Genomic DNA, 113,677 nt, shown 5'->3' on the forward strand with positions numbered 1-113,677 from the left:
AGTCGGGCCGTCTCGAAGGTGCGACCGCAGGGAGCATGGGGGCCGCGGGTGGGAACCCCCGCCGCCGCGCCGGAGGCGCGGCAGCTAGCTCAGCACAACTCAGCTACAGCAGCGGGGCGTTGCAGGCGGCCACCAGCGCGCGCCGGCAGGCTGTCGTCAAGGGGCGCAGGGCGGCGTCGCGTTGTTGGACCTCGTAGCCGTTGATGGCGCCGCCCGGGGCGGCGTGTTCGGCCAGGGCGAGCACGCGGTCGAGGATGGCGGCCCGGGCGTACAGGCGGCGGGCGCGCGGGTCGTAGCCGGGCGGCAGGTCGGTGGCGCCGTCGGGTTTGCGCAGGGCTTCGATGGCGCCGGCGAGCTCGGGGCGCCACTGGGCGATGTCGAGTTTCGCCAGGGTGCGGGTCGCGGTGGCGAGCTCGGCGGACAGCTCGGCCTCGGCCTCGGCGGTTGACGGGCCCGCTGCCGGTGGGACGGTGGTGGGCAGGACGAACACCTGCCAGCGGACGGTCTCGAACTCGTCGCCGGAGCCCGAGGTGTGCAGGCGGACCTCCGGCACGAAGCCGAGTCCTGCCGCGATCACGCCTTCGCCGGCGAGCAGGGCGGCGCCGCTGAACGGGCCGGGGCCTGGCAGGCCGCGGGGGTCGCCGGGGGCGGGGAGCACCAGGCGGACCTCGTCCGGGTGGAGCTTGGACAGCGCGGCGATCGCGTCCGCTAGGGACACGTCGGTCCACGTGCCGGGGACGTCGGAGACCATGTGCTCCTCGTCGCCGGAGATCTCGGCGGCGGCGTCGTCGCACGGCACGAGGCCGGCGCGCCACGCCCGGACCCATGCCACGAAACGCGCCGAGCGGCGCGCCTGCAGGGTCGCCGCGCGTGCTGCGGGGGACATGGGAGCAAGGGTACGTGCTGACGTGCCGGTATGTCTCGCAGGCGACGGAGGCGTCAGCCGATACGCTTGCCGTCCATGGACGTGCTGGCGAACAACGACTGGCGGCGGCGGCGTGCGGTCCCGACGGTGGACGCTGAGCTGGACCTGGTCGTGGAGGATGCCGACTCGGGATTCTGCGGGGCCGTGGTCGGCTTCGAGTTCGGCGCGGTCGTGCTGGAGGACCGGCACGGACGGCGGCGCAACTTCCCGCTCGAGCCGGCCGCGTTCCTGCTCGACGGCGAGCCGGTGACGCTGGTGAGGCAGCCCGCGGCGGCGGTCAAGCCGCGGCGGGAGGTCACGGCGTCAGGGTCGATCGCGGTGACCGGTCTCACGGCGCGGGTCGCACGGCGCAGCCGGATCTGGGTCGAGGGGATCCACGACGCCGCGCTCGTCGAGCGTATCTGGGGCGACGATCTGCGGGTCGAGGGCGTCGTGGTCGAGCCGCTCGACGGCATCGACGAGCTGAGCGCGGCCGTCGCCGAGTTTCACCCGGGTCCCGTCGCGCGCCTCGGCGTGCTCGTCGATCACCTGGTACCAAACTCCAAAGAAAGCCGAATTGTCGGAAATATCCGGTCGCCGTACGTCCTCGTCACCGGACATCCCTACGTCGACGTGTGGCAGGCCGTGAAACCCGCCGCGCTCGGCATCCGCGAGTGGCCCACCGTGCCGCCCGGCCGGCCCTGGAAGGAGGGCGTCTGCGCCGCCCTGGGCGTCGCGGAGCCGGCCGACATGTGGCGGCGCATCCTCGCCTCGGTGTCCAGCTACAAGGACGTCGAGACCCCGCTGATCAACGCCATGGAGCGCCTGATCGACTTCGTCACCGAACCCGACGAGGACATCTGAACGGCCCGGTCAGACCGCCGGCCACGGGTCGCGGCTGAGCACGAACGTCGCGATGTCCAGCGCCACCACCGCCCCGTCCTCGTCCCGCACCACCCGCAGTAGCTCGCCGTCGTTGTCGCCGGACCGGCCGCGCCACAGGTCCGGGGTCGGCCCATCCGGCACGAACCGCCACGGCGTGCGCGCCGGCGTCAGCGGCGTCACCACCAGCTCCCCGTCCGCCCAGCCGACCTCGTGCTCCCGCCCCATCCACCACCACCGGCCGGTGAGCGGCGCGATCTGCTCCGGCGGCGGGGTGCGCGGCCGCCACGGCGCCACCCGTACCGGCTCACGATCGAGCACGGCGTCCAGCACGTCGAGGCCGAAGCGGCTGATCCCGCCACCCGCCGAAGGGCCGTAGTGCATGGTGTACGCGTTGCCGAACGCCACCACCCCGGTGCCCGACGGCCGGTGCACGGCCAGGATCGCCAGGTAACCGGGCATCGAGCCGCTGTGCCCGACGAAGACCCGCTCGCCGCGCCGCCACAGTTGCAGGCCCAGGCCGTGCCCGGCGCTCCAGCCGTCCAGGTCGCTGATCACCACCGGCGCGCACATCTCGGCGACGGTCGCCGGCGCGAGCACCGCCGGATCCGGCTCGGCCAGGAACGCCGCCCATCGCGCCATGTCCTGCACCGTCGACCACAGCTGCCCGGCGGGCGCCATCGAGGCCGCGTCGTGCCGCGGTTCCTCTCGCAGTTCGTCCAGCCACGGGTGTACGACGAAGCCCCGCGCGAACGGCTCGACCGGCCCGTACGTGGTCCGCGACAGCTGCAGCGGGCCGAGGAGCCGCTTGGTGAGCATCGCCGGCCAGTCCTCGCCGCCGATCCGGGCCACCATGGCGCCCAGCAGCCCGTAGGCGAGGTTCGAGTAGTGGTACCCGTGCAGCGGCGGGTAGGCGACCTTGTCGGCGGTCAGCGTCGACAGGAACGTGTCGACGTCCACCCCCGCGGCCCGCTCCCACCAGTCGCCGTCCGGCTCCCGCTGCATCCCGCCGGCGTGGCCGAGCAGCTGCCGCAGGGTGACCGCGCCGACCGGGGTACCGGGAAGATGGCGGTAGAGCAGGTCGTCCAGGGCCAGCTTGCCCTCGTCGCGCAGGGCCAGCACGAGCGCCGCGGTCATGGTCTTCGTGATCGACCCGATGCGGAACTGCAGCCCGCCGGCCGGCCCTTCCAGCCCGGCGGCCGAGACGTGCTCCAGGACGCCGTCGCGGACCACGCCGGCGACGAGGACCGGCACCCGGCCGCCGGCGTGGGCGCGGGCGACGAGGTCGTCGACGCGCGAGACGGTCTCGGGCAGCAACGGCACGGCTGACCTCCAAAGGGGGTGACGGGTCCTGTCACCCACAACTGTGCGCCCGGGTGACGAGCACCGCGTACCGGCAAGGATTCGGCAAGACGAGTGACCGGAGACGAGCGTCGCGTGCATCGGCGTGACACGATCGAAGCGTGGACCTGTGGCTGCTCGTCTGGCTGATCATCGGCGCCGTGCTCGTCGTGGCGGAGATCTTCACGACCACGTTCATCCTGCTGATGTTCAGCCTCGGCGCGTTCGCCGCGGCCGGCGCGGCCGCCCTCGGCGCGGGAGTGCCCGTGCAGGCGGCGGTGTTCGCGGCCGTGTCGGCGCTGTCGTTCCTCGCTGTGCGGCCCACACTGAAGCGGTACATGCACCGCGACGTCCGGGACACGCGAATGGGCGTCGAGGCGCTGGAGGGTGCCACGGCGCTCGTCATCGAGGCGGTCGACCACGACAGCGGGCAGATCAAGGTCGAAGGTGAGCTGTGGCGGGCCCGGCCCTACGACGCGACGCAGACGTTCGCGGTCGGGGATCGGGTCCGGGTGATCGAGATCAAGGGTGCCACCGCAATGGTGTGGAAGGACTGAGCCAAGTGGATCCGAGTACGTTTCTGGCGATCGTCGTCATCGTCGCAGCGCTCCTCGCCGTCGTGACCGTCGTCAAGATGGTCAAGGTCGTGCCCCAGCAGGTCGAGTACGTCGTGGAGCGGCTCGGCAAGTACAGCCGCACCCTGACACCCGGCCTCAACATCCTGGTGCCGTTCATCGACTCGGTGCGCAACAAGGTCGACAAGCGCGAGGTGGTTGTCAGCTTCCCGCCGCAGCCCGTCATCACCTCCGACAACCTCGTCGTGTCGATCGACACCGTCCTGTACTTCAAGGTCGTCGACTCGGTGCGCGCCACGTACGAGATCTACAGCTACCTGCAGGGCATAGAACAGCTCACGGTCACCACGCTGCGCAACGTCATCGGCTCGCTGGACCTGGAGAAGGCGCTGACCAGCCGCGACGAGATCAACCGCCACCTGTCCGGCGTGCTGGACGAGACCACCGGCCGCTGGGGCATCAAGGTGACCCGGGTCGAGCTGAAGGCGATCGAGCCGCCGCCGAGCATCCGCGACTCGATGGAGAAGCAGATGCGCGCCGAGCGCGACCGCCGCGCCGCGATCCTGCACGCCGAGGGCCTCAAGCAGTCGCAGATCCTCACCGCCGAGGGCGAGAAGCAGGCCGCGGTCCTGCGCGCCGAGGGTGAGCGGCAGTCGCGCATCCTCACCGCCGAGGGCCAGGCCAAGGCGATCCGCACCGTCGTCGACTCGATCCACGCGGCGAACCCCGACTCGAAGGTCATGGCGTACCAGTACCTGCAGTCGCTGCCGCAGATCGCCGCCGGCCAGTCCAACAAGCTGTGGATCGTGCCGGTCGAGCTGACCAGGGCCCTGGAGGGCATCGGCGGCGCCCTCGGCGGCATGGCGCAGCTGTCCGACGCGGCCCGCACCGACCTGGTCGAACGCAACGCCGGCCAGGAGGAGTCCGCCGACGTCATCGAGGCCCGCCGCTCCGCCGAGAACGCGGCCGCCGCCGCCAACGCGGAGGCCGCCGCAGCCGCCGCCCAGGTGTCGGGCAAGCCGCAGGCCACCGCCGGTGAGATCACTGCCGAGGACCTCGCCGCGCTGGACGACCAGCCGACCCGCGAGCTGGAGCGCTAGCGGGCTGCGCGGTCAGGGCTGCGCGGTCAGGGCTGCGCGGTCAGGGCTGCGCGGTCAGGGCTGCGCGGTCAGGGCTGCGCGGTCAGCGGCAGAGTTCCCAGAACGCGACGGCCGCCGCCGCGGCGACGTTGAGCGAGTCGACGCCGTTGCGCATGGGGATCACAACCCGCACGTCACTCGCGTCGAGGGCCTTGGCCGACAGGCCGGGGCCCTCCGCGCCGAGCAGCAACGCCGTGCGCTCCCGCTGCGCCGCGGTCAGCTCCTGGATCGGCACCGCGTCCGGCGCCGGCGTCATCGCCAGCAACGTCAGCCCTGCCTCCCGGACCGCCGCCAGCCCGTCCGGCCAGGGTTCGAGCCGCGCGTACGGGATCGCGAACACCTCACCCATGCTGACCCGCACGCTGCGCCGGTACAGCGGATCCGCACACGACGGCGACAGCAGCACGGCATCCATGCCCAGCGCAGCGGCGCCCCGGAAGATCGCCCCGACGTTGACAGAGGGTTGTAATCCGCTTCGTTCCGCGCTGGCTATTCGTTCTGGCCCCGGGCCAGTTCCCAAAATGCGACTGCTGCGGCGTTGGCGACGTTGAGCGAGTCGACTCCGCGGTGCATCGGGATGACGACTCGGGCGTCGGCGGCTTCGAGCGCCTTGACCGTCAGACCGGCTCCTTCAGCGCCGAGGAGGAGCGCCGGCCGGGCACGTTGCGCCGCTGTGAGGTGCTGGATCGGCACCGCGTCCGGCGCCGGGGTGAGCGCCAGGACGGTGAACCCCGCCTGCTGTACCGAGGTGAGCGCGTCCGGCCACGGTTCCAGCCGGGCGTAGGGGATGGCGAACACCTCGCCCATGCTGACCCGGACGCTGCGCCGGTACAGCGGGTCCGCGCATGACGGCGACAAGAACACAGCGTCCATGCCGAGCGCCGCCGCGCTCCTGAACAGGGCGCCGATATTTGTATGGTTGTTGATGTCTTCGAGGATCGCGATTCGCTTGGCAGGTGCGAGCACTTGGCCGGCGGTCCGTTCCGAATTGCGGTGGAATGAGGCGAGGACGCCTCGGTGCACGTGGAAGCCGGTGATTGCTTCAAGTGTCGTCTGGTCGCCGGCGTAGACGGGCACCCCGTCGAGGGGGAGGTCGTCGAGCTGGCTGACGCGTTTGGCGTCGATCAGGACGGACCGGAGCCGGTAACCGGCCCGTAGCGCCCGGCGGATGACGAGCTCGCCCTCGGCGATGAACAGCCCGTTCGGCGGCTCCCACCGGGTGCGCAACTCGACGTCGGTGAGGGCTCGGTAGTCGGCGATCCGCTCGTCGTCCTGGTCGGTGATGGTTGTCGCGCTCAGCACCCGGTCGATTCTGCCTTGTGCCCTGAAGGCGCGAGCAGGAGTCTCCCTCGGCGCGTGCTGGCGCATGTTCGCTACCGCGCGGCCGGAACCTGGGTGGATCGTCCGGCGGCGCAGGACTCAGCAAGCGCGCGCTCGCCGCCGCCACCAAGAAACTCGCCGACAAGTACGGCGTCAAGATCCCGGGCGTGGACACCGGCCCCTCACACCGGGACAACCACGACGGCAACGGCGGCAGCAACGGCTCGCCTCCCAACAACGACTTCGGCGTTCCGGGGTCCGACAAGAACGCCGACAAACCCAAACACGAGACGACCGATCCAGAGTCGACGAAAGACCCCGAGAAGCCGGCGCCGCAGTGCCACCTGCACAGCTTCGATCCGGACACCAAGGTGCTCATGGCCGACGGCAGCGTCAAGGCCATCAAGGACATCCGGATCGGCGACGAGGTCCTGGCCACCGACCCCGAAACCGGCGAGACGCGCTCTCAGGTCGTGGAGGCCACGCATCACAACCTCGACGAACAATTCGCCACGCTCGAAGTCGTAGACAGCGAAGGTGCCAAGGCGACGCTGCAGACGACTGCGAATCACCCCTTCTGGAACGAGTCCGTCGAGCAGTGGCAGGACGCGGAGGATCTGGTTCCCGGCGCTCTGCTGGTCGGGCCGGACGGCGCGACGGTCCGCATCGACCGTTCCGTGGTGTGGACCGGCGCGAAGTACATGCGGGACCTTACCGTTGCGTGGTTGCACACGTACTACGTGCTCGCGGGTGACAAGCCGGTCCTTGTCCACAACAACAACGGTTGCGATTCCGATGATGATCCCGGCCGTCCCAGGCGGGCAGAAGAAGGCGAATCCCTCGAGGATTATCGCCAGCAGAACCTCGGGGTGAATGCACCTCGATTCGTCACCGAATACACCGCGCCTAGCGGCGAGCGCTACTTTGGCCGCACCACGCCGGGCGGAGTGAGGGTTGATCCGGACTCGCTTCTGGACGATATGCTGGGTCAGCACCACGGTGGGTGCTCTGAAGTGTGCGCGCTCAACGAGGCGCAGAATCATGGCGCCGACATCATCGGTGGATCGTTCGTAACGATGCAGACCAACTCGGGCAGAGTTGTGGATCCTTGTCCCACGTGTCAGGCGCTCATCGGGAGACGGCTATTCGGAACATGGAAATGATACGGTAGCCCGGACTATCGGGGATTGGAGGCGCGTCCTGATGGACCTGCCGGTCGGTGAACTGTCGCGGCGTGCCCGGTCGTTCGTACGGGCGCATGGGCGTCGAGATCCTGGTAACCGGGCGCAGCAGTCGTCGGTGCGGTGGTCAGCGCAGGGAATCGACCAAGCGCTCATCAGGCGTGCCATCGACTACGAGCTCCGCTGGGGAGATCTGTATCTGCCGCCATCGGTCCTGTACGACGGGGGCCCGAAATATCTCGGTGCCGACGTGCTCCTCGGGCGCTGGTCGGACGCGGGATACCTGGAGGCCGGCCCGGCAAGATTCTCTGTCTCCTACGACTTTCTGCTCGGGCCGGATGGCACCTTCGGTGTGGGGGAAGTCGAATTCGTTCCGCTGTATCCGTCGGTGGAGGGCTGGATCGAGTCATTGGCGCTCGAGGCCGAAGCGCTGCGTTCGGCAACCGCCGTCCGAAGGCTCAATGGGTCGGAGGCGTTGTCGCTCGACCTTGCGGCGATGTCGCCTGTTCCCGGTGTTCCTGGACTCTCCGACCGCTGGCTGATGGACGACGAGCGAATCGTGTTCGTCAGTCACGGGCTCGGTCTCGTCCACGGGAATCAGGACGACGTGGTCGCAATCATCTATTCGGGTATTCCTGATCACGAGGCGAGTTTCGGGCCGTGATAGTCCCAGGCCCCGGCAAAGTCGTTAGGTGATGCCGAGTAGGGCCAGCGGGCGGTTGGGGTTGCGTGCGTGGTGGCGGTTGGCGGCGGCGATGTTGGTGGCGCCGGTGAGGCGTAGGGCGCTGGTGGCGGCGTTGCGGAGGGTGGCTATGACTTGGGGTCCGGTGCCGGTGCGGATCTGGGAGCGGTCTTCGTCGTAGGTGACGTCGCGGACCCAGTGGACTCTGTTCTCGATGGTCCAGTGGCCGCGGATCCAGTCGGCGAGGTGCCATGGTTTGGCTTGGTGGGCTTGGAGATCGGTGATCGCGTAGACGGTTTCGGTGGTGAAGCGTTTCGGTTCGTCGAGCCGTCGACGGCGGCGTCGGATTTGCAGGGCCTGGGCGGCGTTGGGGAAGTCGATGCCGGTGGAGACCGACAGGATCTTCAGGGTGCGGATCTCCCGGCGGCCGTGGCCGCGGTCGGTGGTGCGGTCGGCGACGGGGACGAGCCGCCAGGGCAGGCCGGCGAGTTGCTGGTGCAGGGTGGGTTGGTTGCCTTTCGCGGTGAGGATCCAGTGGGCGCCGCGCTGGGCGAGGTAGGTGACGTGGTCGCGTTGGCAGTGCAGCGCGTCGGCGGTGACCACCACGCCGGTCAGGTTGTGGAGTTGGTCCAGCAGTGCGGTGAAGCGGGTGATCTCGTTGGTGTTGGTGTCGACGTCGGTGCTGGCGAGCACGGCCCCGGTGTGCTGGTCCGCGGCGGCCAGGACGTGCCGGGCGGTGGTGTGGCGGGTGCGTGAGCCCCGGATGGTCTTGCCGTCCACGGCGATCGCCGGTCTGGTGCCGGGCGCTGGTGCGGGAATTCTTGTGGTGAGCCAGGTTCCGATCGCGGCGGCGAGCAGGTCGGGGTCGACGGCCTGCAGGAGTCTGCGGATCATCGCCTCGGACGGCCGCCGGTCTGTGTCGATCCCCAGTAGCAGTGCTGTCGCGGCGGGGAGATCTGCGACCCATTCACCGATCGCGGTGTAGGAGCGGTGGCCGGCCACCACTGCGCAGACCGCTGCGGTCAGCACCACGGCCAGGCGATGGCGGATGCCGCGGCGGGCACGCGGATCGGGTACAGCGCCCAGGGCTGTGGGCAGGCTGGCGGCCAACTCCGGCGGGCGGAGTTCGGAAAGTCCGGCCGGTGCGGGCGACAACGAGGCGATCAGCGATGATGGCGATGCGGGCATGGCTCACTTCGGCGACGATCAACATGGCGTAGGAACCTTGATGATCTTCGGAACGGGTCATGCCCGTCTTGCTGCCTCCAGACGAGGCGTGTCTACACCAATCACCTCAAGCCGGACACCCAACACGACTTTGCCGGGGCCCTGGGACGAGAACACCGGTGGCGGGGGCAAGTCGTGCAGTAAGCACAGCTTCGACCCGGACACCAAGGTCCTCATGGCCGACGGCACCACCAAGGCCATCAAGGACATCGAGGTTGCCAGCAGTTCTGCAGACGACACAGCACCACCCGTTCTGGGACAAGACCAGCGGTGCATGGGTTCAGGCAGGGCAGCTAGAGGTCGGTCACCAGCTCCTCACGAGCGACGGTTCGGTTCGCGTGGTCGTCCTGGTGGTCAACGCCACCGACACCAAGGTGATGCGCGACCTGACCGTCGCCACGTTCCACACCTACTACGTGCAAGCCGTCCAAGCGCCGGTTCTGGTCCATAACTGTGGGGACGGTGTGCCTTGCACCTGCTATCCGGCGACCGGATACGGCCCGAACGTGCCCCCGATCCGCCACCCAGGGGTCTGGAGCACCACGGACATCTGGCGTGCCGCGCGGTGGGGGGCGCCCCCGAGCATCGGCACCAACCTTGAGTTGCACCATGCCGACCAGATGCTCGGATCTGCCATCCGCGAGTTGGAGCGAACGGTGCATCGAGGTCCTGGTAACCACGCAAGGAATTACCCGAACGCCAATGGTGTACTTCCTCCCTTCAGGGTCACGGGCGACGATCGTGACATAGATACGCCGTTGCATTGGTGGTATCGGGCAATGGAGGAAGGGTGGACCCCGGAACGTAATCACTGATGGTACGATCAGGGCCAGGGGCAGTGATGGAATTCACGGAGTTTCAGGTCGTTGTCGAAGATTTCCTCGCTCGATTCGCGAGCGAGGGCAATCCTCCGGAGTTTCGTGCCCTCGACGAGGTGCGCGCCGACGACAGGGATCTGGCATTTGTCGAGGCGCAGCTCGGAGTCACGTTTCCGCAGAAATATCGACAGGTCATGAAGACCTATGGTGGCGGGCTGTTCGGCTATGTTCGGCTGCTGCCCGTGCGAGCCCCTCAAGCCGGGGATGACGACGTGCTTGAGGAGAATTCAGGCCCATACGCCGTTCCGGGTTTTGTTTCGGTGGCACCCGTAGGTACCGGTGACATGTACGGCTTTGTGGTTAGGGACGGGATATGTGAGGAGGCGGTGAGCATGTGGATCCACGACGAGAATCGGATCTGCTTCGACACTCCTGACTTCCTGGCGTTCTTGACGCTGCGAGCGATTCAAGGGGGCACTGGCGGCTATGTAGCCCCCTGACCTGGAGGCGCACAGATCCGCCCGACGGCGGGTGGCCCAGCTTCGGCTGGGTCACCCGCCGCTTTCGTGTGTGTCGCCGATCCCAAAATGCCGGTCTCCGGGTCGCAGTGGTGGCGTGCCGAGAACCCCGGGTCGGCGACGAGGTCCTGGCCACCGACCCCGACACCGGCGAGACCAGCACCCAGGCCGTCGAGGACCTGCACCGCAACCTCGACGCCGAGTTCGCCACCCTCGAGGTCGTGGACGGCAAGGGCGCCAAGGCCACGCTGCAGACGACCGCCAACCACCCGTTCTGGAACGAGACCCGCGAACAGTGGCAGCACGCCAGCGAGCTGATCACCGGCGACCGACTGGTCGCGCCCGACGGCTCAACGGTCACCGTCGAGCGGTCCACGGTATGGACCGGCGCGAAGTACATGCATGACCTCACCGTTTCCCGCATCCACACGTACTACGTCCTCGCCGGCACGGCACCGGTCCTCGTGCACAACTGCGACCTGACGTGTATCACCAACGAGCAGGTGGTCGGGCGCAACCGAGCGGCGATGAACACGCACGGGCAGCACGGTTTCAGCGGCGTGTACGACCCTGTCACCGGCGACTTCGAGGCTCGGCTGAGCGGTGGACCGAACGCGATCGTGCCTCGCACCCGTGGACACGCGGACATCGACTGGGATGTCTTCGGTCGGCCGGGCAACACGGTTGGATTCACGGTGGTCAGGAACGGTGATACCCTCGAAGTAACCTGGAGATCTCGCAGCGTGAACGGTGACAATTTCGGTGATCCGATGGCGCCGATGCGATATCGGCAGCCGATCATGGATGCGCTTGCCCGGGCCACCGGATTCAGAGTCACTGGATGAGGCTTGGACATCGCCGAGAATTCCATCAATGGTCTTCCCCTGCCGCCACCTCTGGTGACCGCCATCCAGGGCGGCAGGTGGCGACCACCTGGCGACCCGGAGCTCATCCGGGAGGTGTTCGGCGAGAGTGAGCCGGAGCGTCCCCAGTTCTATGACCTGGCGTCGATGGAGCCACAGAACCGCAGGCTTCCTGAGCGGTCTGTGCGTGAGGTCTACGGCGAGGTCGTCAACGGCAGGAGCGTGGGTCTCGACCCGCGGCGGGCGGTGTTCATCGGTGACCTCGGAACCGACATGCCGATAGCCCTCGACTATCGGCACAGCATCAGTGACCCTCGGGTGCTCTACCTGTCTGGGGACGGCTGGGTGCAGGTCGCGGAGAACGTGCAGGAGCTGCTGCGCAAGCTCGACGACCCGGCCTGACCGGAGACACCGAGCCGAGACGAAGGATCCGCGACCACCGGTGGTCGCGGATCCTTCCATGTCCGCCGGAGGAATGTCCGGCTTGGGGGTGACCTGCTCCGTTGAAGATCACGAATGGCGCGGTGAAGCTGGAGGCGAGCTACGGCGGGTTCGAGTCGGGGTACGGCGCCGACTGGGGCAGCCGGCTGCGGCTGCTGGCCATCCCCGAGTGCTACCAGACCCGTCCCGAGGACGCGGCGTGCCGGCCGGTGCCGGTGCAGTCGGACAACAAACGTGAAGAGCAAGACGGTGTCCGGGCAGGTGACGCTGCCGGCGCAGGTTTCGCCCTGTCCTGACCACCGGCGTGTTCTGCTCGCATCGGGGTGGCCTGAGACGCTGCAAGCCAAGGCTGGCTCTCTCGTCGTCAGCAGCCGCGTCCCGGCTTCCGCGTGGGAGCTTCCGCTGGCCGTCTCGCCCTTGCTAAATCCGAGCCACTTCAGCAGAGTGGAGGCAGTTTGGCTACGTCCACGTTCCGCCCGCGTACGCGGCGGGTGATGCGATGGAGGAGCACATCCGTGGCTGCCGATGACGGCTCCCGCCCGTGGCGGAGCGTGCCGGACGCGCAGATGAACGACTGGGGCGACGTGTTCGACGCCTCCCAGGAAGGGGAGACGCTGTCGTCCCCCTGCCCGGTGTGCGGTGCGACGACCCTGCACCGCTGGTTCGACCTGCACCGGGCGGACCCGCGGACCGTCGCCGGCCTGCCCTGGCAGGGGCGCGGCAGCCAGTGGCAATGGTGCAGCACGTGCCGGTCCTACCTGCACACCAGCGGGCTGGTGCCGCTCTGGTGGACGACGACGATCGAGGTCGACCCCGAGGTGCTGACCCATTCGCCAGGGCCGATCGAGGAGGTGATCGCCCGGACCCGGTGATGTCCAGGCGGTCCGGCACGGCAGTCAGGTCCTGATCCGACTGCCGTGCCGGGGAGCGGTCATCCGAGGGGTTGGCGCCGAGCACCGATTTTCCGGGCAAACGCCCCTGACGGCCCAGTGCTCGGCACCCCGGACGTGTGCAGCCTGTTCGATGCGGCGACTCTGACCGCCGCGGTGCCCGGCGGGACGGCGACGGTGTCGGAGCTCGACCGGCGCAACGACCTAGCCAACTACGGCACGTGCGAGTTCTCCACCCGCCCGGCCGCTACGGTTGAGGGCGCCGGTGGCGACTTTGCCGAACTGCGGTTCGAGGCGTTCGACGCCGACGCCGCCGAGGCCCACGAGGACGCGGTCCACCTGCTGCGCAACATGTGCGCGTTGCCGCCGTTGACGGGTGCGGTCCAGGGCCTTGACGACAGCACCGAGCAGTAGTGCGAATGGAACGAGCCGAACCCGACCGGCAACCCCGACGGCCACTACAGCTATGCGGTGCGCCGCGACCTCATGGTTGTGTCCGCCCGCTACCAGTACAGCAGCCCGCTCACCGTGCCGTGGCACTGCGTGACACCCTTTGGCATTTGTAAGCGTTACAGGCGCGAACCTGGCGACTGTGGTCGAGCTGGTGCTGACGGTCACTTGCTCGTGCCTGGCTGGGCCGACATTGGCCGTGACCTGCGTGCTGGCACTTGCGCGTTAATCAGGCTGGTCGGTCGTCGCCGAGGATGCTGCGGACCGGCTGCGAGGGGACGGCTCTGCCGCCCTTCGCGACCAGCGTCCTCGCGCTCGTCGTCGCCGAACCGAGCCGGCCTTCAACGCAGGTTTCGCCCTATCCTGACCACCGGCGTGTTCTGCTCGCATCGGGGTGGGCTGAGACGCTGCAAGCCAAGGCTGACCCTCTTGTCGTCAGCAGCCGCGTCCCGGCTTCCGCGTGGGAGCTTCCGCTGGCCGTCTCGCCCTTGCTAAATCCGAGCCACTTCAGCAGAGTGGGGGCCGTTTGGCTACGTCCACGTTCGTGTGGTTGTTGACGTCCTCCAGGATCGCGACCCGCCGCGCCGTGCGCAGGACGTCCCGTGCGGCCAGGCCGGGCTTGCGGTGGAAGCTGGCGAGCACCCCGCGGTGCACGTGGAACCCGGTGATCGCCTCGAGCGTCGCCTGGTCCCCGGCGTAGACGGGGACGTCCCGCAGGTCCAGGTCGTCCAGCTGCGCCACCCGCTTGGCGTCGATCAGGACCGACCGCGGGCGGTAGCCGGCCCGCAGCGCCCGGCGGATGACGAACTCGCCCTCGGCGATGAACAGCCCGTTGGGCGGCTCCCACCGGGTGCGCAGCTCCACGTCGGTCAGCGCCCGGTAGTCGGCGATGCGCCCGTCGGCAGGGTCGGCGATGGTCTCGGCGGTCAGCGCCCGGTCGATTCTGCCCCCTGTGCCCTGCGAGCACAGGACAGGCGTCCGCGCCGGGCGTGGGGCGGGGCCGGGCCGCCGGTCGCTGCGACCACCCCGACCACCGCGATCCTCATGGGGAAGCGGCCCGGACTCACGCCTGGCGGGCGCGGTTGGGCTGCGGCACGTCCAGCGCGCGGGTGGCGGCCAGGTGGACCAGGAAGTCGGCCGCGTTGCGGGCGGCCACGGGCTGCCACTCGGAGCTCTTGTTCATACCCCAGTCGCAGATCGCTTTGATGACGATCCACCGGGTGCCGGCCGGCGTGGCGTTGGCGTAGAGGCCCGCGGCCTCCATCTCCCCGCCGATCGCGTCCGGGTGCGTGTCGTTCAGCCACCGCACCAGCGTCGGGGAGTCGACGAGCTTGCTGTCCGAGATCATCGGGCCGAACCGTACGGGCGCGCCCCGCCAGTCGAAGGTCCCCAGCCGGCAGGCGGCGAGCAGGTCGGGCGTCGGCTCCGGATTGGGGGAACGCTGCGTCTCGACCGTGCGCCCTTGCTCATCGTCGTGCACCCGGATGTGCGCGACGAGGCGGAGTTGCGTCGGCACCAGGATGTCGCCGATGCTCTGCTTGTCCTGTCGCAGGCCGTAGCAGACACCGACCATGATGACGTAGTCGGGTCGCAGCGCGCGGATCAGCCGTCCCGGGACCGGGCCGGCCGAGGCCGCACCCACGACGCCCTGCTCGGTCTGCGCGAGCAGCACCTGGACCTGGCTCACCTCGCCCAGGTTCAGGACCGGATAGCCGTCGTAGTACTCGCGCAGCGGACGCCGGCGGTTCGCGGCGTGAACCGCGTCGAGCACGGCGTTGCGCTCGACATCGTTGACGACCATGACGAGCAACCTGTTCATGGCACCCCATTCCTTGACGTCATCGGAGAACTTTCGCCGGGCGCGCAGCGCGGACCGGGTGCGCTGCACGACCGCAGCCACGAACACGAGGACGGCCGTCAGCGCCATGATGCTGGTGAGCCAGCCGAGCACCCAGGCCTGGCCGGTCGCCGGGGAGATGTTCGACGGGTCGCCGAGGAGCAGCCGCTCGCCCAGCCAACGCACGGCCGATCCGTACGTTGCCGGCCTGCCTGCGCAGTCGCCGGGTGTGCACGCCTCCCGCTCAAGGTCGGCGACGAAGTTCGCGTTGATCAGCAGCACGATCGCCGAGCCGATGACGTACCAGAAGAAGAACGCGCCGCTGTCGATGACCTGTCGGGGCGCCTCGCGACCGGCGTCGGCGGTCGGCAGCAGGATGACGGCGTCGGGGCCGGAATGCCGTGGAGGAAGGCGGCGCGGCCAGTCGGCCAGGAGCGTTCGGGTCGCGGCGGTCGTTCCCGCCCGGTACGGGCACCGAAGGGTTTCGGCGACCGGCACGTCGGTGGCGACGGCGCCGAGCCCGGGCAGGGTGTTGCGGACCTCGGCGGTGACCAGCCGGACCAGGCAGGCACACGCCAGCTGGATCAGGTCCGCGCCCCCCGACTCGGGAAGATGGTGCACGAGCGGCATCGACCAGGTGTCGGCCGCCGGGTCGGCCCGGGACCGGCCCGGCCGCAGCAGCCACCCGGCGATCCAGATCAGCATGACGAGTACTGCGCTCACCATGAGGACGGTCACGTACAGCATCGCGGCGAGTGCGAGCAGCAGGACGGCCAGGCGCGGCGCCGGCAGCGGAATCAGCGCGACCGCGGCGACCAGGGCCGCGGTCGGAGGAACCCCGAACCACAGCAGGTCCCAATGCCGGTCGACGAGGCGCAGCAGCCGTCCCCCGGCAGGCCGGGGCCAATCGGGAGGGGGCTCGAGCACTGCGAAGGAGTTCGCGGACCGCCACGCCAGGCGGCCCTCGCGCCCGGCGACGTAGAGGACGACGGACAGCGGCGCGCGCGACCGGAAGATGCCGGCCACGCCCGCCGAGCGAAGGATGCGGTCCGCCTGCGCGCCGAACTCGGCGGAGCGGGCCGACGCGGCGGCCCGGCGGCACTGTGAAAAGCTCACGGTCATCAGCTGTCACATCCCGAGTCACCGGTCGGTTCCCCGAACTTGACCACGCGCGGCATGATCCGCTCCGTGAAGTCCGGGCTGCTGGACGCCCGTTCCGATTGCGCCACCACCACCCGGTCGTGGTCGAGCAGCTGCATCCGTCCGCGTCCGGTGGCGTCCCCGGAGTGCAGGTTGAAGAGCGAGACGACGAGGTCCGCCCCGTCGGGCGTACCGAAGCCGGTGGACGAGTCAGCCACGCCAGCCCCTCTCGGTCTTGGCCGCGGCGCCTACGACCGACCACACGGCGACGAGCACCATGCCCAGGACGGACAGCGGGATCACCACGGCCCCGTGCGCCCACAGGGGGTCGTGGTGCAGGCCGGGGGGTCGCACGCTGTTGAGGTCCGCGTAAGCGGCGATGAGGCCGAGCCCAAGGCGCGACGGCAGCAGCCAGGTGAGCCAGACCGACACCGGGAACAACGCCCCGTTCAGCGCGACCTGCAACACGGCCAGCAGAGTGTTCAGGGTGACGGCCTGCTCAAGGGTGCGGGCGAAGGATGAGACCAGCAGCCCCAGACCCATCGACGACATCATGATCAGGGCCATCGCTGCGAACAGGGCCAGCCCGGGCGCGATGCCGAAGGCGGCCGGCGGCCCGTCGCGGCCCCCAAGATACGTGGCCGTGACGAGCGCGGCGAGCAGCAGGCTGACCGCGCCGTAGACCAGTGCCTTCGCGCTCACGAGCCGGCCCGCCGTGATCCCGATCCGCCAGTCCCGTTGCAGTACCGCCCGATCGTGCACGAGCTGCAGGTAGGTCAGGGCAGCCCCGGTCAGCGCCGCCACGGTCGTCAGGATCGACAGCACCTGCGCCATGTCGGGCCCCGGCCGCAGCCCATCGCCGGACGCGAAGATCGCCAGCAGGGCGCCGCAGAACGGCAACGCCACGAGCCCGCCCAGGGACTTCCATCCGCGGCGCGCGACCAGCAGCGCCTCGCGGAGCAGTGCCTGGGGCAGTCCCCGCACGTTGAGCGCGGGCCGGGCGGTCGCGGAGACTACCCGGCGGGGTGCCGGCCGCCGCCCGGCCCGAGGTCCGCGGTCCGGCGCCACGTCCAGGTCGACCATCCAATCGGCCCACGACGCATGCCCCTCGTCCTGCGGCGCTACCGGCGGGCCGGCGTACCACAGGACGCCCCCTCGCCCCATCACGACCAGCTTGTCGACGTACTCCAGATGCGTCACCGAGTGCGTGACCACCACGACGGTGCAGTGCAGCGAGCGGCTGATGTTGTGCAGGCGCATCATGATGTCGCGGTCCTTGCCCAGGTCGAGCCCGCTCGTGGGCTCGTCGAGCAGCAGTAGTTGCGGGTCCCCGACGAGTTCGAGCCCGATGGAGACCCGCCGGCGCTGCCCGCCCGAGAGCGTGGCGATCTGATCGTCGCGCTGCCCGGTGAGGCTGAGCCAGCCCAGCACCGTGTCGACCCGCTTGCCGATCTCCTCCGGCCGGGTGTCGGGCGCCGCCCGGAAACCGGCCGCGAAGGTCAGTGTCTCGGCGACGGTGAGCGATGGGTAGAGGTCGTCCGCCTGCGGCACGTACCGCACCTGGTGACGCCCGGCCGCCTCGCCGCCGCCGATGCGCACCGTGCCGCGGTCGGGCCGGTGCTCACCGAGGAGAACCTTCACGAGTGACGACTTTCCCGCGCCCGAGGGGCCGACCACGGCGACCACCTCGCCGGCGCCGATGTGCAGGCTGACGTCGTCGAGGAGGGTGTTGCCCCCTCGGATCACCGTGACGCCGTCCAGGTCGATGGGCAGGCCCCGTCCGGCACTGATCCGCAGCCCGGGTGCCGCGACGGCGGTCGTTGCGGCAGACGCCGTGCGCCCGTCGCCGACCGCGCCGCCGCTGAGCAGCTCGGGGCCCGCCGTGAGCGCCGTCTGCCCGACGACGAAGACGGTGCCGACGTCGGCAACCGCCGTCATGGCGCGCTTGCCGTCGACGAACAGCCGGCCCGAGCCCTCCCGGATCCACCACCGGCCCGAGGTGTCCACCTCAAGATACGCGTGCTCCGCCCGTACGGACGGATCGGCGATCTCGATGTCGGCGCCGGTGCCGACCCGCCCGATGGTCAGCGTGCGCGGGCGGGCGGACCGGCGCGGCGCGGTCGGCCCCGTCTTCGTCCTCGGCCCGGAGCTTCCAGGCCCGGCCGATTCCGCGGGGCGTCGAGGCGGCGCCGGCCGGGCCGGGCGGTCGCCGATCGTCAGCTCGTCGTCGTCGGAGAGCGGCTCCACGAGTCGGGTGATGGGCCGCCCGTTGAGTCGCAGCCCGGCCGGCCGGGGGCCGGTCTTCGTGTGCAGGAACCAGGAGGTGATCTCGAAGACGAGGTAACCGAAGCCGCCGGCATCCGCGGCGTCACCGACGTGCAATCGGCCGTTCGCCGCGCCGATCGGGTGCGGCTTCGTGTCGGACAGCCGCAACTCGGTGCCGTCGACCAGCACACGCAACTCGCTCACGGGCGCACCCCCAGCAGGTCCAGGACAGCGAGCAGAACGGTCAGCGCGGCGATACCGGCGACGACCCGCAGCATGGGGCGCACCTTCGCCCCGGCGCGAGCCGTCGGCCGCGCCGGGGCATCGGCGAGCGGCGCGAGCCAGGGATCGAACCCGCCGGCCGGGCCGGTCACGTCGGCGGCGACCCTGAAGCGGGTCGGCAGCCATTCGTGCGAGCGCCGGCGGCGTGCCAGGCCGTACCTGGGCAATGGGCGGGCGGCCGGCTTGCGGTAGAGGATGTCGCCTGCCAGCGCCGGCTCCACGGGTGGCGTCGGCGCCGGCGCATCTGCCGGTTGCTGCGGCTCGATCGGTGGCTGCTCGGCCCCGGCCCCGGCGTCTGCGAACCCGGCGCCCGTCCACGCCGAAACCAGCTCGTGCCACTGCGTGACCGGTGCGTCGCTGCCGCGCGGGTCGGCGGTCCAGGTGAGCAGCTTGCCGTACTGGTCGCCGCCGTCCAGGCCGCGCAGGGCACCCGGTGGGATCTCGACGATGCCGGGCCCGGCGTCGAGCAGAAGCCCGATCGCGACCCAGGACAGGCGGGCCAGGTCGGTCGCGACGGTCGGATTGTCGGCGTCCGGCACGACGTCGCGCATGTACGGCGGAGCCTGCGGCGGGCAGACCGCGCCCCACGGCCCGATCATCGCATCGCAGTCGACCAGGTAGACAGCGCTCCCGTCGGCAGCGCTGAGGATGTTCTCCATCTGGAGGTCGTTGACGATGACCTCACGCCGATGCAGCCACAGCACGGCCTCGGCGGCTCTCCCTATCGCCATGCGCTTGACGGCGGGGGTCGCGCCGGCGCGGACGATGCCGAGCTCGCTGCGCCGGGTCAGCCCGCCGATGGTGCGCGGCGCGGGGCGGTTCCACGACAGCCGCCCGATGAATCGGGCCGGTGCGGCGGGCATGAGCACACCGTGCAGCCGGCCGTGCTCATCCGTGACCCGGTGTCGCGGCCAGGCGGTCGCCTGGTCGAGGCGGGCTCGGTCGTCGGCAGGGAGGGACTCCCGCCAGCCCACCAGGAGACCGAGCGCGGTTGCGTTCACTCGCTTCAGGTGCTCCGGCGAGTACTCCTTGAACAGCAGCGGACGGCCCCGCAGCCGGCAGCTGTGCAGCGACGAGTTGCCGCCGCTGTACGTGTCGCGCGCGGTGATGGTCAGCTCCCGCACGTTGACGTCGCCCGCCATGGGGGTCACCGGATCCATACGGCCACCGCCGTACGGTCATCAGTCCAGTACTCGTCCACGAAGTCGATGTGGGTGACGAACTCCAGCGGCGCCGGCACGCTCGTCCAGCGCTCCCGCAGCTCGCGGGCCAGAGGGGACCGGCGCGCGCCGATGGCCCCGGCGAACCCGTCGGTCGCCAGCAACACGACCGAACCGGTGGCGGCGGACAACCGGTACACCTTCGGCTCCGGATGCCGAGGCAGCTGGCGCGTGCTGTTCTCCTCGCCGCCGCCGTCCCGCTCGTGGTGGATGGGCCGCCAGCCCTCCTGGTCCAGAATCCAGGCCTCGGAGTCCCCGACCCCGCAGACGACCACGTGAGCGCCACCGGCGACGGGATGGATCTCCGCCAGCAACAGCGTCGTCGCACCGGTCGGGCTGCCCGGCCCGTTCGCGCGCAGACCGGCGTCGACGTCCCGCGCGACCCGCTCGAACAGCGGTCCGGCGTGTGCCACGAGGTCCAGCTGCTCCGGCCGGCGGGGCGCACCGTCCAGCGCCGACCGCACCGCCGTGAACGCGGCCTGGGCCGAGTCGGGCAGCGAGCCGACGCCGTCCGCGACCGCCAGGTAGAGGCTGCCCGACCGCTGGTGCCACAGCGCGCCTGACGCGTCCTGGCCGACGCTGCCGTCGACCGCGTGGCTGAGCCCGCGCAGTACCGCGCCGCGCACGACGAGGTTGGCGGCGTCCGGCTGCCGCGCCGTGCAACCACCCCGGAACCAGGCGCTGTGACCGGTACAGCCCACCGACGCCCCGCCGCCCAGCGGTGGCTCGGAAACCTTCGGGTGCCGGTCACTGATGACGAGCGGGGCGGTGAGCCGACCCGGAACCGCGGCGGAGCGCCACCTGAACGGACCGCGCATCAGCCGCCGCACCGTGCGGGACAGGCGGCGCGGCGGTCGCGGCGACGGCGGCCGGTTGACCGCGGGGTGCGCGGGCGGCGCCGGCACCGCCGCCACGCGGCTGTTCAGCAGACCGCGGTGCGCGGCGACGACGAGCAGCAACACCAAGAGGAGCCCAACCACCAGGACGACGACGGTGAGCTGCCGTTCAGGCATGGCGGCCTCCGTTGATGCGGCGCATCCCGTCCGGCACGTCGAACAGCACCGCACCCGATCCGCCGGAGCTCAGCGAGCGGGTGATGCTGCGCCGGATCGCGTTGACCACGCTGCCGGAGAGGGCGGACGGGTCGGCGTCCGGCCGAGCGATGAACGCGTTGCGGGCGGCCCCGTCGCCTTCCGTCGCGAGCAGCCACAGTGTGTCCTCGTGGGCGCCGCGCAGGCCGATCGTCACGATCCGCGCGCCGATGGGGCCAGTTGTGAGGACCTCGCGATGCGGCATCCACTCGTCGGTGCGCTGGTCCCGGCCGTGGGCGTAGGGGCGTCCGTCGGTGACGAAGAAGACATACGGCCGCCCGGTCGTGATCACTGCCTCCGGCCGGTGGCGGTCCTTGCGTACCTGCGCCGCGTCCTGGCCGTGCTGCGCCACGAGGTGCCGCAGCACGGCTGCGTAGTCGGTGCTCCGGCCCTTGCCCGGAGGCTTAATGACGCCAGGACTGGTGAGCGTGGTCATCTTGCGCAGGTCCTCCGCGTGATCGTTGAACGCGACGACGCCGACCGAGACCAGCGAGTTCACCACCGGGTTCTCGGCGAGGGCGCGGAGCATCGGCACCAGCAGCTGGGTGAACTGGCCCAGCGCGGTGTTGCGCGGGTCGTCCGGGTCCACCTCGCCGGTGCGCAGATCGATCCGCATCGACAGGGAGGCGTCGAGGACGATGTAGATCATGTAGTACCGCAGCACCATGGCGCCGGCTTGAGGAGCGCTGTTCATCGGTCACCCCCGGGCGCGGGTTCGATGATCAACTCTTGGGTGTCCTCGGGGTCGTCGGGCGCGATCGCCGGGCCGAGCGCCGCGCGGAGCAGGAACCGCTCGCGGGCGGCGAGCATCTCCTGCCGGTCGGCGTCGACGTTGCCGAGCCGGACGCGCAGCTCCTGGCTGAGCGTGCGGCGCCAGGCCTGCCCCTGCAGCGCGCTGCGGTGGCGCCGGAAGGACTCGACGTTGCGCTGCTGCGCCAAGCGGGTCTCGGTGCGCTGCTTCTCAAGGTCCTCGCGCCGGTGGATCTGCTCGGCGACGAGCCGGTCGTAGGGCGTCTCGCCGGTGAACGCCTTGAGCAGTACCGGCAGCATGTCGACGACGATCAGGAAGATGCGCAGCCCCCACTGCGTCGCGTGCACGTAGCTGTCCTCGCCCACCAGGTCGTGCAGTGCGGCGAAGCGCTCCAGCAGCCCGACCCCTTTGTGCCGGGCGCGGATCTTGTCCAGCTCGCGATTGATCGCATCGTTGCGGTTGGCGTCGTAGGTTCGCTGGGCCGTCGCCAGGTCCTGGTTGAGCTTGTTGATCTTATCTGTGAGTTCGGTGAGGCGCTGGTTGGTCTCCGCCATGTGGTGGGCGGCGTAGAAATCGTCGGCCTCCTTCCGCAGCCGCTTGCAGTTCACGCCCTCGCCGTACTTGCCGGTCAGCCCGTCCCCGGGGGTGCCGTTGCATTCCAGGCGAGCCTTCTCCTGCAACGACGCGTGCGTCTTGGCGTCGGCGTCGAACTGGCTCCGCATGGTCTTCTCGTTCTCGATGGTTGCGGTGAGCTCCTGCTGGACCGGCTCGGGCGAGCCGTCAACGACCAGCCGGAAGCCCTCGCACGCCGGTCCGGTGACCTCCGGTTCGGCGGCGGCGGGCGTGCCCGGCGTCGGGTTGCAGTCGCGCAGCCTGCTCTCGCGGTCGGTGATCTCGGTGGCCCGGTCCCGGTCGACCCGCTCCTGGATCGCGGTGTGGAAGACGCCGAGCAGCAGAGGCTCGGCGACGATCATGCCGAGGGCGACCGACAGCGCGAGACGGGGTAGCACCTTCCGCCAGGCGCCGTACCCGCCACGGATCGGCCCGCCGGCCATCATCCATCGGTCAAGGCTCAGGATGAACAGGCCCCAGACGAGCACGACGCCCACGGTGAAGAGGCGGAAGCCGTCGAAGACGCAGATGAGCGCGTACGTCATGGACACCATCGCCATGGCCGCGGTGCCGAAGACCACGCCGCCCATGGCGGTGTACCGCGGGCGCTCGCTGGGCACGCCCGCCAGCACGGACTCGTCCACGCCCGTGCACAGCCGCAGCAGCCGGCCGGGACCCCGAGGCAGCGGCGCCTCCTCGTCGTCCGCGGCGAGATCCTCCTGTCCAGTCATCTCGTGTGTCGCCACGCCGGGGGCGGTGGGCGGCGGGTCGTTGATCGGCGCTGTGTCGTCGGTCATCGGGTTCGTTGCCTTCCGGAGCCGGGGAGCGGGGCGACGTCAGAAGGCGTCGCCGGGCAGGGAACTGTCGAAGTCGCCGCCGACCGGCCCGAACGGCGTGCTGCCGGTGAGCCGGTCGGTGTGGTCGTGGTGGGTGTAGAAGTCCTCGGTGGCGCGGCGCTGGTGCGGGATCTCGGTCTGGATCCGCACCCGGGTGCCCGCCACAGCCGCGGAGATGCCCGGAAGGTCCGGCGGCTCGAGCTGCATCCGGGCGAAGATCCGGGCCAGGATGCGCTTGGCGACCTCCGGGTTCGCCGCGACGTCGTCGCGCGCTCCCAGCATCCGCAGTACGTCGTCGTCGAGCAGGTAGCTCTCCAGCTGCGGGCGGACGTCGTAGCAGCCGGCCTCGAGGACCGAGATCGGGTCGAGCACGCGGCAGTGGAAGCCGACCTCCAGCACCACGCAGTCACGTGACGTCGATGGCAGCGGAACGACGGCGGCCACCGTCTCCTGGCGGGTCGAGATCACGACGGCAGCCTCCGCATGGACGGCTTCGGCGGACCTCAGCATGGCGGTGCCTCTCGGCGCGACGACGTAGCGTCCGTCCGCCTGGAAGACGAGGACCGAGCCGGCGGGGCGCGGCGGAAGGTCGTCGAGACTGCGCTTGGGCGGGAGGATCAGCCATCGCCGGGTGGCCGGCAGCAGGCTCGTCGAGCCGACCACCGGGTATTCGGCGTCGGCGGATCTGCCGCTGCGCGCGATGGGTACCGACACGGTTTCGTGCACCTCGGACTGTGTTGTGGGGAGGCCATTGGCCGGATTCGCCCGGACCGTCTCCTGGCGGGCCCGGTCGACCTGGCCTGTCGCCGCCAGTCTTCCGCCGAAGGCTTCCGGTTCCATGCCGGACACCTACCGGTGTCCGGCTCGTGGTGGGCGCGGCGAGCCGGATCCGGTAGGCGTCGATGGCGCGTGGGCCGGCCTCTGCGGAGCGTCCCGCTCGCGGGTCTGTTCCTGCCGGCGGAGCCAGGCGCCGACGCATGCCGGTCTGAGCAGGGAACGTCCCGGTCTGGTCCGATGAGCAGCAGTTCTTCGACCGGTTGCGGGGAGCGGCTCCACGCTTGAGTCAGCGGGACGGGTGCCGGGTCGCCGGTCGTCGTGCGGGTGGTGGCGGCGCGGGAGCGCTGTAGCATCCGCGCTGATGTTCCCGTCGGTCCGTGAAGTGCTCGACCTCGACCCGGTGCGCAACGGTGCGCCGCGGGTCGTGGCGGGGGAGCGCGGCCTCGATCAGGCCGTCCGGTGGGTGCACAGCTCCGAGGTGCCCGACATCGCGAGCCTGCTGCGCGGCGGTGAGCTGATCCTGATCACCGGGATCGGGCTGCCACCCGACGACGCGGGGCTGCGGCGGTTCATCACCGACCTCGCCGACGTCGGGGCCTGCGGCCTGGCCGTCGAGATGGGGCGGCGGTATTCGCAGCGGTTGCCGGCGGTGATGGCACGCACCGCGGAAGAGCTCGGGTTCCCGCTGGTCGAGCTGCACCGGGGCACCCCGTTCGTGCTGATCACGCAGGCGGTGCACGGGATGATCGTGGACGCGCAGCTGGCCGAGCTGCGGGCGACCGCGGAGATCCACCAGCGGTTCACGGACCTGTCGGTGGAGGGCGCGGCGCCGGCGGAGGTGGTGGCGCAGACCGCGGCGCTGGCCGGGGCGCCGGTGGTCCTGGAGAACCTGTCGCGGCAGGTTCTCGCCTACGATGCGGCGGGCGGCTCGGCGGAGCTGCTGCTGGCGAACTGGGAGGCGCACTCGCGGGCGGTCCAGCCGCCCGGGCGCACCGGGCACGACGCGGAGGCCGGCTGGCTCGTCACCGTGGTCGGGGCGCGCGGGCAGGACTGGGGGCGGCTGCTGATCCGGCTGCCGGCGGCGGCGCCCACGGCGCGGTACGTGATCCTCATCGAGCGGGCCGCGTCGACGCTGGCCCTGGCGCGGCTGACCCGGCGCGACGACGTCGAGCAGCAGACCCAGACCGCGCTGCTCACGGCGCTGCTGCGGCACACCGGACCGGTCGACGACGTGGTCGTGCGGGCGCGGGCGCTGGGCGTGCCGCTGGAACGCCGGCACCTCGTCGGGGTGGTGATCCGGCCCGCCCGGGCGGAGACGGCGGCGCGGGCGCTGCGGGAGGCGGCGCTGACCGGGCTGGCCGGTGCGCTCGACGGTGACCTCGCCGGGGTCCTGCTCGCGCTGCGCAGCGTCGAGGAGGAGCCCGACGCGCTGCAGCGCCTCGCGGTGCGGGTCCGGGCCATCGCCGACGGTGACGTGGTCGTCGCGGCGGGCGAGGGGGTGGCGACGCCGAAGGAGGCGCGCCGGTCGCTGCTGGAGGCGAGCCAGGTCGCGATGTCGGTCCGGCACGCCGCGTCAGGGCCGGGAGAGGTGGTCCGGCTCGCCGACGTCGGGCTGCCCGGCCTGCTGCACATGCTGCGCGACGAGCCGCGGCTGCAGACGTTCGTGGAGCAGGAGCTCGGCCCGCTGCTCGCGCACGACGCCCGGCACCCGCGCGAGCAACTGCTCGGGGTGCTGCGGATCTACCTGGAGTGCGGGCGGAACAAGTCGGCGGCGGCGGAGCACAGCCACCTGTCGCGGCCGGCGTTCTACGAGCGGCTCGCCCGCATCCGAAAGGTGCTGGGCGCGGACCTGGACTCGGTGCGGGTCTGCCTGTCGCTGCACGTCGCGCTGCTGGCCCTGGACGCTCTCAGGGACTGATCAGCGTGGCTGGCTCACTGCATCGACAGGTGGACGTGGTTGGTGTGCGTGGCGGCCGGCCCGCCGCTGCCGCTGTAGCTCCGCCAGCCGCTGCTGGGCTGCCAGATCTGCCGGTACCAGATGACGTACTTGACGCCGAGGTTCTTCGCGTTGGCCACGCACCACGCGGCGAGGTTGTCGCCGTAGGCCTTGTCGCCGCCGCTCGCGTTCGCATTGACGAAGCCGCTGGTGTTCGCGGAGAAGTCGCAGGCCTTGCCGAGCGGATGGTCGCCACCCCCGCCGCTGCGGAAGCAGGAGGTGTACCGGGTGAAGCCGGCCAGCCTCGCCTCGTTGTAGGCGTTGAGCATGCGCGGCGAGATGCAGCCGTCGGCCGGCGTCGGGTCGTTGATCGTGCAGCCTTCCTTCGGGAAGGACCCGTCGGAGTTGCGCGCGACCGGCTTGGTGGTGACCCGGCCACCGCTCGGTGAGCTGCCCACCGCCCCACCGCCGCCGGCCTTGCGCAGGGCGTCCTCGGCGGCCTTCTTGTTCGCCTCCATGATCTTCAGCTGGGCCTGCTGGTTGGCGATCGCCGCGGCGATGTCCGCCTTCTGCTGCTCCAGCTTCCCGCGCGTCTCGGCCAGCTCGCGCAGGGCCCTGTCGTCGCGGGAGACCATGTATTCGATCGTCGACATGTCGTGCAGCAGCTCTTGAGGGTTGTTGCTGCCGATCATGACGTTGACGAGGCTGACCCGGCGGCCACGGTACGCGGCGCTGGCGACCGAGCCGGCCGCCACCTCCAGCTCCGCCAGCCGGGCCTGCGTCTTGACCAGCTCGGCCTCGATCGCGGCCTGGTCGGCCGTGGACTTGTCGAGGCGGCCCTTGGCGTCGTTGTACTCGCCGAGCGCCTTGTCCAGAGCTTGACGGACAGTGAGGTTGGTGCCACCGTCCTCGCCCGGCTCCGCGCGGGCGGGGTCGGCGAACACGACCACCAGCATGAGTGTGGTGGCCAGGAACGTGAGGATCCGTCGCGGCGCCGTCAACATCGCCGGACAGCATATCGAAGCAGCGTGAAAACGCCAGCGCGAGAATGGATCGCATGGACGACCTACTCAGCCGGCACCGGGGTGTCATGCCCTCCTGGATGCCGATCTACTACGCCGAGCCGATCGAGCTCGTCACCGGTAAGGGTGCGCGAGTCACGGACAGTAACGGCAGGAGCTATCTCGACTTCTTCGGCGGGGTGCTCACCAACTCCCTCGGCTACGACGTCCCGGACGTCCGCGAGGCCGTCGAGCGGCAGCTGCGGACCGGCATCGTGCACACCTCGACGCTGTACCTGATCCGCCAGCAGGTCGAGCTCGCGGAGAAGATCGCGCGGCTGTCGGGCATCCCCGACGCGCGGGTGTTCTTCACCAACTCCGGCACCGAGGCCAACGAGGCCGCGCTGCAACTGGCGACCAACGCCCGGCACAGCAGCACGGTCCTCGCGGTGCGCAACAGCTACCACGGCCGCACCGCCGCGACGATCGGCGTGACCGGCAACCGGGCCTGGTCCGCGTCGCCGCTCAGCCCGTTCAACGTCAGCTACCTGCACTCCGGCGACCGGCTGCGGGGCGTGCTCAAGGGCCTGTCGGACGAGGACTACCTGCGCGCCGCCGCCGAGGACCTGCGCGAGGTCCTCGCCACGACGACCGCCGGCCCCGTCGCGTGCCTGATCGCCGAGCCGATCCAGGGCGTCGGCGGCTTCACCAGCGGCCCCGACGGGCTCCTGCGGGTCTGGAAGGAGGTCCTCGACGAGCACGGCATCCTGCTGGTCTCCGACGAGGTGCAGACCGGCTGGGGGCGCACGGGCGAGCACTTCTGGGGGTACCAGGCGCACGGCGTGACACCCGACCTGCTGACCTTCGCCAAGGGTATCGGCAACGGCTTCGCCCTGGCCGGGGTGGTCGGCCGGGCCGAGGTGATGGAGTCGGTACAGGGCATCTCGTTCTCCACCTTCGGCGGCAATCCGGTCGCCACCGCCGCCGGCAACGCGGTGCTGGACTACATCGTGGCGCACGACCTGCAGGCCAACGCGGCCCGCGTCGGCGGCATCCTGCTCGACGGGCTGCGCGCGGTCGACTCGCCGGTCGTGGTCGAGGTGCGTGGCAAGGGCCTGATGCTCGGCGTCGAGCTGGTCGACGTGGCCACGACCAACGCGGTGTTCGAGGCGTGCAAGCGCGACGGGCTGCTGGTCGGCAAGGGCGGCCTGTACGGCACCACGATCCGGATGGGGCCGCCGCTCAACCTCAGCGAGGCCGAAGCGCGGGAAGGTCTGGAAATTTTGACCAAAGCGCTGACGGCCGTTGGGAGCGCTTCCGGCTGACACTCGTACATATACGGCTGAAAGGGCCGAACGGACCGAAGGGTCTGTTCGGCCCTTCTTCATGAAAACGGCCGATCGTCTCGGCCTCCCCGCATGTAACAAAACGGGCTATATCTGTGGCCGGCCCTGACGATCGCCCGGTCACGTCTGGTCTTCTTGGGCGGTCGTACCGCCGCTCCGCACCGTGTTGCCGACATGTGTCCAACGGCCATGAGCTGCACCTTTAGCTCGCTTTAAGATCCACTTCTTTGGTAACAGTTTGAAAACTTCACCCAACTCCTTGACAAGAAGGGCCCCTCAGTAAGAACTTTTACCACTAACAGTTAAGGAACTTTGCTGAAAAGGATCGACATGACACCTCGCGAGGAACTCACGACGGCGGTGCCCACCGCTGTCAGTGCCTCGCCCGTGTCGTCGATCCCGGCGGGCGCCAAGTCCGGCCCCCTGTCCGCTCCCATGGACGGTTTCCCGGCCATGGGCACCGGCGACAGCGTCCTGGCGAAGGTCCGGGCGCAGCTGCCCGAGCTCACCGGCGCCCTGCAGCGGGTCGCCGAGCTCATCCTCGCCGACCCCGCCGCGGCGGCCCGCTCGACGATCGTCGAGCTCGCCGAGCGCAGTGGCACCTCGCCGGCGACCGTGACCCGCTTCTGCCGGGCGCTGGGCTTCGTCGGCTACGCCGAGCTGCGCCTCGCCATCGCCGGCGAGACCGGCCGCGCCTCGCGGACCGGCGGCTGGACGATGGACATCGGCCGCGAGATCCAGCCGACCGACCCCCTGCAGCGTGTCCTCGGCCAGATCATGGCCGCCGACACCCAGGCGATGCACGACACCGCCTCGCTGCTGGACCTCACCGAGGTTGAGCGGGCCGCGGAGGCGATCGCCCGGGCCGACCGGGTCGACATCTACGGCGCCAGCGGCAGCGCCCTGGTCGGTGGCGAGATGCAGTTCTGCCTGCACCGCATCGGCATCGCCGCGTGGGCCTGGGCCGACGTGCACAACGGTCTGGCCAGCGCCGCGCTGCTGAAGCCCGGCGACGTGGCGCTGGGTGTCTCGCACAGCGGCCAGACCCGGGAAACCATCGAGATGATCGCCGAGGCGAGCAGCCGGGGCGCGACCACGATCGCGCTGACCAGCTTCCCTCGCTCGCCCCTGGCCGAGGTCGCCGACATCGTCATGCTGACCGCGACGCAGGCGACGACCTTCCGGCCCGATGCCCTCTCCGCCCGGCACCCGCAGCTGGTGGTGCTGGACCTGCTGTACATCGCGGTGGCGCAGCGCACGCACGAACGCGCGCACGCGGCATTCAGCGTCACCGCGCAGGCGGTCGCCGGTCACCGGTCGGCCAGTGGAAAAGAGGCATCCGCATGAGCGAGCGAAGCGAGCGAATCATGTTGCAGTCCATTGCGGAGCCTCGTGCCGCCGGTGAGCGAAGCGAGGCGGCGGCATGAGCGTCACCGCGCACGGCTACGTATCCGCGATCCAGATCCTCATCGACCGGATCGCCACCACCGAGGTCGACAACGTCAACCAGGCGGCCGACCACATCGTCACCGCGCTGCGCGCCGGTGGCCTCCTCCAGGCGTTCGGCACCGGGCACTCCGAGGCGGTGGCGGTGGACTTCGCCGGCCGCGCCGGCGGGCTCGTGCCGACGAACAAGATCCTCCTGCGGGACCTGGTCGTCTACGGCGGCCAGGACCCCCAGATCCTCGAGGACGAGAAGCTGGAACGCGACCCCCGGATCGCCGCCCAGCTGTACGAGATCGCCGCGCCGCGTCCCGAGGACGTGTTCGTGATGGCCTCACAGTCGGGGATCAACGGGGGGATCGTCGAGATGGCGCTGCTGATCAAGCAGCGCGGACACAAGTTGATCGCCATCACGTCGGTCGAGCACACCGAGCGGGTGTCCCCCAGGCACCCGTCGGGCAAGCGGCTCGCCGATATTGCCGACGTCGTGCTGGACAACGGCGCGCCGTACGGCGACGCACTGCTGTCGCTGGAAAGCGGCGGCGCGGTCTGCCCGGTCTCTTCGGTCACCAACGCGCTCATGGCGCAGCTGGTGGTCGCCGAGGTCGTGCGACGCATCGAGGCTGCGGGCGAGGTGGCTCCCGTCTACCTGTCCGCAAACGTCCCCGGCGGGGACGAGCACAACCACACCCTCGAGTCGCGGTACGCCGGACGTGTCCGGCGAACCGCCTGACCCGAACCGAGGAGACAGATCATGTCCGTTACCCCCGAGTCCCCGTCGCAGCCAATCGCGCTCTCGCGGCGGACCGTCCTCCAGCGCGCAGCCGTCGCCGGCCTCGTCGCCACCCCCGCGGCGGGCTTCCTCGCCGCGTGTGCCGACAGCGGCAGCGACGAGGAGCCGGGCGCCAGCAACACCGGCGCCGTCTCCGCGACCAACCCGCTGGGCGCCCCCGAGGACCAGCCGATCAACGTCGTCATCTTCAACGGTGGCTACGGCGACAAGTACGCCACCGAGGTGCACGAGCCGCTGTACAAGAAGGCGCACCCGAAGTCTGAGGTCAAGCACCAGTCCAGCCAGGCCATCTCCACCCTGGTGCAGCCCCTGATCGCGGGCGGCAACGCGCCGGAGTTCGTCAACAACTCCGGTGAGAAGTCGCTGGACTTCGGCGCGCTCGTCGCCGACGGCCAGCTGCAGGACCTGACCGCCCTCTTCGACGCGCCGTCGGTCGACGACCCGAGCAAGAAGGTCCGCGACACGCTGGTCCCCGGCACGGTGGACACCGGCTCGTTCAACGGCAAGCCGTACGTCCTGTACTACGTCTCGACCGTGTTCGGCATCTGGTACTCCGGCAAGCTCTTCGCCGACAACGGCTGGACCGCGCCGAAGACGTGGAGCGAGTTCACCGCGCTCTGCGACAAGATCAAGGCCAAGGGCATCGCGCCGTACGCCTACGCCGGTGCCAACGCCGCGTACTACCAGTGGAACGTCATCCTCACCAGCGCCGCGAAGATCGGTGGCGCGGACATCCTCAAGAACATCGACAACCTTGAGGACGGTGCCTGGAAGGTCGACGCGGTCAAGCAGGCCGCCGAGGCGTGGGCCGAGATCGGTGCCAAGTACAACCTGCAGGGCGCCGAGGGTCTCAAGCACACCGACGTCCAGCTCAAGCAGAACCAGTACCAGCTGGCGATGTACCCGTCCGGTGACTGGCTGGAGAACGAGCAGAAGAAGGACACACCGGCCGACTTCAAGTACCAGATGATGACCACCCCGAGCATCACCAGCTCGGACAAGCTCAAGTCGACGGCGCTGCGCGCGACCGCCGGCGAGGGCTACATGGTCCTGGCGAAGAGCAAGAACCCCAAGGGCGGCCTGGAGTACATGCGCCAGATGCTGTCGAAGGCCGGCGGCAAGGGCTTCACCGAGGTCGTCAAGGCGCCTACCGTTGTCCTGGGCAGCACCGAGGGCCTGACCTTCACCCCCGGCACGCAGTCGTCGCAGGACGCGCTGAAGGCGGCCGGCCAGGAGGTCTTCAACCTGTTCTTCGACGGCTGGTACAAGGACCTCGACAAGGAGGCCCGCACCGCCACCAACGAGCTGATGTTCGGTCGCATCAAGGCCGACGCGTTCGTCGAGCGTATCCAGAAGAAGGCCGACGAGATCAAGAAGGACTCGTCGATCACCAAGTTCAAGCGCTGATCGGAGCCTGATCATGCGGCATGGGAGACTCCCCTTCATTTTGGGGTTCTTGGTTGCGCCGGTAACGCTGTACTCGATCTTCGTTCTTTCGCCGTACTTCCAGACGGTCCAGCTGTCCTTCTACCAATGGCGCGGCTTCACGAAGAAGCGCTGGGTGGGGCTGGAGAACTACGATCGGATGTTCCACGCCGACCGGTTCTGGCAGGCCCTGGAGCATCACGCAATCATGCTCGTCACCCTGCCGCTGGCCACGATCGCATTCGCCCTGCTCTTTGCCTTCCTCTTGAACGTGGGAGGCAAAGGCAGGGGTGGCAAGACGTCGGGGGTCTGGGGGTCGAGTTTCTACCGGGTGGTGTTCTTCCTCCCCCAGGTCCTTGCCATGCCGGTCGTCGCCGTGCTGTTCGCGACGGTGTACCGGCCCAACGAGTCGGGCCTCATCAACGGCGTCCTGCTCAAGGCTGGACTGTCCGAGCCCATCGGGTTCCTGATCGAGAAGAACCTGGCCCTGCCGTCGCTCATCGCGGTGCTGGTGTGGCAGGCGGTCGGCTTCTACGTGGTGCTCTTCTCCGCCGGCATGGCCAATGTCCCGGGGGAGATCTACGAGGCCGCCGAGCTCGACGGCGCCAGCAAGGTGAGCCTGTTCTTCCGGATCACGCTGCCGCTGCTGTGGGAGACGATCCAGACCGCGTGGGTCTACCTGGGCATCCTGGCCTTCGACGCCTTCGCCCTGGTCTCGGTGCTCGCCCAGGACAACGGCGGCCCCGACGGCGCCACGACGGTGCTCGGCCTGGAGATCTACAACAACATGCAGCAGAGCCGGTACGGCGACGCCGCCACCTACGGTGTTGCGCTGTGCGTGCTGTCGCTGGTGTTCGCGGCGTTCACGCTGCGGGTCACCCGTCGCGAAACCTACGAGTTCTGAGAGGCCGGACATGACCACCACGATCGGCCGGGAGACGCCGGGTCAGCGCAGCGACAAGCCGGGCGCGCGTGCGGTGACGCAAGCCGCCCGCCCCCGCCAGAAGCTCAACATCGCCGGCGGCATCGGCCACATCTTCCTCGCCGTCTGGGCGCTGCTCATCCTGCTGCCGCTGGCCTGGGTGTTCCTCGCCTCGTTCAAGAACACGACCGAGATCTTCGCCGCGCCCTGGACCCTGCCGGCCGAGCTGCGCTGGGAGAACTGGAGCCGGGCCTGGACCAAGGCCCACGTCGGGCGGTACGTGCTCAACAGCGTGCTGGTCGTGACGGTCAGCACCGCCGGCACGATCCTGCTCAGCTCGATGGCCGCGTACGTGCTCGCCCGGTACCGGTTCTGGGGCAACCGCCTCATCTACTTCCTGTTCGTGGCCGGCATCGCCTTCCCGCCGTTCCTGGCGGTCGTGCCGCTGTTCTTCGTGGTGAAGAACTTCGGCCTGCTCAACACGTACTCCGGCCTGATCCTGGTGTACATCGCGTACTCGCTGCCCTTCACGATCTTCTTCCTGACGTCGTTCTTCCGCTCGCTGCCCAACTCGGTGGCGGAGGCGGCGACGATCGACGGGGCGTCGCACACCAGGCTGTTCTTCTCGGTGATGCTGCCGATGGCGAAGCCCGGCCTGATCAGCCTCACGATCTTCAACCTGATCGGCCAGTGGGCGCAGTACCTGCTGCCGCTGGTGCTCATGGCCGGCGCGAAGGACAAGTGGGTGCTCACGCAGGGCATCGCGGACATCTCCACGGCCGCCGGGTACGAGGCGGACTGGTCCGGCCTCTTCGCGGCGCTGACCATCTCGATCCTGCCGATGATCGTGATCTACATGATCTTCCAGCGGCAGATCCAGGCCGGCCTCACCGCCGGAGCAGTGAAGTAGCCCACCACAGGCACGCGCACCCCCGACGGTTTCCAGAAAACTGTCGGGGTGTGCGATGTAATGCGGTCGTGCTCGTCGCGGTGATGCCCTCAGGTGCCGGTGGTCTGCTGCGTCCGCTGGCGGACGACGGCGCTGTGCTCGGCCCCGAGCGCAGGGTCGACGACCTCGCCACGGCGGTCGCCGCGATCGAGGCCCGCGACCGCCCGCGCTGGCTGTGGCCGTCCACCGCCGAGCTCTATCCGCGCCTGCTCGCCGCCGGGGTGCGCGTGGAGCGCTGCCACGACCTGGAGCTGGCCGAGGCCCTCCTGCTCGGCGCCGAGGGGCACTGGGGCCAGCCGCGCTCGCTCGCCGCCGCCCTGGCCCGCCTCACCGGCGACCCCGTGCCACCCGACCCGCCCTCGCGCGCCGCGCTGCCGCCGGGCGAGGCGCAGGACTCCCTGTTCGACGAGACCTTCATGGCCGCGCCCCCGCCGCCGCTCGACGCGGTCCTGCGGGTCTTCGCCGCGCAGCGCCCCCGCACCGCCGCCGCGCCGTCCCTCGCCCCCGGCGGCGGCGCCATGCGCACCCTCGTCGCCGCCGAGTCCGCCGCCGCCCTCGTCGCCGGCGAGATGGGGTTCGCCGGCCTGCCCTGGCGCGCCGACGTCCACGACGCCCTGCTCCGCGAGCTGCTCGGCCCGCCGTCCCCGGTCGACGGCGGCCCGCCGGCCCGGCTGGTCGAGCTCAACGCCCGGCTCAACGAGGCGTTCGGCGCCCGCGTCCACCCCGACTCGCCCGCCGAGGTCCTGCGCGCCTTCGCCCGCCAGGGCATCACGCTGCGCAGCACCCGCCGCTGGGAGCTGCAGCACGTCGAGCACCCCGCCGTGCCGATCCTGCTGGAGTACAAGGAGCTCTACCGGCTGTGGGTCGCGCACGGCTGGTCCTGGCTCGACCAGTGGGTCACCGGCGGCCGGTTCCGCGCCGAATACATTCCCGGCGGGGTCGTCTCCGGCCGCTGGGCCACCCGCGGCGGCGGCGCCCTGCAGATCCCGCGGGTCGTGCGCAAGGCGGTCGTCGCCGACCCCGGCTGGACCTTCGTCGTCGCCGACGCCGGCCAGCTCGAGCCGCGCATCCTCGCCGCCGTCTCCGCCGACCACCGCCTGGCCCGGGCCGGCGCCGCCGGCGACCTCTACGCGGCGCTGGCCGCCGAGGCCTTCGACGGCGACCGCGCCAAGGCCAAGGTCGCCCTCCTCGGCGCCATGTACGGGCAGACCGGCGGCAACGCGGCACCCGCCCTCGCCGCGCTGCGCCGCTTCTACCCGACCGCCTGGGACCTCGTCGAGGAGGCCGCCCGCACCGGCGAGGCCGGCGGGCTCGTGCGCACCTGGCTCGGCCGCACCTGCCCGCCCTCGTCGGTCAGCTGGCGCGAAGGGTTCGACGAGCCGGGCCTGGAGGTCGACGCCCGCGGCGGCGCCAGGGGCCGCGCCCGCGGCAGGTTCACCCGCAACTTCGTCATCCAGGGCACCGCCGCCGAGTGGGCCCTCGTGGTGCTCGCCCGCCTGCGCACCCACCTCGCCGGCCTGGCCGCGGAGCTGGTGTTCTTCCAGCACGACGAGTTCGTGGTGCACTGCCCCGAGGGCGAGGCCGAGGCGGTGGTCGCCGCGGTGCACACGGCCGGCGACGAGGCCAGGCGGCTGCTGTTCGCCGACACCCCGGTGCGGTTCCCGCTCGACGTGGCCGTGGTGACCTGCTACGCGGAGGCCAAGTAGGGGCGGGTGCCGCCGCGGGAGCACTGGCCCGCCTCGGCCGTCACGGTAGGCGTGGGCGGCCGCGCCGGGCTCAGGCAGGCGTACGGCCCGCCCCGGCCATACCGCCACCCGGCCCGCCGGTCGCGCCCCGAACTGTTCGCCGGCAGCGGACCCGCAACCCAGTGGATTCCTGCTACCCGGTGGATCCCTGTGGTCAGCACCCCAGGGATCCACCGGGTAGCCGGCAGAGGGGGCCGCAGCGGGTGGTGTATGTCGGCCCACCCGGACCGCAGGGTCATCCGGCCTGGACTGCACCGGCCTGGTCGCCGCGCCGGTCGTGGCCCGGGCGCTCGATTGCCGGGCTGCGGGCGGTGGTCACCAGTCGGCGCTGGCGAGGTAGCGGGCCATCGCGTCGGTATGGGTCGGGAAGCACAGCTGCTGCGGGCCGACGCCGATCTCGAAGCCGAGTGACTCCTCGGTCGCCACCGACGCCGGGATCGCCGACAGGGGGCGCGGGGGCAGGACGCCGAAGATGATGAGGTTGCCGTTGGCGGTGCTCTGCACGTCGAAGAGGCGCACGTCGGCGGGGTCGGCCAGCAGCGTCGTCTCCTCGCGCAGCTCCCGGACCGCGCCCTCCTGCCAGGTCTCGCCGAGTTCGAGGAAGCCGCCGGGCAGCGCCAGCTCGCCGCGCATCGGCTCGATGTCGCGGCGGACCAGGACCAGGCCGCGGCCGTCGTCGGTCTCCACCGGCAGCAGCGCGACCGCGACCGGCACCGGGTTGCGCCAGGTCGTCTCGCCGCAGGAGGCGCACTGGCGGGGCCACGGGGCCCCCGACGCATAGGCGACACCGCAATACGAACAGTGATCGTGCAGGGCCATGAGCAAGGAGCCTACCGACGGTATTACGCTGAGCCTCGCGCTGGTGTCGCACCCGAGGAGTTCCCGCTGAGCACGATCGTCGGACTCGTTCTCGCCGCAGGTGGCGGCCGCCGATATGGCGGGCCCAAGGCGCTCGTGCGCCATGACGACGGCCAATTGCTGGTCGAGCGCGCTGTGGCGACACTGCGCGACGGCGGCTGCACCCGCATCGTGGTGGTCCTCGGCGCCGAGGCGGCGCGCGTGCGCGCCGAGGCGCAGCTGGGCGACGCGCGGCTGGTGGACAACCCGGGCTGGAAGAGCGGCATGGGCTCGTCGCTGCGGGTCGGGCTGGCCGCGGTCGCCGACGCCGAGAGCGAGGCTGACGCGGTCGCGGTCGCGGTGCTGCTGGTCGACACGCCCGGCATCGGGCCCGACGCCGTCGCCAGGCTGCTCGCCGCGACCGACGGCGGGTCGAAGTCGCTGGTGACAGCGTCGTACCAGGGAAAACGCGGCCACCCGGTGATCCTCGGACGGGACCACTGGGCCGGCGTGGCCACCCTCGCGACCGCGGACGTCGGCGCGCGGGCCTACCTGGCGGCCCACGCCGACCTGGTCCAGGCGGTGCCGTGCGAGGACATCGCCGACGACACCGACCTGGACGTGCCGCCCGAGCAGTAGCCGCCGAGCAGCAGCCACCGGGCGGTAGTCCGCCGAGCAGCAGCCGCCGGAGCAGTAGCCGCCCGGGCAGTAGCCGCGGAGCGCCGGGGCGCGCATAGTGGAGCGGTGCCGGACTTCGCGTCTCCGGCCGCACTGGCGGCCGGCCTGGCCGACGCGGGCTACCTCGCCGACGAGGGGCTCGCGATGGCGGGCTTCCTCGCGCTGCGCCTGCACCGGCCGATCTTCCTGGAGGGCGACGCCGGCGTCGGCAAGACCGCGTTCGCGGCCGCCCTCGCCGAGACCGCCGGCCTCGAGCTGATCCGCCTGCAGTGCTACGAGGGCCTCGACGCCTCCCACGCCCTGTACGACTGGGACTTCGCCCGCCAGGTCCTGCACCTGCGCGCGGTGGAGACCGCGGCGCACGGCACCCTGTCGGCCGCCGACCTGGAGGCGGACCTCTACGACCGCCGGTTCCTGCTCGCCCGGCCGCTGCTGCAGGCGGTCGAGCGGGCACCGTGCGTGCTGCTCGTCGACGAGGTCGACCGGGCCGACGACGAGTTCGAGGCATATCTGCTCGAGGTCCTCGCCGACGCCGCCGTGACCGTGCCGGAGCTCGGCAGGATCACCGCCGCCGTGCCGCCGGTCGTCGTCGTCACCAGCAACCGTACCCGCGAGGTGCACGACGCGTTGAAGCGCCGCTGCCTGTACCACTGGGTCGGGCACCCCACCCCGGAGCGGGAGACGGCGATCCTGCACCGCCGCCTGCCGGGCCTCGACGAGCGCCTCGCCGCGCAGGTCGCCGCGGCCACCGCCCACCTGCGGACCCTCGACCTGGTCAAGCCGCCCGGCGTCGCCGAGGCCATCGACTGGGCCGCGGCGCTGCGCGCGCTGTCCGCGGACACGCTGACCGCCGAGCTCGCCGCCGCCACCCTCGGGGTGGTGCTCAAGGTCCGCGAGGACATCGCCCTGGCCGCGGGTGCCGTCGGTGCTCGTTGAGCTGGCCGGGAAGCTGCGGGCGGCCGGCCTGCCGGTGACGCTGGACCGGCTCGCGGCGTACGCCGAGGCCCTCGACGCGGCCGGGGTCGCCCACGCGTACTGGGTCGGCCGGCTCACGCTGTGCGGCTCGCCCGAGGACATCGCCCGCTACGACGCCGCCCTCGCGCCGCCCGCCTCCGCCGCCCGCGGCCCGTCCTGGCAGGTGCGGCGGCTGCCAGAGCGCTCGCTCTTCCGGGCCACCATGCCGCCGTCCGCGGCCACCGCCGACCAGGACCCGGCGCTGTCGGTGCAGGCCGCGGCGACCGAGGTCCTGCGCCACCGGGACATCGCCACCCTGTCGGACGCCGAACGCGCCGAGGCCGCCGCGCTGCTCGCCCGGGTCGCCACCGCCGACATCACCCGCCCCGGCCGCCGGCACCGCCCCGCCGGCCACGGCGGCGTCGACCGCCGGCGCAGCGTCCGGGCGATGCTGCGGGCCGGCGGGGAGCCCCGGCCGCTGCTGCACCAGGTGCGCTCGCCCCGCCCGCGCCGCCTGGTGCTGCTGATCGACGTGTCCGGGTCGATGTCACCGTACGCCGACGCCCTGCTCCGCCTCGCCCACGCCTTCACCCGGCACCGTCCACGCTGGACCGAGACGTACTCGCTCGGCACCCAGCTCACCCGGCTCACCCCGGCGCTGCGGATCCGCGACGTGGAGGCGGCGCTGCGGGAGGCGGGCCGGCTCATCCCCGACTGGCGCGGCGGCACCCGCCTCGCCGACGGCGTCGCCGCGTTCGTCCGCCGCGACGGTCACCGGGGCGTGGCCCGCCGCGCCGCGGTCGTGGTCTTCAGCGACGGCTGGGAGTCCGCGGACCCCGCCCGGCTCGGCGCCACCGTCGCCCACCTGCACCGCCTCGCCGCGCGGACCGTCTGGGTCAGCCCGCACGCGGGGCGCCCCGGCTTCGCCCCCACCGCCGGTGGCCTCGCCGCGGTGCTCCCGCATGTCGACGCGCTCGTGGCGGGGCATACGGTGGCGGCGCTACACGCCGTCCTTGAGGAGGTCCGCCGTGCGTGAGGTTCTCAGCGATCTGCTCGGCTGGTGGGAGTCCGGCCGTACCGTCGGCATGGCCACCGTCGTGCGGACCTGGCGCAGCTCGCCGCGCCCCGCGGGGGCCACCATGCTCGTCGGCCCGGACGGCACCGCCGTCGGCAGCGTCTCCGGCGGCTGCGTGGAGGGTGCCGTCTATGAGCTCTCCCAGGAGGTCGTCGAGTCCGGTGTACCGGTCGTGCAGCGGTACGGCGTCAGCGACGACGACGCGTTCGCGGTCGGGCTGACCTGCGGCGGGATCATCGAGCTGCTGGTCGAGCCGGTGTCGCGGGACACGTTCCCGGAGCTGGACGCGGTGGCGGCGGCGATCACCTCGCGGGACCCGGTGTCGGTGGTGTCGGTGGTCGAGGGCCCGCCGGAGCGGATCGGCCGGCGGATGGTGGTGTGGCCTTCCGGCGTGTCGGGCTCGCTAGGGTCCGAACGCCTTGACGCTGCCGCCGCCGATGACGCCAGGGGGCTGCTCGCCGCGGGGCGGACCGACACCCTGCACTACGGCCTGGACGGCGAGCGGCGCGGCGAGGGCCTCACGCTGTTCGTCGCCTCCTACGCCCCGCCGGCCCGGATGATCGTCTTCGGCGCGATCGACTTCGCCGCGTCCGTGGCCCGCATCGGCGAGTTCCTCGGCTACCACGTCACCGTCTGCGACGCCCGGCCCGTCTTCGCCACCACGAAGCGCTTCCCGGGCGCCGACGAGGTCGTCGTGGACTGGCCGCACCGGTACCTGCGCGCGGAGCTCGACGCCGGCCGGGTCGACCCCCGCACCGTGGTGTGCGTGCTCACCCACGACCCGAAGTTTGACGTGCCGGTGCTGCAGGTCGCGCTGCGGGAGGACCTCGCGTACGTCGGCGCCATGGGCTCCCGCCGGACCCACGACGACCGCCTCGCCCGCCTCCGCGAGGCCGGGATGACCGAGCAGGAGCTGGCCAGGCTGTCGTCGCCGATCGGCCTCGACCTCGGCGCGCGCACCCCGGAGGAGACCGCGGTCAGCATCGCCGCGGAGATCATCGCCGGGCGTTGGGGCGGTGGCGGCGCCCGCCTCACCACCACGGTCGGCCGCATCCACCACGACGTGGCCGAGCACCGGGCGGTCTGAACCGCCGGCCGGGGTCTACGGCGCCTGGCAGTCGGGGTGCTGATCGCGGCTTCTGCGCAGCTCGTCGAGCAGCTGCTGCCCGACCGGCGACAGGGAGACCCGGCGGCTCGTCCGCGCGAACAACCGCGCCCCGACCCGCAGCTCCAGGGACCGGATCGTCTGGCTGATCCGCGCCGTCGTCACGTGCAGGCGCGCGGCCGTCCGGCCGAAGTGCAGTTCCTCAGCCAGCGTGAGGAACGCCTCCAGCTCGTGCCGCGCCGCACCGTGGGGATTGATCCGTCGATCCTCGCCCACATCGCCGCCGAGCGACAATCGAGGGCGAGTCCGGGATACGACAGTTCGCGCGGGCCGTGCCCCGCCGCTTTGTCAAGGTCCAGATTCGTGGAAGTCAAGACCCGCGGAGGGTTGCGTTTATCACCGCTTCTGGGTTCTGCTGATCAGGCAGTGGCCCGGGTGCGTCCGCCGCGCGACGGGCCGTTTCGGCACGTCCCCGCGGGAGGCAATCGTGTCCTCTTCCCATCGAGTCCGGGTGAGCGTCGACGTCGACGGCAGTCGCTACGTTGACGACGTCGAGCCCCGGACGCTGCTGGTCCATCATCTTCGAGAACGTCTCGGCAAGATCGGCACGGTCGTCGGCTGCGACACCAGCAACTGCGGCTCGTGCACCGTCCTCATGGGCAGCGCCGACGGCGAGCAGCACTCCGTCAAGAGCTGCTCCGTGCTGGCGGTGCAGGCCGACGGCACCGCCGTCACCACGATCGAGGGCCTCGCCGGTCCGGACGGTTCCCTGCACGCCGTGCAACAGGCGTTCCACGAGCTGCACGCCCTGCAGTGCGGCTTCTGTACCCCCGGGATGATCCTGTCCGCGGTCGACCTCCTGCGGGACAACCCTGCCCCGACCGAGGCCGAGATCCGTGAGGGCCTGTCCGGCAACCTGTGCCGCTGCACGGGGTACCAGAACATCATCCGCGCGGTGCAGTCGGCGGCAACGGCCCTGCAGGCGTCCGCCGAGGCCGCCCTGCCCAAGGAGGCGACGGTATGACCGGCCCGGAGCGCAGCGGAGGGCTGGGCATCATGGGCGCAGTCTCGAGGTCAGGGCGGCGCCGGAGCGTAGCGGAGGTGACGTCATGACCGCGGTCATCGAGCCCGAGGCCGCCGCCGGCGAGGTCGGCGCGGCGCGCCGGCGCAAGGAGGACGCGCGGCTCATCACCGGCCGGACCCGGTGGACCGACAACGTCGTGCTGCCGGGGATGCTGCACCTGGCGATCCTGCGCAGCCCGCACGCCAGCGCCCGCATCGTGTCCGTCGACGTCCGGCCGGCGCTGCGGCAACCCGGCGTCATCGACGCGTTCAGCGGGGCCGACGTCGCAGACGTCCAGGGCAGCCTGCCGTGCGCGTGGCCGGTCACCGAGGACATCGTCCATCCGGTCCGCCCGCCGCTCGCCGACGGGTTCGTGCGCCACCACGGCGAGGCGGTGGCGGTCGTCGTGGCCCGCGACCGCGACAGCGCCGTCGACGCGCTCGAGGCGATCGAGGTCGAGTACGAGCCGCTGGCCCCGGTCCTGGACCTGGCGGCCGCGGCACGCGACGAGGGGCTGGTCCACCCCGACAAGGGCACGAACCGCTCGTACACCTGGGTCTTCGACTCCGCGCAGGCCGGCACCGGCACCGACGTCGCCGACGCGGCCGCGTCCGCCGAGGTGACGCTGCACCGCCGGTACATCCAGCAGCGGCTCATCCCCGCGTTCATGGAGCCGCGCAGCGTCGTCGTCGACCCGGGGATGGGGGAGTACACCATCTGGTCGGCGACGCAGATCCCGCACATCCTGCGGGTGTTCTACGCGCTGCTCACCGGCGTGCCCGAGCACAAGATCCGGGTCATCGCGCCGGACGTCGGCGGCGGGTTCGGCGGGAAGCTGCAGGTCACCCCGGAGGAGATGATCGCGTTCTTCGCCGCCAGGCGCGTGCAGAAACCGGTCAAGTACACCGAGACCCGCGGCGACTCGATGCTGTCGGCGCACCACGGGCGCGACCAGATCCAGGACATCACGCTCACCGCGACCCGCGACGGCACGCTGACCGGCGTCGACGTGAAGCTCATCGCCAACATGGGCGCCTACCTCGGCCTGGTCGGCCCGGGCGTGCCGGTCCTCGGCGCGTTCATGTTCAACTCGATCTACAAGGTGCCCGCGTACCGCTTCGAGTGCACCGGCGTGTTCACCAACACCACCATCACCGACGCCTACCGCGGCGCGGGCCGGCCCGAGGCGACGTACGCGATCGAACGCGCCATGGACGACCTCGCCGCCGAGCTCGGCGTCGACCCCGTCGAGCTGCGCCGCAAGAACTGGATCAAGGCGGAGGAGTTCCCGTTCACCACCGTCGCCGGGCTGGTGTACGACTCCGGCGACTACGACGCCGCCACCGACAAGGCCCTCGACCTGTTCGACTACGCAGGGCTGCGCGCGGAGCAGCAGCGCCGCCGGGACAGCGGTGATCCCGTGCAGCTCGGCATCGGCGTGTCCACCTACACCGAGATGTGCGGCCTGGCGCCGTCGCGGCTCCTGGGCGCGCTGCGGTACGCCGCCGGCGGCTGGGAGACCGCGTCCGTCCGGGTCCTGCCGACCGGCAAGGTCGAGGTGGTCACCGGCACCAGCCCGCACGGGCAGGGCCACGTGACGGCGTGGAGCCAGATCGTCGCCGACGAGCTCGGCGTCGCCTTCGAGGACGTCGAGGTCCTGCACGGCGACACCCGCACGTCGCACAAAGGCCTGGACACGTACGGGTCCCGCTCCCTCGCCGTCGGCGGGGTCGCGCTGGTCGAGGCGTGCCGCAAGGTGCGCGACAAGGCCCGCGTCGTCGCCGCGCACATGCTGGAATGCAGCCCCGACGACATCGAGTTCACCGGCGGGGCGTTCCGCGTGCGCGGCACCCCCGACGCCAGCAAGACGCTCGCGGACACGGCGTTCGCGGTGTTCGCCGCGCACGACCTGCCCGACGGCGTCGAGGCCACCCTGGACGCGGACGCCACGTTCGACCCGCAGACGTTCTCGTTCCCGCACGGCACGCACCTGTGCGCGACGCTCGTCGACACGCAGACCGGCCACGTCGGCATCCACCGGTACGTCGCCGTGGACGACGTGGGCAAGGTCGTCAACCCGCTCATCGTCGAGGGCCAGGTGCACGGCGGCGTCGCGCAGGGCATCGCGCAGGCCCTGCACGAGCAGGCGGTGTACGACGACTCCGGCACCCTGCTGACCGGGTCGTTCGTCGAGTACACGATCCCCAGCGCCGCCGACCTGCCGCAGTTCGTCACCGACCGCACGGAGACCCCCGCGACCTCCAACCCGCTGGGCGTCAAGGGCGTCGGGGAGGCCGGCGCCATCGCCTCCACCCCGGCCGTCGTCAACGCGATCGTCGACGCGCTGCGCCCGTACGGCGTCGACGACATCCTCATGCCCTGCACGCCCGAGCGGGTGTGGCGGGCGATCAAGCGCGGAGGTGCGTCGTGATCCCCGTGGCGTTCGACTACGTCAGACCATCCACAGTGGAGGAGGCGGTGGCCGCGCTCGGCGCGGCGGACGAGGCGAAGGTCCTCGCCGGCGGCCAGTCGCTGCTGCCGGTCCTGCGGCTGCGGCTCGCCGCGCCGACGCTGCTGGTCGACCTCGCCGGCGTGCCCGGCCTCAGCGGCGTGCGGCTCGACGGCGACACCCTCGTCGTCGGCGCGATGACCACGCACGCCGAGGTGGCCTCCTCGGATCTGGTACGGCGGCACGCCCCGCTGCTCGCCGCGGCTGCCGCCACCGTCGGGGACCGCCAGGTGCGCCACCGCGGGACGCTCGGCGGCTCGCTCGCGCACGCCGACCCGGCCGCCGACCTGCCCGCGGTCGCCGCCGCGCTGGACGCGACCTACGTCGTGCAGGGTCCGTCCGGGCGGCGCGAGGTGAGCGCCGCCGACTTCTCGGTGGACCTGTTCACCACGGCGCTCGCCGTCGACGAGGTCCTCGTCGAGGTGCGGCTGGCGGGCGCGGACGGCTGGTCGACCCACTACGAGAAGTTCCACCGCATGGCGCAGGCCTGGGCGATCGTCGGGGTGGCCGTGGCGGTGTCGCGCTCCAACGGCACCATCTCCGGCGCCAGGGTCGCGCTGAGCAACATGGGCCCGGTGCCGCACCGGTCGGTGGAGGTCGAGGCGGCGCTGACCGGTTCGCCGGCCACCCCGGAGGCCGTCGCGGCGGCCTGCGTGTCCGTGTCGTCGGGCACGTCACCGGTCGACGACCTCACCGCCTCCGCGGACTACCGCCGCGACCTGGCCCGCGTCCTCACCGCCAGGGCGGTGTGCAAGGCCCTGGGCATCTGAGCCCGTCCGTTCGGGGCCGTCCGGTTCGCCGGACGGCCCTCCGTCCGCCCCGCCGGTGCTGGCACGGCGGCGGGTCAGGGCGGCCACGGGTCAATTGTGTGCGCGCGCACAGGCCTGGTCGCGGGTTTCGGGGTGACCGTGCTGCGCGGCGCGGCGGGACGGGACTATGGTCGGAGCGTGGCCCGGGTCGCCTGGCGGGCCGTGCCGCCGAGCGCTGGGGGTCTGACGACCGTGCTGCTGGAACACAGTTTCACCGTGCCCGTCCCGGTGTCGCAGGCCTGGGACGTGCTGCTGGACATCGAGCGGATCGCGCCGTGCATGCCGGGCGCCGCGCTCAGCTCGTTCGAGGGCGACGACTTCGCCGGCACCGTCAAGGTGAAGCTGGGCCCGGTGAGCCTCACCTTCAAGGGCAAGGGCAGGTTCGTCGAGCGGGACGAGGCGGCCCACCGGGTCGTGATCACCGCCTCCGGCGCCGACAGCCGGGGCGGTGGCACCGCCTCGGCGCGGGTGACCGCGTCCCTGCACGACGACGGCGACGCGCAGACCAGGGTCGAGGTCGCCACCGACCTGGACATCACCGGCAAGGCCGCCCAGTTCGGCCGCGGCCTCATCGGCGACGTCAGCGCCAAGCTCATCGGCCAGTTCGCCGACTGCCTGGCCGGCAAGCTCGCCGCCGGCGCTCCTCCTGCCGAGGAGGTGGCCCAGGTGGCGGAGACGATCCAGCGGGAGCCGGCCCTCGCCGCGTCCGCGCCGACCGCGTTGTCGGAGTCGTCGGTGTCCGTGGAGCCGAGCGAGGAGGTCGAGCCGATCGACCTCCTCGCGGTGAGCGGCGTCGGCTCGGTCGTGCGGCGAGCCGTCCCGTATGTCGTCACCGCCGCCGCCAGCTTCGCCGTGGTGTTCGGCATCATCTGGTGGATCAAGCGGCGGTGACCGTCGCCGCGCTCGCCGTCGCCGCGCCGCGGCTGCGGTGACCGGCCCCGCGCCCGCCGTGGCCACGCGGTGGCTGCGGTGACCGGCCCCGCGTTCGCCAGCGCCGCGCGGTGGCCGCGTCAGCCGGCGGTGGCCCGCCCCTCGGCGAAGAACGCCGCCACCGCCGCCGCGTCCCCGAGCTCGCGCAACGGCCGTGCGGCCCCGAACGACACGTTCCAGAAGTCACCCGAGCGCGGCGTCCAGGGCCCCACGTACGCGTAGGGCTCGGGCACCGCCGAGTCGCCCGTGGACACCCCGTAGTTCACCTCGCCGAGGGAGATCCCGACGTCGAAGTGCTCCGGCCACAGCACCGGCGTCTGGTCCGGGGCGAACCGGCGCAGCGCCGCGTCGCCGACCGCGAGGGCGCCCAGGACGGTGCCGGCGTCGGTGGTCACGACCGGGTCGCCCGCCGCCGCGCCCGAGCCGTCCTTGTAGAGGCCCTCCGGCGCGCCGGCGTCCAGCCCGGCGGCCGCCGCCAGCTCGGCGAAGGTCTGCCCCGCGTACGGGATGCGGCGCCCGTCGACGACGAGGGCGTCGGCCTCGGCCTGCACCTCGGGCGCGGCGACGGTGGCGAAACCGGCCGGCGTGACCCGGAGCCGGATGGTGCCGCTGCGCCGGTACTGCGGCCCCGCGAGCAGCAGCTCAGCCAGGCCGTGCCAGGAGTTCGAGGAAGAAGTCGTCACCGCTCCATCATGCCCGCCGCGTTGGCCCAGCAGACCGCGCGCAGCCATTCCTCGCCGAGGCCGAGGCGCTGCAGGGAGTCCAGCTGGTGCGCGTACGGATGGGGGATGTTGGGGTAGTCGCTGCCGAGCAGCACGCGGCCCGCCAGGCCGAGCTCCTTCACCCGGGGCAGGAGGGCCGGCGGGAAACCCGGGAAGAAGGTGGTGAAGACCATCGTCGTGTCGAGCCTGACGTTCGGGTACCGGTCGGCGAGGTCGAGGAAGCCCTCGTACTCGGGGGCGCCGAAGTGCGCGATGACCGCGACCAGCGCCGGGTGGCGGCGCAGCACCTCGCCGAACGGCCCCGGGCCGGTGTACCCGTTGGCGACCGGGCCGGAGCCGGCGTGCACGACGACCGGGGTGCCCGTCTCGGCGAGCCGGCCCCAGACGGGCTCCAGCAGCGGGTCGTTCGGGTCGTAGGCGCCGACCTGCAGGTGCACCTTGAAGATGCGGGCGCCGGCGGCGAGGGCGGCGTCCACAATGTCCAGGACCCCGGGCTCGGGGAAGAACGTGGCGCTCGGCACGCACTCCGGCGTCCGGGCCGCGAAGCCGAGGGTCCACGCGTTCAGGTCGGCGGCCATGGCGGGGCGGTGTGCGTACGCGAGCGCGGTGAACCGCCGCACGCCCATGGCCCGCAGGTGCCCGGCCCGCTCCTCGTCGGAGCCCCGGTAGCGGATCGGCCAGGGCCGCCCGACCAGCGGCCCACCGGCGTCGAAGTGCGCCCACACCTTGCGCAGCATCCGCTCCGGCAGGAAGTGGGTGTGCACGTCGAACAGGCCGGGCAGGCCCAGCGCCTGCCAGAACGCGGGAACCTCGGTGTCGTCGTTCACAACGATATGTTGAACCGCTCCAGCAGGACCGGCGCGACCAGCAGGGCACCGGCGAAGATGGCGACGGTGGTGAACACGATGCGCAGCACGACCGTCTCGGTCTTGTCGCCCGCGGTCAGGGCCATCGAGTCCGGCAGGCCGATGTTGCGCCACAGCCGGCGGCCGGTCGGGATCGGCCAGAAGATGGGGCAGCCGTGCCGGGTGATCATGTCGCCGGCGAGATGGATGAGGCCGCCCACGCCGACCGCCATGCCGAGCAGCGGGTAGCCGCGGTCGCCGGGGAGCCGCTCGTACACCAGGTATGCGGCCGCACCGGCGGCGAAGGTGACGATGACCCAGCCGGCCCGCTCCGCCCACCGCTCGAACAGCCCGCGCAGCGCCATCGCGAACGCGAAGAACAGCACGCCCATGACGGCCCACTTGCCGTACGCGTTGCACAGCGCCAGCGTGCCGTACCCGACACCGACGTTGAAGATGATGGTGTGCGTCAGCGTGCGGTGCCCGTTGCGCCGGTGCGGGTCGCGCTTGAGGCGGGTGAGCTTGTACACGCCGAGGGAGAACTTCTCGACCACCTCGGCCAGGAAGAGGGTGAGCACCCCGAACGTCCGCGCCACCGTCGCGCCGCCCTGCCGGGTCGTGACCCGCCCGGACAGGTCCAGGTCCGGCAGCAGCGCGCCGCCGGCGCAGATCGCCGTGCCGACGGCCAGCTGCAGCGGCGTCTGGTGGAAGTCGGCGAGCTGGTCCAGCGCGAGCGAGCCGGCCAACCACACGGCCGCTCCGGAAAGCGCATGCGAGGAGCCCATCATGATCGGGACTATCCCATGCGGGCTTCCGTTCGTACATAGGAGCTACAGGCGTGAATGGGTGCCGGCGACGTCGAGGGTGCTCGCCGTCATCGATGCCGGTGCGTCGGAGGCCAGGTAGACCGCGGCGAAGGCCACATCTTCCACCCGCTCCGCCGCGGGTGTCCAGGACACGACATTCGCCCGTACGCCCGCCTCCGCGTACTCCCGCGCGACGTGCTGCGTGAGCGCGGTCACACCGCCGCCGACGGCGCTCGTCGCCGCGTCCGTGCCGAACGGCGCGACGGTCACCACCGCGCCGGCCCGTGCCTCGGCCATCCGCGGCACGAACGCCTGCAACGCCTCGAACGTGGCCGTCAGCCCGGTGTCGATCCGCCCGCGGAAGTCGAGGCCGGCACTGGTCGTACACGGCAGAACGAACAACAGATCGGGAGGACCGACCTCGTCGAGGACCCCGGCGTGGACCGACGCCGGATCCACGCCGCCGGACACCACACCGATCGCGTCGGCACCCACCCACCGCAGCTCGTCGACCAGGTCCTGCAGCTCGCTCTCGTCGTCGCCGATGACCGCGATCCTGGCGCCGCGGGCGGCGAGCAGCCGGCACACCGCGGCGCCGACCCCGTCGGCGCCGCCGAGCACCACCGCGACCCGGCCCTTGAGCTCGGTTCGGTACATGCCATCCAGCCTCTCGTCATCGGCGGGGCGCCGCGCCCGCGGCGACGCCCCGTTGGGTTGCCTCAGCTCCAGCCCTCGGCGGCCCGGTGCCGCCGCCCTGTCGGGTTGCTTCAGCTCCAGCCCTGGCGGTCCGACGCCGCTGCCCACGGTCCGTGGCCGGGCCCGTGGCCCCAGTGCCGGCGTGCCCACGGCGGGCCCCCTGCCGCCGCCCACCGCCGCCAGCGCGCGTGCCGGAAGACGCTGAGAACCAGGAAGAACAGCGGGATCGCCGGCCAGAAGAAGTGCGCGCCGGACAGCGCCCACAACCCGGTCAGCACCACCGCGACCACGGCGACGAACGCGCCGTGCCGGGCCAGGTGCCGCCGGCCCTGCCGCAGGAACTCCGCCTGCGTCTCCGGCAGCTCGAACAGCCCACGCCGCCCCCCGTCGGGCAGGTCGGCGGTCAGCGGCGACAGCTCGTCACGGAACTTCGCCGCGTACACCTGGGCGAGGCGCTCCTCGCCCTCCTCCAGCGTCAGCCGCCCCTCGGTCATCCCGGCCCGCAGCATGTTGGCGTACTGCTCGCGCTCCTTGTCGGATGCTCGTACCCGTTCGCCGGCCATCTCGGCCCCCTTCCATGTTGTTCCCCAGCCTGACGGCCGCCGGCGCCGCGCGCGTCGCACCCGTGTCGTGTCGTCGTGTACCGCTCGGGTCGCACGCCGGCGTCGCGTGTACGCCCCAGGGAGTACGGACCCGCGCGACCTGAAGGCGACGTCGCAGCTTCTGGCCCTGCACTACCTTGGCGGTGTGAGACGACGACCGCCCTGGACCCGGGACCTGCGCGAGGCGCGCGAGGCCCGGCGTTCCGCGCGGCTCGCGCACCGCATGGAGTCCATCCAGCGACACGAGAGCAGGCGGTGGCGCGGCCCGCACCCCGCCGGGATCGTCATCGTCATGGCCCTGGTGCAGGTGCTGGGCACCCGCGCCGCCGCCTACGGCACGACGGGCGCGGAGGTCCTGGACCGCACCGGCTACCTGCTGCTGCTCGCCGGGCCGCTCGCCCTGCTGGTGCGCGAGCGGTGGCCGCTGGTCGCCCTGGTCGGCGCGCTGGTGCCGACCGCCGCCTACTTCAGCCTCGGCTATCCCGACGGCCCGGGGTTCGTCGCCGCCATCGTCGCCATGTTCACCGCCCTGGCCTCGGGCCACCGCTGGCTTACCTGGACTGCCGTGGCCGCCGCCTTCAGTGTGTTCGCGGTGCTGGTACGCGGCGACGAATCGGCCTCACGGGTGGCCCTCATCGGGGTGTGGTGCCTCGTCATCGCGGGGTTCGGTGAGGCGGCCCGGGTCCGTGCGCTGCGCTACTCGCAACTGGCCCGCGACTGGTCCACGCAGCAGGCGCTGGCCCGCGCCGAGGAGGAGAAGGCCCGGGTCGAGCAGGAGCGCCGGCAGGCCAGCGACGAGCGGCTGCTCATCGCCCGGGAGCTGCACGACGTCATCGGCCACCACCTGTCCCTCATCAACGTGCAGGCCGGGGTCGGTCTGCACCTCATGGACGAGCAGCCGGAGCAGGCCAGGGTCGCGCTCACCGCGATCAAGCACGCCAGCGCCGAGGCGCTGCGCGAGACCCGCTCCGTGCTCGCCGGCCTCAACCCGGGCGAGGCGGCACCCCGGACCCCCACGCCGGGCCTGCGCGACCTGGACCGGCTCGTCGAGGAGGCCCGCGCCGTCGGCCTGCCCGTCACCGTCGACACGCGCGGCGCGCCCCGTCCGCTGCCGCCGCAGGTCGACCGGGCCGCGTTCCGCATCGTGCAGGAGGCCCTCACCAACGTCCGCCGCCACGCCGGCCCGGGCGCGGCCGCCACCATCGTCGTCGGCTACGCGCCGGGCGAGCTCACCATCGACGTCACCGACGACGGCCGTGCCACCGGCGCCGACGACGTCCGCGGCACCGCGGGCCCGGCGGGGTCCGGCGGCGGCACTGCCGGCGATCCGGTCGATGGCCGCGCCGCCGGTACGACCACAGCAGGCGCCGCGACCCATCCGCCTGCCACGGTGGCCGACCTGGGCGTGGTGATGGCCGCCCGGGCCGGTGCCACTGACGTCGGTGTGGGTTTCGTCGACGGGAGTGCCGGTGAGCGCGGCTCCGCCGTCGACGTGCCCGGTGCCGGCGGGCGCGGCTCCGCCATCGACGTGCCCGGCGCCGGCGGGCGCGGCTCCGCCATCGACGTGCCCGGCGCCGGCGGGGCCGGCTCGCCTGAGTCCGCCGGCAGCGGCACGGCGCAGGCGGGTGCCGGCGGACGCCACGTCGACGCCGCACCGGCGCAGGCGCGGGGCGGGGGCAACGGGATCGCCGGGATGAGGCACCGGGCGGCCACGTTCGGCGGTGTGGTCGAGGCGGGGCCGCGGCCCGGCGGTGGTTTCCAGGTGCGGGCCAGGATCCCCCTCAGCGAGGAGCGCCCGTGACCCCGCACCGCGGCGATGCCACCACGAGGCGGGCGGGGGTGCTCGGGGTCGTGGTGCGGTCATGAGAAGGCGCCGGGGCGAGGGCGGCAGCGGCCGGCACAAGGCCGGTCCCCGCCCGGTGCGCGGCAGCGGCGGGTCTCAGGAGCGGGAGGAGCGAGGGTGATCAAGGTCCTGCTGGCCGATGACCAGGCGCTGGTGCGGGCCGGGTTCCGGGCGCTGCTCGACGCGCAGGCCGACCTGGAGGTGGTCGGGGAGGCCGCGGACGGGGCGGAGGCGGTGCGGCTGGCGGTGCAGACACTGCCCGACGTGGTGCTGATGGACATCCGGATGCCGGTGCTCGACGGGCTCGAGGCGACGCGGCGGATCGTCGCCGACGGGCGGCTGGCGGCGGTGAAGATCGTGATTCTGACGACGTTCGACCTGGATGAGTACGTGTTCGAGTCGTTGCGGGTCGGGGCGAGCGGGTTCCTGGTGAAGGACACCGAGCCGGTGGACCTGCTGCGGGGGGTGCGGGCGGTCGCGGGTGGGGACGCGCTGTTGTCGCCGGGGGTGACGCGGCGGTTGATCGAGGAGTTCGCGAGCCGGTCGCGGGCGCCGCTGGCGCCGATGTCGCTGGCGGTGCTGACCGACCGGGAGCGGGAGGTGATGGCCCTGGTCGGGGCGGGACTGTCCAATGAGGACATCGCGACGAAGCTGTTCGTCAGCCCGGCCACGGCGAAGACACACGTCAGCCGGGCCATGATCAAGCTGGGGGCGCGGGACCGGGCGCAACTGGTGGTGTTCGCGTACGAGGCCGGCCTGGTCAGACCCGGCTGGCTGGGCTGACCGCCGCGAAGAAGCCGACCCCCGTCGCGGTCGTGTCCGGCTCACTTGTGATCTTGCCCGGTTGATCGAAGGCCCGCAGTGGTCATCCGAGTGGCCGGATCCGTCCGTCGATCATGAGTGGTGGTGGGAGATCGAGGTCCGGATGCAGGCGGCAAAGCGGTCAGCGAGTGCCCGGTCCTCACCTCTTCCGGCCCGGCCCCCACCTCTCCCTCCCTTTGATCAACGGTCTCGCCTGCTCCTTTATCAACGGACGGATCCGGCTGTTCACGGCAGTTTCGAGGGGTGTCTGCCGCGCCGGCCGACGCCGAGCGCGCCGACGGGCACAGCCACGGGCCGCCTTGGATCATGCGACCGTTGATCGAAGGCCCGCAGTGGTCGCTCGGATGGCCGGGACGCGACTTGGATCATCACGGTGGTCCGGCCGGTGGTCCGGCCGGTGGGACGGCCGGTGGTCCGGCTTGCGGGACGGCGGCCGCCGCGCCGCGCAGCGCAGGCGGCGCCGGGCGGGTCAGATGCCGTTGCGGGCGATCACCTGCTGATACCAGTCGGCGCTGGCCTTGCGGCGGCGTTGCTGGGTCGCGTAGTCGACGTGGATGATGCCCCAGCGCTGGGTGTATCCCTCGGCCCACTCGAAGTTGTCCAGCAGCGACCACACGTGGTAGCCCTCCAGCCGGACGCCTTCGCTGATCGCCTGGTGGGCGGCGGTGAGGTGGTCGCGCAGCAGGACGATGCGGTCCTGGTCGTCGGTCTCCTGCACCGACGGCATGCCGTTCTCGGTGATGGTGAGCGGGATGTCGCCGTAGTCGCGCTTGATGCGGGTGAGCAGGTCGTACAGGCCCTGCGGGTACACCTCCTGCCAGCTGGCCTGCGTCGTAGGGTGTTTCTGGACCCGGCCGCCCTTCGCCGTCACGTGGGCGGGGTTGTAGTACTGCACGCCCAGCAGGTCGCTCTTCGAGCCGATGACCGCCAGGTCGCCTTCGCGGATGGCGGTGCGGACCGGGGCGTCGGCGGGCTGGGCGGCGAGCCAGTCGTCCGGGTACCGGCTCAGCAGCACCGGGTCGAGCCAGCGCCGGTTCTCCTCGGCGTCGGCGAGGACGGCCTGGCGGCGGGCCGCCTCGGAGTCGTCGGCCGGGTAGACGGGGGACAGGTTGAGTGCGGCACCGATGCGGCCCTTGCGGCCGGTCGCCCGGAACGCCTGGACCGCGAGGCCGTGGCCGAGCAGCAGGTGGTGGCCGGCGACGTTGGCGATGCGGCGGTCGCGCACCCCGGGGGCGTGGATGCCGGCGGTGTAGCCGACCTCGACGACGGTCTTCGGCTCGTTGAGCGTCAGCCAGGACTGCACCTTGTCGCCGAGGGAGTAGCAGACGGTGCTGGCGTAGTCGGCGAACCACTTCGCGCAGTCGCGCTGCTGCCAGCCGCCGGCCTGCTGCAGCGCCTGCGGGGTGTCCCAGTGGAAGAGGGTGACCAGCGGGGTGATGCCGCGGGCCAGGAGGCCGTCGACGAGGCGGTGGTAGAAGTCCAGGCCCTTGGCGTTGACGGTGCCGCGGCCGGTCGGCAGCACCCGCGACCACGAGATCGAGAAGCGGTAGCTCTTCAGGCCCAGTTCGCGCATGAGGTCGAGGTCCTCGTAGCTGCGGTGGTAGTGGTCGGCGGCCACGTCGCCGGTGCCGCCGTCCCTGGTGCGACCCGGCTCGTGGCTGAAGACGTCCCACACCGACGGGCCGCGGCCGTCCGCCGTCGCGCCGCCCTCCACCTGGTACGCCGACGTCGACGCCCCCCACACGAACCCCTTCGGGAACGTCAGGCCCGCGGGTGCGACCGGTGCGGCGGGCGCGCTGGAGGCCTGCTGCCGCGGCGTGCCGTCAGGGCCGCAGCCGGCGGTCACGGCACCGGCGGTGGCCAGGGTGAGCACGTGACGCCGTCGCATGCGGCAAACGTAGCTCCCCCGCGCACCCGGCCACGACAGGAGAAGCCGTCCCGGGACGGGAGCCCGGGACGGCCGGAGACCGGCGGAGCGTCAGTCGGCGAGCGCCACGAGGCCCTGCGCCCAGCGGAAGTACTTGTTGGTGCCCAGGTCGCGCACGGTCTTGATGCCGAACGCGGCGAGCAGCTTCTCGGCGTCGGCCTCGGTCACGCCGGCGATCGCGGTGACGGGGGCGTCGGCGAGCTCCTGGGCGCTCTTGCCTTCCCACTCCTTGACGAGCTTCTTCTCCAGACCAAGCATGTGTGACGGCTCCTTCGATCGAGGTCCACGAAAACGGTGTGAGAAACCGGAGGAAGGCTACCTGGCCGTCTCGCTTGCCACACCAGCCGTGCCACGGAGATGATCGGTTGATGACCAGCCAATGGGGGCTGACGGTGCCGCTCGCCGGTGTGCCGTTGCCCGAGCACGCGGCGTTGCTCCAGGTGTTGCCCGATCTGGGGTACACCGACGTCTGGTCCTCGGAGGTGGCCGGCACGGACGCGTTCACGCCGCTGGCCCTGGCCTCGGTGTGGTCGCCGCGGCTGCGGCTGGGCACCGCCGTCGTGCCGGTCTTCACCCGTGGTCCGGCGCTGATCGCGATGCAGGCCGCCACGCTCGCGGAGACCGCGCCGGGGCGGGTCGCGCTCGGCATCGGCGCGTCGTCGCCGGTCGTCGTCGGCGACTGGAACGCGGTGCCGTTCGAGCGGCCGTTCGAGCGCAGCCGCGATGTGCTGCGCTTCCTGCGCGCCGCGCTCGCCGGCGAGCTGGTCGACGGGGCGTTCGACACGTTCCAGGTCAGGCGCTTCAAGTTGGAGCGGCCGCCGTCGGTACCGCCGAAGCTGCTGCTCGCGGCCCTGCGGGCGAAGATGCTGCGGCTGGCCGCGGCCGAGGCAGACGGCGTGGTGCTCAACTGGCTGTCGGTCGAGGACGTCGCGACGGTCCGCCGGGAGCTGGCCGGCGCCGGCGACGGGTTCGAGGTCGCCGCCCGGATCTTCGTCTGCCCGACCGAGGACGTGGCGGTAGCGCGGGAGACGGCGCGCAGGCTCATCGCCGCGTACCTGACCGTGCCCGCGTATGCGGCGTTCCACCGCTGGCTCGGCCGCGGCGAGGCGCTCAAGGCGATGTGGGACGCGTGGGCGGCCCGCGACCGCAAGGCGGCGCTCGCCGCGATCCCCGACGAGGTCGTCGACGCGCTGATCGTGCACGGCAGCCCGCAGCGGTGCCGGGAGCACGTGCGGCGCTACGCCGACGCCGGGGTCACCACCCCGGTGATGGCGCTGCTGCCGACCCCGGAGCTCACCGCAGGCGGCCCGCAGGTGCTGCTGGACACGCTGCGGGCGTTGGGAGCGCGGTAATGGACCTCGCCGGGAAGGTCGTCGTCATCACCGGTGCGGCCGGCGGCATCGGTGCCGCCATGGCCCGCCGGTTTGCCGCGGAGGGCGCCGCCACCCTCGTCCTCGCCGACCTCGACGGCGACGCCGCCGCGGCCCTGGCCGAGGGCATCACCAAGGCCGGGACCGCCACCGAGGCCAGGGCGGTGGCCGTCGACGTCACGGACGAGAACCAGGTGGCCGAGCTCGTCGCGGAGACCGAGGATCGGGCCGGCCGCATTGACCTGTTCTGCGCCAATGCCGGCATCCTCACCGGGGCCGGGCTGGAGGCGTCCGCGGAGACCTGGTCAAGGACCTGGGCGGTCAACGTCCAGTCGCACGTCTCCTCGGCCCGCGCGGTGCTGCCCGGCATGCTGGAGCGCGGCGAGGGGTACCTGCTGCACACCTGCTCCGCCGCCGGCCTGCTCACCGCCGTCGGCGACGCGCCCTACGCGGTGACCAAGCACGCGGCCGTGGCGTTCGCGGAGTGGCTGTCCATCATGTACGGCGCGCGGGGCATCAAGGTCAGCGCGCTGTGCCCGCAGGGCGTGGACACCCCGATGCTGCAGGACGGGCTCGCCGCCGGGCACATCGGCGCGAAGGTCACCGCGGCCGGGGGAGTGGTGCTGTCGGCGGAGTCGGTCGCCGGGTCCGTCGTGGAGGGGCTCGCCGCGGAGCGGTTCCTGATCCTGCCGCACCCCGAGGTCCAGAAGTACTACCTGCACCGGGCGAGTGACACCGACCGGTGGCTGGCCGGCATGCGGGGCCTGGCCGCCCGCCTGGAGTCCTGAGCCCGGCATGAGACGGCCGGACGTGCTCAGTGAGGCGCTCGACGTGGTCGGCCCGTTCGTCCGGCAGCACACGGGCCGCACCCTCATCGGCATCTGCGGCCCACCGGCGGCGGGCAAGTCGACGCTGTCCACGGCCCTCGCGGCGGCCCTGGACGGCAGCGTGGCCGTGCCGATGGACGGCTTCCATCTGTCCAACGTGGAGCTGGACCGGCTCGGCCTCGCGGACCGCAAGGGCGCGCCGGAGACGTTCGACGCGGCGGGGTTCGTCCACCTGCTGCGGCGGCTGCGCGCGGCGGACCACCTCGTGTACGCGCCGAGCTACAGCCGCACCCTGCACGAGTCGATCGGCGGTGTGATCCCCGTGCCGGTCACCACCCGGGTGATCGTCGTCGAGGGCAACTACCTCCTGCTGGACGAGGGGCCGTGGGCCGAGGTGCGGCAGCTGCTGGACCTGGTGCTGTACCTCGACGCCCCCGACGACCTGCGGCAGGACTCCCTGGTGCGCCGGCAGCTGGCGAAGGGGCTCGGCCTGCACGACGCCCACGACTGGGTGGAGCGCAGCGACGAGCGCAACGCGGCGGTCATCGCCGGCACCCGGGACCGCGCGGACCTCATCCTGACCAGAAGCTGACGCTCGCGATGTCCAACTGACGGGCTACTTCCAGAACAGGGGGCGGGGGTCGAGCGTCCAGCGCAGCCGGCGCCAGAAGCTCCGCCTGGCCCGCAGCTCATCGACGTACGCGACGGCCTGCACTGCCGCCCGGGTGGCCTGCTCCTCGCCCGGGCCGCCGAAGCCACCCGGGCCGCCGAAGCCACCCGGGCCGCCGAAGCCACCCGGGCCGCCGAAGCCACCCGGGCCGCCGAAGCCGCCTGAGCCGCCGGGCAGGCCGCGGGCCGGCTGCGGGCCGGCGAACGCGACCGCGTTGACCAGGGCGGCGACGTCGTCGACCGGCGGCGTCGCGGAGCGGATCGTAGCCACGCCGCGGGGTTTCGAATGGGCGCGGCCGGTGGCGGCGGTCGCCGCGTAGCGCGCCACCTCCGACGCCGTCAGGTGCGGCGGGGCAGGCCGCCCCGCGAGGCGCAGCCCGGTGAGCACCTCCGCCCAGGCCGCCTCGATGCGCTGCGCCGGGGTCCCCCGGGTGAGCCGGCGGCGCCTGCGGGTGCGTTTCGCCAGCGGTACCACCGCTGCGAACGCCAACAAGGCAAGCAGGAGCGAACCGCCGCCGATCGCGACCATGACCCCGGCGCCGGAGTCCTTGCCCGACCCGTCGCCGGTCGGGGCCACCGTGGGCTTCGCCGACGGCGACGCGGCCGAGCCCGACGGCGCCGGCACGGTCTCCGGCGGCGGCTGCGACGCGGGCGGCTTGGGCCGGAAGTCGTCCTCGGTCGGGCGCTGCACCGTGTCGGCCTTCGGCATCGGGTCGAACGGCTCCCACACGCCGTTGAACAGCACCTCCGGCCAGGCGACGGCGTCACCGCCGCGGACCTCGTTGCGCCCGGCGGCGACCCGGAACCCGACGGCCAGCCGGGTCGGCAGGCCCATGAGCCGGGCGAGGACCGCGAACGCCGCCGCGAACTGCTCCGACGTGCCCTTCTGCCCGCCGGCCTGTTTGGGGCCGAACAGGAAGTACTCGACGTTGGGGTAGGCGTGCCCGCTGGGAGCGTCGCCGACGACCTTGTAGTGCTCCGACAGCCAGCCGGCGATCGCGAACGCCTTCTGGTACGGCGACGACACGCCCTCCCCGAGGTGCTGCGCCAGCTGCGCGATCGAGTCGGGCACCTTGCCGGGCAGCGCCAGGTGCCGGGCCACGGCGTCGGTGTTGGGCACGTCGGCGACCTGCATCGCGTTCTCGTCGGGGCGGTGCGCCCGGGACACGACGCTGTACTGCAGCCCGGGCCGCAGCCCGTCGGACAGGATCATCGTGCCGTCGGTGGTGTCGACGGCGACCCGCACGCCGTTGACCTCCTCCGGGGTGGCGATCCCCGGCAGCAGCCGCCCGTCGAGGTCGGCGATGCGGAACACCTGCCGGACCTGCGGGTCGGTGAGCACCGGCTTCGCCGCCACGACCCGGCCGGCGTTGCGGTAGGTGGCGCCGACGCGCCAGGTGACGCCGTCGTAGTCGTTGAGCACCGCGAGGCGCACCGGCGGCGGCGCGTCGGTGCCGGTCACCTCGACGTCGAACAGGTGCTGGTCGTGGTTGAGCGCCCAGCCCGACAGCCGCACCAGCGGGCTCTCGTCGAGCGAGTCGAGCTGCGGCGGGGTCACCATGTTGCGCGGCTCGGCCGGGCTGGTGCCGACCTTGGCCGCGACGCTCGGGCCGAGCAGCTGCGACAGCGCGACGATCGCGGCCAGACCGGCGGCGGCGCCGGCACCGACCCGCAGCCGCAGGGTGCGCCGTTGGTCGGCGCTGAGCCGCTGGTCGGCCTCCGCCGGCGGCGGCCGGTTGGACACGATCAGCCCGAGCGCGGCGAAGCCCGCGAACGCGAGCGGCACCCAGCTCGCGGCCGTGCCGTTGGGGCCGACGAGGTACAGCGCGCCGCCGAACAGCACCGTCGGCGGCGCGTAGGACAGCAGCACGCGGTGGTAGCGCACGCCGAGCTCGGCGGCGGCCAGCCCGGCGAGCCAGGTGAGGATCACCGGCAGCAGCACCGTATCCGGCTGCGGCTCGATCGGGATCAGTGCCAGCAGCAGCCGGGGGACGCTGTTGCGCAGCGCCTCGCGCAGCGCGGGCAGGTCGCCGTCGACGCCGGCCGCGGCGGCGGAGACCCGCATGGCGATCATGACGATCCCGGCGAGGCCGAGGACGCTCAGCGGGGCGGCGCTCCAGCCGGGCAGGCGGCGGGCGGCGACGCTGATGCTGACGGAGCCGGCGGCGGCGCCCGCCATCAGCTGCAGCAGCAGCGGGCCGTGGTAGATCGGCGACAGGGCGAACGCGGCCATGACCAGCATGCCGAGCAGCGCCACTGCGACCAGCAGCCGCCTCACCATGTGCCGACCCCGTCCCAGGCGGCGGCGAAGTCGGCCCCGTCGGCCGCGGCGAGGACCTGTAGGCCCCCCAACGCGGTGGGCACCTCCCCGTCGGCCGTGCCGAACGCGCCGGCGACCAGCGACGGGTACGCGGCGCGCAGCGTCCCGATCCGCCCGAGGTCGGCGACGCCGCCGGGCCCGGTCAGGTAGACGAGGGTGTCGCCGGCGCGGCGGGTGCGCAGCTGCGCCACCGTCGCGTCCAGATGGTCGCTGCCGGGCGTGCCGCCGGTGCCGCCGGCGAGCGTCGCCTCGGCCAGCAGGTCCAGGTAGGTGCGGGTGTCCTTGCCTGCGGCGTGCCCGCCGCGGGCCAGCCGCAGCGTCACCGGCAGCTCCTCCCGGAACGCCGCCATCACGATCGACGCGGCCGCCTCGCACGCGGACTCGAAGTGCTCGCTGGCCTGTGCGCGGTCGGCGTCGGGGTAGGCGGCGAGGCGGTCGTCGAGCAGCACCACCAGGCGCGGCAGGCTGGTGTCGAGGTGCTCGCGGACCATCAGCTCGCCGACCCGGGCGGTCGTGCGCCAGTGCACGTGCCGCAGCTCGTCGCCGACGACGTACTCCCGCAGCGTGTCGAACGTGATGCTGCCGTGCGGGACCCGGTCGACCCGCCCGTCGAGGGAGCGCATCACGCCGGTCGGCACCGCGCTGAGGTGGTGCACCGCCGGGTACACCCACACCTTGCTGACGCCGCCGTAGCCGCGGGCCAGCGTCAGCAGCCCGAGCGGGTCGCGCCGCACGACGCGCAGCGGCCCGATGTCGACCACGCCGCGGCGGGCCGTCGGCACCGGGTAGGAGGCGGTGGTGGTGCCGCCGGCCTTCAGGCGCAGCAGCGGCACCGGCACCGCCGCTGGGCCGCACCGGTCGTGGGCGATCAGCGTCGCGCCCCGCATCCGGCTGCTGTTGCCGACGGTGAGCGTCACCGTGCTCGACTCGCCGCGCATGACCCGGTCGGGGTCGACCGCCCGCCGCACGGTCAGCCGGGGCCGCCACCACACGTACGCGAAGGCGAACAGCACCGCGGCGACGGCGGCCGTGCCGACGACGGTGAGCTGCGCATACTGGAAGCCGAAACCCACGGCGAGCAGGACCGGCGCGGCCAGGGACAGACCGGTCCCGCGGGACGTCAACCGCATCGTCGTCCCGCGCCGTCAGACCGCGACGGGCGCGGCCGTCGGCACCGGCACCGGCACCGCGTCGAGCACCTCGCGCACGACGTCGCCGGGCGCGACGCCGCGGACCTGCGCGTCGGGCGACAGCAGCAGCCGGTGCGCGAACACCGCCTCGGCCAGGGCCTTGAGGTCCTCGGGCACGACGTAGCCGCGGCCGTCGATGAGCGCGTACGCCGACGCGGCCCGGGTCAGCGCGATGACGCCGCGGGGGCTGACGCCGACGCGCACCCGCGGGTGGGCGCGGGTCGCGTTGCCCAGCCGCACCGCGTAGCCGAGCAGCGGATCCGCGATGTGCACCCGCCGGGCCAGGCGCACCAGCTGCGCGACCACCTGCGTGTCGGTGACCGGGTCGAGGGCCTCGGGGGAGCGGGTCACGGCGCCGCGCAGCACCTCGATCTCGACCGCCTCGCTCGGGTAGCCGACGGCGAGCTTCATCAGGAACCGGTCCAGCTGCGCCTCCGGCAGCCGGTAGGTGCCGTCCATCTCGATCGGGTTCTGCGTAGCGACGACGAGGAACGGCCGGGGCACCGCGTGCCGGACGCCGTCGACGGTGACGTAGCGCTCCTCCATGACCTCCAGCAGCGCCGACTGCGTCTTCGGCGAGGCCCGGTTGATCTCGTCGGCGATGACGATGTTGGCGAACACGGGCCCCGGGTGGAACTCGAAGCCGCGGGTCGCCTGGTTGAAGATGGTGACCCCGGTGACGTCGGACGGCAGCAGGTCGGGCGTGAACTGGATGCGCCGCCACTGTCCCTGCACGCTGGCCGCCATGGCTCGCGCCAGCGTCGTCTTGCCGACCCCGGGCACGTCCTCGAGCAGGACGTGCCCCTCGGCGAGCAGCGCCGTCATGGTCAGCCGGATCACCTGCTGCTTGCCCAGCACGATCGAGTCGATGTTGCGGGCGAGCCGGCCGACCAGATCCGCCGCCGCCGCGATCTCCTCGGCGGCGGGCGGACCCTGGTCGTGCTGCGGGACGGGCGGTGCGACCGGCTGCGCGCCGGGGGGTGGTTCGGGTGTGCTCACTGTGCTCCTGCCGGACATGCGCTCAACACGGTCTCAGCGGTCCGGTGCCGTTCGGCAGGTCGAACCACGCGTACGGGATGTAGTTCTCGCCCTGGAAGTTGATCCTGATCCAGACGCTGCTCTGCTTGCCGCCCCACGGCTCGGCGTTGACGCTGGAGCCGTTGGTCCGGCAGATCGCGGTGTAGGAGTCAGGAGCGTAGACGTCGCCGACGGCCGAGCCGTTCTGCGTCGGGGTCCGGTAGACCCAGATGCCGCCGTTGGACGCGCCGCGGCCGCAGTAGCTGGTGTCGCCGCAGACCACGGTGCCGCGGTAGGCGGGCGTGGACAGCGAGCCGGTGCCGTTGGCCGTCATCCCGGCGGCGTTGGTGACCGTGACCGTGTAGTTGTAGGCCGTGTTCGGCCACAGGCCGCCCATGGTCAGCGAGCCGGCGCACGCGTTCTCCACCGCGCCGACGCCGGCCACGTCGAGCCGGCACCGCGCCGGTGCGCCGCCGCCGTCGGTCGCGGTGAACGCCACCGTGATCGACTGCAGCGCGGCCCGGCTGTTGGCCGTGTCGATCCGCATCGTGGGCGCCGCCAGGGTGTTGGCCGCGCCGCTGGCCGCGGCGCCCTCGCCGGCCCTGTTGACCGCCCGGATCTGCAGGGTGACCCGCTCGTTGTCGCCGAAGCCGCCGAACTCCTTCGACAGCCCCGTGCCCAGGTCCTGCCGCACGCCGTTGACCGTGGCCTCGTAACCCGTGATCGGCGCGCCGTTGTCCTCCGCGGCCCGCCACGCGGCCACGACCGTGCCGCGCTTCGTGGCGACCGCCCGGACCGTCAGGCCGCCGGGCGCGCCCGGCTTCGTGAACGGCACCACCGACGGGCTCAGCGGCGACTGCCCGGAGCTCGCACCGATGTCGTTGACCGCCGCGACCCGGAACGCGACCTGCGTGCCGTAGGCCAGCTCGCCGGCCGGGACCCTGAACGTCGGCTGCGCCGACTCGAAGGTCTTCGACTCGTCACCGGACACCGTCGTGATCGTGTACCGGACGATCTTGTGCCCCTGGCCGTTGGCGGCCGGCCATGTGACGGTGACCGTGCCGTCGGGGTTGGCGGTCGCCGCCACGCTCACCGGCGCGTCAGGCACCTGCGACGTCGGCGTGACCGGGTTGGCCGCCTTCTTCGGGCCGTTGCCCTTGGCGTTCACCGCGTAGACGGTGAACCGGTAGGACTGCCCGTTGGTCAGGCCGGTGATGTCGATCGCCCGCTGGCTCGCGCCGACCTCGTGCTGCTTGCCGTCGCCCTCGATCACGTACTTCGTCACCGCGCTGCCGTTGGCGGGCGCCGCGGTCCAGGTGACCCGGGCCGAGGCGTTGCCGGGCGTCGCCGTCACCCGTGGCGGCGCGCCGGGCGGGCCGACCGGTGGCTTCGCCGGCGGCGGCGGTGGCGGCACCGGCGGGGCCTCGCCGCCCACGACGTCGTTGTTGTACTTGTCGACGACCTGCACGTGGTGCTTGGAGTCCACGACCCGCGCGGTCGACCCGCCGGGCGCGTTGATGAACATGCGGTCCTCGCGGACCTCGATCTCCAGGGCCTTGCCGCCGGCCTTGATCTGGATCGCGTCGAGCGGCTTGCCGGTGGCGTCGAGCACGTAGACCGTGCCGGTCGCGTCGTCGGCGCAGTAGAACCGCCCCGACCAGGCCACGCACGGCTGCAGCTTCGGGCTCTCGCCGGGCACGGTGAAGTCGCTGACCGAGTCGCCGTTGACGACGTAGACGTGCCGGTCGTCCACGACGGTCACCGGCACGTCGCCGCCGACCGTGCGCTGCGGCATCGCGCCGTTGCCGGTCAGGTGCAGCGGCACCTTCTTCAGGGCGTCGCCGCGCAGCGTGGTGAGCGTCGTCGCGGTCTTGTCCAGCACGGCGACGCCGGTGTCCAGGATCGACAGCGCCAGGTCGTGGTTGGGGTCGGCGACACCGATGGTCTTGACCTTGGTCGGATCGGACGCGAGCCCGCCGCCCTGGCCTCCGCTCGCGCCGCCGCTGGGCTTCTTCGCCGGCGCCGGCTTGACCGCCACGACGGTGCCCTCCGACGGCACCAGCAGCCACAGCCGCCCGGTGTCGTCGAACGTGCCGCCGGAGATCCCGGGCGGGAACGTCAGGGTCTCGCCGACCGGCAGCAGCGTCGCCGGGTCGAGCTGGCGCACCTGCCCCTGCACGGTGTCGACGATGAACGCCACGTCGTCGTGCACGGCGACCGTGACGCCGAGACCGGGCGTGGCCTGCGTCGTCGCGCCGAGGGTCAGGCTGGTCAGGTCCAGCACGCTGATCTTGCCGGTGTTGAGGTCCCGCAGGATCACGAACCGGTCGCTCTGGCTCACCTGCATGGTGTGGCCCTGCGCATCGGTGATCTTCGTGCGGGTGTCGGCCTTGCCGGTGACGCCGTTGACCCGGGCGACCTCGCCCTTGTCGTTGCTCCACAGCCAGGAGCTGACGTCATAGCTGGCCACCGCGTTGTTGGCGGCGCCGGTGCCGAACAGCGTGAGGCCGAGGACGGCGATCAGGCCCACGACGGTGCCGAGCGTGACCAGTCCGCCGCCCTTGCGCGAACGAATGCTCACCATGCGGCCCCCTCCCCGAAACCGGCGCCCATCATATTCCTGTCGATTGGCCCTGCATACCCGGCGTGTCGTGATCTGTTCGCTTCGTTATTTACGCTGCGTGCAGGCCAGATCCGAGAGTGCGACACTGTCCGTTCCATAGACTGCTGCAACTGTGAAGCAGTAGTCGAGCTTCGGGTTCAGGCCGTTGAGCGTGTACGTCGTGGCGCCCGCCGCGAGCACCTGCAGCTGCCGTAGCGCGCCCTGCTGGCCGCCGGCGACGATGAACGGCACCGATCCCTTCGACGGATCGGTCCAGGTCAGTGTGATGGATGTCTTGTCGTCGCGCAGCCGCAGCGAGCCGGGCGCCTTCGGGTCGCCGGCCGCGCCGCTCGCGCCGGCCTGGCCCGCGCCCGTCCGGCTGGGCGCCGCGCTCGCCGGCGGCGGCTCGCTGCGCTCGGCGGCCGGCCGGTCGGGGCGGGCCGCGACGTACGACACGACCGCCGCGGTGACCCCGCCGAGCACCGCCACGACCAGGATCACCAGCAGCGCGATGAACGGCGACCGGCGCCGGGGGGCGTCGCCGTGCGGCAGCGGAGGCGTGGCCTGGTCGAGCGTCCACGGCGCGCGCTCCTGGACGAGGGCGCCGCCGGCCGGATACGCCCCACCGCTGACGGGAGCGCCGCCGCTGGTGGGCGGGGCTCCGCTCGTGGGGTGGGCGCCGCCGCTGGTGGGATACGCCCCGCCGCTGGTGGGGAAGGCGCCGCCGCTGGTCGGCTCGTCCGGCGCGGGGGACGGCCAGGGCGGGGTGTCCGGCCGCTGCAGCACGCCCGGGTCGACCTGCCGCCACCCGGCGCCGGCCGGCGCGTCGGGCCGGTGCGGCGCCGGCGGGGAAACCGGCTCGTCCCAGTCGTCGTGCTCGTCATGCCGCCACAGCGGCGCGGGTGCCGGCTGCGCGGGCCGCATCTCGTCGCGCTGCGCGGGCCACGGCTTTTCGCGCTGCGCGGGCCGCACCTCGTCGCGTGGCTCGGGCCGCACCTCGTCGCGTGGCTCGGGCCGCACCTCATCGCGCGGCTCGGACCACGCCTCGTTGCGCGGCTCGGGACGGAAGACCGGCGCGGCGCGCTGCTCCACCGGCCACGTCGCGGCACCGGCGGGGCCGTCCGGCGCCGCCGCCTGCACTGCCGTGGCGGGCGGCGTGGTCGTGCCCGTCGGGGCGGACAGCGGCTCGAACGGCGCCGGCGCCGACTGGTGCGGCACGTGGAACGCCCCGCCCGGCTCCGGCAGCCCCAGGTACCGCCGGGCGGCCCGCACGCTCGGGTGGTCCTCGCCGAGCGCGGCCGGGCCGAGCCGGGTCAGCTGCCCGTAGCGCCGCTTCGCCTCGTACACGTTGCCGAGCTCGTCGGCGATGCGGGCCAGCTCGTAGGACAGCGCGAGCATCACCGCGTGCCCGTCACCCAGGCGGTGATAGCCGGCGGCCAGGCCTTCCTCCAGCAGCCGCCGGGCGTCGCCGAGCTCGCCCAGGTCGGTGTGGAACTTCGCGAGGACGCAGGTCGCGGCGAGCACGTCCGGGTCGTCACCGCCGAGCGTGCCGGTGGCGGCGTCGAGAGCCTGGTCGAGCAGCGCGAACGCGCCCCGCACGTCGCCCTGCGCCGCCACCGCGCGCGCACCCTGCACGGCGTTGGCGAGTTGGGCGGACGAGGACACGCCGTTACTCTGCCCTGTCGCGCGCCCCCGGCGCCACCCCGCTGCAGCGCGCCTGATCGATACTTGTGGGATGGCAGATCAATCGCTGAGCCCGCTGCCCGGCGCGCGTGAGGCGCGCGACCCGGCCCGCGCCATCAAACGCGGGCCCAGCAGGGTGCCGCCCGAGGTCGTGGCGGCCAACCAGCGGGAGCGCCTCTACGACGCGGTCGTGCACACCGTCGCCGGGAAGGGGTACGCCAACGCGACCGTCAGCGACATCTGCCGGGCGGCGGGCGTGACCCGCCCCGCGTTCTACGCGCTGTTCGCAGGCAAGGACGACGCGCTGATCGCCACGTACCGGCACGGCACCGACCTGCTGCTGCACCTGATGGAGTCCGCGTACCGCGCCGAGCCGGCCTGGCGCGACGGCGCCCGCGCCGCGTTGCGGGTGCTGCTGCAGGTCCTCGCGGAGCTGCCGGCGTTCGCCACGACGGCGGTGGTGGAGATCGACGCGGCCGGGCCGCTCGCCCGGGCCGAGCGCGCCAACCTGCTGCGCCGCTTCGACCGCTTCTTCAGCGAGGCGCCCAGCGCCGGTGACCTGCCGATGCCGCAGGAGCTGGTCGAGACGGTCGTCGGCGGCATCTACGCGACCATCTACCGCTACGTCGCGGCGGGCCGGGTCGAGCAGCTGCCGGCGCTGCTGCCGATGCTCGCGTACTTCACGCTGGTGCCGTTCGTCGGCCGCGAGGAGGCGGCGAGCGAGCTGACGATGCCGGTCCCCGAGGGCCCGTCGGGCTGCCACCTCACCGGCGGCGGCTGACCCGCGGCCGCGAGGTCACACTGTATATATCTATGTCTCGATGCATCAGGCGGTGCGCCGGGTCAGCGGGGCCAGGCGGCCCGGCAGGGACGAGCGCTGGTGCGGGATGCGCGGCGCGGCGGGGGAGCGCAGCAGCTGCGCCCGGAACGCGCCCGGCGCCTGGCCGGTCTCGCGGCTGAAGAAGCGCCCGAAGTTCGTCGGCTCGTCGAAGCCGAGCCGGCGGCCGACCTCGGCGACCGGCAGGTCGCTCGTGGCGAGCAGGCGCTTGGCCTCCAGGGCGATCCGCTCGTCGACGAGTTGCTTCGCGCTGCGGCCGGTCACGGCGAGGCTCGCCCTGGTGAGCGTGCGCACGGAGCAGCCCAGCCGCTCGGCGTGGTCCTCGACCCGCCGGTGGGTGACGTCACGCTCGATCTCGGCGCGCAGCCGCTCGATGAGGTCCGCGGCCGGGCCGGTGCGCGGCGGCGGCGCGAGGGCGGCGATCCGCATCAGCAGGACCGCGACCTGGTGTGCGAGCAGGGTGCGGCTGAGCTGGCTGCCGTCGCTGCGGGCCCGGTCGACCGCGATCTGCGCGATCTCCGCGACGATCGCCTCCTCGTCCTCGCCGGCGGGCTGCCAGCAGGCGGGCGCGAACGGGTCCGCCACCAGCCGCACGGGCAGCGGCGGCAGGATCGACGGCGCGAAGGCCAGGACGGTCGCGTCGAAGCCCGCCTGCCCGCCGAACTGGTGCACCTGGCCCGGCCGGCCCCACAGCAGGGTGCCGGGCCGGCAGGCGTGGGTCACGAAGTCGAGGGTGTGGGTGCCCTGCCCGGCACTGACGAGGATGACGACGTGGTCCTGGGGCCGCTGCGGCGCCCGGTGCGCGGGCAGGTCGCTGAGCCGGGCCGCATCGACGGCCGCGGTCGGTGAAGCGCCCAGAAGCACCATGACCAGGACGACTGTACCCAAGCCCGGCCCGGCGCGGAATGCCCGCCCGGCGGGGGACGGCTACGACACGCTGATGCCGGCGACGGCCAGTTCCTCAAGCCGGACCTGCTCGAAGGCGGCACCGAGCTCGATCAGCCGGGCGTCGCCGACGGCGTCGCGCAGCGCGGGGAGCACCGTGCTCTCCTCCTCCTCGACGTGGTGGGCGACGGTGGCGATGAAGTCGTCCAGGCGGTCGCCGAACGCCTCGTCCTGCGGCCCCATCCGCTGCAGGTCGTGCAGCAGCCGCTCGGCCAAGTGGTGCTCGTCGGCGCCGTGGTGGGCCAGGTCGGCGGGCAGCGACGGGTACACCCGCTGCTCCTCGGCGTGGCTGTGCGCGGTGAGCCGCGCGGCGATCTCGTCGAGCAGCGCCTGGCGGTCGCCCGAGCCGGCCCGCAGCCGGTCGAAGAGCTGCTCCATGACCCGGTGGTCGCTCATGATCAGCGTGACAGCGTCGGATGCCATGACTCCCCCTGTCGTCTCGGTCACCGTTCAGCGTGCACGCATACCCGGGTACAAGAGGGGTCAAACGGTCAAACCGCACCGCACGCCGTGCGGTACCACGCTCCGCGCCCGATGATCGGAGCATGAGGTCGTGGCTGTATGTGCCCGATATTCGAAATGTCGGAGCCGGCGAGGCCGACGCGCTCGTCGTCGACCTCGAACGCGCCGGCGACCCGGCCGCGGTGCGGTCGTGGATCGGGGCCCGGTCCGCCGGGTGGGCGCGACCCGCCGTCTGGGCGCGGCTCGCGGGCGGGGAGCGCGGGCACCGTGCCGTGCGCGACGTCGTGTCGCCCGCGCTGGTCGGGATCTGCGTCGCCGCGGAGTCGGCCACCGAGCTGGCCGCCCTCGGCACGGTCGTCGCGGAGGCGGAGGAGGCGGCCGGCCTGCCGGTCGGCAGGATCGCGGTGATCCCGCGCCTGGCGTCGGCTGCCGCGGTGCTGCAGGCCGCCGAGATCGCCCGCGCGCCGCGGGTCGCCCGGCTGCAGCTCGCCGAGGGGCCGCTGACCCGGCAGCTGGGCGTCGAGCCGGGCCCCGGCGAGCCGGAGCTGCTGTGGGCGCGGTCGATGGTCGTGCTGGCCGGCGCCGCCACCGGACTGCGCCCGCCGATCGCCGCCGCGTGCCCCGCCGGCACCGACTGCGAATCCTCCGCCGAGGCCCTGCGCAGGCTCGGCTTCGGCGGCCGGACCTGCCTGGACGACGAACAGGTCCGGATCGCCAACAAGGTATTTGCAAACGCATGGACATTGGCATGAAATTATGTGGCCTGTGACAAGTGATGACCCGTTGTGCTGTCGACAGTGCGTTGCGTGAGTATTTCCGTACCGTAAAAACCCGGAGACGTCGGCGTTGCGCCGAGCATCCGCGGAGCAGGCAAATCTGGCCCTGTGGCAGCCGTTAGGGTCCGTATGGGTTCCTGCGTGCCGGCCCAATGGATGAGGAAGAACGAGGCGTTCGGCGCGGTATCCGGGACGTCGGTATTGACACCGATCGGCCGAGCTGTGATTGTGCTCAACGTCATGCGCCTGCTTGTCAGGACTGGCCCGTATTGTCAATCTCGGATGCCTGCGGGGACTCTTCGTGACCCAAAGCCAGAGCTCGTCTTCGCTGCCCGTCCCGAGGCAGGAGCGCGACCCTCGGCCGAGTCCCGATCGACGGCCGACACGTCATGCCGCTCTGGCCCCAGCGCCGCAGCTTCAGGACCCACGCGGACGCCGTGAGCGGCCCGGCCGCCGGATCATCGACCAGCTTCGCCTCATCGTCGCCGTGCCGCTCGTCGCCGTCGTCGTGTTCGCCGGTATCGCCCTGGTGAGCACCGTGCAGCAGGTGAACCGCAGCCGGCAGCTGCAGAACTTCGCCGAGCTCGCCGCCGACGCCGGTGGGCTCGCCCACGCGCTGCAGCGCGAGCGGGCCGCGGCCGTCAACGTGCTGCTCAACCCGGCCTCGGCACAGCTGGAGGCCTTCTCGTCGCAGGTGATGATCACCAACGACAACGTGGACGCCTACCGGAAGCGCCGGGGCAGCGTCAGCGACGCGCCCGAGGTGGTCCGGCGCGTCGACGCCAACCTCGAAGACCTGGCCAGCCTGCGCGACCAGGTCCGCAAGGACCCGCGCGCGTCGGTGTCCGGCGTCGCGTTCAGCTACCGCATCCTCATCGCGGACCTGCTGTCCTACCGGGAGTCCGTGGCCCGATCCGGCGCGCCCACGGAGCTCGCCGACCAGATCCGCGCCGCGGCCGCGCTGTCCCGTGCGGCGGAGGCCCTCGGCCAGCAGCAGGCGGCCGTGCTGCGCGCCGTCGCGGCCGACGAGCTGACCCCCGCGCTCCAGCAGGAGATCACCGCGACCCGGACCAGCTTCGTCGAGGCCACGGTCCAGTTCAACGACCTCGCCCCGGTGCAGTGGCGCAGCTGGTACGAGCAGGCCAGCACCGGTGAGCAGATCATCGCCGCGCAGCGGCTGCAGGACCAGGTCAACCGCACCCGTCCCGGCCAGAGCGTCGCCCTGGACACCGGCGCCTGGATCAACGCGATGTCCGGCTGGTCGGGCCTGCTGTTCGGGGTCCAGCAGAAGGTCGACGACGCGATCGTGACGAAGGTCGGCAACCTGGGCGACGAGCAGATGACCCAGGCCGTCATCCAGATCGCCGGCGTCGCCCTGGTGCTGCTCATCGCCATCGTGCTCACCGGCATCGTGGCCCGGCGCATCACCCGGCGCCTGCGCGCCCTGCACGACTCGGCCCGTGAGGTCGCCTACGAGCAGCTGCCCGCGGTCGTCGCGGAGCTGCGCGCGGCCGCACCGGGCACCGTCGACCCGGACGAGGTCGCCGACCAGGCGTCGTCGCGGCTCGTCGTCGGCGGCGCCGACGAGGTCGCCGACGTGGCACAGGCGTTCCGCGCGGTACACCGCGAGGCGGTCCGCATCGCCGGTGAGCAGGCCGTCATGCGCTCCAACGTCGCGGAGATCTTCGTCCACCTGTCCCGCCGCGAGCAGCGACTGGTTGACGCCGTGCTGGCCCAGGTCGACCGGGTCGAGCGCGACGAGACCGACCCGGACCGCCTGCAGCAGCTGTACCAGCTGGACCACCTCGCCACCCGGATGGCCCGGATCAACCTGAGCCTGCTCGTGCTGGGCGGCTCCGGCGCGGCCCGCGTCCGCCGCGAGGACGCCCCGATGGGCAAGGTCCTGCAGGCCGCGATCTCGCAGATCGAGCACTACACCCGAGTCCGCTTCGGCAGCGTCGACGATGACGTCGCGGTCGTGGCCGAGGCGGTCGACGAGATCGTGCACCTGCTCGCCGAGCTGCTGGACAACGCGACCGGCTACTCGCCGCCGGAGTCCGAGGTGTGGGTCACCGGCCGCGCGCTCGGCGACCGGGTCATCCTGCAGATCGTCGACGAGGGCGTGGGCCTGGCCCCGTCGCGGCGCGAGCAGCTCAACGAGCTGCTGGCCCAGCCGCCCGCGATCGACATCGCCGCCGTGCGCGCCATGGGTCTCACCGTGGTCGGGCACATCGCGGCCCGGTACCAGATCCAGGTGCAGCTGCGGCCCGGTCAGCACAACGGCACCCTCGCCGAGGTGGTCATCCCCAAGGACGTGGTCCGCCCGATCATGGCCGCGGAGCGCCAGCCGCAGCTCACGCCGGCGCCGGCGGTCACCGCGGGCCCGCCGGCCGGCTACAGCACCACCGCCGGCAACGGCAACGGCGGGGGTGGCGCCCCGGCCCGCCCGGTCGCCGCGGATCTGTTCACGCCGGCGCCGCGCACCGCGCCGCCGAGCCTGTTCGACGTGCCAACTCAGGAGTACCGGGTCGCGACCCCGGGCCAGGGCTTCACCCCCGCGCAGGGCTTCAACCAGGCGCAGGGCTTCACTCCCGCGCAGGACTACCCACCGGCGCAGGACTACGCGCAGACGCAGGAGTTCGCGGCACAGCGCGACCACCGCACCGCGACGCCGATGCCGCCCGGACCGGGTGCATGGCCACCGCTGCCTGAGCCGGAGATGCCCTCGATCCTCGCCGACGCCGACGACTCGATCGAGCTGCCGATCTTCCAGTCGGTCAACGGCTGGTTCCGCACGGAGACGCCGGCCGAGCTGGTGACCCCCGGTGGGTACGCCGCCGCCGAGGAGCCTCCGAACTGGGAGTCGAGCGCCGACGTCGGCTGGCGCGCCGCCCAGCAGGCGGCCACGCCGGACGTCAGTGCCGTCACCGCGTCGGGCCTACCGGTCCGCGCGCCCCAGCGGCATCTGGTGCCGGGTGCCGCCGTGCCGTCGCAGGCGGACCGCTCCTCCGCCGCGCGCCGCGACCCCACCAAGGTCGCCGCCGCGATGTCCGCCTACGCCCGCGGTGTGGCCGGCCGCCGGCCGACCGGCTCCTGAAGCACGAAGAACAGCAAGAGAGGACCATTTCTGTGACCGACCCGAGTAATCTCGGTTGGCTGCTGGACAACTTTGCGAGCCGTACGCCCGACGTCAGCCACGCGCTGGCGATCTCCGCGGACGGGCTGGTGCTGGCGCACACCCGGGCCCTGCCACGCGACCGTGCCGACCAGCTGGCCGCCACCGGCAGCGGCCTCGTCGCGCTGCTGGCCGGCGCGGCGCGGTTCTTCGAGGCGGGCAGCGTCATCTCCAACGTGACCCAGCTCGACGGCGGGTTCATGTTCTGCATGGCGTTCAGCGACGGTGCCTCGCTGCTGGTGCTGGCCTCGCCGCACGCCGACGTCGGCAAGGTGTCCTACGAGATGACCGAGCTGGCCAACCGGATCGGTGACGCGCTGTCCCCGTCCGTGCGTGGGGCGCCGGCGTGACGACTTCCGGACGCGGGCGACCGACCGCAGTAAAGATCATCATCGCCGGCGGGTTCGGCGCCGGTAAGACCACCCTCGTCGGGGCGATCTCGGAGATCCCGCCGGTGACGACCGAGGCCGTGATGACCGCGGCCAGCATCGGGCACGACGACTCCACCCTCGTGCCCGACAAGGGCAGCACCACCGTCGCCATGGACTTCGGCCGCATCACGCTGTACCAGGACCTCGTGCTCTACCTGTTCGGCACGCCCGGGCAGAAGCGGTTCTGGTTCATGTGGGACGAGCTGTGCCGTGGCGCGATCGGCGCCGTCGTCATCGCCGACACGCGGCGCCTCGCCGACTGCTTCGGCGCCATCGACTTCTTCGACAACCGGCGGCTGCCGTACGTCATCGCCGTCAACCACTTTGAAGGCGCCGCCCGGTACCACCTTGAGGACATCCGCGACGCCCTCGCGGTCAGCCGGAGCGTCCCGATGATCAACGCCGATGTCCGCTCGCGGGCGTCGGCCAAGGAAATCCTGGTGGCCGTGACCGAGCACGCGCTTGCGCAGCGCACTGGTGCCCGCCGCTGATCCCCTGGTGAATTCCTCTTGAACCGTTTCACCAACCGCGAACGCACAGAGACGTAGGAGAACCATGCAACGACGATCGCTGGTCAGTGCGGCACTCGCCGCCGGGCTGCTGTTCGCAGCCGCGGGCTGCGCCGATTCCGACTCGAACGCTTCCAGCGGCGCCGCCGCCTCCACCCTGAAGATCGGCTTCCTCGCCTCCCTCTCGGGCACCTACCAGGCGGTGGGCACCGACCTGAAGAGCGGCTTCGAGCTGTACCTTGCGACGCACGACAACAAGCTCGGCGGCCACCCGATCGACCTGAAGATCGCCGACGAGGGCGACGGCGCGCCGACCGCGGTGCCCGCCGCCACGAAGCTCATCAAGGACGACAAGGTCGTCGCCATGACCGGCATCGTCGGCGGTGGCTCGGTCGCGGCCGTCGCGCCGCTGCTCGCCGAGGCGAAGATCCCGCTGATCGGCTCCAACGGCCGGCCGGACCTCAAGGACCTCAGCGGCGTGTGGACGACCAGCTTCATGTCCACCGACGCGGGCCAGGCCATCGCGCAGTACATCAAGGACAAGGTCAACGGCCCGGTCTACGCGATCGGCCCGGACTACCAGGGTGGCTACGACCAGGTCGGCGGCTTCACCACCGAGTTCACCAAGATCGGCGGCCAGCTCGTCAACGGCAAGGCCACGTGGACGCCGTTCCCGACGACGACGAACTTCCTGCCGTACTTCTCGCAGATCAAGCAGAGCAACGCCAAGGCCGTCTACACGTTCTACGCCGGCAAGGCCGCGATCGACTTCGTCAAGCAGTACGCGCAGTCCGACGCCAAGGACATCCCGCTGTACGCCGCGGGCTTCCTCACCGAGGGCTCGGTGCTGCAGGCGCAGGGCCCCGCCGCGCAGAACATCCTGAACGTCTGCAACTACTCGCCGGACCTCGACAACGAGGAGAACCGCAAGTTCGTCGCCGCCTGGCGCCAGAAGCACCCGGACGCGACCCCGACCGAGTACGCGATGGCGTCCTACGACGCGGCCGCGGTCCTGGACCGGGCGATCGCGGCGGCCGGCGCCAACCCGACCCCCGAGTCGATCAACGCCGCCGTCGCCAAGCTCGGCCAGATCTCCTCGCCGCGCGGCTCCTGGCAGTTCGGCCCGAAGACCCACTCGCCGATCCAGAAGTGGTACCTGCGGCAGGTCCGCAACGACGGCCGGGCCCTGGCCAACGTCATGGTGCAGGACCTCGCGACGGTTGGTGCCTGACCGAGTTGGACGCGTACCTGATCCCGGCGGTCGACGGCGTGGCCTACGGCCTGCTGCTGTTCGTCGTCGCCGCCGGGCTCACCCTTGCCTTCGGCGTCGGTGACGTGCTCAACCTCGCGCACGGCACGTTGTTCGCCTTCGGCGCCTACGCGGCGGCGAAGGTCAGCGACGGCTCGTGGGGCTCGCTCGCGCTCGCGGTGCTCATCGGCACCGCGACCGCGGCGGCCGGCGGGGCCCTGCTCTCGGTGCTGCTGGTGCCGCTCGCCGGGCGGGGCCACCTCGCCCAGGCGCTGCTCACCTTCGGCGTCGCGCTCGTCGTCGGCGACCTGCTCGTCACGGTCTTCGGCCCCGACGAGCTGCCGATCACCGTCCCGGCCTCCCTGGACCGGCCGGTCGACATCGCCGGGCACTCCTACCCTGGCTACCGGCTCGCCTTCATCGGCGTGGCCGCGCTGATCGCGGTCGCGCTGTACGTCGTGGTCGCCCGCACCCGGGCCGGCAGCCTGGTCCGCGCCACGGTCGACGACCGGGACATGGTCGCCACGCTCGGGGTCGACCCGTTCAAGGTGCGCACCGGCGTCCTGGCCGTGGGCGGCGCCCTCGCCGGGCTGGCCGGGGCGCTCGGTGCCCCGATCATCGGGCCCGGCCCGCGCGTCGCCGACCTGGTGCTGCTGCTGTCGCTGGTCGTGGTGGTGCTCGGCGGGATGGGGTCGATCGGCGGCGCGCTGATCGCAGCGATCGCGGTCGGCGAGATCCAGACCGTCGGCGTCACCGCCCAGCCGACCCTCGCGCCGTTCCTGATGTTCGGCGCGATGGCCGTGGTCCTCGCCCTGCGGGCCGGCGGCCTGCTGAAGTCCCGGCGGGTCGCCACATGAGCGGCCCGGAGCGCAGCGGAGGGCTGCGAGTCATGAGCGCCTTCAGGCGGCTGGCGCCGTTCGGCTTCCCCGCGCTGATCGTCGCGCTCGTGCCCATGGCATGGGTGCTGGACGAGTACGCCACCAAGACCCTCACGAAGATCCTCGTCGTCGGGCTCCTCGCCGTGAGCGTCGCGCTGCTCACCGGCGTCGCGGGCCTGCCGACGCTCGGGCAGACCGCGCCGTACCTTGTCGGGGCCTACACCGCGGCCACGCTGGTGCGCCACGACGTGCACATCGGCGTCGTGCAGCTGCTGGCGGCGGCCGGGGCCGGGGCGTTGTTCGCCCTCGTCACCGCGCCGCTGGTGGTGTACGCGCGGGGCGTGGTGGTCCTCATGATCACCCTCGCGCTCGGCGAGCTCACCTCGACCGTCGCGGGCCGGTGGAAGGCGGTCACCAACGGCACCGACGGCATGCTCGCCTTCACCTCGCCGGCGCCGCTGCCGGGCCTCGTCACGCTGGACACCGACCGGGCCACGTACCTCTACGTCCTCACCGTCGTCGCGGTGCTGGTCGGCATCGTGCTGCTGGTGCTGCGCTCGCCGGCCGGGGCGATGCTGCGGGCGGCCCGCGACGGCGAGACCCGGATGCGGGCCAGCGGCCACCCCGTCGCCGGTTACCTCACCGTGGCCTACGTGGCCGCCGGTGCCCTCGCCGGTGCGGCGGGCGCGCTGCTGGTCACCGTCGAGCGGTACGTGTCGCCCGGCGCGGGCGGCTTCGACGTCGCCGCGCTCGTGCTGCTCGCGGTCGTGATCGGCGGCGCCACGTCGCTCGTCGGCGCGCTGCTGGGCGCCGGCCTCGTCGTCGCGACCCGCGACTGGCTGGCCGGCACCGACGACCGCCTGGCCGGGCACGCGCCGTTGATCCTCGGCGGGCTGTTCGTCATCTGCGTCTACCTCCTGCCCCGTGGTCTGCTAGGAAAGCGGTCGGCACATGAGTGACCTGCCCAGTGACCTCCTGCAGGTCGACGGCCTCGGCCGCCGGTACGGTGACCTCGCCGCCCTGGACGGGGTCCACCTGCGGGTAGCGCCCGGCGACCGGCTCGGGCTGATCGGCCCCAACGGCGCAGGCAAGTCCACCCTGCTCAACCTCATCGCCGGGTCGCTGCGGCCGACCGCGGGCCGGATCCGCTTCGACGGGCGCGACGTCACCCGGCTCGGGCCGGCCCGGCGGGCCCGCCTCGGTGTGGGGCGTACCCACCAGCACCCGGCGGTCTGGTCGAGCCTGCCGGCCCTGGACAATGTGCTCGTCGCCGGCCGCCGACCGTGGGGCCGGCTGCGGGCCGGCGGGCGCGAGCGGGCCCGGGAACTGCTCGCCGAGGTCGGCCTGGCCGGCGTGGAGCGCACCGCGGCGGGCGCGCTGTCGCACGGGCAGCGCCGGCAGCTGGAGCTGGCGATGGCCCTGGCCGGCGAGCCGCGCCTGCTGCTGCTCGACGAGCCGGCCGCCGGTCTGGCGCCGCCGGAGGTGGAACTGCTCGCGTCGCTGCTGGCGGCGCTGCCGCGCACCGTGGCGATCCTGCTGGTGGAGCACCACCTCGACCTGGTCTACGGCTTCGCCGACCGGATCACCGTGCTGCACTCGGGGCGTCACGTGCACACCGGCACAGTCCCGGAGACCCGCTCCTCGCCCGAGGTGGCGGCAGCCTACGCCGGAGTCGCACCATGACGCTCACGATCGAAGGGGTGCACGCCGGGTACGGCGGCGGCACCGTCCTGCACGGGGTCGACCTGCAGGTGCCGCAGGGCACGGCCCTGGCGGTGCTGGGGATGAACGGCGCCGGCAAGACCACCCTCGTGCACACCATCGCCGGCCTGGTCAAGGCCCGCTCGGGCAGCATACGGCTGGACAGCACCGAGCTGGCCGGGCGCCCGGCGCACCGCATCGCCCGGGCCGGCGTCGCGCTGGTGCCGCAGGGCCGCCGGGTCTTCGCCAGCCTCACCGTCGCCGAGCACCTGGGCCTGTCCCGGCGCAAGGGCGAGTGGACCGTGCCGCGGGTCCTGGAGCTGCTGCCGCGGCTCGGGGAGCGGCGCACGCACAAGGGCAACCAGCTCTCCGGCGGCGAGGCGCAGATGCTCGCGATCGCCCGGGCGCTGCTCACCCAGCCGCGGCTGCTGCTGCTCGACGAGCCGTGCGAGGGGCTCGCGGTCGACCTCGCCGCCCGGGTCCGCGGGGTCGTGGCCGAGCTGACCCGCACCGGGCTGACCGTGCTGCTGGTCGAGCAGCAGCCCGAACACGCCCGCGCGGTCACCGACCGCCTGGTCTTCCTGTCCAACGGCGCCGTCACGGACCGTGCCGAGACGACCGCCGAAGGGGCGGCTGGAATCTCCATGTTCCGATAGGTCGTCGTGGCGCCGCCCCGCGGGTCGCGGCACGTGGCCGGTCCCGCCGCGGTCGGTTCCCTTGTGATCTTGCCCGGTTGATCGAAGTCGCGTGGTGGTCGTTCGGATGGCCGGGACGCGACCTGGATCATCACGGTGGTCCGGCCGACCGGGCGACGACCACCGGATGCCGCGTGCGTGAGGCCGCGCTGAAGTTCGTGCTGTGGCCCGCCCCATCACCACCGACGGGAGTTCCTCGCCGCACCCGCGCGGCGGAGGAGCCCGCCGGGTGAACGTTCGTGGTCACAGCACCGAAGACCCCCGGATCTTCGCGTAAACTTCGTCTCGTGGTTGTTGCAAGCTCTTGGCAACAACGCCATTGTCGCAATAGGCTGCGTCCATGCCTGCGGTAGCCATGCACATCTCCAACGGGATCATCGACAACCAGATCGCGTTGCTGTTCGCCGGCGTCGCCCTGGCCGGGCTAGCCCTGTGCTTCGTGCAGGGCCGCCGTGAGCTCGACGACCGGCTGGTGCCGATGGCCGGCCTGGTCGCGGCGTTCATCTTCGCCGTGCAGATGCTCAACTTCCAGATCCTGCCCGGGGTCAGCGGCCACCTGCTCGGCGGCACCCTCGCCGCCATCCTGGTCGGGCCCTACCTCGGCGCGATCTGCGTCTCGATCGTCCTCGTCGTGCAGGCGCTGATCTTCAGCGACGGCGGCGTCACCGCGCTCGGGCTCAACGTCACCAATATGGCGCTGCTCGGCACGGCCGCCGGGTACCTGATCGTCGCGACCCTGCTGCGGGTCCTGCCCCGCACCGCCTGGGCGCTGACCGTGACCGCCGTCGCCGCCAGCGTGGTGTCGGTGACCGTCGCCGCGCAGGGCTTCGTGCTGCAGTACGCGCTCGGCGGCGCCGTCGACGTGGGCAGGTCCCTCGGCGCGATCGCCGCGGCGATGGCCGGCACGCACCTGCTGATCGGTATCGGCGAGGGCGTGATCACCGCGCTGACCGTCACGTACGTGGCGAAGGTCCGCCCCGACCTCGTCTACGCGGTGCGTAACCTGCGGCGCCCGGTCGTCCGTGAGGCGGTGCCGGCGTGAAGCGGTCGACCTGGTTCATCCTCAGCGGCCTGGTCGCCGCGCTGCTGCTGGCGGGCGTGGTCAGCAACTTCGCCTCGAGCCACCCCGACGGGCTGGACTCCGTGGCCCGGGAGGGCTGCACCTTCGACGCCGACGACAACATCACCGGCGGCACCTGCATGGCCCAGGGTGAGGCCGGCAACCAGACCGAGGACAGCCCGCTCGCCGACTACGGCCTGCGGGGCATCGGCAACGAGTTCCTGTCCACCGGGCTGTCCGGGGTGATCGGGGTCGTCGCCACGTTCGCGATCGGCGGCGGCGTCTTCTGGCTGCTGCGCGCCGGCCGGCGCGACCCGGACCGGGACAAGCAGGCGGCCTGAGGTGGGCGCCGGCCACAGCCACGCGCTGTACGTGCACCGCGACTCGCCCGTGCACGCGCTCGCGCCCGAGGTGAAGATCGCCGCCAGCGTCCTGTTCACCGTCGCGGTCGTGGCGACGCCGCGCGAGGCGCTGTGGGCGTTCGGCGGTTACCTGGCGGTCATCGTGGTGGTGGCGCTGACGGCCCGGATCGGCCTGGGCCGGCTCGCCCTGCGCTCGCTGATCGAGCTGCCGTTCATCCTGTTCGCCTTCGCGCTGCCGTTCCTCGGCCACGGCGAGCGGGTGCACTGGCTCGGGATGAGCCTGTCCGTCGACGGGCTCTACGGCATGTGGAACATCCTCGCCAAGGGCACCCTCGGCGTGCTGTCCTCGCTGCTGCTGGCCGGCACCACCACGCCGCGTGACCTGCTGCTGGGCCTGGACCGGCTGCGCTGCCCGGCGATGATCACGCAGATCGCCACGTTCATGCTGCGCTACCTCGACGTGCTCGCCGCCGAGGGCCGCCGCATGCGCATCGCGCAGCGCTCGCGGGGCTACGACCCCCGTTTCCTGTGGCAGATCAAGGGCTTCGCCAGCGGCATCGGCGCGCTGTTCCTGCGCGCCTTCGAGCGCGGCGAGCGCGTCTACCTGGCGATGGTCTCGCGCGGGTACGAGGGGCGCATCCCCCTCGCCCTCGCCGGTGGTGGCGCGACGCCCGGGCAGTGGGCCGTCGCCGCCTGGGTGCCAGCCGTCGCCGGGACCATCGCGACGGTAGCGTTGCTGCGGTGACGCCATCGCTGCGGGTGACCGGCCTGCACTTCGCATACCCCGACGGGCACGTGGCGCTGCGCGGCGTCGACCTCACCGTGCCGCAGGGGGAGCGGGTCGCGCTGCTGGGGCCCAACGGCGCCGGCAAGACCACGTTCGTGCTGCACCTCAACGGCATCAACCGCGCCGCCGCCGGCAGCGTCGAGGTCGGCGGCCTCACCGTCGACCCCGCCGACCGGGCCGGGCTCAAGGAGATCCGCCGCCGCGTCGGCATCGTCTTCCAGGACCCCGACGACCAGCTCTTCATGCCGACCGTCGCCGAGGACGTCGCGTTCGGCCCGGCCAACCTGGGCCTGCGCGGCGCCGAGCTGGCCGAGCGCGTCGACGAGGCCCTCGCCGCCGTAGGGATGGGCTTCGCCCGCGACCGCGCGCCGCACCACCTGTCCTTCGGGCAGCGCCGCCGGGTCGCGGTCGCCACCGTCCTGGCCATGCGCCCGGAGATCCTCGTGCTGGACGAGCCGTCGTCCAACCTGGACCCCGCCTCGCGCCGGGAGCTCGCCGGCATCCTGCGCTCGCTACCGGTGACGCTGCTGATGGTGACCCACGACCTGCCCTACGCGCTGGAGCTGTGCCCCCGCTCGGTCATCCTCGACGACGGCCGCATCGCCGCCGACGGCCCGACCCGCGAGCTGCTCGGCGACGCCGACCTGCTCGAACGGCACCGGCTCGAGCTGCCGTTCGGGTACACCGTCGTGGCGTGAGCGAGCCGGAGGGCTGTGCATCATCGCGGTCCGGGACGTCGGCCCGCCGAACCCGCCCCGGGTCTGAGCCCCGCTGCTCGTGATCCGGAGGACCCCCGCAGGGCCTCCGGATCACGGCCGGTCGCCCGCATCAGTCGGCGAGGATGGCGTACAGCTTGCGGCGGGTCTCGGTGAGCACCTCCAGGGCCTGGGCGCGCTGCTCCGCGGTGCCGTTGAAGCCGACCTGGCGCAGGGCGTCCATGATGCCGACCGCGGCGTCCCGGAACTCCTGGGCCTGGGAGACGTGCTCGTCGCCGTACTCCTGCCAGGGGGCGTTCTGTGCGGCCGCCTCGGCCTCGGGGCGGCCGGCGTCGGTGAGGACGAACCGCTTGCGGCCGCCCTGCTCCTCCGCGGCGATGAGGCCCTCGTCCTCCAGCAGCTGCAGCGTCGGGTAGATCGAGCCGGGGCTCGGCCGCCAGATGCCGCCGGTGCGGGTCTCCAGCTCCTGGATCATCTCGTAGCCGTGCATGGGGCGCTCGTGGAGCAGCGCCAGGACGGCGAGGCGCACGTTGGGGCGTCCGCCCCGGCCCGTGCCCTTGCCGCCCCAGCCGCCCCGGCCGTGCCCGGGTCCCCAGCCGCCGCGCCCTCCGGGCGGGAACGGGGGGATGAAACCGCCGAAGCCACGGTGCCAGGCGCCGGCGTCGAACATCGATCCGTGTCGTGATCGCATGATCACAGCTCCTATCGCCAGAGTGTCAGCGACTATCGCTGATAACTCGACGATATATCGGGAGACTATCGGCGACAATGCGGTGACCGGTACATCCCCATATGTGCGTTACAGCACGATCACTGTCCGCAGGACCGAGCCCGCCTCCATCTCGTGGAACGCCGCCTCGACGTCGGCCAGGGTGCCGGTCGAGCTGACGAAGCGGTCCAGCGGCAGCCGGCCCTGCAGGTACAGGTCGATCAGCATCGGGAAGTCGCGGGAGGGCAGGCAGTCGCCGTACCAGCTGGACTTCAGCGCCCCGCCCCGGCCGAAGACCTCCAGGAACGGCAGAGTCAGCTGCATGTCGGGGCGCGGCACGCCGACGAGCACCACGGTGCCGGCCAGGTCGCGGGCGTAGAAGGCCTGCTCGTACACCTGCGGCAGGCCCACCGCCTCGATGACGACGTCGGCGCCGAAGCCGCCGGTCAGCGCCCGCACCGCCTCGACCGGGTCGGTCTCGCGCGAGTTGACGACGTGCGTCGCCCCGAACTCCTGCGCCCAGGCGAGCTTGCGCACGTCGACGTCGATCGCGATGATCTTGCTCGCGCCGGCCAGCACCGCACCGACGATCGCGGCGTCGCCGACCCCGCCGCAGCCGAACACCGCGACCGAGTCGCCGCGCCCGACGTTGCCGGTGTTGATGGCGGCGCCGATGCCGGCCATGACCCCGCAGCCGAGCAGGCCGGCGACGCTCGCCGAGGCCCGCGGATCGACCTTGGTGCACTGCCCGGCGGCGACCAGGGTGTACTTGAGGAACGCACCGATGCCGAGCGCCGGCGACAGCGGCGTGCCGTCGGCCAGGGTCATCTTCTGTTTCGCGTTGTGGGTGTTGAAGCAGTACCAGGGACGCCCCCGCAGGCAGGCGCGGCACTGCCCGCAGACGGCCCGCCAGTTGAGCACCACGAAGTCGCCGGGCGCGACGTCGGTGACGCCCGGACCGACGGCCGAGACGATCCCCGCGGCCTCGTGGCCGAGCAGGTACGGGAAGTCCTCGCCGATGCCGCCCTCGCGATAGTGCAGGTCGGTGTGGCAGACGCCGCACGCCTGGACCTCCACCACCGCCTCGCCGGGGCCGGGGTCGGGAACGATGATGGTTTCGAGGCTGACAGGCTGGCCCTTGCCCAGTGCGACCACGCCTTGCGTTTCGATAGGCATACCCCCCGTCCTACCAGACGGCAGCCACGCCCATGGTAGTAAGAGCGGCATGACGGACGACCTGCGACGCATCGCGAAGGAACGCTTCGGCTGGGACCGCCTGCGCGACGAACAGGTCCGGGCGATGGAAGCGCTGATGGCGGGCCGCGACGCCCTGGCCGTCCTGCCGACCGGCGCCGGGAAGTCCGCGATCTACCAGGTGCCCGCGCCGCTGCTGCCGGGCCCGACGATCGTCATCTCACCGCTGCTGGCGCTGCAGCAGGACCAGATCGCCTCACTGACCGCCCGCAACCAGGCGTCGCTGCAGGCGGTGCGGCTGTCCTCCGCCGAGGGCAAGGCCGAGCGCGCGGAGGCGCTGGAGGCGCTGCGGGCCGGCGACGCCGAGTTCGTCTTCCTGACCCCTGAACAGTTCGCCGACCCGGCCCGCGTCGCGCAGATCAAGGCCCTGAAGCCGAGCCTCGTCGCGGTCGACGAGGCGCACTGCGTCTCCGCCTGGGGTCACGACTTCCGCCCCGACTACCTGCAGCTGGGCCAGTTCATCCGCGAGCTGGGCCGGCCGCCGATCGTCGCGCTCACCGCGACGGCGTCGCCGCCGGTCCGCGAGGACATCGTCGACCGGCTCGGCATGCGCGACCCGGAGATCGTCGTCACCGGCCTGGACCGGCCCAACCTGTTCCTGGAGTCGGTGCACTGCCCCGACGAGCAGACCCGCTTCCGGCGGCTGCTCGCCCGGCTGCGCGAGTCGACGCCGCCGGGCATCATCTACGCGCCGACCCGCCGCGCCACCGAGGAGCTCGCCGAGCGGCTCGTCGAGGAGGGCATGCCGGCCGTCGCGTACCACGGCGGCATGAGCGCCGGTGACCGCGAACGCGCCCACGAGGCATTCCTCGCCGACGAGGTCGAGATCATGGTGGCGACCACCGCCTTCGGCATGGGCATCGACAAGCCGAACATCCGCTGGGTCAACCACATCTCGCTGCCCGACTCGCCGGACTCCTACCTGCAGGAGATCGGCCGGGCCGGCCGTGACGGGCAGCCGGCGCAGGTGCTGCTGCTGCACCGTACCGAGGACACCGGGCTGCGGAAGTTCTTCACCGGGCTCTCCATCGACCGCGAGGAGGTCAGCTCCCTCGCGGCGCTGCTGCGCTCCGTCGCGCCCGACCCGATCACCCGCGACGAGCTGGAGGAGCGCACCGGCCTCGGCGCCCGCAAGCTCGGCCAGCTGCTCAGCCTCCTGGAGGAGGTCGGCGCCGCGCAGCTGCTGCACGGCAGCAAGGTCAAGGCCCCCCGCTGGGCGCCGACCCCGGCGAAGGCGGCAGAGCTCGCCGAGGCGCAGGCCGAGCGACAGCAGACCCTGTCGCGGTCCCGGCTGGACATGATGCGCAACTTCGCCGAGACCGAACTGTGCCGCGGGCAGACGCTCCTCGCGTACTTCGGCGAGCACCTCGACGGCACCTGCGGGCACTGCGACAACTGCCTCGACGGCAGCGCGCAGGCCGGCCTGGACGCCACCGGCGACGTGCCGTTCCCGATCCACAGCGAGGTCCGCCACGGCGAGTGGGGCAAGGGCATCGTGCTGTCCTACGCGGGCGAGCAGATGACGGTCCTGTTCGACGAGGTCGGCTACAAGACGCTGTCGGTGCCGGTCGTCGAGGAGCACCGGTTGCTGCGCCCGGTCTGACGGGTTGGTGTCCGGCCACGGCCTTATCCGGCCGCGGCCGCTTCAGCGGCGGGCGGCGTCCTCGTTGCGGTGCCCGAGCGCGGCCCACACCTCGCTCACCGTCTCGAAGAGCTCGTCCTCGGGCAGCCGCTCCAGCTCGGCGAGGACGTCGTCGGGCGCGTTGAGGTCGGTCGCGCCGGCCAGCAGGTCGTCCCGGTCACCGGGCAGGCTGGCCAGGGGGATGAACCGGCCGAGCCGGCTGCGGGCTTCGATCTCGTCATGGGTGAGTTCAGGCTTCATGTCACGGCGATACCCGGGCATATCGCCACCAAACGAGCGACACCCGATTGAGGTGAGGCGGGCCTGGGTACCTCCATGGACATCCGCCCGAACCGCCGCACCTCCACCCCCGGGTGTGCGGCCGGGCGCTTCACAGGAGGTGAACACACGTGGGACGCATCGGGCAGCTGTTCGGCGGGCGCAACGCCGGCGTGGTGGACCGCGACCACGACGGCGTCGACGACCGCGTCGAGGACCGCACCCTCGACACCCGCGACCGGACCCTGGACACCCGCGACCGGACGCTCGACCAGCGCGACGACACCGTCGAGCGGCGCCACGACAAGGACGGCGACGGCATCGACGACCGCATCGAGGCGAAGCGGCTGCGGACGTCAGGGATTTCCGACCGCACCGCGGATCGGACCCACCGCATCCCCGCCGTCGGCCCGCTGCCGGGCGACGCCGACACCGACCGGGACGGCATCGCCGACCGCCGGGAGACCCACACCACGACCATGAAGCCGGTCATCGACCGCGAGCGGGTCACGCCGGACACCGACACCGACACCGGCGTCGTGCCCGTCGACGCCGGCCGCCCGGCCCGCGCGAGCCTGCTGTCCACGCTCGGCCTCGTCGTCGGCGTGGTCGCCGTCGCGGCCGCCCTCACCGGCCTGCTCGCCGTCTGGGCGCTGCCGCTCGGCGCGCTCGGCCTGCTGCTGTCCTTCGGCGGCATCATCGCCGGCGCCCGCCGCCACGTCGCGGGCCGCGGCACCGGCACCCTCGGCGTCCTGTTCAGCGGCACCGCCGTCGTCTTCGCGGTCCTCGCCATCACCGGCCAGGTCAGCTGGCTCGACACCGACGTCGACCAGGTCGCCCGCCTGAACGAGTGGCTCGACGCCCAGTTCCCGTGGATGCGCGACTGGTAAGCAGTTCCGGACGCCCGCGACGACCGGCCGGTGCGCCCAGCGCCCGGCCGGTCGGTCGTGCTCAGGTCGGTCCGTCGTGCTCAGGTCGCGGCGGGGACGTGGGCGCCGTGCAGGATCCCGTCGCCGGCGTTGAGCACCTTGTCGAGCGCCTCGGCGGGCAGCGGGCGGGAGAAGTGGTAGCCCTGCGCCTGCGGACAGTCCAGCTCGCGCAGCCGCGCCGCCTGCTCCGGCGTCTCGACCGCCTCGGCGATCGACGACAGGTGCAGGCTGTTGCCGAGCTCCACGATCGCGCGAGTGAAGGCCATCTCCTCGGCCATCGCGCCGTCGGGGGTGAACGCCCGGTCGATCTTCAGGATGTCGACCGGCAGGTGCCGCAGGTACGCCAGCGACGAGTACCCGGTGCCGAAGTCGTCGACGGCGACCCGTACACCCTCCTCGCGCAGCGCCGACAGCAGGACCGTCACCTCGTCGTTCTCCGCCGACGAGGACACCAGGACCGTCTCGGTGATCTCCAGGATCAGCGCGCTGCCGGGCAGCTGCGCGTCCCGCAGCGCCGACAGGACGGTCTGCGCGAAGTCCGGCTCCCGCAGCTGGCGGCCGGAGACGTTGACGGTGACGCAGATGCCGAACCTGTCGTGCCACGGCCGGACGTCGCGGCACGCCTGCCGCAGCACCCATGCACCGATCGGGACGATCAGGCCGTACTGCTCGGCGATGGGGATGAACTCCATCGGCGGCACCGGCCGGCCCTCGGGGCTCCAGCGCAGCAGCGCCTCCACGGCGGTGACCCGGCCGGTGGACAGGTCCACCACCGGCTGGTAGTTCACCACGAACTCGTCGTCGGCGACCGCCCGGCGCAGCTCGGCCGACAGGCGCATGTGCTCGTGCCGCTCGGTGGCCAGGCGCGGCTCGTACGCGGCGAGCCGGTTCTTGCCGGCGGCCTTCGCCGCGTACAGGGCCAGATCCGCGTTGCGCAGCGCCTCCGCGGGCGTCGCCGGCGCCTGCACCAGCAGCGTGCCGACGCTGGTGGTCACGCTCAGCTCCCGGCCGCCGATCGCGTACGGCTGAGCCAGGGCGTCGACGATCGCCTGACCGACCGCGTTCACCCGCAGCACCGGCACGTCCTCCAGCAGGACGGCGAACTCGTCACCGCCGAGGCGGACCAGGGTGTCCGCGGTGCCGACCTCGCCGAGCAGCCGCGCCGCCACCTCGATCAGCAGCGCGTCGCCGACCGGGTGGCCGAACGAGTCGTTGACGTCCTTGAACCCGTCCAGGTCCAGCAGCAGCAGGCCGTGCGCCGCGGTCGTGCGGGTCAGCGCGTGCTCGAGGCGCTCCTGCAGCAGCGCCCGGTTGCCCAGCCCGGTCAGCGCGTCGTGCAGCGCCCGGTGCGTCAGCTGCTGCCGTAGCGCCTCCTGCTCCCGCAGCGCCTCGCCGAGGGCCAGGGCGTGCGCGTCCAGCTCCTCGACGCGCCGGTTCGCGAAGCGCACCAGCTGGCTGAGCCGGGCGATCAGCAGTACCGACGTCACCATCGACGTGGCCAGGGGCACGACCGCCCACCAGCGCGACGACGACGGCGCCGCGGCCAGCAGCATCGCGATCGCGATGGCCGGGCCGACCAGCGACAGCACCGAGTACAGGCGGACGCGGTGCCGCGGGATCACCTGCTGCGGGCGTTCGGGCCGGCCGGCGGCCTCGGCCATCGACGGGTGCAGCGCGCCGGTGCCGAGCAGCGCGTACGCGCACAGGTACAGCGCCGCGGAAACGCTGTCGCCCCTCGGGTCGCCGGTCCACGCGAGCGCGACGTAGAACACGATGTCCCCGGCGATCAGCGTCGCCGCCGCCATGCACACGAGCCGGTAGGCGGCGTTGCGGACGCTCGAGGTGAACGCCATCCGGGTCACCACCACGACCAGCGCCAGGTCGATCATCGCGTACAGCACGTGGCTGACCTTGTGCGGGGCGTCGAAGCGGGCGCTGGACAGCACCGGATGCACGATGAACGTCCAGCTCAGCGCGGCCACCCCGGACGCGACGATGCCGGCGTCGATGAGCCGCTCCCAGCGTGGCCGGCGCGGGTCCAGCCGTACCCAGCTCATCAGGCCGCCGCCGAGGAAGGGGTACGCCGCCAGGAACAGCGCGTCCTTCACCGAGGGGAAGCCGACCTCGCCGGTCAGCACGAAGTCGACGGCCCAGGCGGCGGCGCCGAGCACGGAGCAGGCCAGGCCCGCGCAGAACAGCCACCACGTGCGGCGGTCCGCGGGGCGGTGCCGGCGCACCCCGACGGCCACCGCGGCCACCGTCGACACGCCCACCAGCAGGTACAGGACCTGGCGCGGGATGACCGGCAGGAACCCGCCCGCGACCACCGCGCCGAGTCCCACCGCCGCATACCAACGCCATGCGGTCATGGGTCTCCTTGTCGCTGGTTCGGCTGACCTGCCTATCGGCAGCCGGACCGCGGAACTGAGCGGGGCGAAGATGGACGGGTTCGAGTGCCGCGCGACGGGTAGGGAGCGCCGATGAAGGTCGCACTGCTGGGGCCGATCGCCTGGCGGACCCCGCCCCGCGCGTACGGGCCGTGGGAACAGGTCGTGTCGCTGCTCGCCGAGGGGCTCGTCGCGCGGGGTGTCGACGTCACCCTCTTCGCCAGCCTGGACTCCGTCACCACCGCCCGCCTCGACGGCGTCGTGGCCCGCCCGTACAACGAGGACGCCTCCTACGACGGCAGGATCTGGGAAGCGCTGCACGTGGCACGGTGTTTCGAGCGCAGCGCCGAGTTCGACCTGGTGCACAACAACCTTGACTGGCTGCCGCTCGCGATGAGCGGTTTCTGCCGGGCGCCGCTCGTCACCACCGTGCACGGCTTCTGCTCGCCGTCGATCCTGCCGGCGTACCAGCGTGCCCGCTCGGCGTTCGTGTCCATCTCCGACGCCGACCGTGGCCCCGGCATCGACTACGCGGCCACGATCTACCACGGCATCGACGTCGAACAGTTCCCGTTCCAGCCGTCGCCGGGCGACTCGCTCGTCGCGTTCGGCCGGATCCACCCCGACAAGGGCACCGCGGACGCGATCCGGATCGCCCGCGCCGCCGGCCGCCGGCTGCTGATCGGCGGTCCGGTGCACGATGAGCGGTACCACGCCGAGGAGGTCCTCCCCGAGATCGACGGCGAGCAGATCGTGTACCTGGGCAACATCGGCCCCACCGAACGCGCCGGCGTCCTCGGCGACGCGGCCGCGCTGCTGCACCCGATCGGCTTCGCGGAACCGTTCGGCCTGTCCGTCGTCGAGGCGATGACGTGCGGCACACCCGTCGTGGCGTATCCGTTCGGTTCGATGCCGGAGATCGTCGACCCGGGCGTCACCGGCTACCTCGCCGGCTCCGTCGAGGAGGCCGTCGAGGTCCTCGACGACGTCATCAAGCTCGACCGCCACCAGGTCCGCGGGCGCGCGACGAGCCGCTTCGGCGCCGAGCGCATGGTCGAGGACTACCTGCGGCTCTACACCCGCCTGCTGCGCTGAGCCGGGGCGGCCGGCGGTCAGATTCCTCAACGCGGGCGCCCAGATTCCTCAAGGCCAACGCCGGTCGGCCGAACGTTCACAGTGTGCGGCGCCCGCGATCTTACGACGCGGTAACGCGGGACGGCTCGGCTCCGGCAGCGACGTGGCAGGCTGCCGGAGCCGACGCCATCTGCGCGCATCGTGATCGAAGGCTGGCTTTGTGTCACCGTTTTCTCTAGGCTCTCGGGCGGAGGGAAGGCTGTGACTAGCGTCGATACCACTACGGGTCTCGTCGTGGCACCCGGGTTCGGCTTCGGCGCCCGGCTCGCCGCGGTCGAGGACCTCGTCGCCACCTGGGACCTGGAGGGTGCCCAGGCGGCCGCCCGGGCACTGCTGGACGAGCCCGGTCTGCCGCCCGGCGACCGGCTCACCGCCCGCCGGCTGCTCGCCGAGGCCCTGCGCGAGCTCGGCGAGCTCGACGCCGCCTACGACCTCGCCGAGGCCGTCGTCACCCAGGCCGAGCAGGTGTACGGGCCCACCCACGTCGCGACCGTGCACGCCTGGGCCGTCCTGGCCGCCGTGCGCCACGACTACGACGAGTGGGACGCCGCCGAGGCGCTGTACCACCGCGTCCTGGACAGCGGCGTCGACGAGACCGACCCGGTCACCGGCCCCGAGGCCGCCCGCGTCATCCGCCTGACCAGAGTCAACCTCGCCCTGCTGCAACGCGACCGGGGGCAGCGCCCGCTCGCCCTGGCCATGCTCAACGCCGCCTACGTGGTGCACCGCCGCGAGTACGGCGCCGACGACCTGGACACCATCCGCATCGCCGCGGAGCTCGCCGCCCTGCACCACGCCGACGGCAACGTCCCCGCGTCGCGGCGCCTGTTCACCCTCGCGCACGCGGCGGCCCGGTCCCGGCTCGGCAACCGCCACCCGTTCACGAAGGCGGTCGAGTGGGAGCTGGCGGCGGTCGAGCCACCGATGCCGGCATCGCTGGTGCACCCGGTACCGGCGACCGGGCCGGCCGCATCGGCGCCTGCGGCATCACCCGCGGACGCCACGGGAGCCACGGAGGACTCTGAGGGCTCGGACGACCTGGTTGATCCGGACGATCCGTTCGACCTCAGCGCTCCCTTCGACCCCGCCGATTCGTTCGATCCCGCAGATCCGGCCGACCTGGATGAGCTTGGCGGGCCGGACGGCGGCCCCGGCGGTCCCGGGCCGGTCGGGTCGCCGGCGGGGGCGGTGCCGGTCGGCGGTCCTGCTGAGGTCGTCGCCGCCGGACCTGTCGTGCAAGAGGCGGCGATGCGCCATCCCGGAGGCGCCGACGCCGCGGTGGTCGGAGAGCGGCGGGTCGTCGTGCCGCTCAAGGCGGTCGCCGGGGTGGTGGTCGGCGCCCTGCTGGTCGCCGCTGTGTCGGTGTTCTGGCCGTCCGGCGGCGCGCCGTCCAGCGGCGCGGCGGACGGGGCCGGCTCCACGGGGGTGACCACCGTTGGTGCTGGTGCCGATGCGGGTGGTGAGCCCGTGCGGGTTCACGACCTGCGGCTGCGGGACGACGGAGCCACGCTCGCCGTCACGTGGGCGGCACTGCAGAGCCGGGCGGTCGTGGCACTTTCACGGGCCGGCGAGCCGGCGGTCGTGGTGGCCGAGGTGCCGCCGGGCACGACGTCCTACGTGGTGAAGGGGGTCGATCCCGTCGCGGCGTACTGCGTGGTGGTGGGGCCTGTCGATGCCGCTGTGGCGGTCACGGCCGGGACGTCGGTGTGCACGGCGCGGCCGTGAACGCGAGGGTGGGGACAGGCGGTCGTCGCCGGGCGTGGCGACAGGTTCGCCAGGTATAGTCCGGCCGATGCGGCTCACTGACCGGACGCTCAACCGGCTACCCCGCCCCGTGGCAAGGCTGATGCGGGATCATCGCGAGACGGTCAAGTTCGTGATCGTCGGCGGTCTCTGCTACGCCGTCACGCTCCTGGTCAACTACGCGCTGCGGTTGACGCTGCTGGAGGACAAGCCGGTCACGGCGCTGACGATCGCGAACGTGGTCGCGTCGGTGGTGTCGTACTTCCTGAACCGCGAATGGTCGTTCCGGACCCGGGGCGGCCGGCGCCGCCATCACGAGATGGCGCTCTACCTGGTCATCAATGGCATCGGCGTCGCGGTGAACGCGGCGCCGTTGTTCGTCGCGCGCTACGTCTTCGGGCTGCAGGAGCCGGCCGTCAGCGTGCTCGTCGAGGAGATCTCCGACTTCGGGTTCGGCATGGTCCTCGGTACGGCCCTCGCGATGCTGTTCCGGTTGTGGGCGTACCGGACGTGGGTCTTCCCGCACGACGACGTGCGACCGGCGCCGCAGCGGTGGGACCACGCGGTGCCGGCCCAGGCGACCGCGCCGCCGTCCCAGGTCAGCCGCGCCGACAGCTGAAGTCCCCGGCGCGCCGGCCGGGTCAGAAGGTGATGTGGTCGGGGTCCGGCTCGGCGGGCGCGCCGAGCAGCTGGTCGACCCCCGCGACGCGCAGCTGGCGGTGCACGAACGGGCTGGCCCGGTGGATCACCAGGCGGACGCCCTCGGCGCCGGCCTCGCGCTGGGCGCCGACCAGGGCACCGACGGCGGCGGAGTCCAGGAACGTGACGAGCCCCAGGTCGACCCGCAGCACGCTCGGGCGGCGCTGCGTGGCGGCGGCGACGAGGTCCTGGCGGAGCGTCGCGGCGTTGCCGTGGTCGATCTCGCCCCGGACGGAGACCACCGTCGAGCCGTCCATCAGGACGTTGACCGTTACCGACATCGACATGGTGCTCCCAAGGTGCTCACCAGCCACAGCATAGGAGCACGTCGAGCCGCCCGCAGCGGCACCGTGCCCCGTTCACCCGGTTTGGCCGGTTTTCAATCGGTTCGTGGGGGTGTCCCGCCCGGGATGTGGTCGGGGCAGTGCAGCCGCAGCTCGCGGTAGCCGAACGGGGCGTCGACGAACCAGCAGTGGTGCGGCGCTTCGGTGCCGGGGTGGCGGTATCCGTCGAAGAACCGGCACGACAGGCACATCCGGCTCACGGGAATCTGCCCCTCGCGCTGCATCTGCGTGATCCTGGTGGTGACCATGCGCAGCAGCCGGGCCTGGGTCTGCTCGTCGAGCTCCTCGACCTTGCCCAGCACGGTGCCGGCCCAGTCGGACGGCGCCGGCGTCATGGCGAGCCCGCGCTCGGTCGCGGCGACGCGCATGTCGTGCGCGGCGTAGGACGGTGCCGGCCGCATCTCCACCAGCCCGTCGGCGACCAGCGGCGACAGGATCGCCATGGTCGCGGCGACCGACGAGCCGAGCTCGCCGGCCAGGTCGGAGAGCCGGAACTCGCGGTCGCGCCGGCCCAGCAACAGCAGCACCTGCCGGTGTGGTGGCGGCAGCGCGGCCGAGCCGGCCGGGGGAGCGCCGGTGGGCGCCATCACGGCGACGCGCACCAGGCCGGCGACGAGCTTCTGCGCCTGTGCCTCAAGGGTCACGGCAGCCTCCTCCCGAGCATCCGCTGGTAGCACCCTAGACCCGGACGTCGATCAACAGGGAGCACCGCGCGCCGCAATTCGCCGCGATCCATCGGCCGGCGCCGGAATCGTGGCGCGGCGATCGTGGCCCGTCCCTCGGGTGGCGGCATCGTCGTCCCCGGTGAACGCCCGAAGCGCCAGCCGTACCATGGCAAAAATAGGAAATGTCCGGAAATATTGGTGTACGCTACGCACGTTTCAGCAGGGTGCGACGGGGGTCGGAATGGGTGCAGGACGGTTGGTCGCGACGGCCACGATGCTGGTGGCGGCGGTCGGGACCGGGCAGATGGCGGCGGCCGGGCCGAGTTACGGGGCGACGGCGGCGGCGAAGCCCACGAAACTGGTGCTCACGGTCGCCAGGGGCGAGACCACCACGCCGGTGCAGCGGCGGGCGTCGCTGACGTGCCGGCCCGCCGGTGGTTCGCACAAGCAGGCCCGTGACGCGTGCTCGGCGCTGGCGAAGGTGGGCGGCAACTTCACCCGGCTGCAGGTGACCGGGGGCGCGTGCACGATGCAGTACGACCCGGTCACCGTGACCGCGGTCGGCCGGTGGAAGGGCAAGCGGGTCGACTACCGCAAGACGTACGGCAACGCGTGCGCGCTGTCCACGACGACGGGGCCCGTGTTCAGCCTTTGAACACGCCCAGCGTCTTGAACTGGTGGTTGGGGAAGATGGCCGCCGAGTCCTGGACGTTGAAGCGTTTCTTGAGCATCTCGGCGAGGACGTCGCGGTAGTCGTTGGCTCCCGCGAGGTCCCCCTGGTCGAGGGCGCCGGGGGACAGGCCGGGCCAGTTGCCGTGCACCTTGCCGCCGTTGAGGCCGCCGCCGAGCAGCAGCATCGCGTTGCCGTGGCCGTGGTCGACGCCGACGTTGCCGTTCTCCTGGACGCGCCGGCCGAACTCGCTCATCGTGATGATGGTCGTGGTGTCCAGCAGCGGGCCGAGGTCGGTGGCGAAAGCGCCGATCGCCTCGGACAGGTTGGTCAGCGAGTTGCGCATGTCGCCGCCGTCGACCCGGCCGAGGTTGGTGTGCATGTCCCAGCCGCCGACGTCGAGGGCCGCGACGCGCAGGCCGACGCCGGCCTTCATGAGCTGCGCGATGTCCCTGAGACGGCCCGCCAGGCCGCCGCCGGGGTACTGGACGCCTTCCATGGGCCGGTACTGCGAGTTGGCGATCTTCTGCGCGGTGTTGATCGCCTGGATGGTGCTGGCGGCGGTGCCGGCGAGGGAGTGGTCCAGGCCCGTGTAGAGGGTCTTCAGCGCCTCCATCGTCTGGCTGCGCATGGCGTCGTTGTCGATGCGGAAGTCCCGGATGCCGTTGAGCACGATCGCCTGCTCGCCGCCGACGAGGGAGCGCGGCAGCGCCGAGCCCTGCGCGACGGCGCGGAACGTGGTGCCGGGGCCCATCTGGGCGAGGACCCGGTCGAGCCAGCCGGTGCGGACCGCGACCGACGCGGCGCCGCGTTCGAGGGCGTCCTGGGCCTGGAAGTGGCTGCGGCTCGCGTCGGGGGAGGCGACGGCGTGCACGGCGGCCATCTTGCCGGCCTGCCAGAAGGGGTACAGGGCGGTCATCGCCGGGTTGAGCCCGAAGCCGCGCCCGGCGGGCAGCAGCGCCGCCATCGGGATGGCGATGTTGGGCCGCATCGAGCGGTAGTTGGGATCGTCGCCGGGCGCGACCACGGACAGGCCGTCCATGCCGCCGCGCAGGAAGATGACGATCAGGGTGCCCTTGGTGTCCTCGGGCGCGGCGAACGCGACCCGGCTCGTCACCAGCTGCGTGCCGAGCGCGGCGACGCCGACGAAGCCGGCGCCCTGCACGAGGCGGCGGCGGGTGAAGCCCTTGCTCCACCGGTCGCGTTCGGCGGCCAGCTCGTCGCTGACCTGGTCGGCGTGCACCCGGATGGCGGCCTCGCACAGGTTGGGCCCGTGCCGGCGCAGCTCCTCCAGCGACGCCGGCCGCCGCTCACCTTCAGGAAGATCGTTCACAGGAAGAGACCTCACCGCAGCGCGTGGTAGACGGAGTCGAGGACCAGTGGGGCCAGGTTCGGCAGCTTCCCGCCGAGGTTGGCGTCGGTGACCCGGGTGTCGGGCTTCGCGCCGAGGAACTTGATGAGCGCGTCGCGTTCGGCGGGCTGCATCGGCTGGAAGATCAGCCGGTTGCACAGCACGTCCAGGTAGGTCGCCATGGTCGCGGCCGGCTGGGTGACGAGGGAGTCCGCCCGCGGGTTGTTGAGGCCCTTGAACGACTGCTGCAGGAAGGCGCGGTGCGCGTTCCAGGTCTCCAGCATGCCGGCCGCGGAGCTCCAGGCGTTCGCGACGTCGGGGTAGCCGTCCGGCGGCTCCCAGCCCAGCGGCGCCTGGCCGAGCTTGCGGGTGAAGTTGTACAGGTCCTCGAGGGCCTTGCCGGTGTCGGCGCCGGGCTTGGTGCCGACGACGCGGGCGGTGGCGATGAAGTTCTCCAGCGGCCGGCGGGTCTTCAGCCCGGCCGCGATCCAGAACTCCAGGGACCGGAAAAGGACCTTGAGCACCGGCACGATCGCCGAGCCGCTCTGCTGGTACGCGGTGGCGAGCCGGTCGACGAGCGACTGCGGCGGCGTGTCGCACACGAAGCGCACGGCGAGCTTGCGGGCGATGTACTTCGCGGTCGACGGGTGTGTGGCGAGGTACAGCAGGTACGCGTCGCCGACGGCCAGGCCGTCCTTCGCGGACTTGTTCGCGTGCTGGAAGCCCAGGACCTTCACCGCGCCGGTCCAGTGCCGGTTCTGCTCGTACCGGAACACGCCCTCGCGGGTCGCGGTGCGGCCGGTCATCAGGTACGCGGAGTTGCGGACGTCCTTCTCGTTGTAGCCGCCGTCGATGCCGACGGTGTGCAGCTCCAGCAGCTCGCGGCCGTAGTTCTCGTTGACGTTGCGCTTGTCCGAGGACGTGTTGTCCAGGTACCGCATCATCGCCGGGTCGCGGGCGGAGGCGATGAGCATGTCGGAGAACTTGCCGAGGGCGTGCTTGCGGATGACGTTGACGTCGTAGGGCACCCGGGTGTCCCAGCCGCCGTCGAACGGGCTGGTGATGTTGAGGTGGTTGTTCCAGAAGTCGACCATCACCTCGAACAGCTGCCGGGTGCTCCAGATCTGCCGGGCGATGACGGCGCGGGTCAGCTCATACATCGCCTTGTTGTCGCCGTCCTTGACCGACGCGCGGATCTGCGCGGTGGTCATGGTGACGGTCGGCGTGGTCTGCAGCGCCGCATCGGCGACCGGGTCGGGGATCTTGCCGGGCTCCAGCTGCTGGTCGAGCCAGCCGTCGATGCCCAGCTCCTTGACCGCGGCGACGTCGGCGTGCGTCGGGCCGAACGTGCAGCGCCGCAGCAGGTGCAGCACCGGATCCCGGTTGAGCGGCGTGGGGAAGCGCGGCGTGGCGCGCATCGCGGCGACGGCGGCCGCGGACGCGGAGTCGGCGGTCCCGGACGCGCCCAGGTCGTTGAGGTCGCCCTGGCCGCTGGTGTAGCTCGAGTCGCGGTTGGAGAAGGAGCCGGCGTCGCGCGGGGAGACGTTGCCGCCGCCCTGGCCGGTCTTGACCATGTCGTCGGCGTCCTCGGGGCGGCCGAGCATCGCCGCGGCGCCGGATCCCAGCCCGCCGATCGCGACGGCGCCCCCGCCGAGGGCCCAGAGCGCCTGGCGCCGGTTGCGCATCAGCTCGTGCAGGGCCGGCCGTCCGGCGCGCAACCAGGCCGGTGCGGGTCCCCGGGAGGTTCTGGCGGCAGGTGTACCGGTGGCAGCGCCGACCTTCGCGTCGTCGTCGCCTGCCGGTGAGGGCTCGTTGAGCACGCGCGGCATCGGGAACTCGCCCGTGTAATCGGCGAAAATGGCGCCCTTGACCTTCTTGCTGTGGGGCTCGTGGGGGCCTTCATCCGAGAAGAGCCGCTCAGGCATCCCTGAACCCTAGTGAGCGCGTGATCTCCCGTTCAAGCCGGTAGATGCGGGTGCGGCTCAACTTTGTCTTTCTTCTTGCTTAAGCGGGGCGCATACCTCGTCAATACGTGAAATTCGGGCGACTACCAAAAGTTATCTCTTCCGTACGCACCGCAGAAGCGGTACGCATGAGGCAGCCGATGAGGGGAGGCGGTGGAGGTCGTGCGTGACGCTGCGCCGGTCCGCCGACGTCGGAGGGTGACGCTCGCCGACGTCCCCGTCGCGGCGAAGATCGCCCTCGTCCTGGTCCTGCCGCTGGCCGGCCTGCTCGGCCTCGCCGGCGTCGCCGTGACCGTCTACACCGGGCAGGACGGGCGCATCGGCGACCTGCGCGGCGCGGTCGCCGCGGGCGCGGAGGCCGGCCGGGTCGCCGACGGGCTGCAGCGCGAGCGCCTCGCCATCGCCCGGCTGCTCAGCGGCGGCGGCGACGGCGCCCGTGACGCGTTCGCCGCCGAGGCCGCCCGCACGGATGCCGCCGTCACCGCACTGCGCAGCCGGCTCGCCCGGGTCGGCGGCGGCGACGACCTCGACGCCGGGCTGGACGGGCTCGCCGTGCTGCGGGCCCGCGCCGCCGCCCGCGAACCCGACGCGCCCGGGCAGGTGCTGCTGCTCGGGTACCGGCAGCTGATCGCCGACCTCGTCACCTTCCAGCAGGGCGTCGCCGAGCGGCCCGCGCCGGCCGCCGTCACCGCCGCGGCCCGCGCCGCCGGCTGGCTCGCGGTCGGCAAGGAGGAGCTCGCCCTGATCCACAGCACCGCGGCCAGGGCCCTCGCCGCCGGTGAGCTGACCCCCGCCGACCGCGACCAGCTCGTCGCGCACCGGGCCGCCGCCGCGGGCGCCTTCGAGCGCTTCGCCGCCGCCGCGACCCCGGCCTGGCGCGCGCAGCTCGCCGGGCTCGACGTCACCGCCGACGTCGAGCAGCTGCTGCTGGCGGCCCCGGCCGCCGCCGACACCGCCGCCTGGGCCCGCACCTGCCTGGCCCAGCTCGACGGGCTGCGCGACCTCGCCGAGCGGGTCGCCGCCGACACCGCCGCGGCCGTCACCGACGCCCGCGACCGGCAGAACCGCACGATCATCGCCGGGCTCGCGCTCGTCCTCGCGGTCACCGCCGCCGCTGTCGGGGTGGCCGTCGCCACCGGCCGCTCACTGCGCCGCGGCCTGCATGCGCTGCTGCGCACCCCGCCCCAGGAGCCGCCCGCCGCCGGCCGCGACGAGGTCGGCCGGGTCGCCGAGGCGTTCGGTGCCGTCCGGCGCGACGCGGCCCGGGCCGCCGCCGAGCAGGCCGCCCTGCACGCCGGCGTGACGGGCATGTACACCGACCTCGCCCGCCGCTGCGCCAGGCTCGCCGACGCGCTGCTGGAGCGCCTCGACGCGGCCGAGCGTGACGAGGCCGACCCGGACCGGCTGGAGCTGCTCTTCGCCGTCGACCACCTCGCCACCCGGCTGCGGCACGACACGCAGAGCCTGCTCGTCCTGGCCGGCGCCGGCACCGCCCGCGAGCACGCCGCGCCGGTGCCGCTGTTCGACGTGCTGCGCGCCGCACAGTCGCAGATCCACGATTACCAGCGGGTCGAGTACGGCCGCGTCGACGACGACGTGAGCGTCACGCCGGCCGCCGTCGACGGTGTGGTGCACCTGCTGGCCGAGCTGCTCGACAACGCCGCCCGGCACTCCACCGCCGAGCGCCCCGTCCTGGTGGACGCCCGGCGCACCGGGGACGGCGCCGTCGTCCACGTCACCGACCGCGGCCCGGGGGTCGACCCCGCCCGGCTGGAGGAGCTCAACGGCTGCCTCGCCGACCCGCCCCCGTCCGGGCCGCGGCTCGGGCTCACCGTCGTGGCCCGGCTCGCCGCCCGGCACGGCCTGGACGTCACCCTGCAGCCGTCCCACGGTCAGGGGTCCGGGCTGGTGGCCGTCGTGCGGCTGCCGTCCTCGTTGCTGTGCGAGCCGGCCCCGGCGCCGTCGCCGGCACCGGTGGCGCCCGCCGTTGCCGCCCGGCCGCTCCCGCCGCGCGTGCTGGAACGCAGCCCGGCGCTGCCCGGCGCCGAGCCGGTGGACATCCCGCACCCGCGCCGTCCCGGCGCCCGCGCGCCCGCCGGCCAGGGTGCGCCCGCTGTTCCCGCCCAGGTTGCGGCCGACGGCCCGACGGTCGAGGCCCGGGCGTTCGACGACGGACTGCCACGGCGTACCGTCGGACCGTCACCAACCGCGGATCCCGTCGCCGGCGAACCCGGCGACGTCAGCACACTCCTGTCGACCTCCCGGCACCCGATCGGCCGCCTCGGCGCCGTGGCGGTGCAGTTGCACCAGGAAGGACACGCCACGTCATGACAGCCACCACGGGGCTCGACTGCGTGCTCAGCGGCTTCACGGGACGGGTGGCCGGCGTCCGGCACACCGTCGCGGTCTCCGGGGACGGCCTGCTCGTCGCGGCGTCCGACGAGCTGCCACCGGAGCGCGCCGACCAGCTCGCCGCGATGGTCGCCGGCGTGGTGTCCCTCGCCCAGGGCCTGTCGGCCTGCACCGACGCCGGGCCGGTCCAGCGCACGATCGTGCAGATGGGCCGCAGCCTGCTGTTCGTCATGGCGCTCGGCGACGGTGACACGCTGGCGTCGCTGGCGGCGATGGTCCAGCCGGGCTGCGACGTGGGGGAGGTCGCGTTCGAGATGACCGGCCTCGTCGGCCAGGTCGGCGCCGTGCTGACGCCGCCCGCCCGTTAAAGGTCCGGGTCCCGGCCCTCCTTGATGTTGCGCGCGTCGCGCAGCGGGATGAACGGCTCCTTGTCCTCGGGCATGCCGCCCTCGATGGCGCGGCCGCGTTCCAGCTCGGCGTCGAACTCGGCGCCCAGCAGGATCGCGATGTTGGAGATCCACAGCCAGACGAGGAACGCGATGATGCCGCCCAGCGTGCCGTAGGTCTTGTTGTACGAGCTGAAGTTCGACACGTAGATCGCGAAGCCGGCCGAAGCCAGCAGCCAGATGACCACGGCGAGGCCGCCGCCGGGGGTGACCCAGCGGAAGCCGGTCTGGCGGGCGTTGGGCGACGCCCAGTACAGGATGGCCAGGATCAGCAGCACGACCAGCAGCAGGACCGGCCACTTGGCGATGTCCCACACCCGCACCGCCTGGTCCGACAGCCCGATCCAGCCGCCGGCCTGCTCGGCGAACCTGCCGGTGAAGACGATGCTGAGGGCGGCGAGGGCGATGAGGGCGCCGACGGCGACGGTGACGCCGAGGCGGATCGGCAGCACCTTCCAGATCGGGCGGCCCTCGGGGACGTCGTAGATCGAGTTGGCGGCGCGGATGAACGCGCCGACGTAGCCCGAGGCGGTCCAGACGGCGCCGAGGAGGCCGACGACGGCCAGGACGCCGGCGGAGCTGGAGCCCTCCTTGAGCTCGCCGACGGCGCCCGTCACCGGCCCGGCGATCGACGGCGGGAACAGCTGCTGGGCGTTCTTGAGCACCGCGTTCTCGGTGGTGTCGGTGAGCAGCATGCCCGACAGGGCGAGCAGGACCAGGATGCCGGGGAAGATCGACAGCACCCCGTAGTAGGTCAGCGCGGCGGCCCAGTCGGTGAGGTTGTCGTTGTTGAACTCCTTGACCGTCCGCTTGAGGACGTCGATCCAGGAGCGCCGGGTGAGCTGCGTGGGCCGGCTCGGGGCGTTTTGGAGCTCCGGGCCGGTGGGGTCGTCCTGCGCCATGCCGTACCTATGCCCTGGGGGCGGGCGGGGATAACGCTACGGTGCGACCCTTCCGGCCCGGATCAGGGCGACCTGCACCATGTCGACCAGTTCGGTGGCCCGGAACGGCTTGGCCACCACCGATGCCTCGGGCCCGAGCTCGACGACGGCGGCGTCGAAGTACGGCAGGCCGGACATGTACATGATCAGCGCGTCGGGGCAGTTGGCGCGCACCACCTCGGCGACCTGGACGCCGGTGCCGTCGTTGAGCTTCAGGTCGGTGATGGCGAGGTCGATCGCGTCGGGGTGCTCGGCGCACACGCGCTCCGCGCCGGCGAGGCCCGACGCCGTGTACACCTCGGCGCCGGCGCGGCTGAGCACCCGTTTGACGATCTCGCACAGGTCCGGCTCGTCGTCGACGACGAGGACGCGCAGGTGCTCCAGCATCCCTTCACGATAATTCGTGACCGTGCCTGATCTGCCTTACTTTGCCGGGTTGCCGGGCCGGATCCGGCTGCGGCTGAACCCGAGGAACACCACCAGCACGCATGCCACCACCAGCAGCACCGCCGCGAAGGTCCACCACGCGGGCCGGCCGGCGGACGGGGCCGGGGCGGCCGCGGGCGGCTGGGCCTTGGTGGTGAGGAAGTCGGCGGGCGCGGCCGCGGCGCTGGTCGCGGCGGGCGGGGCGGCCGGCGACGACGGCGTGCGGGTCGGCTTGGCCGAGGTGGTGCTCTTCACCCCGGTGGTGACGGTGAAGGAGAAGCTGCCGTTGCCGGACATCCCGCCGATGCCGGAGGCGGTGTAGGACACGGTGTAGCTGCCGGGCATGCCGTCGGGCACGGCGAGGGCGATGCGGGCGGTCTCGTTGCGCACGGTGACCCCGCCGACGGGCACCGTGGCGCTGTCGGGGCCGGTCAGCGTGACCTGGGCGTCCAGGATCTTGTCGCTGAACACCAGCTGGAGCTCCTGCGGCAGGTGCCCCACCCGGGTCTCCGCCGCCGGCGTGCTGCGGGCGAGCGTGAGTCGGGGTGCATATGCGGTGGCAATTGCCGGAAACGGCAGGATGCCAAGAATTCCGACAATTATCGCGGCGAGAACTGTACTTCGCCTGACCACACCAAGAAATCGCCCGGTCATGGGCGGAAACGATAGTCCATTGACATCAGCGATGTGCGGAGGACGGTGTTAGCGTGCCGTTTCATGCAGGGCAGTTGGCGTGAACTGGTGCAAATCAAACGGCCCCCGGCGCCGACCCCGGCGAGCCGGCGGCTGCGGCGCATCGTGCTGCTCACGGCCGTGCTGACCCTCGCTGCGGACGCCGTCAACCTCAAGTACTCCACCGAGGGCGGATTCGGTCTGGGGGTGCGGACGTTCTGGGCGATGCTGCGCGCGGTCGGTTTCCTGTTCCTGATGCGCGAGATCCGCTGGGGCCGGCTCACCGCCCGGCCGTTCGGGTTGATCCTGGCGGTCACCACCGTGTTCGCCTCGGCCCGGCTGGCCCAGCCGCGCAAGGACGGGTTCCTGCCGCCGTGGCCGGTTCTCGTCGCGCTCGCCGTCATCCTAACGCTCTGCGCGGTGGTGGTCTGGCAGCTGTTCCGCTCGCCCGCGATCGCCGCGCACCTGACCCGCCGCCCCTCGAAGCGGCCGATCCCGCCGTGGGCGCTGACCGCGCGGGTGGCGGCGCTGTCGTACTCGGCACTGCTCAGCGTGCCGTGCCTGGTCGCCGCCGGCACCCTGTGGGACGAGCCGCGGTTGCCCCGCTCCACCGCCGTGCCGCTGGTCATCTCGTGGTTCGTGCTCGGCATCGCGGTCGCCTTCGTGGCGTCGCTGATCAGCTTCGCGATGATGTTCGGGCACACCTGGGCCCGCGTACTCCTGGCCATGATCAGCGTCTTCGTGCTGCTGGTGCAGCCGGTGCTGTGCTGGCTGCTGCTCGGCGCCGACGGGGTCATCCGCGACGGCGTCCCGCTCGTCCTCGCCGCGCTGGTCTGCCTCTACGGCCTGGCGAGGTCCGGCACGGGAGGACCGGCCACGGCGGCCGGCACCTCCTCCGCCTGAGCCGCCGCGGTGCTCGAAGTCACCTGGGTGATTTGACTTCGAGCGCGCTCGGAGGGGGAGTGTTGGAGGCATGCGACAGCGAACCCTTGGCACTCTGACCACGTCCGCGCTCGGCCTGGGCTGCATGGGCATGAGCGAGTTCTACGGCCCGGGTGACGACGCCGAGTCCGTCGCCACCATCCGCCGCGCCCTGGACCTGGGCGTGACCTTCCTGGACACCGCGGACATGTACGGCCCGTTCACCAACGAGCAGCTCGTCGGCCGCGCCATCGCCGGGCGCCGCGACGAGGTGACCCTCGCGACGAAGTTCGGCATCCAGCGCGAGGGCGGCACCCGCGGCATCAACGGCCACCCCGACTACGTGCGCGCCGCCCTCGACGCGTCCCTCACCCGCCTCGGCGTCGACCACATCGACCTGTACTACCAGCACCGCGTCGACGACCGGGTGCCGATCGAGGACACCTGGGGCGCGCTCAGCGAGGCCGTCGCCGCGGGCAAGGTCCGGCACCTGGGCATCTCCGAGGCGTCGGTGGAGACCGTGCGCCGCGCGCACGCCGTGCACCCGGTGACCGCCGGGCAGTACGAGTACTCGTTGTGGACCCGCGACCCGGAGGACGGCATCCTCGGGCTGTTCCGCGAGCTGGGCATCGGCCTGGTCGCCTACAGCCCGCTCGGCCGCGGCTTCCTCTCCGGCGAGATCACCGACCCGTCGCAGTTCGACCCGTCGGACTTCCGCCGCCACAACCCGCGCTTCCAGGGCGAGAACTTCCAGCGCAACCTCGACCTGGTCGCCGAGGTCCGGTCGCTGGCGGAGGCGAAGGGCGTCACCCCGGCGCAGCTGGCCCTGGCCTGGGTCCTCGCCCAGGGCGACGACGTCGTGCCGATCCCGGGCACGAAGCGGCGGTCGTACCTGGAGCAGAACGTCGCCGCGCTGGACATCGTCCTCACGCCGGACGACCTGGCCGCGATCGAGAAGCTCGCCATCGGCAGCGACGTCGCCGGCTCGCGGTACCCCGCCGAGACGATGGGGTCGCTGAACCGCTGACCGGCGATCCTCCCCCCGGGGCGACGCCGGTGCTGGCGCCGCCCCGGGGTTCGTCGTATGGTGGTCGGCGTGTCCGCGTTCCTGAACCGATGCTGGTGGCCCGCCTGACGAGGCGGCCCACTCCCGCGTGACACCCACATCCGCGGCCGCCCTCACCGGCGGTCGATTTTTCGTTCCCTCCTCGCAGGGGCCGGCCGCCGGACGGGCGGCCAGACCTGAGAGGGACGACCCGCATGCTGCCCGACCCGACCCGCCCGTTCGCCCTGCTGCGCCGCGAGGGCCGCGACGTCGTCGAGGTGCTCACCGGCACCGTCGTCACCGTCGCCTCGCTCGCCGAGATCCCCGACGAGTCCCTGTCGCTGGTGCCGTTCCGGCAGGTCCGCGAGCGCGGGTTCGACTGCGTCGACGACGGTACGCCGCTGTCGGTGCTGCGCATCTCGCACCGCTCGGAGCGGGCCGTGCCCGATCTGGTCGCGGCGCTGCCGGCCACGCCGGTGTCGCTGCGCGACGGCGCCTTCGACGTGTCCGACGACGACTACGCCACGATCGTCCAGGAGGTGCTGCGCGACGAGATCGGCCGCGGCGAGGGCTCCAACTTCGTCATCCACCGGGTGTTCGAGGCGGGCATCGAGGGTGACCCGCTCGCCGCCGCCCTCGCCGTGTACCGGCGGCTGCTGGAGCGCGAGCGCGGCGCCTACTGGACGTTCCTGGTGCACACCGGCGAGCGCACCCTCGTCGGCGCCACCCCCGAACGGCACGTCAGCGTCGAGGACGGCCTGGTCATGATGAACCCGATCAGCGGCACGTTCCGGCACCCGGGCGGCGTGCCGGACAAGGCCGCCGTGCTGCGGTTCCTGTCCGACCGCAAGGAGATCGACGAGCTGTCCATGGTGCTGGACGAGGAACTCAAGATGATGGCGACCGTCGCGACCGAGGGCGGGCAGGTCGTCGGGCCGTACCTCAAGGAGATGGCGCACCTCGTCCACACGGAGTACCTCCTCGCCGGCCGTAGCGCACTGGACGTGCGCGACGTGCTGCGCGAGACGATGTTCGCGCCGACTGTCGTCGGCAGCCCGATCGAGAACGCGTGCCGGGTCGTCGCCCGCCACGAGCGGCGCGGCCGCGGCTACTACGGCGCGGTCCTCGCCCTCATCGGCCGCGACGCCCTCGGCCGGCAGACGCTCGACGCGCCGATCCTCATCCGCACCGCCGACATCAGCGCCGCCGGCCGGCTGCGGGTGCCCGTCGGGGCCACGCTGGTGCGGCACTCCACGCCCGAGGGCGAGGTCGCCGAGACCCACACCAAGGCCGCCGGCGTCCTGGCCGCGCTCGGCCTCGGCGCCGCCCCCACCGGCCCGGCCCGCCCGGCCGCGCCGCTCGCCGCCGACCCCGCCGTGCAGGCCGCCCTCGTCGCCCGCAACGGCACCCTCGCGCCGTTCTGGCTGCAGGACCACCACACGCGGGCGCTCGCCGTCCCCGAGCTCGCCGGGCGGCGGGTCCTCATCGTCGACGCGGAGGACACGTTCACCGGCATGCTGCACCACCAGTTGCGGGTGCTCGGCCTGGACGTCACCCTCCAGAAGTACTCGGCCCCGGTGTCCCCGGCCGGCTACGACCTGGTGGTGCTCGGCCCCGGCCCCGGCGACCCGCGGCGGGTCGAGGAGCCGAAGATGGCCGCCATGCGGGCCGTCGCCGCGCGGCTGCTGGCCGACGGCACCCCGACGCTCGCCGTGTGCCTCGGCCACCAGCTGCTGTCCGGCCTGCTCGGCCTGCCGCTGCGGCGCAAGGCCAACCCGTACCAGGGCATGCAGCGCGACATCGTCTTCTTCGGCCGGCCGGCGACCGTCGGCTTCTACTCCACCTTCACCGCGTCCCACCCGCACGACCGTTTCGACAGCCCGTACGGCCCGGTGGAGCTGTCCCGCGACCCGGCCAACGGCGACGTGCACGCGCTGCGCGGCCCCACCTTCGCGGGCGTGCAGTTCCACCCGGAGTCGGTGCTCAGCTACGACGGCATCGACCTGCTGCGCACCATGCTGACCACGCTGCTGCCGGCGGCCGCGGTGTCGTAGGGCGCGTGCGCCGGCGTGCCCGGCGCACGGCGCTCGCGGCGCGCCGTGTTGCCGCAGCCCGCGGTGGGTAACCGTGCGGTCGTGATGCGTCTGGTACGGGTGGTCCGGCGGTTCTTCCACGGGCGGGACCTCAACCTGCACGCCGGTGCCGTCACCTTCTACGGTGCGGTCGCCGTCGTGCCCGTCGCGCTGCTCACCGTCAAGCTCGCCGGGCTGATCGCCGGCGCCGGCAGGATCCGGGACCTGGCCGGCCCGGTGATCGCGGCGATGCCCGACCGCCTCGGCGCCGACCACGCGACGGCGCTGCTGTTCGACGCGGGCCTGCGCATGTCGTGGCCGCTCACGCTCACCGCGCTGGTCCCCGCCACCTGGTACGGCGAGGGCCTGCGCCGCGCGTTCGTCTCCCTCGCCGCCCCCGGGCCGGACGGCACCCCGGTCGCCGGCTGGCGGGGACGGCTGCTCATCCTGCCCGTCCTCGCCGCCGCGCCGGTCCTGCTGCTCGGCCTCCTCCTCGTGCTCACCAGCGCCGCACGCCGCCTGCAGGCCGGCGGCTGGCCTGGCGTCGGGGCGGTGGTGGTGTCGTTCCTCGCCGCCTGGCTGGCGCTCAGTCCCGCGTTCGTCATGGTGTACCGCTGGTGCGCCCCGCCCACGCCCGCATGGGGCCCGACGGTCGTGGTCGGCTCGTTCACCGCGGCGAACATCTCCGGCTTCGCGCACGGGTTCGTGCTGTTCTGGTCGCTGCCGCTGGACCTCGGCGTGCCCTTCGGCGGGCTGGACGCGGTCGGCGCGATCGTCGCCGTCCTGCTCTGGCTGTACCTGTTCCACCTGGTGACGCTCATCGGATACGGTGCGACCCTGCAGGCGAGCCGATGGTGGGCCTTGCGCTCCGCGGCATCGTGAACGATGCTTCCGAAGAATTCTCACTATTGGGGGCCTTCATGCGGGACCGCCGGGCAAGACTCAGCGTCGCCGTGGCGTATCTCGTCCAGGGCTTCTGCTTCGCGGCGCTGCTGACCCAGGTCGGCGTCCTGCAGGAGAAGTTCGGCTTCTCCGACGGTGAGCTCTCCCTGGTCCTGCTCGCGGTCCCGGTCGTCGCCGGCGTCGGCAGCGTCCTGGCCGGCCTGCTGTCCAGCCGCCTCGGCAGCTCACCGGTGCTGCGCGCCGGCGGCCCCGGCGTCGCCCTCGCGATCGCCGCCGTCGGCCTGGCCGGGCAGGCCTGGCAGCTGTACCTCGCGCTCGCCTTCGTCGGCCTCATGCTCGGCGTCGTCGACGCCACCATGAACATGCAGGGCGTCAGCGTCGAGCGCCGGGACGGCCGCCCCGTGCTCAACTCCTTCCACGCCGTGTGGAGCGTCGGGGCCATCCTCGGCGCCCTCGCCACGGCCGGCACGTCGCGGCTCGACTGGTCGATCGCCGCGTCGCTCGGCGCCGTCGCGGCCGCCGGCACCGCCCTCGCCCTGGCCGCCGGGCCGTGGCAGCTGCGCCGGGCCGAGGAGGTCGCCGACGTGCCGCCCGGCGCCGCCACCGCCGTGCCCTGGCGCCCGGTCATCCTCGTCGGCATCGCGATGATGCTCATGTTCATCGCCGACTCCGCGGTCTCCAACTGGAGCACCGTCTTCCTCGACCACGCCTTCGCCGCGAGCACCAGCGTCGCCGCGCTCGGGCTCGCCGCGTACCAGACGATGATGCTCATCGGGCGCACCGCCGGCGACCTCATCGTGCGCCGCTTCGGCCCCGTCGGCGTCGTCTCCGCCGGTGGCGTCGTCGGCGGCCTGGGCCTGGGCCTCGTCGCCGCGTCCCCGACCGCGGCCGTCGGCATCGCCGGGTTCGCCGTCGTCGGCATCGGGCTGTCGCTGGTCGTGCCGCAGTCGTTCTCCGCCGCGGGCCGCCTCGACCCGGCCGGCACGGGTGTCGCGATCGCCCGCGTCAACCTGTTCAACTACGTCGGGTTCGTGGTCGGCGCCGGACTCATCGGCGCCGTGGCGGAGGGCGCGTCGCTGCGGCTGGCCTTCGTGGTGCCGGCCGTGCTGGCGGCGGGGATCGTCGCGCTGGCACCGGCGTTCCGCACGCAGGCACCGCTCGCGCGGGCTGCCGAGGTGCCGGCACCCGCCGCCGGCTGAGCCCGGCGTTTCCAGTCCGTCCTCTGCCCGGTCGGCCCGTTGCCCGCCCGGCGATGCCCGCCCGGCTGATGCCCGCCCGCCCGGCTGACGCCCGCCCGGGTCGGGGCCGACCGCGAAGGCCCCGCGCGGCCGGGCTCAGGGCTGGTGCGCGGTCGCGCTGACCTTCTCGGCGGCCGCGGCCACCGAGCCGCGGGTCGCGGCGGCCAGGCCGGTCTGCTCGTGCAGCGACGCCTCCACCTCGCGCTGCGCGGCCGCGACCGAGCTGAGCCGGCGCGCGACCCCGCCGACCGCGTTCGCCGCCGCGGCCGCACCCGCGGTGACCTGCCCGACGGTCGTCTCGATCCGCCCGGTCGCGGCGGCGGTCTGCGCGGCGAGGTCCTTGACCTCGTTGGCGACCACGCCGAACCCCTTCCCGGCCTCACCGGCCCGGGCCGCCTCGATCGTCGCGTTGAGCGCCAGCAGCTTCGTCTGATCCGCCACCGCCTGGATGAGCCCGGCGACGGTGGCGATGTCGGCGATCGCGGTCTCCAGCTCACCGATGACGCTCCGCGCGTGGTTGGAGTCGCTGAGCGCCGCCTCGACGTCGTTGACCGCCTCGCGGACCGCACCGGTCATCCCGGCCAGCTTCTGCTCGAACGACTCCATCGCCGCCCCCGCGTCCGCGCCGAGCTGGACCCCGGCCTCGGCGACGTCGGCGAGGACGGTCTCCAGCCGGCGGCCGAGCCGCTCGCTGTGCGCGACCTGCTCGGCGGCGTTGCTCGCGGCCGCCTCCTCACGCCGGGTGGCGTCCTCGGCCGCGGCCCGCAGCGCCGCCTGGTTCTCGGCCGCGACCCGCGCCCGCTCCGCGTCGACCTCGGCCTCGGCGTTCGCGGCGAATCTCCAGTACGTCAGCTGCGTCAGGCACATCGCGATGACGAACCCCGCGTGCAGGAGCACGAACGGGATCGGATGGTCGCGGGCCTGCGGGTTGTTGAACAGCATCTGCGGCATCGCCGCCGCCACCACGAGATGGTGCGCGGCCACCAGCAGGACGGTGACCAGCAGCGTCGTCCAGTCCTGGTACAGGCTGACCAGCCCCACCACCACGAAGAAGTGGAAGTGCAGGTCGGTGAGGCCGTTGCCGGCGTGCACGAGCGCCGCGGCGGCCAGGACCAGCCCCGTCGACACCGCGATCGCCGCCGCGCGCCTGCTGCGGGCGACGCCGCCGGCGACCGCGCAGATCAGCACGCCCGCGTTCGCCGACCAGACGAGCCACGCCGCCCCGTGCGCATGCTCCCCGACGATCGAGTGGCCGTTCAGCACGCTGACGACCACGAGCACCGGCAGGTGCAGCACCAGCAGCAGTCGCAGCGCCCGGTGTCTGGACTGGAAGGCCGCGTCGCTCAGCCGCACGTGCGGCATGAGCCAGGCGAGGACTCCGGACATGGCGCTCGACGCTCCCTCTGGACGGTGGACCGGGGACCTGCATGTCGGCCCAACCGTCAATCGGCCGCCGGACGGCCGACCTGAAGGTGTTCGCCGCTCCGCCGAGATTGTTGACTTGCGGAATACTTGCAATGCAAGTACCGTTGCAGCAGGCGACACACCCGATCGGCCCTGGAGGCGTCAGATGCCCGCGATCACCGTCGACAACGTCCTTGCGCTGCCCCGCGTGTCCACCCCGGACCCGGTGTCGGCGCGTCCCCGCCCGGTGGTGTCCGTGACCACGGCGCCGAAGGGCTTCGAGGGTGAGGGCTTCCCCGTCCGGCGCGCGTTCGCCGGCGTCGACCTGCGCACCCTCGACCCGTTCATCCACATGGACCAGATGGGTGAGGTGGAGTATGCGCCGGGTGAGCCGAAGGGCACGCCGTGGCACCCGCACCGGGGGTTCGAGACCGTCACCTACATCATCGACGGCGAGTTCGTGCACAGCGACTCGCACGGTGGCGGCGGTGTCATCCGTGACGGCGACACGCAGTGGATGACCGCCGGCAGTGGCCTGCTGCACATCGAGACCCCGCCGGAGCACCTGGTGGTCAGCGGCGGGCTCTTCCACGGGTTCCAGCTGTGGGTCAACCTGCCCAGGGCGGACAAGTTCGCCGCCCCGCGCTACCAGGACATCCGCGGCGGCCAGGTGGCGCTGCTCAGCTCGCCCGACGGCGGGGCGCTGCTGCGGGTCATCGCGGGTGAGCTCGACGGCCACGCCGGGCCCGGCAACACCTACACGCCGATCACGATGATCCACGCGACGATCTCGCCCGGGGCGTCGCTGGCCCTGCCGTGGCGCAAGGACTTCAACGCGCTGGCGTACACCCTTGCCGGCAAGGGCAGCGTGGGCACCAAGGGCCGGCCGGTGGAGCTGGGCCAGCTCGCGGTCTTCGGGGAGGGTGACAGCATCACCGTCACCGCCGACGCGAAGCAGGACCCGCGTCACCCCACGATGGACGTGCTGTTCCTCGGCGGTAAGCCGATCCGGGAGCCCGTCGCGGCGTATGGTCCGTTCGTCATGAACACCAAGGCCGAGGTCGTGCAGGCGTTCGAGGACTACCAGGCCGGTCGGCTCGGCAGCATCCCCGCGGCGCACGCCGACGTTCGGGGAGAGGCGTCCTGAATGGACATCGCAGTCGTCGACAGCCCTGAGCAGCACCGCTTCGAGCTGCGGGTCGACGGCGAGCTCGCGGGTGCGGCCTACTACCGGCTGCACCCGGGCGAGATCGTCTTCACCCACACCGAGGTCGACAAGGCGTACGAGGGCAAGGGCCTGGGCAGCAAGCTCGCCGCCGGCGCCCTCGGCGCGGTGAAGGAGCGCGACCTGCGCGTCGTGCCGCAGTGCCCCTTCATCGCCGCCTACCTCAAACGCCACCCCGAGCTGGCGTAAGCACCACAGCCGGCGTCAGTCCAGCGCCGGCAGCCCGATCGGGTTCGGGTGGCGCAGCAGCCGCGACGCCTGGACCGCGATCGGGTGCAGCAGCTCCGCGCAGCGCGCCGTGGCGGCGGTCCCCAGGACCCGCCACGGCATCGCGGCGAGCGCGTCCGTGGTGGCCTCGACCGTGGTGCAGGCCGAACGCGCCGCCTCCGTCGCCCGCCCCGACGCGTCGACCCAGCCCCGCGAGCGCAGCCGGTCGGTGGCGGCGGCCCACTCCTCATCGGTCCAGCCCCGCGCCGGCTGGTAGAAGTCGCGCCCCTCACCGTCGCGCAGCGCGACCCGCCACACGTTGCACTCCACGCCGTCGAGCCCCTCGACCAGCAGCGCCGCCAGGTGGCCGTCGCCGCGGTGCTCGCGCAGCACGGTGGCCGCCTGCCACAGCACGCCCGCCGGGTCGTCCGGCCACGGCAGCATCGCGTTCGCCGCGCCCAGCACCCGGCCGGGCAGGTCGACCGCCTCCGCCGCGGCCCGCAACAGGCCGGCGGCCTCGGTGAGGTCGCCGTCCACCTGGCGCAGGACCCGCCGCGACCCCTCCAGCCGCGCGGCCAGCGCCGCCTCCGGGGTGATCCTGGTCCACACGTCCGGCAACGCCCGGGTCACCATCCGCGGCGCGAAGCCGTAGAACGCGGCGAGCACCGGCCCCGCCGGCACGGCGCCGAGCGGGGCGCTGCGGCCCGCGAAGTATCCCCGCCAGAAGCCGCGCAGTCCCGCGGCCTCGAACGCCGCGAGGGCGTCGGAGGCGAAGTAGGTGACCGCGTGGACCGGCTCGTACAGGCTCCACATGCGGCGCTCGATCGACAAAGCTGTCATGGACCTGACGATAGCCGCGAAAAGGCCCCCGGCGAACCGGGGGCCTTTCCTGCGATCCTGGTGCAGCGAGCGTTGTTACAGCGCCGGGTAGGCGTTGGCCATGAGCTCGCGGAACTGGGCCGCGAACCACTGGCCGGCGATCGGCGAGTTCGCCAGGGCGCCGGTCGGGTTGTTGCCGTTACGGTCGTTGCCCGTGTAGGTCGGGTCGCACATCCGGTCGAAGCCCTTGCCCTCGTCGTTCGGGATGACCTGGCTCGCGCCGTCCGACTCGCCCGGAGGCTTGATCCAGACGTAGGCGTCGATGCCCGGGGCCGGGGTCGCCCGCGGCCGCTCGCCGAGGCCCGCACCGGACTGGTTGCACCAGTTGCCGGCGTGCAGGCGCCGGTCGACGCGGGACTGGTTGACGAAGGTGTCCATGACGGTCGACGTGCTCGCCGCGGTCGGACGGCTGGCGCCGCCCCAGCCGTTGCGCGAGGTGTCGATCAGCATGCCGATGTTGCTGTTGAAGCCCAGCGAGACCAGCTTGTTGCGGAACGCCTGGGCGAAGGACTGCTCGTCGACGTAGTAGTTCCAGTCGACCCACTTGGACTGGCGGACCGACTGGCCGTTCACCGTGGTGTTGATGGTGAAGTACGGCTCGACCAGCGCGGAGTAGTTGGCGGTGTTGGTGATGAAGCCGTCGACGCTGGCGAAGCCGGCCGTGGTGCCCCGCACGGTGGAGGCGAACAGGTCCGCCGAGGGGCCGAAGTTCGAGTCCCAGCCGAGCCAGCCGTGGTGGCCGGCGTCGATGTAGGTGTACACGTTCGGGATCGCGTGCAGCTTGTTCAGCGCGTACTGGACGCCCTGGACGTAGGCGCCGCTGGACTTCGCCTCGGCGCAGGCCGCGAGGTTGGTGTTGGTGACGAGGTTCGGCAGCGAGTCGATCTCGACGATCGTCACGATGCGCAGGCTCGAGTACTTCGAGTCGCCCAGGATCGCGGCGATCGGGTCGATGTACTCGGTCTTGTACCGGTTGAGGCCGTCCTCCGAGATCTTCAGCTCACCGTTGGAGGCGAGCGCGGAGCAGTCCCGGTTCGGCAGGTTGTAGACGACGAACTGGATGGTCAGCGGGCCGCTGCCGGCCGCCTTCTGCGCCAGCGCGTCGTCGAGGTGCGCCCGGATGCCCCTGGCGCTGCTGGTGCCGTTGATGGCGGCGATGCGGTCGATCCAGACGCCGGTGGAGACCCCGGCGATGGCGGCGCCACCGTCGGCGCGGGCCTTGTCCGCCCAGTCCGCGTTCACGTAGCCGCGCGCCCCGCTGTACGGGTTGTCCACGTGACCGTCGGTCTGCCCGCCGGTGGTGACGGTGATCGAGGCCGCGTTGCTGGTGGTCGCGTTGCCGGAGTTGTCGGTCGCCTTGGCGGTCAGCGTGTAGTTGCCCACGGCGACGTTGCTCCAGGTGTACGCGTAGGGCGACGTGGTGTCGGTGCCCAGCAGCGTCGTGCCGTTGTAGAACTCGACCTTCGACACGGTGCCGTCGGCGTCCGCGGCGGTGGCGGTCAGGTTGACCGTGGCCGGAGCGGTGTAGCCGGAGCCGGTCGTCGGGCCGGTCAGGGTGACCGTCGGCGCGCCGTTGCCGCCGCCGTTGGTGACCGTGATCGGCACCAGGCCGCTGGTCGTGGACAGGCCGCCGTTGTCGTAGGCCTTGGCGGTGATGTTGTAGCTGCCCGCCGCGACACCGGTCCAGGTGTACGCGTACGGCGCGGCGTTATCGGTGCTCAGCAGCGTCGTGCCGTTGTAGAACTCGACCTTCGACACGGTGCCGTCGGAGTCCGCAGCGTTCGCCGTGATGCTGACCGAGGCGGGGGCGGTGTAGGACGCGCCGGCGGCCGGGCTGGTCACGCTGACGGTCGGGGCCACGTTGGTGCTGGTCCCGTCGCCGCAGGCGGTGCCGTTGAGCGTGAACGCCGTGGGCACCGGGTTGCTGGTGGTCCAGGTCCCGTTGAAGCCGAACGACACCGTGCCGTTGGCGGGCAGGTTGCCGTTGTAGCTCTCGTTCTTGGCGTTGACGTGGGTGCCGGTGATCGTCGGGATCGCCTGCCACATCTGCTGGATGCCCTGGCCGGCGACGAAGTCCCAGCCGAGGTTCCAGCTGGTCAGCGCGTCACCCTTGTTGGTGATCTCCACCGAACCACCGAAGCCGCCGGGCCACTGGTTGGTGACGGTGTACTTGACGCTGCAGCCGGCGGCGGCGAACGCCGGACTGTTGACGGCGATGATGCCGCCAGTTGCCGCTATCGCGGCGATCGAGACGATGGCGAGTTTCCGCCTCATCGATGCTCCTCAACTTGACGGGAGTTCGGGTCGTTCTGGCCCGGTCACCGTGCGCAGTGGCGTGGGTCACCGTCAAGGAAGGGTTGATCGAGCGGGCTCTGGACCTGGGAATCCCTGCTCAGGGGCGTGAAAGTTACCTTCATGTTAACCACTCCCGGATCGCCTGTGACGTCGCTCACGACCCTCAGGTGTACGGAACGGTTTCGTACTGACAATGGCGGGGAGTATGGTTCCGGTACGAAACGGTTCCGTACACCTGCGATCCAGGACTTGCGGAACCGGGCTCTGCGATCTAGGAAGTGGTCATGTCTCCCGCACCGAAGCCCGGCCGCCGCGAAGCGATCTGCGAAGCGGTCTTCGAGCTGCTCGGTGAGGTCGGATACGACCGCATGTCGATGGATGCCGTGGCGGCGCGGGCCCGCGCCAGCAAGGCCACCATCTACCGGGGCTGGCCGACCAAGCCCGACCTGGTGATGGACGCCTTCGAGCACCGGTTCGGCGGCTCGTTCGAGCCGCAGGACACCGGCACGCTGCGCGGCGACCTGATGGCACTGCTCACCGCGGCGTGCCAGGTGGTCAACAGCCCCGACGGCGACGTCATGACCGGTCTGCTGACCGCGGTCACCCGCAACCCGGAGCTGGCCGAGACGTTCCGCCGCTGTGTCTACGACGCGAAGCAGTCCGCCTTCGTCACCATCGTGCGCCGCGCGGTGGAGCGTGGCGAGCTGCCCGAGGGCGCCACCTCGGACCTGCTGCAGGAGGTCCTGCAAGCCATGGTGCTCAACCGGACCATGCGGCAGGAAGGGCCGCTCGACGAGTCCTTCGTGCACCGCGTC

General features: G+C 72.4%; 105 protein-coding genes and 3 pseudogenes (1 of these 108 cut by a window edge). 63 read left to right on the forward strand and 45 right to left on the reverse strand.

Annotated elements, in window-relative coordinates:
• Positions 1-103 precede the first annotated feature (103 nt).
• The gene (locus tag AB0H83_RS13170; RefSeq protein ID WP_360091707.1) at positions 104-886 is read right to left on the reverse strand and encodes a hypothetical protein; all 783 of its coding nucleotides are present in this window, start codon (positions 884-886) and stop codon (positions 104-106) included.
• A 75-nt stretch (positions 887-961) separates the two neighbouring features.
• On the opposite strand from AB0H83_RS13170, the gene AB0H83_RS13175 reads away from it, so the two are divergent.
• Positions 962-1,768, forward strand: coding sequence for a DUF3097 domain-containing protein (locus AB0H83_RS13175; RefSeq protein ID WP_360091710.1), 807 nt, complete (start codon positions 962-964; stop codon positions 1,766-1,768).
• Between the two features lie 9 nt (positions 1,769-1,777).
• Here the strand turns inward: AB0H83_RS13175 and AB0H83_RS13180 are convergent, their stop codons facing one another.
• Positions 1,778-3,109 (reverse strand): serine hydrolase domain-containing protein, encoded by a 1,332-nt coding sequence (locus tag AB0H83_RS13180; RefSeq protein ID WP_360091713.1) that lies wholly within the window; start codon positions 3,107-3,109, stop codon positions 1,778-1,780.
• Between the two features lie 146 nt (positions 3,110-3,255).
• On the opposite strand from AB0H83_RS13180, the gene AB0H83_RS13185 reads away from it, so the two are divergent.
• Positions 3,256-3,684: an NfeD family protein gene (locus AB0H83_RS13185; RefSeq protein WP_360092200.1), complete on the forward strand. Its 429-nt coding sequence runs from the start codon at positions 3,256-3,258 to the stop codon at positions 3,682-3,684.
• Between the two features lie 77 nt (positions 3,685-3,761).
• On the forward strand, positions 3,762-4,802 hold the full coding sequence (locus AB0H83_RS13190) for an SPFH domain-containing protein (RefSeq protein WP_360092203.1): 1,041 nt from the start codon (positions 3,762-3,764) through the stop codon (positions 4,800-4,802).
• A gap of 82 nt (positions 4,803-4,884) precedes the next feature.
• On the opposite strand, the pseudogene AB0H83_RS13195 reads toward AB0H83_RS13190, so the two are convergent.
• A pseudogene (locus AB0H83_RS13195) lies at positions 4,885-5,295 on the reverse strand (RNA methyltransferase); the annotation flags it as partial.
• Positions 5,296-5,330: 35 nt separating this feature from the next.
• Entirely contained in the window at positions 5,331-6,140 is an 810-nt protein-coding gene (locus tag AB0H83_RS13200; protein WP_360092206.1) for an RNA methyltransferase, read from the reverse strand.
• Between the two features lie 188 nt (positions 6,141-6,328).
• On the opposite strand from AB0H83_RS13200, the gene AB0H83_RS13205 reads away from it, so the two are divergent.
• Positions 6,329-7,324 (forward strand): polymorphic toxin-type HINT domain-containing protein, encoded by a 996-nt coding sequence (locus AB0H83_RS13205; RefSeq protein WP_360091716.1) that lies wholly within the window; start codon positions 6,329-6,331, stop codon positions 7,322-7,324.
• Between the two features lie 40 nt (positions 7,325-7,364).
• Positions 7,365-8,006 (forward strand): hypothetical protein, encoded by a 642-nt coding sequence (locus AB0H83_RS13210; RefSeq protein WP_360091719.1) that lies wholly within the window; start codon positions 7,365-7,367, stop codon positions 8,004-8,006.
• A gap of 24 nt (positions 8,007-8,030) precedes the next feature.
• Here AB0H83_RS13210 and AB0H83_RS13215 read toward each other — a convergent pair whose 3' ends face one another.
• Positions 8,031-9,179 (reverse strand): ISAs1 family transposase, encoded by a 1,149-nt coding sequence (locus AB0H83_RS13215; RefSeq protein WP_360092209.1) that lies wholly within the window; start codon positions 9,177-9,179, stop codon positions 8,031-8,033.
• A 287-nt stretch (positions 9,180-9,466) separates the two neighbouring features.
• Between AB0H83_RS13215 and AB0H83_RS13220 the strand changes: the two genes are divergently transcribed.
• The 7 genes from AB0H83_RS13220 (at position 9,467) to AB0H83_RS13250 (ending at position 13,195) form a co-directional block, all read left to right on the forward strand.
• Positions 9,467-10,066: a polymorphic toxin-type HINT domain-containing protein gene (locus tag AB0H83_RS13220; protein ID WP_360091722.1), complete on the forward strand. Its 600-nt coding sequence runs from the start codon at positions 9,467-9,469 to the stop codon at positions 10,064-10,066.
• A gap of 26 nt (positions 10,067-10,092) precedes the next feature.
• Positions 10,093-10,569, forward strand: coding sequence for an SMI1/KNR4 family protein (locus AB0H83_RS13225; RefSeq protein ID WP_360091725.1), 477 nt, complete (start codon positions 10,093-10,095; stop codon positions 10,567-10,569).
• A gap of 110 nt (positions 10,570-10,679) precedes the next feature.
• A complete protein-coding gene (locus AB0H83_RS13230) occupies positions 10,680-11,432 on the forward strand; it encodes a polymorphic toxin-type HINT domain-containing protein (protein WP_360091727.1) in 753 nt (250 codons plus the stop codon).
• A 3-nt stretch (positions 11,433-11,435) separates the two neighbouring features.
• On the forward strand, positions 11,436-11,852 hold the full coding sequence (locus AB0H83_RS13235; RefSeq protein ID WP_360091730.1) for an SMI1/KNR4 family protein: 417 nt from the start codon (positions 11,436-11,438) through the stop codon (positions 11,850-11,852).
• 101 nt (positions 11,853-11,953) lie between these two features.
• Positions 11,954-12,187, forward strand: a complete 234-nt coding sequence (locus AB0H83_RS13240; RefSeq protein ID WP_360091733.1) for a hypothetical protein — start codon at positions 11,954-11,956, stop codon at positions 12,185-12,187.
• Positions 12,188-12,406: 219 nt separating this feature from the next.
• Positions 12,407-12,763, forward strand: a complete 357-nt coding sequence (locus AB0H83_RS13245) for a hypothetical protein (protein WP_360091736.1) — start codon at positions 12,407-12,409, stop codon at positions 12,761-12,763.
• Positions 12,764-12,880: 117 nt separating this feature from the next.
• Positions 12,881-13,195 carry a hypothetical protein gene (locus AB0H83_RS13250; RefSeq protein ID WP_360091739.1) on the forward strand — a complete coding sequence of 105 codons (315 nt, stop codon included), beginning with the start codon at positions 12,881-12,883 and terminating at the stop codon, positions 13,193-13,195.
• 573 nt (positions 13,196-13,768) lie between these two features.
• Here AB0H83_RS13250 and AB0H83_RS13255 read toward each other — a convergent pair.
• From AB0H83_RS13255 to AB0H83_RS13295, 9 genes and pseudogenes are all read right to left on the reverse strand, one after another.
• Positions 13,769-14,200, reverse strand: a pseudogene (locus tag AB0H83_RS13255) (RNA methyltransferase); the annotation flags it as partial.
• Between the two features lie 94 nt (positions 14,201-14,294).
• Complete coding sequence (locus AB0H83_RS13260) at positions 14,295-16,184, reverse strand: hypothetical protein (protein ID WP_360091742.1); 1,890 nt, start codon at positions 16,182-16,184, stop codon at positions 14,295-14,297.
• 5 nt (positions 16,185-16,189) lie between these two features.
• On the reverse strand, positions 16,190-16,426 hold the full coding sequence (locus tag AB0H83_RS13265; RefSeq protein ID WP_360091745.1) for a hypothetical protein: 237 nt from the start codon (positions 16,424-16,426) through the stop codon (positions 16,190-16,192).
• On the reverse strand, positions 16,419-18,677 hold the full coding sequence (locus tag AB0H83_RS13270; RefSeq protein WP_360091748.1) for an ATP-binding cassette domain-containing protein: 2,259 nt from the start codon (positions 18,675-18,677) through the stop codon (positions 16,419-16,421). Before AB0H83_RS13270 ends, AB0H83_RS13265 begins: the two co-directional genes overlap by 8 nt.
• The gene (locus AB0H83_RS13275; RefSeq protein ID WP_360091751.1) at positions 18,674-19,915 is read right to left on the reverse strand and encodes a hypothetical protein; all 1,242 of its coding nucleotides are present in this window, start codon (positions 19,913-19,915) and stop codon (positions 18,674-18,676) included. The genes AB0H83_RS13270 and AB0H83_RS13275 overlap by 4 nt, the downstream gene beginning before the upstream one ends.
• Entirely contained in the window at positions 19,903-20,988 is a 1,086-nt protein-coding gene (locus AB0H83_RS13280; protein WP_360091754.1) for a protein phosphatase 2C domain-containing protein, read from the reverse strand. Before AB0H83_RS13280 ends, AB0H83_RS13275 begins: the two co-directional genes overlap by 13 nt.
• Positions 20,981-21,760, reverse strand: a complete 780-nt coding sequence (locus AB0H83_RS13285; RefSeq protein WP_360091757.1) for a vWA domain-containing protein — start codon at positions 21,758-21,760, stop codon at positions 20,981-20,983. The genes AB0H83_RS13280 and AB0H83_RS13285 overlap by 8 nt, the downstream gene beginning before the upstream one ends.
• The gene (locus AB0H83_RS13290; protein ID WP_360091760.1) at positions 21,757-23,226 is read right to left on the reverse strand and encodes a DUF4407 domain-containing protein; all 1,470 of its coding nucleotides are present in this window, start codon (positions 23,224-23,226) and stop codon (positions 21,757-21,759) included. Before AB0H83_RS13290 ends, AB0H83_RS13285 begins: the two co-directional genes overlap by 4 nt.
• A gap of 39 nt (positions 23,227-23,265) precedes the next feature.
• Positions 23,266-23,979, reverse strand: a complete 714-nt coding sequence (locus AB0H83_RS13295; RefSeq protein ID WP_360091762.1) for a hypothetical protein — start codon at positions 23,977-23,979, stop codon at positions 23,266-23,268.
• 424 nt (positions 23,980-24,403) lie between these two features.
• On the opposite strand from AB0H83_RS13295, the gene AB0H83_RS13300 reads away from it, so the two are divergent.
• Positions 24,404-25,960 carry a PucR family transcriptional regulator ligand-binding domain-containing protein gene (locus AB0H83_RS13300; RefSeq protein ID WP_360091765.1) on the forward strand — a complete coding sequence of 519 codons (1,557 nt, stop codon included), beginning with the start codon at positions 24,404-24,406 and terminating at the stop codon, positions 25,958-25,960.
• Positions 25,961-25,974: 14 nt separating this feature from the next.
• On the opposite strand, the gene AB0H83_RS13305 is transcribed toward AB0H83_RS13300, so the two are convergent.
• Complete coding sequence (locus AB0H83_RS13305) at positions 25,975-26,982, reverse strand: hypothetical protein (protein WP_360091768.1); 1,008 nt, start codon at positions 26,980-26,982, stop codon at positions 25,975-25,977.
• Positions 26,983-27,035: 53 nt separating this feature from the next.
• Between AB0H83_RS13305 and AB0H83_RS13310 the strand changes: the two genes are divergently transcribed.
• From AB0H83_RS13310 to AB0H83_RS13340, 7 genes are all read left to right on the forward strand, one after another.
• Positions 27,036-28,304 carry an aspartate aminotransferase family protein gene (locus AB0H83_RS13310; RefSeq protein ID WP_360091771.1) on the forward strand — a complete coding sequence of 423 codons (1,269 nt, stop codon included), beginning with the start codon at positions 27,036-27,038 and terminating at the stop codon, positions 28,302-28,304.
• A gap of 456 nt (positions 28,305-28,760) precedes the next feature.
• The gene (locus AB0H83_RS13315) at positions 28,761-29,672 is read left to right on the forward strand and encodes a MurR/RpiR family transcriptional regulator (protein WP_360092212.1); all 912 of its coding nucleotides are present in this window, start codon (positions 28,761-28,763) and stop codon (positions 29,670-29,672) included.
• Between the two features lie 76 nt (positions 29,673-29,748).
• Positions 29,749-30,501 (forward strand): SIS domain-containing protein, encoded by a 753-nt coding sequence (locus AB0H83_RS13320; protein WP_360091774.1) that lies wholly within the window; start codon positions 29,749-29,751, stop codon positions 30,499-30,501.
• A 21-nt stretch (positions 30,502-30,522) separates the two neighbouring features.
• Complete coding sequence (ngcE, locus tag AB0H83_RS13325; protein ID WP_360091777.1) at positions 30,523-31,968, forward strand: N-acetylglucosamine/diacetylchitobiose ABC transporter substrate-binding protein; 1,446 nt, start codon at positions 30,523-30,525, stop codon at positions 31,966-31,968.
• Positions 31,969-32,017: 49 nt separating this feature from the next.
• On the forward strand, positions 32,018-32,890 hold the full coding sequence (locus AB0H83_RS13330; RefSeq protein ID WP_360091780.1) for a sugar ABC transporter permease: 873 nt from the start codon (positions 32,018-32,020) through the stop codon (positions 32,888-32,890).
• Between the two features lie 10 nt (positions 32,891-32,900).
• On the forward strand, positions 32,901-33,818 hold the full coding sequence (locus AB0H83_RS13335) for a carbohydrate ABC transporter permease (RefSeq protein WP_360091783.1): 918 nt from the start codon (positions 32,901-32,903) through the stop codon (positions 33,816-33,818).
• Positions 33,819-33,901: 83 nt separating this feature from the next.
• Positions 33,902-35,563, forward strand: a complete 1,662-nt coding sequence (locus tag AB0H83_RS13340) for a bifunctional 3'-5' exonuclease/DNA polymerase (RefSeq protein ID WP_360092215.1) — start codon at positions 33,902-33,904, stop codon at positions 35,561-35,563.
• Positions 35,564-35,917: 354 nt separating this feature from the next.
• Here the strand turns inward: AB0H83_RS13340 and AB0H83_RS13345 are convergent, their stop codons facing one another.
• Positions 35,918-36,421, reverse strand: coding sequence for an NUDIX domain-containing protein (locus AB0H83_RS13345; protein ID WP_360091786.1), 504 nt, complete (start codon positions 36,419-36,421; stop codon positions 35,918-35,920).
• Positions 36,422-36,496: 75 nt separating this feature from the next.
• On the opposite strand from AB0H83_RS13345, the gene AB0H83_RS13350 reads away from it, so the two are divergent.
• The 4 genes from AB0H83_RS13350 to AB0H83_RS13365 all read left to right on the forward strand — a co-directional run bounded on the left by AB0H83_RS13350 (position 36,497) and on the right by AB0H83_RS13365 (position 40,233).
• Positions 36,497-37,078: a nucleotidyltransferase family protein gene (locus AB0H83_RS13350; RefSeq protein WP_360092218.1), complete on the forward strand. Its 582-nt coding sequence runs from the start codon at positions 36,497-36,499 to the stop codon at positions 37,076-37,078.
• 105 nt (positions 37,079-37,183) lie between these two features.
• On the forward strand, positions 37,184-38,053 hold the full coding sequence (locus AB0H83_RS13355; RefSeq protein WP_360091789.1) for a MoxR family ATPase: 870 nt from the start codon (positions 37,184-37,186) through the stop codon (positions 38,051-38,053).
• Positions 38,043-39,107, forward strand: coding sequence for a VWA domain-containing protein (locus tag AB0H83_RS13360; protein WP_360091792.1), 1,065 nt, complete (start codon positions 38,043-38,045; stop codon positions 39,105-39,107). The genes AB0H83_RS13355 and AB0H83_RS13360 overlap by 11 nt, the downstream gene beginning before the upstream one ends.
• Positions 39,100-40,233, forward strand: a complete 1,134-nt coding sequence (locus AB0H83_RS13365) for an XdhC/CoxI family protein (RefSeq protein WP_360091795.1) — start codon at positions 39,100-39,102, stop codon at positions 40,231-40,233. Before AB0H83_RS13360 ends, AB0H83_RS13365 begins: the two co-directional genes overlap by 8 nt.
• A gap of 57 nt (positions 40,234-40,290) precedes the next feature.
• On the opposite strand, the pseudogene AB0H83_RS13370 reads toward AB0H83_RS13365, so the two are convergent.
• Positions 40,291-40,479: pseudogene (locus AB0H83_RS13370) on the reverse strand (LysR family transcriptional regulator); the annotation flags it as partial.
• A gap of 283 nt (positions 40,480-40,762) precedes the next feature.
• Between AB0H83_RS13370 and AB0H83_RS13375 the strand changes: the two are divergent.
• The 4 genes from AB0H83_RS13375 (at position 40,763) to AB0H83_RS13390 (ending at position 45,523) form a co-directional block, all read left to right on the forward strand.
• Positions 40,763-41,275 carry a (2Fe-2S)-binding protein gene (locus AB0H83_RS13375; protein WP_360091798.1) on the forward strand — a complete coding sequence of 171 codons (513 nt, stop codon included), beginning with the start codon at positions 40,763-40,765 and terminating at the stop codon, positions 41,273-41,275.
• Between the two features lie 85 nt (positions 41,276-41,360).
• Complete coding sequence (locus AB0H83_RS13380; RefSeq protein ID WP_360091801.1) at positions 41,361-43,745, forward strand: xanthine dehydrogenase family protein molybdopterin-binding subunit; 2,385 nt, start codon at positions 41,361-41,363, stop codon at positions 43,743-43,745.
• Positions 43,742-44,593 (forward strand): xanthine dehydrogenase family protein subunit M, encoded by an 852-nt coding sequence (locus AB0H83_RS13385; RefSeq protein ID WP_360091804.1) that lies wholly within the window; start codon positions 43,742-43,744, stop codon positions 44,591-44,593. Before AB0H83_RS13380 ends, AB0H83_RS13385 begins: the two co-directional genes overlap by 4 nt.
• Positions 44,594-44,770: 177 nt before the next feature.
• Positions 44,771-45,523, forward strand: coding sequence for an SRPBCC family protein (locus AB0H83_RS13390; RefSeq protein WP_360091807.1), 753 nt, complete (start codon positions 44,771-44,773; stop codon positions 45,521-45,523).
• Between the two features lie 119 nt (positions 45,524-45,642).
• On the opposite strand, the gene AB0H83_RS13395 is transcribed toward AB0H83_RS13390, so the two are convergent.
• From AB0H83_RS13395 to AB0H83_RS13415, 5 genes are all read right to left on the reverse strand, one after another.
• Entirely contained in the window at positions 45,643-46,245 is a 603-nt protein-coding gene (locus AB0H83_RS13395; RefSeq protein ID WP_360091810.1) for a hypothetical protein, read from the reverse strand.
• Positions 46,242-47,117 carry an amidohydrolase family protein gene (locus AB0H83_RS13400; protein ID WP_360092221.1) on the reverse strand — a complete coding sequence of 292 codons (876 nt, stop codon included), beginning with the start codon at positions 47,115-47,117 and terminating at the stop codon, positions 46,242-46,244. Before AB0H83_RS13400 ends, AB0H83_RS13395 begins: the two co-directional genes overlap by 4 nt.
• Entirely contained in the window at positions 47,108-47,917 is an 810-nt protein-coding gene (locus AB0H83_RS13405) for a metal-dependent hydrolase (protein ID WP_360091813.1), read from the reverse strand. The genes AB0H83_RS13400 and AB0H83_RS13405 overlap by 10 nt, the downstream gene beginning before the upstream one ends.
• A gap of 42 nt (positions 47,918-47,959) precedes the next feature.
• Positions 47,960-48,592: an SDR family NAD(P)-dependent oxidoreductase gene (locus AB0H83_RS13410; protein WP_360091816.1), complete on the reverse strand. Its 633-nt coding sequence runs from the start codon at positions 48,590-48,592 to the stop codon at positions 47,960-47,962.
• 110 nt (positions 48,593-48,702) lie between these two features.
• Positions 48,703-49,194: a DUF1707 domain-containing protein gene (locus tag AB0H83_RS13415; protein WP_360091819.1), complete on the reverse strand. Its 492-nt coding sequence runs from the start codon at positions 49,192-49,194 to the stop codon at positions 48,703-48,705.
• Between the two features lie 184 nt (positions 49,195-49,378).
• Here AB0H83_RS13415 and AB0H83_RS13420 point away from each other — a divergent pair, with 184 nt between their 5' ends.
• Positions 49,379-51,034 (forward strand): histidine kinase, encoded by a 1,656-nt coding sequence (locus AB0H83_RS13420; protein ID WP_360091822.1) that lies wholly within the window; start codon positions 49,379-49,381, stop codon positions 51,032-51,034.
• Positions 51,035-51,193: 159 nt separating this feature from the next.
• Positions 51,194-51,859 (forward strand): response regulator transcription factor, encoded by a 666-nt coding sequence (locus AB0H83_RS13425; RefSeq protein ID WP_360091825.1) that lies wholly within the window; start codon positions 51,194-51,196, stop codon positions 51,857-51,859.
• 508 nt (positions 51,860-52,367) lie between these two features.
• Here AB0H83_RS13425 and AB0H83_RS13430 read toward each other — a convergent pair.
• Together AB0H83_RS13430 and AB0H83_RS13435 are read right to left on the reverse strand one after the other, a co-directional pair.
• A complete protein-coding gene (locus AB0H83_RS13430) occupies positions 52,368-53,786 on the reverse strand; it encodes a GH1 family beta-glucosidase (protein WP_360091828.1) in 1,419 nt (472 codons plus the stop codon).
• Positions 53,787-53,876: 90 nt separating this feature from the next.
• On the reverse strand, positions 53,877-54,083 hold the full coding sequence (locus AB0H83_RS13435; protein ID WP_033363038.1) for a hypothetical protein: 207 nt from the start codon (positions 54,081-54,083) through the stop codon (positions 53,877-53,879).
• Positions 54,084-54,193: 110 nt separating this feature from the next.
• Between AB0H83_RS13435 and AB0H83_RS13440 the strand changes: the two genes are divergently transcribed.
• The 3 genes from AB0H83_RS13440 to AB0H83_RS13450 are packed head-to-tail and all read left to right on the forward strand — an operon-like array spanning position 54,194 to position 56,614.
• Positions 54,194-55,177, forward strand: coding sequence for an LLM class F420-dependent oxidoreductase (locus AB0H83_RS13440; protein WP_360091832.1), 984 nt, complete (start codon positions 54,194-54,196; stop codon positions 55,175-55,177).
• Positions 55,177-55,983 carry an SDR family oxidoreductase gene (locus tag AB0H83_RS13445; protein ID WP_360091835.1) on the forward strand — a complete coding sequence of 269 codons (807 nt, stop codon included), beginning with the start codon at positions 55,177-55,179 and terminating at the stop codon, positions 55,981-55,983. Before AB0H83_RS13440 ends, AB0H83_RS13445 begins: the two co-directional genes overlap by 1 nt.
• 7 nt (positions 55,984-55,990) lie before the next feature.
• Positions 55,991-56,614 (forward strand): nucleoside/nucleotide kinase family protein, encoded by a 624-nt coding sequence (locus AB0H83_RS13450; RefSeq protein WP_360091838.1) that lies wholly within the window; start codon positions 55,991-55,993, stop codon positions 56,612-56,614.
• Between the two features lie 24 nt (positions 56,615-56,638).
• Here AB0H83_RS13450 and AB0H83_RS13455 read toward each other — a convergent pair whose 3' ends face one another.
• From AB0H83_RS13455 to AB0H83_RS13475, 5 genes are all read right to left on the reverse strand, one after another.
• A complete protein-coding gene (locus AB0H83_RS13455; RefSeq protein ID WP_360091841.1) occupies positions 56,639-58,972 on the reverse strand; it encodes a transglutaminaseTgpA domain-containing protein in 2,334 nt (777 codons plus the stop codon).
• On the reverse strand, positions 58,966-60,141 hold the full coding sequence (locus AB0H83_RS13460; RefSeq protein WP_360091844.1) for a DUF58 domain-containing protein: 1,176 nt from the start codon (positions 60,139-60,141) through the stop codon (positions 58,966-58,968). The genes AB0H83_RS13455 and AB0H83_RS13460 overlap by 7 nt, the downstream gene beginning before the upstream one ends.
• Before the next feature lie 15 nt (positions 60,142-60,156).
• Positions 60,157-61,113 carry a MoxR family ATPase gene (locus AB0H83_RS13465; protein ID WP_360092224.1) on the reverse strand — a complete coding sequence of 319 codons (957 nt, stop codon included), beginning with the start codon at positions 61,111-61,113 and terminating at the stop codon, positions 60,157-60,159.
• A 109-nt stretch (positions 61,114-61,222) separates the two neighbouring features.
• On the reverse strand, positions 61,223-63,802 hold the full coding sequence (locus AB0H83_RS13470; protein ID WP_360091847.1) for a fibronectin type III domain-containing protein: 2,580 nt from the start codon (positions 63,800-63,802) through the stop codon (positions 61,223-61,225).
• Between the two features lie 84 nt (positions 63,803-63,886).
• Positions 63,887-65,485, reverse strand: a complete 1,599-nt coding sequence (locus tag AB0H83_RS13475) for a fibronectin type III domain-containing protein (protein ID WP_360091850.1) — start codon at positions 65,483-65,485, stop codon at positions 63,887-63,889.
• 70 nt (positions 65,486-65,555) lie between these two features.
• On the opposite strand from AB0H83_RS13475, the gene AB0H83_RS13480 reads away from it, so the two are divergent.
• Positions 65,556-66,284 (forward strand): TetR/AcrR family transcriptional regulator, encoded by a 729-nt coding sequence (locus AB0H83_RS13480; RefSeq protein ID WP_360091853.1) that lies wholly within the window; start codon positions 65,556-65,558, stop codon positions 66,282-66,284.
• Positions 66,285-66,329: 45 nt separating this feature from the next.
• On the opposite strand, the gene AB0H83_RS13485 is transcribed toward AB0H83_RS13480, so the two are convergent.
• Together AB0H83_RS13485 and AB0H83_RS13490 are read right to left on the reverse strand one after the other, a co-directional pair.
• The gene (locus AB0H83_RS13485; protein WP_360091855.1) at positions 66,330-67,208 is read right to left on the reverse strand and encodes an AraC family transcriptional regulator; all 879 of its coding nucleotides are present in this window, start codon (positions 67,206-67,208) and stop codon (positions 66,330-66,332) included.
• Between the two features lie 60 nt (positions 67,209-67,268).
• Positions 67,269-67,709, reverse strand: a complete 441-nt coding sequence (locus AB0H83_RS13490) for a hemerythrin domain-containing protein (RefSeq protein ID WP_360091858.1) — start codon at positions 67,707-67,709, stop codon at positions 67,269-67,271.
• Between the two features lie 122 nt (positions 67,710-67,831).
• On the opposite strand from AB0H83_RS13490, the gene AB0H83_RS13495 reads away from it, so the two are divergent.
• From AB0H83_RS13495 to AB0H83_RS13555, 13 genes are all read left to right on the forward strand, one after another.
• A complete protein-coding gene (locus AB0H83_RS13495; RefSeq protein WP_360091861.1) occupies positions 67,832-68,500 on the forward strand; it encodes an aldolase/citrate lyase family protein in 669 nt (222 codons plus the stop codon).
• A 511-nt stretch (positions 68,501-69,011) separates the two neighbouring features.
• Positions 69,012-71,621, forward strand: a complete 2,610-nt coding sequence (locus AB0H83_RS13500; RefSeq protein ID WP_360091864.1) for a nitrate- and nitrite sensing domain-containing protein — start codon at positions 69,012-69,014, stop codon at positions 71,619-71,621.
• Between the two features lie 32 nt (positions 71,622-71,653).
• On the forward strand, positions 71,654-72,049 hold the full coding sequence (locus tag AB0H83_RS13505) for a roadblock/LC7 domain-containing protein (RefSeq protein ID WP_360091871.1): 396 nt from the start codon (positions 71,654-71,656) through the stop codon (positions 72,047-72,049).
• Entirely contained in the window at positions 72,046-72,621 is a 576-nt protein-coding gene (locus AB0H83_RS13510) for an ATP/GTP-binding protein (protein WP_360091874.1), read from the forward strand. Before AB0H83_RS13505 ends, AB0H83_RS13510 begins: the two co-directional genes overlap by 4 nt.
• Positions 72,622-72,685: 64 nt before the next feature.
• On the forward strand, positions 72,686-73,870 hold the full coding sequence (locus tag AB0H83_RS13515) for an ABC transporter substrate-binding protein (RefSeq protein WP_360091877.1): 1,185 nt from the start codon (positions 72,686-72,688) through the stop codon (positions 73,868-73,870).
• Positions 73,871-73,875: 5 nt separating this feature from the next.
• Complete coding sequence (locus AB0H83_RS13520; RefSeq protein WP_360091880.1) at positions 73,876-74,745, forward strand: branched-chain amino acid ABC transporter permease; 870 nt, start codon at positions 73,876-73,878, stop codon at positions 74,743-74,745.
• A 32-nt stretch (positions 74,746-74,777) separates the two neighbouring features.
• Positions 74,778-75,725 carry a branched-chain amino acid ABC transporter permease gene (locus AB0H83_RS13525; RefSeq protein ID WP_360091883.1) on the forward strand — a complete coding sequence of 316 codons (948 nt, stop codon included), beginning with the start codon at positions 74,778-74,780 and terminating at the stop codon, positions 75,723-75,725.
• On the forward strand, positions 75,718-76,449 hold the full coding sequence (locus tag AB0H83_RS13530; RefSeq protein ID WP_360091886.1) for an ABC transporter ATP-binding protein: 732 nt from the start codon (positions 75,718-75,720) through the stop codon (positions 76,447-76,449). Before AB0H83_RS13525 ends, AB0H83_RS13530 begins: the two co-directional genes overlap by 8 nt.
• Positions 76,446-77,123, forward strand: a complete 678-nt coding sequence (locus AB0H83_RS13535; protein WP_360091889.1) for an ATP-binding cassette domain-containing protein — start codon at positions 76,446-76,448, stop codon at positions 77,121-77,123. The genes AB0H83_RS13530 and AB0H83_RS13535 overlap by 4 nt, the downstream gene beginning before the upstream one ends.
• A 379-nt stretch (positions 77,124-77,502) precedes the next feature.
• A complete protein-coding gene (locus tag AB0H83_RS13540; RefSeq protein WP_360091892.1) occupies positions 77,503-78,204 on the forward strand; it encodes an energy-coupling factor ABC transporter permease in 702 nt (233 codons plus the stop codon).
• Complete coding sequence (locus tag AB0H83_RS13545; protein ID WP_360091895.1) at positions 78,201-78,563, forward strand: PDGLE domain-containing protein; 363 nt, start codon at positions 78,201-78,203, stop codon at positions 78,561-78,563. The genes AB0H83_RS13540 and AB0H83_RS13545 overlap by 4 nt, the downstream gene beginning before the upstream one ends.
• Before the next feature lies 1 nt (position 78,564).
• Positions 78,565-79,329 (forward strand): cobalt ECF transporter T component CbiQ, encoded by a 765-nt coding sequence (gene cbiQ / locus AB0H83_RS13550; RefSeq protein WP_360091897.1) that lies wholly within the window; start codon positions 78,565-78,567, stop codon positions 79,327-79,329.
• On the forward strand, positions 79,326-80,069 hold the full coding sequence (locus tag AB0H83_RS13555; protein WP_360091900.1) for an ATP-binding cassette domain-containing protein: 744 nt from the start codon (positions 79,326-79,328) through the stop codon (positions 80,067-80,069). Before cbiQ ends, AB0H83_RS13555 begins: the two co-directional genes overlap by 4 nt.
• A 130-nt stretch (positions 80,070-80,199) precedes the next feature.
• On the opposite strand, the gene AB0H83_RS13560 is transcribed toward AB0H83_RS13555, so the two are convergent.
• Both AB0H83_RS13560 and AB0H83_RS13565 read right to left on the reverse strand, forming a co-directional pair.
• A complete protein-coding gene (locus tag AB0H83_RS13560) occupies positions 80,200-80,778 on the reverse strand; it encodes a PadR family transcriptional regulator (protein WP_360091903.1) in 579 nt (192 codons plus the stop codon).
• A gap of 108 nt (positions 80,779-80,886) precedes the next feature.
• On the reverse strand, positions 80,887-81,972 hold the full coding sequence (locus tag AB0H83_RS13565) for an S-(hydroxymethyl)mycothiol dehydrogenase (RefSeq protein WP_360091906.1): 1,086 nt from the start codon (positions 81,970-81,972) through the stop codon (positions 80,887-80,889).
• Positions 81,973-82,021: 49 nt separating this feature from the next.
• On the opposite strand from AB0H83_RS13565, the gene AB0H83_RS13570 reads away from it, so the two are divergent.
• A complete protein-coding gene (locus tag AB0H83_RS13570) occupies positions 82,022-83,653 on the forward strand; it encodes an ATP-dependent DNA helicase RecQ (protein ID WP_360091909.1) in 1,632 nt (543 codons plus the stop codon).
• A gap of 42 nt (positions 83,654-83,695) precedes the next feature.
• Here the strand turns inward: AB0H83_RS13570 and AB0H83_RS13575 are convergent, their stop codons facing one another.
• Complete coding sequence (locus AB0H83_RS13575; protein WP_360091912.1) at positions 83,696-83,932, reverse strand: DUF2795 domain-containing protein; 237 nt, start codon at positions 83,930-83,932, stop codon at positions 83,696-83,698.
• Between the two features lie 149 nt (positions 83,933-84,081).
• On the opposite strand from AB0H83_RS13575, the gene AB0H83_RS13580 reads away from it, so the two are divergent.
• Positions 84,082-84,840 carry a hypothetical protein gene (locus tag AB0H83_RS13580; protein ID WP_360091915.1) on the forward strand — a complete coding sequence of 253 codons (759 nt, stop codon included), beginning with the start codon at positions 84,082-84,084 and terminating at the stop codon, positions 84,838-84,840.
• A gap of 80 nt (positions 84,841-84,920) precedes the next feature.
• Here AB0H83_RS13580 and AB0H83_RS13585 read toward each other — a convergent pair whose 3' ends face one another.
• Positions 84,921-87,248, reverse strand: coding sequence for a GGDEF domain-containing protein (locus AB0H83_RS13585; RefSeq protein ID WP_360091918.1), 2,328 nt, complete (start codon positions 87,246-87,248; stop codon positions 84,921-84,923).
• A gap of 111 nt (positions 87,249-87,359) precedes the next feature.
• On the opposite strand from AB0H83_RS13585, the gene AB0H83_RS13590 reads away from it, so the two are divergent.
• From AB0H83_RS13590 to AB0H83_RS13600, 3 genes are all read left to right on the forward strand, one after another.
• Positions 87,360-88,361 (forward strand): glycosyltransferase family 4 protein, encoded by a 1,002-nt coding sequence (locus AB0H83_RS13590; protein WP_360091921.1) that lies wholly within the window; start codon positions 87,360-87,362, stop codon positions 88,359-88,361.
• Positions 88,362-88,601: 240 nt separating this feature from the next.
• Positions 88,602-90,125: a tetratricopeptide repeat protein gene (locus tag AB0H83_RS13595; protein ID WP_360091924.1), complete on the forward strand. Its 1,524-nt coding sequence runs from the start codon at positions 88,602-88,604 to the stop codon at positions 90,123-90,125.
• Positions 90,126-90,192: 67 nt separating this feature from the next.
• Positions 90,193-90,762 carry a GtrA family protein gene (locus tag AB0H83_RS13600; RefSeq protein ID WP_360091927.1) on the forward strand — a complete coding sequence of 190 codons (570 nt, stop codon included), beginning with the start codon at positions 90,193-90,195 and terminating at the stop codon, positions 90,760-90,762.
• A gap of 22 nt (positions 90,763-90,784) precedes the next feature.
• Here AB0H83_RS13600 and AB0H83_RS13605 read toward each other — a convergent pair whose 3' ends face one another.
• Together AB0H83_RS13605 and AB0H83_RS13610 are read right to left on the reverse strand one after the other, a co-directional pair.
• Positions 90,785-91,129: an STAS domain-containing protein gene (locus tag AB0H83_RS13605; RefSeq protein WP_360091930.1), complete on the reverse strand. Its 345-nt coding sequence runs from the start codon at positions 91,127-91,129 to the stop codon at positions 90,785-90,787.
• A 92-nt stretch (positions 91,130-91,221) separates the two neighbouring features.
• Positions 91,222-91,830, reverse strand: coding sequence for a hypothetical protein (locus AB0H83_RS13610; protein WP_360091933.1), 609 nt, complete (start codon positions 91,828-91,830; stop codon positions 91,222-91,224).
• A 277-nt stretch (positions 91,831-92,107) separates the two neighbouring features.
• On the opposite strand from AB0H83_RS13610, the gene AB0H83_RS13615 reads away from it, so the two are divergent.
• Positions 92,108-92,506 (forward strand): SSI family serine proteinase inhibitor, encoded by a 399-nt coding sequence (locus AB0H83_RS13615; protein WP_360091936.1) that lies wholly within the window; start codon positions 92,108-92,110, stop codon positions 92,504-92,506.
• On the opposite strand, the gene AB0H83_RS13620 is transcribed toward AB0H83_RS13615, so the two are convergent.
• Positions 92,496-93,854, reverse strand: coding sequence for a DUF1501 domain-containing protein (locus tag AB0H83_RS13620; RefSeq protein ID WP_360091939.1), 1,359 nt, complete (start codon positions 93,852-93,854; stop codon positions 92,496-92,498). The two genes, AB0H83_RS13615 and AB0H83_RS13620, sit on opposite strands and share 11 nt — an antisense overlap.
• Positions 93,855-93,865: 11 nt before the next feature.
• Positions 93,866-95,797, reverse strand: coding sequence for a DUF1800 domain-containing protein (locus tag AB0H83_RS13625; RefSeq protein ID WP_360091942.1), 1,932 nt, complete (start codon positions 95,795-95,797; stop codon positions 93,866-93,868).
• Positions 95,798-95,998: 201 nt separating this feature from the next.
• Here AB0H83_RS13625 and AB0H83_RS13630 point away from each other — a divergent pair, with 201 nt between their 5' ends.
• Positions 95,999-98,167 (forward strand): nitrate- and nitrite sensing domain-containing protein, encoded by a 2,169-nt coding sequence (locus AB0H83_RS13630; protein ID WP_360091945.1) that lies wholly within the window; start codon positions 95,999-96,001, stop codon positions 98,165-98,167.
• Complete coding sequence (locus tag AB0H83_RS13635; protein ID WP_360091948.1) at positions 98,164-98,556, forward strand: roadblock/LC7 domain-containing protein; 393 nt, start codon at positions 98,164-98,166, stop codon at positions 98,554-98,556. Before AB0H83_RS13630 ends, AB0H83_RS13635 begins: the two co-directional genes overlap by 4 nt.
• On the opposite strand, the gene AB0H83_RS13640 is transcribed toward AB0H83_RS13635, so the two are convergent.
• The 3 genes from AB0H83_RS13640 to AB0H83_RS13650 are packed head-to-tail and all read right to left on the reverse strand — an operon-like array spanning position 98,553 to position 100,655.
• Positions 98,553-99,536, reverse strand: a complete 984-nt coding sequence (locus tag AB0H83_RS13640; RefSeq protein ID WP_360091951.1) for a YihY/virulence factor BrkB family protein — start codon at positions 99,534-99,536, stop codon at positions 98,553-98,555. The genes AB0H83_RS13635 and AB0H83_RS13640 overlap by 4 nt on opposite strands.
• A 36-nt stretch (positions 99,537-99,572) precedes the next feature.
• Positions 99,573-99,962, reverse strand: coding sequence for a response regulator (locus AB0H83_RS13645; protein WP_360091954.1), 390 nt, complete (start codon positions 99,960-99,962; stop codon positions 99,573-99,575).
• A 36-nt stretch (positions 99,963-99,998) separates the two neighbouring features.
• Positions 99,999-100,655, reverse strand: coding sequence for a copper resistance protein CopC (locus AB0H83_RS13650; RefSeq protein WP_360091957.1), 657 nt, complete (start codon positions 100,653-100,655; stop codon positions 99,999-100,001).
• A gap of 87 nt (positions 100,656-100,742) precedes the next feature.
• Between AB0H83_RS13650 and AB0H83_RS13655 the strand changes: the two genes are divergently transcribed.
• The 5 genes from AB0H83_RS13655 to AB0H83_RS13675 all read left to right on the forward strand — a co-directional run bounded on the left by AB0H83_RS13655 (position 100,743) and on the right by AB0H83_RS13675 (position 106,813).
• Positions 100,743-101,576: a hypothetical protein gene (locus tag AB0H83_RS13655; protein WP_360091960.1), complete on the forward strand. Its 834-nt coding sequence runs from the start codon at positions 100,743-100,745 to the stop codon at positions 101,574-101,576.
• Between the two features lie 70 nt (positions 101,577-101,646).
• A complete protein-coding gene (locus tag AB0H83_RS13660; protein ID WP_360091963.1) occupies positions 101,647-102,621 on the forward strand; it encodes an aldo/keto reductase in 975 nt (324 codons plus the stop codon).
• A 233-nt stretch (positions 102,622-102,854) separates the two neighbouring features.
• Entirely contained in the window at positions 102,855-104,693 is a 1,839-nt protein-coding gene (locus AB0H83_RS13665) for a chorismate-binding protein (protein WP_360091966.1), read from the forward strand.
• Between the two features lie 84 nt (positions 104,694-104,777).
• Positions 104,778-105,593: a YhjD/YihY/BrkB family envelope integrity protein gene (locus tag AB0H83_RS13670; protein WP_360092227.1), complete on the forward strand. Its 816-nt coding sequence runs from the start codon at positions 104,778-104,780 to the stop codon at positions 105,591-105,593.
• Between the two features lie 71 nt (positions 105,594-105,664).
• On the forward strand, positions 105,665-106,813 hold the full coding sequence (locus AB0H83_RS13675) for an MFS transporter (protein ID WP_360091969.1): 1,149 nt from the start codon (positions 105,665-105,667) through the stop codon (positions 106,811-106,813).
• A gap of 135 nt (positions 106,814-106,948) precedes the next feature.
• Here AB0H83_RS13675 and AB0H83_RS13680 read toward each other — a convergent pair whose 3' ends face one another.
• On the reverse strand, positions 106,949-108,238 hold the full coding sequence (locus tag AB0H83_RS13680) for a methyl-accepting chemotaxis protein (protein WP_360091972.1): 1,290 nt from the start codon (positions 108,236-108,238) through the stop codon (positions 106,949-106,951).
• 184 nt (positions 108,239-108,422) lie between these two features.
• Here AB0H83_RS13680 and AB0H83_RS13685 point away from each other — a divergent pair, with 184 nt between their 5' ends.
• Both AB0H83_RS13685 and AB0H83_RS13690 read left to right on the forward strand, forming a co-directional pair.
• Positions 108,423-109,403, forward strand: a complete 981-nt coding sequence (locus AB0H83_RS13685) for a pirin family protein (protein ID WP_360091975.1) — start codon at positions 108,423-108,425, stop codon at positions 109,401-109,403.
• A complete protein-coding gene (locus tag AB0H83_RS13690; RefSeq protein ID WP_033363401.1) occupies positions 109,404-109,670 on the forward strand; it encodes a GNAT family N-acetyltransferase in 267 nt (88 codons plus the stop codon).
• A gap of 15 nt (positions 109,671-109,685) precedes the next feature.
• Here the strand turns inward: AB0H83_RS13690 and AB0H83_RS13695 are convergent, their stop codons facing one another.
• Both AB0H83_RS13695 and AB0H83_RS13700 read right to left on the reverse strand, forming a co-directional pair.
• The gene (locus AB0H83_RS13695; protein WP_360091978.1) at positions 109,686-110,528 is read right to left on the reverse strand and encodes a hypothetical protein; all 843 of its coding nucleotides are present in this window, start codon (positions 110,526-110,528) and stop codon (positions 109,686-109,688) included.
• Between the two features lie 75 nt (positions 110,529-110,603).
• Positions 110,604-112,841 (reverse strand): glycoside hydrolase family 6 protein, encoded by a 2,238-nt coding sequence (locus AB0H83_RS13700; RefSeq protein WP_360091981.1) that lies wholly within the window; start codon positions 112,839-112,841, stop codon positions 110,604-110,606.
• A 305-nt stretch (positions 112,842-113,146) separates the two neighbouring features.
• On the opposite strand from AB0H83_RS13700, the gene AB0H83_RS13705 reads away from it, so the two are divergent.
• On the forward strand, positions 113,147-113,677 hold the 5' portion of the coding sequence (locus AB0H83_RS13705) for a TetR/AcrR family transcriptional regulator (protein ID WP_360091984.1). The gene runs 42 nt beyond the window's last position; 531 of the gene's 573 nt are visible here — the first part of the coding sequence; the start codon lies at positions 113,147-113,149; the stop codon falls past the right edge of the window.

This window comes from Dactylosporangium sp. NPDC050688, from assembly GCF_040654515.1.
Classification (GTDB): Bacteria; Actinomycetota; Actinomycetes; order Mycobacteriales; family Micromonosporaceae; genus Dactylosporangium.

Coding starts and splice junctions, on each gene's coding strand:
- AB0H83_RS13170 (WP_360091707.1), bottom strand. CDS start 886: ATGTCCCCCGCAGCACGCGCGGCGACCCTGCAGGCGCGCCGCTCGGCG.
- AB0H83_RS13175 (WP_360091710.1), top strand. CDS start 962: ATGGACGTGCTGGCGAACAACGACTGGCGGCGGCGGCGTGCGGTCCCG.
- AB0H83_RS13190 (WP_360092203.1), top strand. CDS start 3,762: ATGGTCAAGGTCGTGCCCCAGCAGGTCGAGTACGTCGTGGAGCGGCTC.
- AB0H83_RS13210 (WP_360091719.1), top strand. CDS start 7,365: ATGGACCTGCCGGTCGGTGAACTGTCGCGGCGTGCCCGGTCGTTCGTA.
- AB0H83_RS13225 (WP_360091725.1), top strand. CDS start 10,093: ATGGAATTCACGGAGTTTCAGGTCGTTGTCGAAGATTTCCTCGCTCGA.
- AB0H83_RS13275 (WP_360091751.1), bottom strand. CDS start 19,915: ATGGATCCGGTGACCCCCATGGCGGGCGACGTCAACGTGCGGGAGCTG.
- AB0H83_RS13280 (WP_360091754.1), bottom strand. CDS start 20,988: ATGCCTGAACGGCAGCTCACCGTCGTCGTCCTGGTGGTTGGGCTCCTC.
- AB0H83_RS13285 (WP_360091757.1), bottom strand. CDS start 21,760: ATGAACAGCGCTCCTCAAGCCGGCGCCATGGTGCTGCGGTACTACATG.
- AB0H83_RS13290 (WP_360091760.1), bottom strand. CDS start 23,226: ATGACCGACGACACAGCGCCGATCAACGACCCGCCGCCCACCGCCCCC.
- AB0H83_RS13300 (WP_360091765.1), top strand. CDS start 24,404: ATGTTCCCGTCGGTCCGTGAAGTGCTCGACCTCGACCCGGTGCGCAAC.
- AB0H83_RS13305 (WP_360091768.1), bottom strand. CDS start 26,982: ATGTTGACGGCGCCGCGACGGATCCTCACGTTCCTGGCCACCACACTC.
- AB0H83_RS13310 (WP_360091771.1), top strand. CDS start 27,036: ATGGACGACCTACTCAGCCGGCACCGGGGTGTCATGCCCTCCTGGATG.
- AB0H83_RS13315 (WP_360092212.1), top strand. CDS start 28,761: ATGGACGGTTTCCCGGCCATGGGCACCGGCGACAGCGTCCTGGCGAAG.
- AB0H83_RS13320 (WP_360091774.1), top strand. CDS start 29,749: ATGAGCGTCACCGCGCACGGCTACGTATCCGCGATCCAGATCCTCATC.
- ngcE (WP_360091777.1), top strand. CDS start 30,523: ATGTCCGTTACCCCCGAGTCCCCGTCGCAGCCAATCGCGCTCTCGCGG.
- AB0H83_RS13335 (WP_360091783.1), top strand. CDS start 32,901: ATGACCACCACGATCGGCCGGGAGACGCCGGGTCAGCGCAGCGACAAG.
- AB0H83_RS13340 (WP_360092215.1), top strand. CDS start 33,902: ATGCCCTCAGGTGCCGGTGGTCTGCTGCGTCCGCTGGCGGACGACGGC.
- AB0H83_RS13345 (WP_360091786.1), bottom strand. CDS start 36,421: ATGGCCCTGCACGATCACTGTTCGTATTGCGGTGTCGCCTATGCGTCG.
- AB0H83_RS13380 (WP_360091801.1), top strand. CDS start 41,361: ATGACCGCGGTCATCGAGCCCGAGGCCGCCGCCGGCGAGGTCGGCGCG.
- AB0H83_RS13405 (WP_360091813.1), bottom strand. CDS start 47,917: ATGATGGGCTCCTCGCATGCGCTTTCCGGAGCGGCCGTGTGGTTGGCC.
- AB0H83_RS13410 (WP_360091816.1), bottom strand. CDS start 48,592: ATGTACCGAACCGAGCTCAAGGGCCGGGTCGCGGTGGTGCTCGGCGGC.
- AB0H83_RS13415 (WP_360091819.1), bottom strand. CDS start 49,194: ATGGCCGGCGAACGGGTACGAGCATCCGACAAGGAGCGCGAGCAGTAC.
- AB0H83_RS13430 (WP_360091828.1), bottom strand. CDS start 53,786: ATGCGACGGCGTCACGTGCTCACCCTGGCCACCGCCGGTGCCGTGACC.
- AB0H83_RS13435 (WP_033363038.1), bottom strand. CDS start 54,083: ATGCTTGGTCTGGAGAAGAAGCTCGTCAAGGAGTGGGAAGGCAAGAGC.
- AB0H83_RS13440 (WP_360091832.1), top strand. CDS start 54,194: ATGACCAGCCAATGGGGGCTGACGGTGCCGCTCGCCGGTGTGCCGTTG.
- AB0H83_RS13445 (WP_360091835.1), top strand. CDS start 55,177: ATGGACCTCGCCGGGAAGGTCGTCGTCATCACCGGTGCGGCCGGCGGC.
- AB0H83_RS13450 (WP_360091838.1), top strand. CDS start 55,991: ATGAGACGGCCGGACGTGCTCAGTGAGGCGCTCGACGTGGTCGGCCCG.
- AB0H83_RS13455 (WP_360091841.1), bottom strand. CDS start 58,972: ATGGTGAGGCGGCTGCTGGTCGCAGTGGCGCTGCTCGGCATGCTGGTC.
- AB0H83_RS13460 (WP_360091844.1), bottom strand. CDS start 60,141: ATGCGGTTGACGTCCCGCGGGACCGGTCTGTCCCTGGCCGCGCCGGTC.
- AB0H83_RS13470 (WP_360091847.1), bottom strand. CDS start 63,802: ATGGTGAGCATTCGTTCGCGCAAGGGCGGCGGACTGGTCACGCTCGGC.
- AB0H83_RS13480 (WP_360091853.1), top strand. CDS start 65,556: ATGGCAGATCAATCGCTGAGCCCGCTGCCCGGCGCGCGTGAGGCGCGC.
- AB0H83_RS13485 (WP_360091855.1), bottom strand. CDS start 67,208: ATGGTGCTTCTGGGCGCTTCACCGACCGCGGCCGTCGATGCGGCCCGG.
- AB0H83_RS13490 (WP_360091858.1), bottom strand. CDS start 67,709: ATGGCATCCGACGCTGTCACGCTGATCATGAGCGACCACCGGGTCATG.
- AB0H83_RS13495 (WP_360091861.1), top strand. CDS start 67,832: ATGAGGTCGTGGCTGTATGTGCCCGATATTCGAAATGTCGGAGCCGGC.
- AB0H83_RS13515 (WP_360091877.1), top strand. CDS start 72,686: ATGCAACGACGATCGCTGGTCAGTGCGGCACTCGCCGCCGGGCTGCTG.
- AB0H83_RS13525 (WP_360091883.1), top strand. CDS start 74,778: ATGAGCGCCTTCAGGCGGCTGGCGCCGTTCGGCTTCCCCGCGCTGATC.
- AB0H83_RS13530 (WP_360091886.1), top strand. CDS start 75,718: ATGAGTGACCTGCCCAGTGACCTCCTGCAGGTCGACGGCCTCGGCCGC.
- AB0H83_RS13535 (WP_360091889.1), top strand. CDS start 76,446: ATGACGCTCACGATCGAAGGGGTGCACGCCGGGTACGGCGGCGGCACC.
- AB0H83_RS13540 (WP_360091892.1), top strand. CDS start 77,503: ATGCCTGCGGTAGCCATGCACATCTCCAACGGGATCATCGACAACCAG.
- AB0H83_RS13560 (WP_360091903.1), bottom strand. CDS start 80,778: ATGCGATCACGACACGGATCGATGTTCGACGCCGGCGCCTGGCACCGT.
- AB0H83_RS13565 (WP_360091906.1), bottom strand. CDS start 81,972: ATGCCTATCGAAACGCAAGGCGTGGTCGCACTGGGCAAGGGCCAGCCT.
- AB0H83_RS13570 (WP_360091909.1), top strand. CDS start 82,022: ATGACGGACGACCTGCGACGCATCGCGAAGGAACGCTTCGGCTGGGAC.
- AB0H83_RS13575 (WP_360091912.1), bottom strand. CDS start 83,932: ATGAAGCCTGAACTCACCCATGACGAGATCGAAGCCCGCAGCCGGCTC.
- AB0H83_RS13585 (WP_360091918.1), bottom strand. CDS start 87,248: ATGACCGCATGGCGTTGGTATGCGGCGGTGGGACTCGGCGCGGTGGTC.
- AB0H83_RS13590 (WP_360091921.1), top strand. CDS start 87,360: ATGAAGGTCGCACTGCTGGGGCCGATCGCCTGGCGGACCCCGCCCCGC.
- AB0H83_RS13600 (WP_360091927.1), top strand. CDS start 90,193: ATGCGGCTCACTGACCGGACGCTCAACCGGCTACCCCGCCCCGTGGCA.
- AB0H83_RS13605 (WP_360091930.1), bottom strand. CDS start 91,129: ATGTCGATGTCGGTAACGGTCAACGTCCTGATGGACGGCTCGACGGTG.
- AB0H83_RS13625 (WP_360091942.1), bottom strand. CDS start 95,797: ATGCCTGAGCGGCTCTTCTCGGATGAAGGCCCCCACGAGCCCCACAGC.
- AB0H83_RS13635 (WP_360091948.1), top strand. CDS start 98,164: ATGACAGCCACCACGGGGCTCGACTGCGTGCTCAGCGGCTTCACGGGA.
- AB0H83_RS13640 (WP_360091951.1), bottom strand. CDS start 99,536: ATGGCGCAGGACGACCCCACCGGCCCGGAGCTCCAAAACGCCCCGAGC.
- AB0H83_RS13645 (WP_360091954.1), bottom strand. CDS start 99,962: ATGCTGGAGCACCTGCGCGTCCTCGTCGTCGACGACGAGCCGGACCTG.
- AB0H83_RS13650 (WP_360091957.1), bottom strand. CDS start 100,655: ATGACCGGGCGATTTCTTGGTGTGGTCAGGCGAAGTACAGTTCTCGCC.
- AB0H83_RS13660 (WP_360091963.1), top strand. CDS start 101,647: ATGCGACAGCGAACCCTTGGCACTCTGACCACGTCCGCGCTCGGCCTG.
- AB0H83_RS13665 (WP_360091966.1), top strand. CDS start 102,855: ATGCTGCCCGACCCGACCCGCCCGTTCGCCCTGCTGCGCCGCGAGGGC.
- AB0H83_RS13670 (WP_360092227.1), top strand. CDS start 104,778: ATGCGTCTGGTACGGGTGGTCCGGCGGTTCTTCCACGGGCGGGACCTC.
- AB0H83_RS13680 (WP_360091972.1), bottom strand. CDS start 108,238: ATGTCCGGAGTCCTCGCCTGGCTCATGCCGCACGTGCGGCTGAGCGAC.
- AB0H83_RS13685 (WP_360091975.1), top strand. CDS start 108,423: ATGCCCGCGATCACCGTCGACAACGTCCTTGCGCTGCCCCGCGTGTCC.
- AB0H83_RS13690 (WP_033363401.1), top strand. CDS start 109,404: ATGGACATCGCAGTCGTCGACAGCCCTGAGCAGCACCGCTTCGAGCTG.
- AB0H83_RS13695 (WP_360091978.1), bottom strand. CDS start 110,528: ATGACAGCTTTGTCGATCGAGCGCCGCATGTGGAGCCTGTACGAGCCG.
- AB0H83_RS13700 (WP_360091981.1), bottom strand. CDS start 112,841: ATGAGGCGGAAACTCGCCATCGTCTCGATCGCCGCGATAGCGGCAACT.